Annotated in this window: 39 protein-coding genes and 2 pseudogenes (1 of these 41 cut by a window edge); 26 read left to right on the top strand and 15 right to left on the bottom strand. The window is 44.8% G+C overall.

All coding sequences use genetic code 11. The features are described 5' to 3' along the window. Positions 1-228 precede the first annotated feature (228 nt). Positions 229-501 (top strand): Tn3 family transposase, encoded by a 273-nt coding sequence (locus D3222_RS07060; RefSeq protein WP_118985527.1) that lies wholly within the window; start codon positions 229-231, stop codon positions 499-501. Between the two features lie 61 nt (positions 502-562). Here the strand turns inward: D3222_RS07060 and D3222_RS07055 are convergent, their stop codons facing one another. Further along, positions 563-1,687 carry an ISAs1 family transposase gene (locus D3222_RS07055; RefSeq protein ID WP_118985526.1) on the bottom strand — a complete coding sequence of 375 codons (1,125 nt, stop codon included), beginning with the start codon at positions 1,685-1,687 and terminating at the stop codon, positions 563-565. 420 nt (positions 1,688-2,107) lie between these two features. On the opposite strand from D3222_RS07055, the gene D3222_RS25880 reads away from it, so the two are divergent. Together D3222_RS25880 and D3222_RS25875 are read left to right on the top strand one after the other, a co-directional pair. After that, positions 2,108-2,518: a thiamine pyrophosphate-binding protein gene (locus D3222_RS25880; protein WP_339367485.1), complete on the top strand. Its 411-nt coding sequence runs from the start codon at positions 2,108-2,110 to the stop codon at positions 2,516-2,518. Positions 2,519-2,521: 3 nt separating this feature from the next. Next, a pseudogene (locus tag D3222_RS25875) lies at positions 2,522-2,824 on the top strand (thiamine pyrophosphate-binding protein); the annotation flags it as partial. Positions 2,825-3,249: 425 nt separating this feature from the next. On the opposite strand, the gene D3222_RS07045 reads toward D3222_RS25875, so the two are convergent. Together D3222_RS07045 and D3222_RS07040 are read right to left on the bottom strand one after the other, a co-directional pair. Next, positions 3,250-7,716, bottom strand: coding sequence for a SpvB/TcaC N-terminal domain-containing protein (locus D3222_RS07045; protein WP_118985525.1), 4,467 nt, complete (start codon positions 7,714-7,716; stop codon positions 3,250-3,252). Between the two features lie 56 nt (positions 7,717-7,772). Continuing rightward, the gene (locus D3222_RS07040; RefSeq protein ID WP_118985524.1) at positions 7,773-15,332 is read right to left on the bottom strand and encodes a neuraminidase-like domain-containing protein; all 7,560 of its coding nucleotides are present in this window, start codon (positions 15,330-15,332) and stop codon (positions 7,773-7,775) included. A 694-nt stretch (positions 15,333-16,026) separates the two neighbouring features. Between D3222_RS07040 and D3222_RS07035 the strand changes: the two genes are divergently transcribed. Then, a complete protein-coding gene (locus D3222_RS07035) occupies positions 16,027-16,941 on the top strand; it encodes a LysR family transcriptional regulator (protein WP_118985523.1) in 915 nt (304 codons plus the stop codon). 166 nt (positions 16,942-17,107) lie between these two features. Here the strand turns inward: D3222_RS07035 and D3222_RS07030 are convergent, their stop codons facing one another. Further along, positions 17,108-19,924, bottom strand: a complete 2,817-nt coding sequence (locus tag D3222_RS07030) for an RHS repeat protein (protein ID WP_118985531.1) — start codon at positions 19,922-19,924, stop codon at positions 17,108-17,110. 153 nt (positions 19,925-20,077) lie between these two features. Further along, positions 20,078-27,247, bottom strand: a complete 7,170-nt coding sequence (locus D3222_RS07025) for a neuraminidase-like domain-containing protein (RefSeq protein WP_118985522.1) — start codon at positions 27,245-27,247, stop codon at positions 20,078-20,080. Positions 27,248-27,841: 594 nt separating this feature from the next. Here D3222_RS07025 and D3222_RS07020 point away from each other — a divergent pair. Next, entirely contained in the window at positions 27,842-28,753 is a 912-nt protein-coding gene (locus tag D3222_RS07020) for a helix-turn-helix domain-containing protein (protein ID WP_118985521.1), read from the top strand. 392 nt (positions 28,754-29,145) lie between these two features. Here the strand turns inward: D3222_RS07020 and D3222_RS07010 are convergent, their stop codons facing one another. From D3222_RS07010 to hpaB, 9 genes are all read right to left on the bottom strand, one after another. Beyond that, positions 29,146-32,046 (bottom strand): RHS repeat domain-containing protein, encoded by a 2,901-nt coding sequence (locus D3222_RS07010; RefSeq protein WP_118985519.1) that lies wholly within the window; start codon positions 32,044-32,046, stop codon positions 29,146-29,148. A 161-nt stretch (positions 32,047-32,207) separates the two neighbouring features. Continuing rightward, on the bottom strand, positions 32,208-32,528 hold the full coding sequence (locus D3222_RS07005; RefSeq protein ID WP_118985518.1) for a phage holin family protein: 321 nt from the start codon (positions 32,526-32,528) through the stop codon (positions 32,208-32,210). A 52-nt stretch (positions 32,529-32,580) separates the two neighbouring features. Further along, complete coding sequence (locus tag D3222_RS07000) at positions 32,581-36,999, bottom strand: SpvB/TcaC N-terminal domain-containing protein (RefSeq protein WP_118985517.1); 4,419 nt, start codon at positions 36,997-36,999, stop codon at positions 32,581-32,583. Positions 37,000-37,055: 56 nt separating this feature from the next. Further along, on the bottom strand, positions 37,056-43,808 hold the full coding sequence (locus D3222_RS06995; RefSeq protein WP_118985516.1) for a neuraminidase-like domain-containing protein: 6,753 nt from the start codon (positions 43,806-43,808) through the stop codon (positions 37,056-37,058). A 481-nt stretch (positions 43,809-44,289) separates the two neighbouring features. Further along, complete coding sequence (locus D3222_RS06990) at positions 44,290-50,913, bottom strand: neuraminidase-like domain-containing protein (RefSeq protein ID WP_118985515.1); 6,624 nt, start codon at positions 50,911-50,913, stop codon at positions 44,290-44,292. A gap of 418 nt (positions 50,914-51,331) precedes the next feature. Next, positions 51,332-58,855, bottom strand: a complete 7,524-nt coding sequence (locus D3222_RS06985; RefSeq protein WP_118985514.1) for a neuraminidase-like domain-containing protein — start codon at positions 58,853-58,855, stop codon at positions 51,332-51,334. 436 nt (positions 58,856-59,291) lie between these two features. Next, positions 59,292-60,761, bottom strand: coding sequence for a dipeptide/tripeptide permease DtpB (dtpB, locus tag D3222_RS06980; protein WP_118985513.1), 1,470 nt, complete (start codon positions 60,759-60,761; stop codon positions 59,292-59,294). 325 nt (positions 60,762-61,086) lie between these two features. Beyond that, complete coding sequence (gene hpaC, locus D3222_RS06975) at positions 61,087-61,605, bottom strand: 4-hydroxyphenylacetate 3-monooxygenase, reductase component (protein ID WP_118985512.1); 519 nt, start codon at positions 61,603-61,605, stop codon at positions 61,087-61,089. Between the two features lie 19 nt (positions 61,606-61,624). Then, entirely contained in the window at positions 61,625-63,187 is a 1,563-nt protein-coding gene (gene hpaB / locus D3222_RS06970) for a 4-hydroxyphenylacetate 3-monooxygenase, oxygenase component (protein WP_118985511.1), read from the bottom strand. A 262-nt stretch (positions 63,188-63,449) separates the two neighbouring features. On the opposite strand from hpaB, the gene D3222_RS24980 reads away from it, so the two are divergent. From D3222_RS24980 to D3222_RS06865, 21 genes and pseudogenes are all read left to right on the top strand, one after another. Continuing rightward, on the top strand, positions 63,450-63,683 hold the full coding sequence (locus D3222_RS24980; protein ID WP_157975300.1) for a hypothetical protein: 234 nt from the start codon (positions 63,450-63,452) through the stop codon (positions 63,681-63,683). 599 nt (positions 63,684-64,282) lie between these two features. Beyond that, positions 64,283-64,486: pseudogene (locus D3222_RS25430) on the top strand (DUF6347 domain-containing protein); the annotation flags it as partial. A 166-nt stretch (positions 64,487-64,652) separates the two neighbouring features. Continuing rightward, positions 64,653-71,297: a type I polyketide synthase gene (locus D3222_RS06960; protein WP_118985509.1), complete on the top strand. Its 6,645-nt coding sequence runs from the start codon at positions 64,653-64,655 to the stop codon at positions 71,295-71,297. A gap of 92 nt (positions 71,298-71,389) precedes the next feature. Next, positions 71,390-75,643, top strand: a complete 4,254-nt coding sequence (locus tag D3222_RS06955; protein WP_118985508.1) for a hotdog fold thioesterase — start codon at positions 71,390-71,392, stop codon at positions 75,641-75,643. 2 nt (positions 75,644-75,645) lie between these two features. Then, positions 75,646-78,648, top strand: a complete 3,003-nt coding sequence (locus D3222_RS06950) for a PfaD family polyunsaturated fatty acid/polyketide biosynthesis protein (protein ID WP_118985507.1) — start codon at positions 75,646-75,648, stop codon at positions 78,646-78,648. Positions 78,649-79,867: 1,219 nt separating this feature from the next. Beyond that, positions 79,868-81,133, top strand: a complete 1,266-nt coding sequence (locus tag D3222_RS06940; protein WP_198672763.1) for a DegT/DnrJ/EryC1/StrS aminotransferase family protein — start codon at positions 79,868-79,870, stop codon at positions 81,131-81,133. A gap of 23 nt (positions 81,134-81,156) precedes the next feature. Beyond that, a complete protein-coding gene (locus tag D3222_RS06935; RefSeq protein WP_157975298.1) occupies positions 81,157-81,810 on the top strand; it encodes a histidine phosphatase family protein in 654 nt (217 codons plus the stop codon). Positions 81,811-81,829: 19 nt separating this feature from the next. After that, positions 81,830-85,510: a hypothetical protein gene (locus D3222_RS06930; protein WP_118985505.1), complete on the top strand. Its 3,681-nt coding sequence runs from the start codon at positions 81,830-81,832 to the stop codon at positions 85,508-85,510. Between the two features lie 7 nt (positions 85,511-85,517). Continuing rightward, positions 85,518-87,431 (top strand): hypothetical protein, encoded by a 1,914-nt coding sequence (locus tag D3222_RS06925; RefSeq protein ID WP_118985504.1) that lies wholly within the window; start codon positions 85,518-85,520, stop codon positions 87,429-87,431. After that, on the top strand, positions 87,424-88,674 hold the full coding sequence (locus tag D3222_RS06920; protein WP_118985503.1) for an aminotransferase class III-fold pyridoxal phosphate-dependent enzyme: 1,251 nt from the start codon (positions 87,424-87,426) through the stop codon (positions 88,672-88,674). The genes D3222_RS06925 and D3222_RS06920 overlap by 8 nt, the downstream gene beginning before the upstream one ends. Next, positions 88,671-89,444 carry a PIG-L deacetylase family protein gene (locus D3222_RS06915; protein ID WP_118985502.1) on the top strand — a complete coding sequence of 258 codons (774 nt, stop codon included), beginning with the start codon at positions 88,671-88,673 and terminating at the stop codon, positions 89,442-89,444. Before D3222_RS06920 ends, D3222_RS06915 begins: the two co-directional genes overlap by 4 nt. Continuing rightward, a complete protein-coding gene (locus D3222_RS06910) occupies positions 89,429-89,704 on the top strand; it encodes a DUF6137 domain-containing protein (protein ID WP_118985501.1) in 276 nt (91 codons plus the stop codon). Before D3222_RS06915 ends, D3222_RS06910 begins: the two co-directional genes overlap by 16 nt. A 14-nt stretch (positions 89,705-89,718) precedes the next feature. Continuing rightward, positions 89,719-90,951, top strand: coding sequence for a 2-deoxy-scyllo-inosose synthase (locus D3222_RS06905; RefSeq protein ID WP_118985500.1), 1,233 nt, complete (start codon positions 89,719-89,721; stop codon positions 90,949-90,951). 158 nt (positions 90,952-91,109) lie between these two features. Next, positions 91,110-92,021 carry a radical SAM protein gene (locus D3222_RS06900; protein WP_118985499.1) on the top strand — a complete coding sequence of 304 codons (912 nt, stop codon included), beginning with the start codon at positions 91,110-91,112 and terminating at the stop codon, positions 92,019-92,021. A 16-nt stretch (positions 92,022-92,037) separates the two neighbouring features. Continuing rightward, positions 92,038-93,267, top strand: a complete 1,230-nt coding sequence (locus tag D3222_RS06895; protein WP_118985498.1) for a glycosyltransferase — start codon at positions 92,038-92,040, stop codon at positions 93,265-93,267. Between the two features lie 37 nt (positions 93,268-93,304). Next, positions 93,305-94,012 carry a radical SAM/SPASM domain-containing protein gene (locus D3222_RS06890; RefSeq protein WP_118985497.1) on the top strand — a complete coding sequence of 236 codons (708 nt, stop codon included), beginning with the start codon at positions 93,305-93,307 and terminating at the stop codon, positions 94,010-94,012. Then, positions 94,002-95,024 (top strand): glycosyltransferase, encoded by a 1,023-nt coding sequence (locus tag D3222_RS06885; protein WP_118985496.1) that lies wholly within the window; start codon positions 94,002-94,004, stop codon positions 95,022-95,024. The genes D3222_RS06890 and D3222_RS06885 overlap by 11 nt, the downstream gene beginning before the upstream one ends. A 70-nt stretch (positions 95,025-95,094) precedes the next feature. Continuing rightward, positions 95,095-96,642: a GMC oxidoreductase gene (locus tag D3222_RS06880; protein WP_198672762.1), complete on the top strand. Its 1,548-nt coding sequence runs from the start codon at positions 95,095-95,097 to the stop codon at positions 96,640-96,642. A 2-nt stretch (positions 96,643-96,644) separates the two neighbouring features. Further along, positions 96,645-97,649, top strand: a complete 1,005-nt coding sequence (locus D3222_RS06875) for an ABC transporter ATP-binding protein (RefSeq protein WP_118985494.1) — start codon at positions 96,645-96,647, stop codon at positions 97,647-97,649. Positions 97,650-97,661: 12 nt separating this feature from the next. Continuing rightward, positions 97,662-98,435: an ABC transporter permease gene (locus tag D3222_RS06870; protein WP_118985493.1), complete on the top strand. Its 774-nt coding sequence runs from the start codon at positions 97,662-97,664 to the stop codon at positions 98,433-98,435. Next, positions 98,435-99,223, top strand: a complete 789-nt coding sequence (locus D3222_RS06865) for an ABC transporter permease (RefSeq protein WP_157975297.1) — start codon at positions 98,435-98,437, stop codon at positions 99,221-99,223. The genes D3222_RS06870 and D3222_RS06865 overlap by 1 nt, the downstream gene beginning before the upstream one ends. Positions 99,224-99,292: 69 nt before the next feature. Here the strand turns inward: D3222_RS06865 and phoA are convergent, their stop codons facing one another. Then, positions 99,293-99,891 carry the 3' end of an alkaline phosphatase gene (gene phoA / locus D3222_RS06860; RefSeq protein WP_118985491.1) on the bottom strand. 838 nt of this gene lie beyond the right edge of the window, so the window shows 599 of its 1,437 coding nt (coding positions 839-1,437); its start codon lies beyond the right edge, outside the window; its stop codon occupies positions 99,293-99,295.

The following is a 99,891-nucleotide window of genomic DNA, read 5'->3' as shown; positions in this document are numbered from 1 at the left end:
ACACAGCAGAAAAAGCTAAAAAAATCACATCCATTAATTCATGTTTTTTATTGATGTCAGAACGTGGGTCATCTATCTTGCTGATAAAGTTGAAAATACTCATTATTAAGATCACGCTTTTATAGAATAGAGAGATCTTAACGTTTTAATGAGAGAAGTGGCTATAAAAAGTTATATTTTGGTCTTTATTTAACCCAAATAACCTTGTTAAAATTGTGAGATCTTGCCCTGGACGTTGAAACAGCTTCCATTTCCGGTGATATGCACAGCATTAATCGGGTGAACTTTGCATTACTCCATTTATTTGGATACCGTTTTATGCCGAGATTTAAACAGCTAAACAATAAAACTAATAATAACTTAGTGGGATTTCAGGAGTCCAAAAAATACGCTAAATATGTGATAAAACCGAGTGATAAAGCAGATATTGGGTTGATTATTAATGAATGGGATAATGTTTTAAGGATCTTAGCCTCCTTAGCATTAAAACAAACAACATAAAGCCAAATTGTTCGTAAATTATCGGTTTATAAAAAGAACAGGGCTAACGCATCAAAGCTCATTATATAAACAAACTCAAGGATTCGAATAAATAATCATCATTTAAACAACAGAGCCTGCGCTTATTTTCCATGCTTAAATTACGGGATTTATTCTGTTTCAGCATGTTCAAAATCCATTTTCGTAGTACAGCTAAATTTTCACCGGCAAATCCCATCCGGGCCTGGAGTTTATCTTCTCGAAACGCAACATCAAGTGACCCGTGTAAATGATTCTCCACCGACCAGTGAGAGCGTATCGCTTGCAAGGCTTTCTCCGCATTCATTGGCTGGCTACTGATATAAAATCGCACAAAATCATGCCCACGTCCTTTTTCTGTCCGTTCAGATTGGACTGCTATTATCGTCTTTGCTTTCCATTTCTGACAAATGGGCATCTGCTCACCCACAGGGAATTGCCAGCATCGGCGATGTTCCCGGCGACCATGCTGATCATCAAATTGTTCGCAGAAAGAGGGACCGGCAATATCTTTTGGCGTATTCGCCCAAAAAGCGTGAAATTGCGCGCTGACTTCAGCAGCCAGTGTCGGCTGATTATCTTTGACTGCCAGCAAATAATCCGCGGATTTTTCCAGAATAATCTCGGCGATTTTTGTTTGCGTTCCCGCCGCATCAATGCTCACAAGACATCCTTCCAGCGCCAATAATTGGAGAAGTTCAGGAATGGCTTTTATTTCATTGGATTTTTTCTCCACTTTTTGTTGCCCAAGGCAGAGGCCCAGTTCAGTTGACCAGACATTGACGGTATGGATACGATTAGCTCCCCGACCTTTTGCTGTTGCCCTTAACGCCTTACCGTCAACCGCCAGTTGCCCTGAAAGACCTTCTTTTTTCAAAATATGACTCACCCATTCCTGAAACAATGATTGCAGGGTACTGGCTGGCATAATGGCAAAAATCCGGTTAAAGGTGTCATGTGAGGGAACCCCATTTGCCAGGGTTAACCAACGCTTAAACCATTTTTCGCGTTCCTGAGCAAAGAGCGCAATTTCGGACCCGGTATCAAAACCACACATCATGGCACAGAGTGTCATAAAAATGACCTCAGATAGCACATGAGAACATTTTGCTTGTTGACGTGGGTCAGGTAAGGCTTCAAGGTAGTCAAACAGGGCTTTCTGAGTCATCAATAAGGCCATTAATTACGGGAAGTTGTGGATAAATAACGGCAAATAGATAAGATTGCAACAAGAATAAAGCGTGGCTTATTTTGTACGGTTAATTCGTCATCTTATGGATAAAAAATGATCATGCGTTAGCCCTGGTACACTCTGATAGCCAATTATGTTGTCGTGAATGCGAAAAATATCGGGCTGAATGAGTATGAAGGCCACTCTCTCTATGACATGGTTTACAGCAATAAAAGTGCTGGAAGAGCATGTGAAACAATATTTTTGGAACGATGAATAGTCCTGACTTGTGATTTTCGAGGACTTTTACATTGGATACAAAGATAGTATTTAATCGTGATAATAAAAATATATTTATATTACTCTCGTTCTGAACGGTTTATATGAATATAAATTTAATTAAAATTATATCCATATATATGTCTGGTCATTGGTGGCCCAGGTGTTACGAATACTCTGACAGGTATAGCTTCTGCCTATACAGATAATTTCCCTGTTTTACTTTTAGCTGGGCAAATTTCATCAACAATGGAAATGCACAATGTTTTACAGGACAGTACCCAATCTGGGATTAATCAACAAGTGATTTTTTCTCCGGTAACTCGCGCAACATTTGAAGCTAAAGCTGGTCAATCAATCAGTCGGTTTCTGAGAGAATCACTCAGGGCAATGAAAGGAATTGAAAGAGGTCCAGTGTATCTGGGAGTAAGTAAGGAAATTTTAAATGAATATGATGGAAATCGCCTTGATATTAGTTCAACTGTTTCTGATTCCTGGAAAAATCGCCCAGTAGATATTAATAAAATATGTTCACCTGAACTTGAATAATTCATAAGTAAAAATCATAATTGTATTATTCTCGCGGGGTTACGCAGTAAAACATCTGAAACTGCTGATATGTTGTTAGCATTTGCAGAAAAGTATCATTTTCCAGTAGCAACAACACTTAGTGGTAAAGGGATATTTCCAGAGGATCATCCTCTGTCGCTCGGTATTTATGGTTATTCAGGTAGCCCCAGAGCTATTAAAGTATTTAAAGATCCGGGATTGGAGGGCATTATTTTATTGGGGGTAGATACAACCCAATGGAGCACAATGCTCTGGTCTCCAGAATTGCAACTTTCTGGTAGAACTATTCAGGTTGAATATCCTGACGGGAAGAAACAGTTGATTACGGTGGAAGGTGTAGTGCCGAAATACACAAAACCGTATGTATCTGCGGAGTATATCTCAAAAGATTGTTTCAGATATTGTCTGGATTCCAATATGTCGTCTTTTAAGGTACCAACTTATAATGGCTTACTTGAAGGAACTTAATCCGGTTTGAGTGATCGGGCAATCGTCAAAAAGAAAACGTCAACCCAACCGGACTGGGTTATGTCAATCATGGCACCTATACCCTATGGATTTCAAGACGTATCGTGACGGCAAGGGAGCGAATCCCCGGGAGCATAGCGAACTATGTGACCGGGGTGAGTGAGTGCAGCCAACAAAGAGGTAACTTGAAAGATAACGGGTATATCCGCTCGTTAACATTAAACGAGCGAATATTGATTCAATTATACGATTGCGTCAGCGGCCAAATCATTCTCATCCTCACTCACGGTAAACCACGGGAAATATTGGCTCTGTCGCAGCCAGCCTTTTGCGGTAATAACCCGGATTTCCCGCCCAATCGGATCATAGATATGTGTATCGGCATAGGCTTCTTTTCTGGCACTGTCATCACTCACATACCGCCAGTCGTTGAGGAAATAGGGCTGATAAGTTCGTATCGTCTGCCCCTTATTGTCATATTCAGTACGTCCCGTGACCGCCCAACGCGTCTTGGTATCCTCCATTTTTGTCACTAGAGCACCGTCTTGGTTGCGTTGCCAGGCTTCGCCTGCCTCATGCCGTACAGACGCTTGCAACAGGCGGCCAAAACCATCACTGAATGCGACTTGTTGGCGAATTTGCTGTCCAGAATCGCGGTCATAACGGTCCGTGGTCAGCGTAAGGTTATGGGGAGGTAAACCGATGCTGTTGGTTAACAGTTTAACCAGTGGTGTGCTGGCCTGTTGACTTTGCACCCAACGGCGCCGAGCCAGTGCGCAAATACGCCAATCTTCCGTGATAATCCGTAAATCACGCAGCGTCTTCTGCTCTTCTGGCGTTGATGTGTTGAAGGTTTCCTGACTGAACAGTGGCATCCAACTGTCTGGTGCATAAATCAGACACTGAGCTACAGGGAGTGGTCCGGTCAAATCAATAGCTGTACTGACATCGGTTGGCGGAGTGAACGGTTTTTCTTCTGGCGAAGAATAACCTGTTGCTACACCATTTTCGATTCCCCAGAAACGTTGCGTGACAGGACGTCCTAGTGCATCCAAAATTATGAGATGCACATTATCATTGATATCAGTCAGTTGCACCGGTGTGAGAAAACGCCAGTCATAATTGGCTGAGACAGTCAGACCAGCAGCATCTTGGGTTTGGGTGATGGCACAGTAGTGGGTATCCCATTTCAGTGTCGTTTTCCCGGTTAACTGAGTGTTACGTTGTGCGACAGGACGCCAAAATTGTGCCTCAGTCCCGTAATCGGTATAGCCTTTACGTGCTACCCAGATTTTGTCTTCGCCGGTGCGTGGGAATAGATAAGGTTCTTGTTGATATCCGGCCTGTATCAGAAGGCCGGGTAATTCGTCTGGTGTGATACCGCCCTCAAATGCGGATAACAGGGATTCCGTTAATACCGCCGTTTCGGTAAAGGCGATTAAAGCTTGTCGTGTCGGTGTTTTCAGTAGTGCTTGGTTTTTTCCATCGGTTTTCCCATCGGTATAGAACGTTCGTTGCTGGTTGAGGTATTCGCGTGGTTTATCATCGGCAATCAGGCTATTTTCAGCATATAGGGCTTCCAGATTTAAACCGTCAACAGGCACGTGTTTGGCATCGTAAGTAAAGGTATCACTGCGTGTACCATCCGGTAATCCCAACACTCTGAGTTCATTACCGGTTAGGTGATGCCAACTGGATTGTTGGCAGGTTAACCGCAATCGCTGTTGTTGGTCATCATAACTGCTGGCAAACAGGGTATCCGGTAGTGTGTCAGGATATGGATTGGTTGTCGGTTGACTGCGGCGGGGATATTGCACCGAAACTTGTTTCAGTGGTTGCCCGAACAGGTCACTGGACAGAGTGATGTCCTGATTGCACTGGGGGTCACTGATAATACGTTCATAGTGATAACTACGGATTTCCACGACTGAGGCCCAGAGTACCGGGGAAACGGTAGTGCTATCTTGTAATCGACGCACTTGTGGGCGGGATTCCGTCACTGTATAGGGGATCTTTTGCTGTTCGCTGCCGTCTAGCCCGTAGAGTTCACTACGCAGTGGCTGACCTTTTAGTGCCCGGTTTAACCAATACAGATTAGGGTCATCTTCCGGTGTCAACGGAACATCTTTGCCCTCTTTCCAGAGAGTAAAGCGTGGCGTAAAACCGGTGAAAGCTTGCTTATCACCGCGCCAATACCCGGAGGATAGCGTGTTATCTACCGCAGGGACCCCAGTGGCATACCAGTTTTTGGTGAGTGACGGTGGTGTACGTTCCGGCGCATTGCCTTGAGCCAGTTGATGGCTGTCCGTCTGTTCAACATAACCAAAGCCACGAAATTCCCGCTCACGTCCATCCCAGGCACCGTGGGCGTAACGTAAAGTGGTTACTAACTTATTGCCACTGATTTCATCCTCTGTCTCTGTTTGCCAAAGGGTATGGACTGGGAAAGGCAGATAACAGACCGGTATTTGTCCGGTAGCTAATGCCGCGGCTTTTTCATCCAGCCAGAATTGGACAGAGCTACGGTAATGCAGGGTGTGATGAGCACCCATGTTGTTGTTCATTTCACTGAGCAACCACGGTTTCGCGTTGGTCAGATCGCAGCGCCAATGATGTGGTGCCATATGTGGTACGCTCAGGATCAGGCTGACAGCCCCTAACCCTTGTACATCGGCCACCTGTAACTGGCAAGTATCATCAAAACGCAGGCCGTCAGGAAAATGGAGTGTGAATGGTTTTGTAAAACCGTTACCACTTTCATTCCTGAAAATATCCAGATGGTCAGCGTGAACATAAATCAAATCGGCAGGACCACTGCCATCCAGATCGGCCAGATGAACCCGGTTAGGATTAAAATTGGCGGCGGATTGGCTGAATCCCGGCAATGTGATGGGCTGACCAAAACGGCCATGTCCCAGATTTGGCCAACAGGTGACTTTAGTTGCACTAACTTCAACCAGATGTGCTTGGCCCGAACCGAGTAAGTCACTAAATGCCACTAACTTACGGGCATCGGCACCCGGTAACGGCAGGGTGATATCACCGGATTGCACCACATCCCGCCCTTCGGTAAAACCATCACGGTTATTAGCATACAAGCGCACACTTTTGGGACCAATCAGCACTAAATCGGACAGTCCGGCTCCCATTAAATCGGCAAGTTGGGCACGGGGATGAGAATATTCTATCGGCAAGGCATGTAATGGTGTAAAACGTGTCCAGCTACCATCCGGGTGTTGGCTGTGATAGCCCCTTAGCCCCGGCCCGGTGATAACCCAGTCCAGTTGCCCGTCACCGTTAATATCCATCAGTGAGGCGTTATCCTGCAAAGCGGGTATGGTGGGAAGGAGTTGCATTTTCCCCCAAGTGACCGCATTCATCTCTTCCCCTGTTTGACGTTGGGCAGATCGATACCACCAGCCATTTCTATCTTGATACAGAATACCGGGCATGCCTTCTCCTTTCAGGTCAAGCAGTTGCCAGCGCTGAATGGTGTTGAAATTTGCCAGTACATCCATTGGTTGCCAGAGTGCTTTTTGTTCTGGCTCAAAAGATTGATAAGCCAGTTCCAATGGTGGCAGGGTGACCGCCGTTGTGCCATCTTGCTGATGTCCCACTCGGCGGACAGAAACGAGCGTACTGACCACCGTGTTTTCGTCATAATCCAGTATCAGACGTGAAACCAACGCGGGTCCATCGTCCCCTTTGGCCTGATCAGACAGGGTTTGTAGACGGTGAAACATCAATATCTGGTGGCATAAGCGCCGGGTGCGCAATTCAAAACCGTATTCATAACGGGAAAAACGGTCCTGGCGGCAAAGCCAATGGTTTGTGGCTTTAAATGGCGGCATTTCAGATAAGCTGTTTTTACGCTCACCGTAATCAAATACTAAACAGAACAACCAGCCAGATTTGAGTGGGTCATCTCCGTTTAGTGTGGGAAAAACTTCGCTGGCGGTTAGGTTACCGTAATGTACTGCTTGCAGGTAGCGCTGAACGGTTGCGTTCGGGTGGGCTGTGAGCTCGTTAGTTGCACAACCTGTTTCATCCTCGGCCTGATACTGATAATAAATCTGCTCACCGTGGGATGATATAGAGGCTTCCAATAGCCATTGTGCTGTTTGGTTAACATATTGTGCTGTTTGGGCAACGTTTAGTGGATTGCTGATACGTGCCTGAGGGTTTTTGCCCAGTAAATGGACCTGCCCGTCGGGGCTGTATATCAGCCAGAAATCGGTTGTGCCTGTTGTTTTGGGTTGCCAGTATTCCAACCGGCTAAAGTGGCTTTCCAGACGGGAGCGATAACCGGTAACGGTGAAGGTCGTCCCCAAATTGATGCCCTGTAATGAGGATTCACCGCGGATATCAGCTTGACCTTCCTCATTTAATGCTACGACCAACACTTCACCTTCCGGACCCAGAAAAGTATCGGTTTCATCGTAATTCGGCACGCCGGTACTGGTGCGACGACGAATTGTCATGACGTTGCAGTCCCAACCGAGACCAAATGGGCTGTTACCGGTTCCACTGTTGTAATTCAGAGTGAGTGAAGGGGCATAACCACGCCCGGCGGAAATGGGTAATGGCAGGGATAAGGCAGCCATACCATCCGGCCCGGTTGGCGTTAATGCTTCACCCATACCGGTAATGGCGCCGCCGCCCTTGGGTAATGATAGCTCGGTCACACTGAATGTCTGTGAATTCTGCATGGAAACTCCTTACCAGGCCCCGGTTCGGGGCCTGTCTTAGTTCTGTGTTGGGACGGTTATTTAATGGTGTAGCGAATATGCAAAATGATATCGCTCAGGGTTTTTAGCATAGTGGCTTGTTTACCTTTGTCCGGTGTTGATGCATTTGGGAAACTCAGTGTCAGTGTACCCTGATCAATGACGATACCTTCGAATGGCAGGAATTTGCCATCGTTGAAATCGAGCTGGAATTGGCCGCTGTCATTCATACCGTGGGAAACTGCTAGCGCTTCGCAGCCGTTCGCTAATCCGGCTTTATCGCCGTAAGACAATATTGCCTGCACATCCTGATAAGGTCCCAGTAGCGCGGGCAAGGTGACGCTAATCTGTTTGATGCGTCGGATTTTGCCAAGAGATGCCGGGTAATCCTCACGAATTTTCAAATCAGCTAATGAAATGGATGCCTGCAAAGAGGTTTTAGTGTCCGTGCCGGTGCCAAACGCCAAATTATTATTACCACTGCCGGCACTGCCTGAGCCTGCATTCACTAGCTTCTCAATTTCTTGAGCCAGGGAGAATGGGCCTTTATCTTTTGGTAATCCAGCATAAATTTCGGCCAGCGACACCGTGCGTTCAACCTCTAGTGCACGTTTATCGCGTTTCAGATGGGCATCTTCCATTTGTGCCAGACTCAGCATCAAGGTTTCACCCGCAAGCAGACCGGCATAAGTGCCTTGCCAAGCGCCCGGTTTGACAAAGCGTTCAGAGTTATCATTGAGTTCCCACCGGTAAGCCTGTTCTGCCATGAGACAACGCGCCACGGCCAAATCGTAGAACTGGAAGTAAATCGCCGCCAATCGGCCACGTAGCCAGTTGTACAATGCCTGATTGCTGAACTTACGTTGCAGGAAGGCCAATTGGGATTGAGTCTGTTCTTGTTGGGTTTTCAGACTGGTTTTCTGCAATACGGCGGCTTCACGGCGTACCGCCAGCGATTTAAACTGAGCGTCGATTTGCTTCAATTCCGCTTCGGCATTATTACGCTGGATCTCCCACTCCTGACGGCGACGACGGTAGGTTTCAGATTGGCTAATTTTATCCGCTTCGGTATTCATAACATTAGCGGAGAATTCCATTACATAGCCGGTCGCCTCAGCGATAGCTCCCCAACGGCTACCTCCACCGGCGAAGCCGAAGATATTAGGCACCAGATCAGCCGCTGCGCCAGCCAAACGGGATGCTTGAACTGCCGTGGTCAGCCCGGCTGCGGACGCTCGTAGCGTCATAGCTTGGTTTTCACCGGCATTGATGTTTTCATCATACAGTTTGCTATAACTATCAAAGCGCGATTGGGCTCCCGCTTTGGATTTTTCCAGCGCGGCTTTCTCGGTATCCAATTCTTCAATGGTTTTGTCTTGAATGCTCAGGTTAGTCAATATCAGTTCTGCGGCCTGATTTTGTAATAACGCATTAAGCGCCTCTGCATCCTGACGTTCGATAATATTTTGTAACGTAGAGCCGAACTGGATGAGCTGGCTAACCATGCCGCGAGCATTTTCCAGCATGTGCGGGAAACGCCAAAGTGACATAAATGACTCTGGTAGCTTGCCTCCACCTTGAGAAGTGGCAACAGCGGCACTGAGTAACGCTTTTGGGTCCGCCGGTGTGGCATAGATTGGCAGATATAGCGGTTGACCGTCGATAGAGAGGTTATGACGCAGGTTGTACAATCTCTGGGCCAATGTCTGCCAGTAATTCATCATCACTTCATTGATTTGTGGCAGGAAGAGATCAGTCAGGGTATTGGCACTGCGTAATGATAAAAGTGCCGGTGTGCTCTGTCGCAGGGCGACTATTGAGCTTGAGTAAGCATTTTGGGTAGTAATATCTGCGGCTCTGTCTAACCGTGGATCACTCCATGTCGTACTCAGTGGCAGATAAGGTTTATCGCCTAACAGATGCTGCGCTTGCATATACCACATCTTCGCTTCGTTAAGTGTATCTCGCTCCAGTTGGCGGTAAGCATGGTCGCCGCGCGCGATCAACAGATCAAGGGTGCGCATAAAGCTTGAGACTTTGTAATGCATTGGATCGTGTTGTGCCACCGCGTCAGGATCGACGGAATCCAAAGGATCACTGTTCCAACCGGTATCTTCCAGTAACGGGCGGACGTTCCATTGATAGTTCTGAATTTGACCGTGAACAATATAACCGGATGGGCTCCAGACATATTTCAGCCAGCGGTTCGCTTCGTCAAAGTTTTGTTCATGTAGTAAACGTTGGGCAACCAGCATCGGGGTATAGTAGAACAGTTCCCAGAAATAGAGGCTGTTGGCGCCGCTGAAATCCATTGGTTCTGTGAAAGTGGGCACGACTCTGGCTGATGCAAGCCCTGGGAAAGTCCCATTTTTATAGGTAGTGTCGAATATTGCGAGTTCATCATTGTTATCCTTTTTAACAAAGCGGATAGCATTTGTTTCCTGCTTTTGATAAACCGCATAGACATAGAGATTATCTTTATTTCCATGAGCATCATCAAAACGGGATAAGAATAATTGTACTTTTGTTGGCGCGATATCGCTTAATGTCCCTTGATAAATAGGGAACTTATCTCCTGATTTAAAAATATCATAATACATAATCGTAAAGGATTTATTAGTGCCGTGGATTTCTGGATTATATTTATCCATAACTAATTCCACGTAGGCACCAATTCCCATCATGGATTCTTGGATATTCTGGGTTTCCATGCTGAGAATTGTATCGATTCCGGTGGTAGCGCGTGCAACCAATTGGCGAGCGAATAGAGTATTCAGGCGAGTACGATAGGCTTTCCATTGCATATATTGCGCACCATTTTCATTATGGTGAAGGGTCAGAGCATTATCGGTATTCACCTTGCGGGTAACAGGAATACTGAAACTTTCATAACCCAGTTTGCGTCCATCCTCCGCAAACGCAGTAAAGGTGACATCAATACTGGCTGAATTATTATTAAAATTCAGACCAGAGCCATCTATTTCGAGAGCATTAAATTGATAATTCATTTCATCAAAGCTAGGTGATGGCTGAATGGAGACATCTTTATCCGCAGTAAAAGTTTGCTCTTTGCTACCTGCTTTTACTGTTACCTGAACTTTTGCCGCAGGAATTGCAGTTTTGATCTCTTTTGCATCATTGACATCAGTAGCAATAATACGGAATCCATTATTTGTGTCCTCCATATAGAGATATTGTTTAAACAAAGGTTCTTGGTTAGAAGTATCTATAATATAGCCGTTATTACTATTGGTAGTTTCTGAATATAGGCTTTGCCCCCAATTAGGAAGAAAGAAACTTACTTTACCAATTTGGTTATCCCGATAAAACAGTAATCTACTTTCTCTATTATTAGTCGCATTTCCACTATATTGATAAACCGGGTATATTAACTTTTTATTTGATGTCCATTGTGTATTGACACTCAGATTGGTATAGATAATGAATTTATCACCCAGTTTGCCATATTTTTTTATCAGGCTGCACTGATTACGTGTTCTTTCATCGGCACCTTCATGGGTAATTCTTAACTTAGGTGAGATATGGATTTTTAAATCACTTGATGAGGCTTGATAACGGATAATAGGAATATCTCCGCCATGTACCATACTGAGATTATATTCCCCTCGGCCATAACCTTTATTGCTGTTTACCGATGAAGGAATCTCATAATTTTCCGCATAGCGGTTATTCACTCTTCTGACGTTGTTGGTATCAAATTGTTGATAGCTGTTATCCCGATAAGCTTGGCATTGTTCATCGGTCATATCTTTGGATGCCATATCGGCAAAGATATATAGCCCTTGCATTGAAGCGGTTTTATAACTATCAAGCGTGTCTTGTTGGTTATAAAACATAACCAGCAACGTATCTTCACCTTGATAACCAGCACAATAGAGCCCTGGCGCTTTATTCTTTTCCAATTCCAGGATAATCATTTTTTCATTGACATCAAAGGTGATTGGCGTATTCCAGGTGCCGTCGTAACGGATATGTGCCAATTTTAGTTCATAACGATAATCTGTTTCGGTTTGATAACCATCTTTACTATTTCCTGTCTGTTTGGTGATCTCCTTTTGTTCCAACCAGAGCAGATAGAGTCGGGATTTATACATCACTGGGCGGATAGTGCTTCGGTAAGGATTAATTGGACAATCAATTTTGTGCCACTCGCTCCAGGCATTGGCGGCAAATTTACCCTCACTGGATTTACTATGATCGACACTGCGCCAATAATATTCACCAGTATCAGTTTCACTGAGGCCGATAAAATAGGTCATCCCTTGATCGTTGTTAATATTATCGTGATATGCGCTGATAACTTTAAGATTAGCCACCTGTTCAAACGATGTCAGGTAAGACATAAAGGCGTCTTCGACGGTATCGGCGTTTAATTGGCTTTGGCTGACGGATTGCAGTAATGCGTCCATCATTTTGGTTTGTCCGATGCGCATGGTCGGATCAATATAGTTTTCTGGGTAGTAAACTAATTGAGAAACACCCGCCCAAGTGCTGTAGCGTTTGTTATATTTGTCCCAGTCAATAAAGAACTGGCGACTGATAACCCCTGAATTAGCATTTTCTTCCACATTTTCCAGCGTTCGGTTGACGTACAGTTGAATACTGGCAATAGCTTCGGCGATCCGGGTCGTTTTTATTGCAGCGGAAACTTGATTATCAATCAGTAAATACTGATACAGGTCATCACGGCTTTTAATGGCCGCCGCTGCTTTGGCGACTTGACGGATATAGTAGGTGCTTAATGCGGCACTGCGAGATTCATCCAGAAAAGCGTGTAATGTATCGGCCTGTTGTGCATTCAATCCGGCGGTTAATACTCCCGCCGCGTTTTCCCACTGGGCATAGGTCGGTATTTTTTGATTTAATTGAATATAATCCAGCCCGACCAAAGCGGAAACGCCCTGCGGGGCGACATTCAATTGTTGTGCAACATTAATCCATTGCAGGATAGTGTTGATGGATGTCCAACAAGAGAAAGCATTTTCTTGCGTCACTGGAGGAAGATGTGGATGGTTTTGTGCTTGAGTACTGGCTTGCAATAGCAAATTGGCATCAAGATTCATGGCATCAGCCAATTGTTCCGCCGTTAAACTGTTAGCTTCAAACGCCGCTAATACGGAAGAGGCTTTTTCACCTAACGCGTTAACCCAATCAGCAAAACGCGTCAGCATGATCAATGAGAGCGCATCATGCGCAGGTACTGCCTCAGTTGACGAGCCAAACATCTCTGGTTTTGTCACAAACAGACGGAAGGCGTTTTCGTTGATGCCGGTGGAATGGTAAACCATTTCCAATTGTGCTAACGCCTGACAATATTGAACAATATGTTCCTGTGTTTCTAATACTTCCGATGAATCTGGCGTATATTGAGTATTCAACCAGTCCCAGAATTTTTCTGCTGTCATTGCGCCGTCGCCGGGCTGTAACTTATCTGCCCAAAGCAGTATGGAATGAGCGACATTTTCCGATGATAATTGCAAAGTAGCCGCAATATAGGGTGCCATCATAGGTAGTAAATCTGCCTTGTCTTTATCAAAGCCTTGTAAACCGTGGTAGACGGTATCTAGCAGATTCTTAATTTCAGGCGTCAGCGTTTTATTATAGCTGGTGGCGGTCATGACAAATAATTGGAATACACTCCACTTCTGTGTCTGTAGCCAGCCGGTAATGGTATTGAGTTTTCTGATCAGTGTCGCCAGTTGTTTATCACTGATAGCGGATAAATTAGTTTTTCCTTCACCCACGGCAACCAGTAATAAATCCAACTCATCAATGGTTAATTGATGAATTTCTGCCAGTAATTTCCCGATATATAAGTTGGAGAGATTCTCTAAGTTATTTTTAATCTTTCCATCTTGATTATTATGGTTGGTAATTTTAAGCAGACGGTAGAGCGAGACATCATCGATATTAAAGGCACGTTTAAGTACCGCTTTGCGCCAATCGCCAGTGCTACCTGGATTTAAATCAATCTCTTCATCTCCGGTAGAAAAATATTGGCCGTTCAGTAATGGCGTATTAAACAGGCGATCAAATTGGCTAGATTGATTATCATATGAACGTTGTGAAATAAGTGCATTGGATAATATCAGGGCAGTTTCAGCATTAATAGTATAACGCTGCATATAGTATTTAGTCAGAAAAACTTTGCCTAATACTTCTATGTTGATATCCAGTTGTTGATTAACACTACGCACAATGCTTTCCAGAATGGTGGGTGATAATTCTGTTGCACGAGATAGGCGAATCGCTTTATTGAGTTTTAGTAGGAAAGAGTATTGGTTATACTCTTCAACGGTAAATTTTGCGGCCGCATATGCCCAAGAACTGGAGGGAAGTACTCTTGTTAGGCCAATTTCAAAAGGTTGGCTAATATCAGTTGTACTTAATGTGATATGTTCTGAGTATTCTATGTTAACCTGAGGTGCTCCTTCAGTTCGAATAAGTTCTCTTTTATCATTTAACTTGATGGATAAATAAGAGGCATTCCAAAAATCTTTGAATTTATAATTTAACTGATAATTCTCACCACCGTAGGGAAAGAGCTCTACGTCTACTTGATTGGCATTTGTTGTATATTCGCGGGTAATCCGATATACCTTGACTGTGCCATCACTGCTGTTGACTACTGGAGTAATGAGCTGGTTATTACTGTATTCCTGTTGACCAAAATTGCTGGCTTTACCAATAAACTGGCTAAGTTCTTCATCACTTAAATTATAATAACGTTTAAGGTATTCCGGCATTGCCAGTGAAGCCGGTTCGATATGACCAAAATTTTTCTTATAAAGTTCCTCGGCATTACCTTCGGTAATCTCTTCCGTCAGAATATTAAACAGCTCAGGTGAGATTGAAGCATTAATACCCAATAGGGAGGCTTGATGCATCAGCCCGGCAATGGCTGGTGAAGCATTTAATTGCTCAAGCCCAGGATCTTGTAGCTGGATAACTTTACGCACATTTTCGTAAGCATCGTGATAAGGCGTCGCGCCGGAAGGACGGAAAATGGAGAGCATTTCCATCACTTTAGTGTAATTGTCCAGCTTAGACTCAGTTTTAATGCTTTCTAATAACAGCTCATTGGATAAAGAAAGAGTGGAAAGTTCCGTATCCATATTTTGCTGGCTGAGCGCCATTGATTTGAGATCTGGGCGGCGGGTATCCAGATGGTAAACGGAATCGTCCGCATGCAAATTGCGTGCTTCACGATAAAGTTCAGTCAAATAAGCGGCGGGTGAAAACATAGAGGAAACGGTACCCGGTGCGACATATTGACTGGCTCTACCACTAAATTGATTGTTATAGCCTATCAGTTCCGTATTAGACGCTACGATGGCAAGATGTACAGCATTTTGTAATTGAGGATTCGCGCGTTTAAGAATATGCGCTTCATACAGCCGGTTATCCTTTTGGGCCTGTTGTGCATCATGATATAAGTCGTGTGCTTCGGACCAAGAGAGATGTTCGGATACTTGCTGGTGAAATTCGTTAAAAGAGCTGTGGCTAATATCCGTCAGGCAATTAAAACCACACTGGCTTTTTAATACATCAGGTATCTCTTTTACAGGATAATTCATATTTATTCCTTTTAAATCATAAAGTAAATGAAACATCCGTGTTGTCTTTACATCATGGATCAATCAGAGAATGATTCCGTTCCATCGGAAGAAGAGATAATCAAATATAGATTTTGAGAAATAGCTGAGATAGGCATGGCAATAACTTGCGAGTGAAAAACAGACATACCTTTATCTCTCAGAAAATCACTATCTCACTGTTTTCTTTAAATAGCTGTTGCAAAAAAGGCAGATGCAAAATTTGCAACTGATTTTCTAGTCAGGGTTGGCTGGAAATAGTGCTCTGTTGTTTACCTGATGAACGGTACGAGGAAAGCGAAGTTTAGTGATAACGAATATAAATTGTGCAATTTATCTAACATTAAAATTGCACTCATTACATATTGAGCATGATAGTGTTTTGTCAACCAATTGAAATGTTTAATTAAATGGTCAATCGTGCCTATTTTTACTTAATGACAATATGTCAAATTTCTTTATGATCATTATTGTAACATAAAGAGGGGGTATATTTATTTTGCAATAATAATGAAAATTGTTTGATAAGCGCTAAGAATAAAGATGATAAAACTCAAGCTCAGTTAATGCATACCTCAATGTTAAATAATGCAAGACAGAAAAGTTGTTGTCATGTTTTGTTGTTAACATTCCATTCTATTGCGGATGGAACGATGAATTAAAATAAGAAGGATATATGATGCTATTTTGTTCAAAGCACTTGAAGTATTTTATGGAATCAGCGAAAAAAGAGTCATTCACTTTAGCCGCGGATACGCTTTGTATTACTCCCTCTCCTTTAAGTAGGATCATATACCAATTGGAACAACGTGTGGGTTGTCAATTATTTGAAAGATTACCGGGCAGGACCAAACTCACTGAGGAGGGGAGGGCATTATATCAGGAGTTATTGCCGTATTATGAGAGAATTCAGCGAGTTGAGGATAATTGGCATTATCGTGGAAGTAGGAAATTAACAAACGCGGGCAAACTGGTTATCGGGACAAGTGGAGAATATATTAATAATATCCCGGCAGTGATAAAAAGAGCCGTTCAACGTTATCATTATCGTGATATTTACATAAGAAATAATTTTCTTATTGATGATTCGGCAAGAAAAGAGGCAATATTTTCTTCTTTAATGAAAGGAGAGATAACGGTCCATGTGACGACTGAACATTATCCTGACAACGATAATATTATAAGAATAGATGGAACTTATCAGGTGCTGCGTCTTGCTATCGCTAATGATATTTTAGGATCGGAAAGTCATGCTGATGATATTATATCCACACTGCCTTTGGCTCAACATAATAGCGCTTTCTTGAAACAGTGTGACGGTTTTATTCCACTGAATTGTCTGCCCGAATATCACAATTTAACTTTGCTAACTGTTCCTGATTTTACTAATCGGTTGGACTTAGTGAGATCAGGTGTCGCGATAAGTTTAATGACACCGAATGAAGTGCTCTGTTCTGCTGACCTTCATAAAGGAATCACCTTTTTGAATTTTAAATCGTATCCAACACCATCAGTGAAATATTGTGCTTATACTCTTAGAAGTAAGTATAACGAGCCGTTGAATTTATTAATTTCCGATTTAATTCTTTAGGGTTGTTTATCATTGAATTAATTAAACCACGGGTCTGGATTAATGCAATATTATCGTGATTGAATGAAACTTTCTTGAGCTTTTAATGATGGTTGGTTGTTAAATCCCCTGAATCAAAGTTCAGGGGATCTTTTATGGCTAAATGAAAGAAGCTATTCCGCGCAACTTAATTGGTTCTGGATGAGGTGAAGTTGCCTGTATAAGTATTACGTACATTCCTATGAGTGGCCGCGGAGGGGTTAATATCTTGTAATAATACATACGTATCTCTACCTTGATGGCTCATTGAAACAACCTCGAATGGTGTTTCTCTGGGGAGTAGTATTTCCGCTTGTCCAGCTTGTGGCCCACTGACTCTTAGTTTCAATTTTTCAGTAAGGCTTTTTCTCGAATCGTTTAAATCCATCTTAAATACTTGCTCCTCGCCAGCGTTATTATATATAGATGCTGCTGCGACATTGGTGCCGGCATTTGTTAAAAATGCCATTTTGACATATCGTGTTTCACTGGTTTCCTTTTTGTGAGTAAAATTCAGAAAACCACGATGGGCCGATGTTGATAAATAAGCATTATCTGAAACGATATCACCAACGTTAATGCTATTTCCTTTCTGTGGAGAATGCCAGGGTGAGGGGGTGGAATTATCGATATAGGTCATCACCCGATAAGTTACCCGCATTTGTTTCTCTTGCAGGGCAGATAATGTGGAGTCTAAATTTTGCACTGCCGGCGTAATACGGTTTTCCCTTATCGCGGCATTAATTTGTGAGCTATCTGTGGTGTAGTTTTTAATTGGGCTAATATCTACACCGGGGTTGTTGGTCAATAATTCATGGGATTCTTGCTCTGTTTGTGTTGCGATAGCCCTTTGTCGTTTGAAAGTTTGAGATTTTGCCATTTTTTTATAAACGGCTTCTTCCATTCCGGTAAAGGAACCCTGTTTTATTATCGCTTCTTCTGTTCTGTTGGCCGGTGATAATCCCTGAACATCAAACTGTGTCACCGGATTATTTCTCACCATGCGATATAAATTTAGACCATCAATTGTTCCTGCCGGGTCGGCACTTAACCATCTGCCGGCCCACGGTTGGTAATAGCGGTAGCCGTAATAATACAACCCGGTAGCATCCCGTTCTTTACCTGAATAGCGAATGGTTTTATAGCTGGCTTCGGTTTGATTTCTTGCTGCCCACAGCGCTGTCCCGCCAAATGGATAATACTCTTCTTCACTGATAATTTGTCCTTCGCTATCTAATTCAAGTTGGCTGGAACCGATAAGATTATCGTAGCTGTAACGAAGCTGATTATTGTTGATATCTTCTGGCTTACCGTTCTCCCAATGTAACACTCGGACTTGCGCACGACCGGCTTTACCTAGCGTAATAACTTGCAAATATTCCGTAGTGGTGGTGTCACGTTGTGTTGTGCGTAATTCCAGCCCCGGCAGATAAATTACTCTTTGTTGCGGCTCGATATTCTGAGTTTGTTGTTCATTCACTTTTAGCTGTCGTATGCCGTTGCTATCGTAGCGGTACCATTCATTTCCTGCGGCACTGTTGACTTGTTTCAATTCACCTCGCGGGGTCCATATTAGGGCTTGACCGGATAACAAACTGGTTTGATGGCCTCCCGCATCAAATAAGGCATCGACTTGGGTTGGATCTTCGCTCAGTGTGCTTAGCACCGCGCGGTTGCTGCGATTTGAAACCGTTATCTCCGTTGTGTGGTTATTTTGTGTGGCCGGTGAGCTGTGCTGAATTTTCATCAGATTGCCGCCACGGTCATAACTGTAGCTACGGGTATAGTTAGTGTAGGTGTTGTTATCAGTAGATAGAGCCGGGGAAGGAAATGATTGGCTTTGCTGACCTATATTCGCCATCTCGCGCCCGGTGGCACTGATAAGCTGATACAGGGAATCGTAGGTATAAGTGTTTTCCGGCACTATTTTCTGATTGCGCCAAAAGCGGGTGGCTTCCGCATCGTTATGGATACTGATGACATTGCCTACCGGGTCATATTGATAGCGTAAATCTTGCAACACTTTGGCGTCTGATGGACGGCGGGTAGTGATACCAATAAGCCGCTGGGTTTCCGGTTCATAATTGTATTCGGTGATAACCCCGTTGCCATGTTCTTCGCGTAATTTTTGCCCGGCGGCGGAGTAGGTCAGCGATTTGATAATCACTTGTTCGGCCTGACCCTTGAGTGTTAACCAACAGCCTTTTAGCTGCCCAGCCACATCATAGGCCAGCCGCTGGATGTTGCCTTTGGCATCGGTCTGGATAAGTAAAGCCCCGGTGGCATCGGTTTTATTTTGGGTAGTATAGACATCACTGCTCAGTTTTTGCTGCCAGAGGCTCTGATCATCGCCTGACCAATCCGCATTCTGATCATCGACAAGTAATTGTTTCGATTGTGATAGCACAGCGCCGGTTAGAGAAAGGCTGTTGAGTTGGGTGAGCCCTGCGGTATCGTAATGGCGGACACACTGACCGGCAAGATTGTGGTCTTTTTCTTGCGGTGTGTTGCCAGCCCAGATAAGACGCTCGATGGTTTTCTCTTCGGCCTGTACTTGTTCAGTGATAGCGAGCAGCCGACCGGGTAGGGTGTTATCTTCATAACGATGATTTTGGCGGACACCAGTTGCATTGACGATCAATATTGGGCGACCTTCAATATCGTTGAGGGTAATTGTTCGGCCAGCGTCGATGCTCTCTGTTCGCAAGATATCGCTGGTCAAATTATGCTGCCAGATAAAATTCGGCTGTACTGTGTTATTAGTCTGCCTGATGTCATACAAGCGAGGATCAATGCTTTGGTTCAAATATCCACCGGCATTATATTGATGGCGGGTAATACGGGTATCGATATTTGCGTCTGCGGTAGCACGGTGAAAACTAATATTACGGATAGCTAATCCTCGGTTATCGTGAACACTGACGGTAGGCGTATGGTGATAAAGTTTTGGGTCAATATTTTTCATCATGTGACTTCCTTTGTTATGTTGATTGAATTCAGTCCTTTTACATAATAGGGATAATTTTTCTATTCAGATACTTGAAATAACAGTGGCCTGTAAGATGATTTCTAATGACAGGCCCTGATTAGGGCCTGTTGCAGGTGATATTGGGGCTGGTTATTCGAGAATAGTGTAACGAATATGCAGAATAATATCGGTCAACATCTGTAATATGGTTTTTTGTTGACTGGTAGCATTGGGAAAACTTAGCGTTAATGTACCCTTATCATTAATATCGATCCCTTCAAATGGCAGGAATTTGCCATCGTTGAAATCGAGTTGGAACTGACCGTTGTCATTCAGGCCGTGAGAGACGGCTAAGGCTTTGCAGCCCTTAGCTAATCCGGTGGCCTCGCCACCATAAGACAGGACAGCCTGAACATCTTGATATGGCCCTAACAGTGCCGGTAAGGAGACACTGATTTGTTTAATGCGCCGTGTTTTGCCTAATTGCATGTGATCCGGGTAATCATCTTTGATTTTCAGGTCGTTCAGGGTTAGCGTCGCGGACAGCGTATTGTTAGTGGTTAATTTCAATTGATTGCCGTCGTTACCGGCGGAAGTGCCTTCACTTCCTTGTAGCAACGTTTCGATCTTATCTTTCAATGCAAAGCTTTTCTCCCCTAAGGATTGGTACACCCGCGCCAGAGAAACTGTCCGTTCCACTTCCAGCGCACGCTGCTCTTGTTTCAGGTGGGCATCTTCCATTTGTGCCAGATTCAACATTAGGGTTTCTCCGGCGAGCAGGCCAGCGTAGGTTCCTTGCCAGGCTCCCGGTTTAATAAAGCGTGCAGAAGTATCATTGGTTTCCCAACGGTAAGCTTGTTCTGCCATCAGACAACGGGCGACGACTAAATCGTAGAATTGGAAATAAATGGCGGCTAACCGACCACGTAACCAGTTGTACAGCGCTTGATTGCTGAATTTTCGTTGCAGGAAAGCCAATTGCGCTTGGGTTTGTTCCTGCTGAGTTTTTAGGCTGGTTTTTTGTAATACCGCCGCTTCACGGCGTACCGATAATGATTTGAGTTGAGCATCGATTTGCTTTATCTCTGCTTCGGCATTATTACGCTGTATTTCCCACTCTTGGCGACGACGGCGCCATATTTCAGATTGCGATACTTTCTCCGCTTCAATTAATAGGCCGTCCGCGGCGATACCACCTCCAATGGCAATGGCATTGGCAATCGCCCCATAGCGCGTACCCCCGACCGCAAAGCCGTAGATATTGGGCACCATCTCCAGTGCTGCGGCAGCCATATGCAAGCCTTTCAATCCGGCGGTAATACTTTGGGAAGCGATTCGCATATCCAGCGCTTGGCGTTCACCGGCGTTAACATCTTCATCGTATAACTTGTTGTAGTTGTTAAAGCGCGATTGTGCTCCGGCTTTGGATTTTTCCAGCACGGTTTTTTCAGTATCTATTTCTTCGATGGTTTTGTCCTGAATGCTTAGCGTCGTTAATATCAGCTCCTTGGCTTGATTTTGCAACAGAGCGTTTAGGGCCTCGGCATCTTGTCGTTCAATAATATTTTGCAACGTGGAACCGAACTGCGTGAGTTGAGTGACCATGCTACGGGCATTTTCCAGCATATGCGGGAAGTGCCACAGTGACATAAATGACTCTGGTAGTTTGCCTCCACCTTGAGAAGTGGCAACGGCGGCGCTGAGTAATGCTTTCGGATCGGCCGGTGTGGCATACATCGGCAGATAGAGCGGTTGACCATCAATAGAGAGATTATGACGCAAGTTATACAGGCGCAGTTCCAGTTTGTTCCAGTAGCTCAACATGACGTCGTTGATTTGTGGCAGGAAAAGATCAGTCAGGGTATTCGCGGAGCGCAATGATAATGATGGTGTTTGTGTACCTTGTCGTAGGGTGGTTATTGCGTAGGAATAGGCTTTTTGTGTGGTTGTGTCCGCAGCATTGTCCAGACGTGGATCATTCCATGCGGAACTGAGCGGCAGATAGGGTTTATCGCCCAACAGGTGTAGTGCCTGCATATACCACATTTTGGCCTCGTTCAGCGTATCCCGCTCTAGCTGGCGATAGGCGTGATCGCCACGTGCCATCAGCAGATCGAGAGTACGCATAAAGGTGGCTACTTTGTAGTGCATTGGATCGTGCTGCGCCACTGCGTCAGGATCAACGGAATCCAGGGGATCACTGTTCCAACTGGTGTTTTCCAGTAACGGGCGGACATTCCAGCGATAGTTCTTAATTTGACCACGAATAATATAGCCAGATGGGCTCCAGACATATTTCAGCCAACGGTTGGCTTCATCGAAGTTTTGTTCATGTAGCAAACGTTGAGCAACCAGCATCGGGGTATAGTAGAACAGTTCCCAGAAATAGAGACTGTTAGCGCCGCTGAAATCCATCGGTTCTGTGAAAGTTGGTATTACTCTGGCTGATGCAAGCCCTGGGAAAGTACCTTTGTTATGAGTTGTATCGAATATAGCAGGTTCATTATTATCCTTTTTAACAAAGCGGATAGAATTTGTTTCTTCTTTTTGATAAATCGCATAGACATAAAGATTATCTTTGTTTCCAAAAGCATCATCAAGTCGAGGTAAAAATAATCTTATTGTCGTTTGTTTAATACCGCTTAATGTTCCTTGATAAATTGGAAAATGATCGTTTGATTCAAAAACATGAGAAAACATAATGGTAAAGGATTTATTAGTACCGTGGATATCAGGATTATATTTATCCATAACGAGTTCTACATAAGCCCCTATTCCCATCATCGGTTCCTGAATATTCTGGGTTTCCATACTTAGAATCGTATCAATACCCGTAGTGGCGCGTTCAACTAATTGGCGGGCAAATAGGGTATTAAGACGAATGCGATAGGCTCCAGATTGCATATATTGAGCGCCATTTTCGTTATGAAAAAGAGTTAGAGCTTTATCGGTTTTGACCTTTTTGGTAACAGGGATATTGAAACTTTCATAACCCAGTTTGCGCTCATCATCTGCCAATGCGGTAAAGGTGATATCAATACTGGTTGAATTGTTAGTAAAATTCAGACTAGAGCCATCTATTTCGAGAGTATTAAATTGGTAACACATTTCTTCAAAGCTAGGTGATGGTTGAGCGGAGACATCTTTATTTGCCGTAAGAGAGTATTTTTCTTTGCCAGCTTTGATTGTGACTTTAACCTTTTCAGAAGAGATTGCTGTGTTGATATCTACTGGCCCTGAAACGTCAGTAGCAGTCCCTTTATGATCGGTCATAAAGATGTATTTCTTAAGATCATCCGGTTTGTTCAGAGAGTCTTCAGCACAATCATCACCAATGGCAGCATTCTCCTTGGTTAGAGAACGATGTGCTCCAGGAATCCAAGCTTCTACTTTAGATGGATAAATAGTGTCACGGTGGAATAGTAATCTCCCTTGATCGAGGCCACTGGCATTTCCTTTATATTGATAGACGGGGTAAAACATCAGTTTATTTGACGAGTTATTTGGATTGACTCCCAAGCTAGTATAAACAATAAATTTATCACCTAGTTTGCCATATTTATTGATTAAATTGCATTGATTGCGTCTCTGTCCTTCATATCCATTATGAGTAATTCTTAATTTTGGTGAGATATAGATTTTTAAATCGCTTGATGCAACTTCGTAATTGATAACTATATTTCCGCCATATACTTGGCTGAGATTATATTCTCCCCAATCATGGCTGTTGCTATGATTCATCAATGAAGGAATTTCATAATCCTCTGCATATCGGTTATTTATTCTTATAATATTATTAGTATCGAAATGTGTATAACTGTTATCTCGATAAGAGTTGCGTTGTTCATTGGTCATATCTTTGGAGAACATATCGGAGAAAATATATAATCCTTGCATTGGCGTGGTTTTATAATCATCCAATTTATCTTTTTTTCTATAAAGCATTACCAGTAGTGTATCTTCCCCTTGATAACCTGCGCAATAGAGTCCGGGAGCTTGAGATTTTGTCAGTTCTAAAGCTAATATTTTTTCATTTACATCAAAGGTGATTGGCACATTCCAGGTGCCATCATAACGAATATGCGCCAGTTTTAATTCATAGCAATAGCCAGTAATGACTTTATTATCCTTATCTTGTTTAGCTATTTCCTTTTGTTCCAGCCAAATCAGATATAAGCGGGATTTATAGATAACTGGGCGGATGGTGCTTTGGTAGGGATTAATTGCACAGTCAATTTTATTCCATTCACTCCAGGCGTTAGCAGAAAATTTACCATCGTTGAATTTACTGTGATCGACGCTACGCCAGTAATATTGGTTAGCTTCTGTTTTACTGTGTCCGATAAAATAGGTCAGCCCTTGGTCATTATTAATATTGTCATGATAAGCACTAATAACTTCCAAATTAGCGACTTGTTCAAACGAGGTCAGGTAAGATTTAAAGGCATCTTCTACCGTATCGACATTTAATTGGCTCTGGCTGACGGATTGCAATAGCGTATCCATCATTTTCGTTTGTCCGATACGCATTGTCGGATCGATGTAATTTTCGGGATAGTAAGCTAATTGTGAAACACCAGCCCAGGTGCTGTAACGCTTATTATATTTATCCCAATCGATAAAAAATTGACGGGTAATAACATTAGAAGCAGCATGGTTTTCTATATTTTCCAGCGCCCGGTTGACATACAATTGAATACTGGCAATGGCTTCGGCAATGCGTGTGGTTTTTATTGCAGCGGAAACTTGGTTATCAATCAGTAAATGTTGGTACAAATCGTCACGGCTTTTAATTGCTGCTGCCCGGTTAGCAATCTTACCAATATAATAGTTGCTTAATGCAGTACTGCGAGATTCGTCCAGGAATGCGTGTAGAGTATTAGTTTGTTTGGTGTCTAACCCGGCAGTTAATACCATAGCTGCGTTTTCCCATTGGGAATAGGTCGGAGTTTTTTGAGCGAGTTGTATATAATCCAATGCTATCAGGGATGAAATACCTTGTGGGGAGATATTTAAATGACTTGCTACATTGGCCCATTGCAGAATAATATCGATGGATTGCCAATTGGAAAATGTATTTTCTTTAGTAACCTGTTTATAATTTTGTGCCTGAATACTGGCTTGCTCCAGTAAATTAGCATCAAGGTTCATGGCGTTAGCGAGTTGTTCCGCGGTTAAAGTTTTATTTTCAAAAGCCGTTAGAATAGGGGAGGCTTTTTCACCCAGTGTGTTAACCCAATTGGCGAAGCGGGTTAGGATGATTAATGTTGGTGCATTATGGGCTGGTGTGACTTTATTCGGTTTATCAGGATTAGGTTCATTAGGGATGCCAAAAATGGTTGGCTTTTCGATAAACAGGCGGAAAGCGTTTTCATTAATGCCGGAAGAACGGTAAATCATTGTTAATTGTGCCAGACAGTGGCAGTACTGAATAATTTGTTCCTGCATTTCTGGCGGTTTCGATAATTCTGAAGTGCCTTTATTTTGTAACCAGGCCCAGAATTTTTCTGCCGTTATTTCATTTTCGCTTGGTTTTATCTTATCAGCCCAGAGCAGAATAGAATGTGCGACATTTTCAGACGGTAATTGTAGCGTTGCGGCAATATAAGGCGCTATGGCAGCCAGAAGTTTGGTTTTATTTTTATCGAAGTTCTGCAAACCATTGTAGACCGTATCTAGTAAGTTTTGAATTTCAGGCGTTAGCGTTTTGTCATAGTTGGTGGTGGTCATCAAAAATAACTGATAGACACTCCACTTTTGTGTATGCAGCCAATTGCTTAGGGTATCGAGTTTGTTTATGAGTTTCTCCAGCGCTTTATCATCAATGGCATATAAATTTATCTTATCTTCACCGATAGTAATCAGTAGTAAATACAGTTCATCAATCGTTAATTGATGAATATCTGCCAATAGTTTAGTCATATAAAGGTTGGAAAGATTTTTTATATTATTAGCAATTTTTCCATCCGTATTATTATGGTTAGCAATATGGAGCAAACGATAAAGAGAAATATCATCGACATTAAATGCACGTTTAAGTACTGTTTTGTGCCAGTTATCGGTACTGTTTAGACTTAAGTCAATATTGGTGTTTTCGGTAGTAAAATATTGTCCGTTGAGTGGCGGGGTATTAAATAGGCGATCAAATTGGCTGGGCTGATTACTATAGCAATATTGTGAAATGGAATTATTACATAGTATTAAGGCCGTCTCAGTATCAATGTTGTATTTCTGCATATAGTATTTAACTAAAAATATTTTGCTTAATATTGTTGGGTTAATATTCTGTTCTGGAATAATCTCATCTAGTTTTAAAAATGGCAGGTTTACGGCTCGTGATAATAAAATAACTTTATTGATTTTTAGTAAATGTATTTTCTGAGTATTTTTTTCATTATCTGGATATTTACGAATAAATTGGCTGAGCTCTTCATCACTAAAATGATAATAACTTTTTAGATATTCTGGTCTTGCCAGCCAAGTAGGGTCGATATCGCCAAAATTCTTTTTATAAATGTCTTTTGCATTAGCCTCGGTAATCTCTTCCGTCAGGATATTAAACAACTCAGGCGAGATAGAGTTGTCAATTCCTAACAGTGAAGCTTGATGCATTAATCCAGCAATAGAAGGTGCTTTCTGAAATTGCTCAAATTTAGGATCTTGTAATTGGATAGCTTTACGCACATTTTCATAAGCATCGTGATAAGGTATTGTGCCGGAAGGACGGAAAGTGGATAACATTTCCATTACCTTAGTATCGTTGTCCAGATTAGACTTATTAGCTTTAATTGCTTTCAACAAGATTTCATTGGACAGAGAAAGAGTGGAAAGTTCGGTATCCATATTTTGCTGATTAAGATCCATTGATTTAAGATCTGGGCGGCGATTATCCAGATGATAAACGGAGTCGCTGGCGTGTAAATTACGTGCTTCACGATAGAGTTCAGTCAAATAAGCCGCAGGGGAGAACATAGAGGAAACCGAACCCGGCGTCACATATTGGCTGGCTCGGCCACTGAATTCATTATTATAGCCTCGTAATTCAGCATGAGGGAGGGTAATACCGAGGTGCACTGCATTTTGTAACTGCGGATTAGCACGTTTAAGAATACGCGCTTCATATAATTGATTCTCTTTTTGTTCCTGCTGTGCATCATGATATAAGCGGTTAGCCTCTGACCAAGAAAGGTTATCACCGATTTCCTGGCGGAATTCATTAAAAGAATAGTGGCAAATATCGGTTAGACAATGAATACCACATTGGCTTTGTAATACATCAGACATTTCTTTCACGTATGAGCCTTTCACGTATGAGTTCATGTTTATTCCTTTTAAATCATAAGGTAAATGAAACATCCGTGTGATCTCTGTACAATATAGAGAATGATTCCGTTCTATAGAAAGATGAGGATAATCACTATCTCACTGTTTTGTTTAAATAGCTGTTGCAAAAAAAGCAGCCGCAAAATTTGCAATTGTTTTTTGATCAAAGCTGGAGGGAATAAGCTGTTATTGTTGACATTATGATTGATGAGCAATGAAAGAATAGTGAAATTCAGTTGTGGTTAGTGTTAATTATGTAGTTTATTTAATGTTATACTGAGATTCATTTAATGTAAATATTATCGGGATCTTTGTAACTAATTGAAGTGTAAAATATGAATGATAATGAGATATATTTATGTTCAATAAGGTAATGTTATTTTTCATTAAAATAATTACCACTAATGTAGTGGTAAATGATATTTATTTTATAATACTTATATAAGTATTAAATAAATATTAAGCATGGAAGTGGTGAAATTCAATGTCCATTAACGCATGTCCTAATGTAAAAGAATGCAAAGTAGAAACATCGTTGTCATGTTCTATGGTTAATATTCTATTTCTGGAATGAAAACAAGAGGGTATGTGATGATATTTTGTTCAAAGCAACTAAAGTATTTTATGGAGTCAGCTAAGAAAGAGTCATTCACGTTAGCCGCGGATACGCTTTGTATTACCCCCTCTCCACTTAGCAGGCTCGTATATCAACTGGAACAGCGTGTGGGGTACCAATTATTTGAGCGACTACCGGGAAAAACCAAGCTCACGGAGGAGGGCAAGGCACTATATCAAGAGTTGCTGCCGTGTTATGAAAGGATCCAGAAAGTTGAGGATAATTGGAATTGTCGTAGAAATTATAAATTATCAAACAGAGATAAATTGGTTATTGGCACAAGTGGAGAATATGTTAATAAGATATCTACGGTCGTAAAAAGAGCGGTGCAACGTTATCATTACCGCGATATTTGTATAATCAGTAATTTTCTAATTGATGATTTGATAAGACAAGATGCGGTATTTTCTTCCTTAATGAAAGGCGATATAACAGTTTATGTGACGACTGAATGTTATCCAGATAATGATGATATCATCAGGATAGATGGTGCTTATCAAATTCTGTCTCTTGCCGTATCCAATGATATTTTAGAACCGGAAAGTCATGCTGATGAAATAATATCTAGTTTTCCTTTGGTTCAGCATAATAGTGCCTTTTTAAAACAATGCGATAATTTTATGCTATTGAATTATCTGCCTGAATACCAGAATTTAGCGTTATTGTCGGTCCCTGATTTTACTAATAGGTTAGAATTGGTAAAAGCGGGTGTGGCGATAAGTTTAATGACACCCAATGAAATGCGCTATTCTGCCCATATTGATAAAGGTATAGCATTTCTGAATTTTGAATCACGTCCAGCACTATCGGTAAGGTATTGTGCTTATGCTCTCAGAAATAAATATAAAGAACCATTAAATTCATTAATTTCTGATTTGATATTTTAGAGTTGGATGTAAATGAGTGATTTATACCTAATAGATTTCGAGTTGCAGCGCGGCGGCAAGTGAACGAATCCCCAGGAGCATAGATAACTATGTGACTGGGGTGAGTGAAAGTAGCCAACAAAGCAGCAGCTTGAAAGATGAAGGGTATATATCCCATATGAATTGATGATGTTTAATTATTTGATATTTATAGTAAAATAATAATATTGTTAATTCAATGTTAAAAAAACAGCCATGAGATAAATATCTTCTCATGGCTTATTCTTGACGATGAGCCTTTAACAATACAATCATTAGATATTCTTGGTAGATGACAGTGATCTGTTTTATTATTAAATTTAGTGGCCGCATAGACGGCCACTTTTTAATATCAATAGGAAAGAATATACAATTTAAATTTTTGGAGGTCTTCCATTCTTAGAATAATTTTTCCATGTATCTAGCGCTTTATCTTTAAGTTTATTCAATGGCATTTTTCCACCAAAATAACCTTGCTTAATGCTATCTAATGTAGTGTGTTCAGATTGCGTCATAAATTCTACAAGATTGCCCCCCCAGACTTTAAAGCGCCCTCCAACATCTGTTGTGAAATATCCTGTTTTATAGGGCCTATTGGGATACATTTTTTTATAAACTTGAGCAGCAAAGTAGTCGGTGACATATTCGTCATAATTTGTATTTTGAACGCTGGTGTCTGTCTCTGCTTGAAAACCTACGTGTTTATGTGATGAAAAATGTAAGCTCTCATGGATAATCGTTGATCTGATTTTATCAATATCCAATTCTCCATTCTGAGAGTAATCGGGTGAATCTGTCGCCATGTATATTATTCCTTCCGGGGATGTCCATGCAGCAGGATTTGCTGTTAATATTTCACTGTTAAAAGGGATTCCCGTCTTATTACTGACCTCTTCCAGAGTGCTGTCAACTAAATTAATCGGCCTTTCTTTTTCTCCAGATATTTCACTAATCGTACTAGCAAGTTGATTTAAATCGACATGTTCAGCAGATTTCCAGCGCTTAGTCCGCATTTCACTTGGAATATACTCTGGTACCGGTAGAACTATCGGAGAAAACGTTTTGCTGACTGTCAGGGAACTTAAATTTGGCATCCCTCCTATTGCCCCAACGCTTGGTGGTGGGGGAGCTATACCTGGTAAAGGCGGTGGAGGAGCTACACCCGGTGGGGGTGGTGGGGGTAGCGGTAATGCGTTACTGGTTCCTGGAGGCGGTGGGGGCGGTAAATTATCCCTTGGTATTCTTCCATCAGTATCTTTCCATCTGACTGGATTATTCCTCACCATCCGATATAAATTCAGCCCATCGATTGTTCCCGCCGGATCAGCACTTAACCACCGTCCTACCCACGGTTGGTAATACCGATAGCCGTAGTAATATAGCCCGGTGGCATCCCGTTCTTTGCCTGAATAACGGAGGGTTTTATAGCTGGCTTCTGTCTGATTCCTTGCTGCCCATAATGCGGTTCCGCCATAAGGATAGTACTCTTCCTCACTGATAATCTCTCCTTTGCTGTCTAATTCGAGTTGACTGGAACCGATAAGATTATCGTAGCTGTAACGTAGCTGATTATTGCTGATATCCGCTGGCTTGCCATTCTCCCAATGTAATACTCGTACCTGTGCCCGGCCCGCTTCTCCTACGGTGATAACTTGCAAATCTTCGGTTGTGGTCGTGCTGTTTTGTGTTAGACGGAGTTCTAAGCTCGGCAAATAAGTTATGCGCAGTATTTGAGTGTTGTTGCTGGCCCGTTGTTCATTGACTTTTAATATCCTTCTCCCGTCACCACTATAACGATACCATTCCCGATCATCATTGGCGCCCTTGTCCCGTTTCACCAGTGTTACGTGTTGCAGCTCACCGCGAGTATTCCAGTTCAGGTTTTGGCCTGGCATCAAGGTGTTCTGATGTCCTCCTGCATCAAACGAAGCATCTACTTGCGCCGGATCTTCGGTCAGTGTGCTGAGTACTGCGCGATTGCTCCGGTTAGAAACCGTGATATCCGTGGTGTAGTTGTTTTGCGTAGCCGGTGAACTGTGCTGGATTTTAGTCAGGTTACCGCCACGGTCATAAGTATAAGTGCGGGTATAGTTGGTGTAGGTGTTGTTATCGGAAGGTAGAGCCGGGGAGGGAAAGTGGTTACTTTGTTGACCGATATTCGCCATTTCCCGCCCGGTGGCACTGATAAGCTGATACAGGGAGTCGTAGGTATAAGTGTTTTCCGGCACCACTTTCTGATTGTGCCAAAAGCGGGTGGCTTCTGCATCGTTACGGATACTGATGACATTGCCTACCGGGTCATACTCATAGCGTAGGTCTTGCAACACTTTGGCATCTGACGGACGGCGGGTTTTGATACCGATAAGCCGTTGGGTTTCCGGTTCATAACTGTATTCGGTGATAACACCATTGCCGTGTTCCTCGCGTAATTTTTGTCCGGCGGCGGAATAGGTCAGGGATTTGATAATCACTTGTTCCGTCTGGCCTTTTAAGGTTAACCAGCTCCCGCTTAGCTGCCCGGCCACATCATAGGCTAGCCTCTGAATGTTCCCTTTCGCGTCGGTCTGAGTGAGTAAAGCGCCGGTGGCATCAAAGGTGCTCAGGGTTGTGTAGATGTCACCAGCCAGCCTGTTTTGCCAGACGGTTTCGTTATCACCTGTCCAGTTTGCCTTTTGAGTGTCGATCAATAGTTGGCTGGATTGAGATAAAACAGTACCGGTCAGTGACAAACTTTCTAACCGGGTAACTCCCGCCGTGTCATAGTGGCGTACGCACTGGCCGGCAAGGTTATGGTCTTTTTCTGCTTCGGTATTGCCAGCCCAAATCAGGCGTTCGGTGATACGGGATGTTTTTTCCTCCGGTGCTTGTTCGGTAACAGATAACAGACGCCCGGGCAGGGAAGAAATTTCATATTGTCGGGTTTGTATGACGCCGGTTGCAGTTACCGTCAGTAACGGACGGTCTTCAATATCATTCAGGGTGACAGTGCGGCCTGCATCAATGCTTTCTGTACGTAGGGTATTACCGGTCAAATCATACTGCCAAAGAAAATTGGGTTTGATCGCACGGTTGGTTTTCTTGGCCTCATATAGGCGCGGATCGATGCTTTGATTTAGGTGTCCGTGAGCATTGTATTGATGGCGGGTAATACGTATATCGGTATCACCGTTTGCGGTGGTACGGTGAAAATCGATGTTACGGATCGTCAGGCCACGGTTATCGTGGACGTTGACAACCGGGGTTTTTTGATAAAGTTTGAGATCAATGTTTTTCATGAGTTACCTCGTTGTTGTGGGGTTGTGTGTCATCTTTTCTGCAATTGCAGTTTTTGTCTGTATGTTAGTTTTTCTACATATCAGTTTTCCTACGATAGTGTAGTAGATAATTTTCCCGGTTTAACTGGAGACAAATGGTTTGTTGTGGCAGCAGGAATGCTTTATTGCTTTCCGCCATGATCATGATGATGCATAACGAGGCGGCGCCAGAGCCAGTTCAATCCGGTACTTCCTGTTGTGCCGAATAAACCTGCAATCGCAAAAGTCATATAGATGCTGCCGCCACTTTCAAAACTCAGCAGTCCTCCCAGTACACCGGTAAAACAGGAGATGATGAGTTGACAGAATACGTTGATCCAACTCCATTTATATTGTTTGTTTTGCATATCAATGAGGTACCTTACTAATCCGCCCCAGGCCGCAATAAAACCAATGATCAACCAGATAATAAGTTGAGTATCTGACGGTATTATGAGCAACACCTTTCACCTCTATCTATGTTTCCCGCCTGTTAACCAGGCGGGATTGATCAAGTTACATCTTCACCTCGGCGGCTGTGTCATTTTCATCTTCATTGACAGTAAACCAGGGAGTAAACAAGGTGCGACGGAACCAACCTTTTGCGGTGATAACCTTGATTTCTCGGCCAATGGGATCATAGACATGGGTATCTGCATAAGCTCCTTTTTCCCGCCGGGCACTGTCATTGCTGACGTATCGCCAGTCATTGAGGAAATAGGGCTGATAGGTGCGTATCGGTTGTCCCTTATTGTCATATTCCGTCAGTCCAGTCACTGCCCAACGAGTCTCTGTATGTTTAGCATTTATAATCAGAGAGCCGTCTTCGTTACGTTGCCAGGCCATGCCTGCCTCATGTCGGGCGGCCGCTTGCAACAAGCGGCCAAAGCCATCACTGAATACTACCTGTTGGCGTATCTGTTGCTCAGGATCATGGTCATAACGATCCGTAGTCAATGTGAGGCTGTGAGGAGGTAAACGGGGACCGTTGTTTAACAGGCCAATGAGTTGAGGGTCTGCCTTTTGACTTGGTGCCCAGTGGCGATAAGCCAGTGTGCAGAGACGTCCGTCTTCGGTGATGATTCGGGCGTTATATAACTTTTTCCGGTCTTGCTCCGTCAGTTTATTGAGGGTTTTCTGACCTAATGCTGGCATCCAGCTTTCGGGGGAGTAGATTTGACACTGTGCTACAGGGAGCGGTTTTTTTAACTCAATGGCGGCGTCCACATCGGATGGTGGAGAAAACGATGTTTTTTCCGGTGAAGAGTAACCGGTCATCCTGCCGTTTTCAGTTCCCCAAAAGCGCAGTGTGATTGGCCGGCCCAGTGCGTCCAGCGTGATAAGGTGTTGATTGTCATTGATATCCGTGAGTTGTACCGGGGTCAGAAAACGCCAGTCATATCTGGCTGAGGTTGTCAGTCCAGCCGCATCCTGGGTTTGTGTTACAACGCAATAGTTCGCATCCCAGGTTAGTGTGATTTTGCCCGTGAGTTGGGTGTTGCTCTGTTTTTGCGGGCGCCAGAACTGTGCGGCTGTACCGTAATCGGTATAGCCATGACGGGCTACCCAGACTTTATCTTCTCCAGTGCGAGGGAATAGATAATTTGTTTGTTGGTATCCGGCTTGCTCCAGCGTCGTTGACAATTGAGCCGATGGGATACTCCCATCAAACGCTGATAGTGTGGATTGACTAAATACCGTTGTCTCGATAAAGGCAACCAGCGCTTGTCGTGTTGGCGTTTGCAATGGCGTTGCATTTTGCCCATTGGTATAAACGGTTTTTTTCTGGCCGAGGTATTCACGTGGTTTATTATTCGCAATCAGACCATTTTCACCACTCAGGATTTTCAGATCTAAACCTTTGGTAGGTACATCTTGAGTACTGTAAGTGAAGATATCACTGCGAGTACTATCTGGTAATCCCAACACCCGAACGGTATTGTCGGTCAGATGATGCCAGCTGAACTGTTGATAGGTGAGTCGTAATTGTCGTTGCTGGTCATCATAGCTGTTGGCTAACAAAGTATCAGGCAACGTGTCAGGATACGGACTGATTGCCGGTTGCTGGCGGCGTGGATACTGTACCGAAACCTGTTTTAGCGGTTGACCAAATAGATCACTGGATAGCGTAATCTCTTGGCTGCATTGCGGGTCGCTGGCGATACGTTCGTAGTGATAGTTGCGGCTTTCAACTACAGATGACCAAAGTACAGGGTATTGGCTATCTGCCTGCTGTAACTGACGTACTTGTGGACGAAATTCAGTAACCGTGTAGGGAATTTCTTCCTGTGCGCTGTCATCCTTCCCGTACAGTTCACTACGTAGCAGTTGACCTTTCAGTGCCCGGTTTAGCCAGTACTGACTGTTATCATCTTCCGGTGTTAGCAGAACATCGTGGTCATCTTTCCAAGTCGTAAAGCGTGATGAAAAACCGGCAAAAGCCTGATCATCGCCACGCCAATACTCTGTCGATAATGTGTTATCTATTACAGTCAATCCGGTGGCATACCAGTTTTTGGTCAGCGCGGGTGGGGTGCGTTCTGGCGCGTTGCCTTGGGCCAGTTGATGACTGTCTGTCTGCTCAACATAACCAAATCCGCGAAATTCCCGCTCACGTCCATCCCAGGCGCCACGAGCATAACGCAGTGTCGTGACTAATTTGTTGCCGCTAATTTCATCCGCTGTTTCCGTTTGCCGTAGGGTGTGTACCGGGAAGGGTAGATAACAAACCGGTGTTTGTCCGGCAGACTGTGCCGAGGCTTTTTCATCCAACCAGAACTGGGCGGAACTACGGTAACGCAAGGTATGATGAGCCCCCATGTTGTTGTTCATTTCGCTGAGTAGCCACGGTTTTTCGTTGGTCAGATCACAACGCCAGTGATGGGGAGCCATATGTGGCACGCTCAGTATCAGGCTGGCTACGCCTAACCCTTGTACGTCGGCCACTTGTAACTGACAGGTATGATCAAAACGCAGACCTTCCGGGAAGGGCAGTGTCACTGGTTTGGCAAAACCGTTGCCGCTTTTATTCAGGAAGATATCCAAACGGTTTGTGTGAACATAAATCAGGTCAGTTGGGCCGCTGCCATCTAGGTCGGCTAGATAAACCTGAGCAGGATTAAACGTCACTTCTGGTTGGCTGAATCCCGGAAGGGTAATAGGTTGACCAAAACGTCCGTGTCCCAGATTAGGCCAGCAGGTGATTTGAGTCGCGCTCACTTCAACCAGATGTGCCTGACCGGAACCCAGTACATCACTAAACGCCACTAACTTACGCGAATCGGCGCCCGGTACTGGCAGTGTGACATCACCGGATTGCACCACATCTTTTCCTTTGGCAAAGCCGTCGCGAGTATTGGCATATAAACGCACACTCTTAGGGCCGATCAGCACTAAATCAGAAAGCCCGGCTCCCATTAAATCCGCCAGTTGCGCACGTGGATGAGTATATTCCACTGGCAGAGCGTTGAGTGGAGTAAAACGTGTCCAACTGCCATCTGGGCGTTGACTATGATATCCCCGTAATCCCGGTCCGGTGATAACCCAGTCAAGTTGGCTGTCTCCGTTGATATCGACCAGGGAGGCGTTACTTTGTAAGGAAGGGATAACCGACAAAGGTTGCATTTTTTCCCAAGTGACGGCATCTGAGTCAATTTCACCCAGGCGCTGCGCGGAACGGTACCACCAGGCACCTTTATCTTGATATAACAGGCCGGGTAATCCTTCGCCTTTCAGATCAACTAGCTGCCAGCGCTGAATGGTATTGAAGTTTGCCAGTACATCCATCGGCTGCCAGCGAGCGTTATGTTGCGGTGAAAAATCCTGATATGCCAATTCTAATGGTGGCAAGGTAACGGCAGTACCGTCTTGCTCGTGTCCTACTCGACGAACGAATACCAGCGTACTGGCGATCGCGCTTTCGTCATAATTGAGTATCAGGCGTGAAACCAATGCTGGCTCATTGTGATCTTTTATCTGGTTAGTCAGTGCTTGCAGGCGATGGTACATCAATACCTGACGGCATAAGCGGCGGGTACGAATCTCAAAGCCATATTCATAACGGGAAAAACGATCCTGACGACAAAGCCAGCTACCTGTAGTCGAAAATGCGGGTGGCGTTTTCAGGTTGTTAATGCGTTCACCGTAATCAAATACCAGATAGAATAACCAGTCTGCTTGTGATGGGGCGCTGCCATCCAGACCGGGTAACGTTTCGCTGGCTGTCCGATTGCCGTAATACACGATGTGTAGGTAACGTTGCGCTGTGGCCTGTGGATGGAGCGTAATTTCATCAGCTTCGCAACCGGTGTCATCCTCGGCACGATATTGATAATAAATTTGTTCACCATGTGGTGATACAGAGGCTTCCAGCAGCCATTGTGCTGTTTGTGTCGTTTTGGACGGATTACTGATCCGCGCTTGAGGTGATTTACCCAGTAAATGTACCTGTCCATCTGGGCTATATATCAGCCAAAAATCTGTTTTGCCTGTTGTCTTGGGCTGCCAATATTCTAATCGGCTGAAATGACTTTCCAGACGGGAACGGTATCCGGTAACGGTAAAGGTGGCGCCCAGATTAATACCTTGTAATGTCGATTCGTCGCGGGATTGATCCGCTACCACCAATACCTCGCCTTCTGGCCCCAGAAAGGTATCGGTTTCATCATAATGGGGAACGCCAAAGTGGGTGCGGCGGCGGATGGTCATAACGTTGCAATCCCAACCCAAACCAAATGGACTGTTACCAGCGCCGCTGTTGTAGTTCAGGGCGAGTGACGGAGCATAACCACGCCCGGCAGAGATAGGTAACGGTAGAGACAGCGCGGCCATGCCATCCGGTCCGGTGGGGGTTAATGCTTCCCCCATTCCCGTGATAGCGCCTCCCCCTTTGGGCAATGATAGTTCTGTAATACTGAAATCTTGTGAATTTTGCATGTAAGACTCCTTGCAGGCCCCGCTTAGGGGCCTGTTTTAGCACTTAATTAAAATCGTTATTGGCGAATGGTGTAGCGAATATGCAGAATGATGTCGTTCAGACTCTCCAGCATGGCTTGTTGTTTGCCCGGTTTCTTGGGTTCATTGGGTTTGTGAGTCGCATTAGGGAAGCTCAGCGTCAATGTCCCCTTATTCACGTCAATCCCTTCGAACGGCAGGAACTTGCCATCGTTGAAATCCAGTTGGAATTGACCGCTGTCATTCATACCGTGGGAAACAGCCAATGTTTCACAGCCTTTGGCTAATCCTGTTTTATCGTCGTAAGACAATATCGCTTGCACATCCTGATAGGGTCCTAGTAGAGCGGGCAGGGTAACGCTGATCTGTTTAATACGACGGGTTTTACCAATAGAATCCGGATAATCGCTGCTAATGTTCAAGGCAGATAACGAAATGGACGCTTCTAGGGAGGTATTGGTATCGGTACTAAACGCCAGCTTATTACTATCCTTGCCGACACTGCCTGAGCCTTTACTCACCAACTTCTCTATTTCTTGAGTCAGGATAAATTTATCTTGCGGTAATTTAGCATAGACTTCTGCCAGCGAAACGGTGCGTTCTACCTCCAGTACGCGCTGCTCCTGTTTCAGGTGGGCATCTTCCATTTGTGCCAGATTCAGCATTAAGGTTTCACCCGCAAGCAAACCCGCATGGGTTCCCTGCCAAGCGCCGGGCTTGATAAAGCGTGCATCGGCATCTTTAGCTTCCCAACGATAGGCCATTTCGGCCATCAAACAACGGGCTACCGCTAAATCATAGAACTGGAAGTAAATGGCGGACAGTCGACCACGTAGCCAGTTGTACAGCGCTTGATTGCTGAATTTATGTTGCAGGAAGGTCAGTTGTGCATGAGTCTGCTCTTGTTGGGTTTTCAGGCTGGTTTTCTGCAATACTGCGGCTTCACGGCGTACTGCCAGTGATTGAAACTGAGCATTGATTTGTTTCAGCTCTGACTCGGCGTTATTACGTTGAATTTCCCATTCCTGACGACGCCGACGGTAGGCTTCAGACTGGCTGATTTTATCCGCTTCGGTGTTCATGACACTGGCGGAGAATTCCATGACATTACCTGTGGCTTGGGCAATTGCTCCCCAATGGCTACCACCATCAGCGAAGCCGAAGATGTTGGGGGCCAGATCAAGTGCCGCGCCCGCCAGATGTGATGCTTGAAGGGCAGTAGAGATGCCAGCGACGGAAGCACGCAACACCATTGCCTGTTTCTCGCCCGCGTTGATATCTTCATCGTAGAATTTGCTGTAGCTATCAAAACGCGACTGGGCGCCGGCGCGGGTTTTTTCCAGTACCGTTTTTTCAGCATCCAGCTCTTCAATGGTCTTGTCCTGTATGCTGAGATTGGTCAATATCAGTTCTGCCGCCTGATTCTGCAACAGCGTGTTTAATGCCTCGGCATCCTGACGTTCGATAATATTTTGTAACGTGGAGCCGAATTGGGTTAGCTGACTGACCATACTGCGGGCATTTTCCAGCATATGTGGGAAACGCCACACTGATATAAATTCTGACGGAAGATTGCTTCCTCCTTGTGAACTGGCGACAGCGGCGCTGAGCAACGCTTTTGGATCTGCCGGGGTTGCGAAAATAGGCAGATGTAAAGGTTGACCATCAATCGAGAGGTTATGGCGCAGGTTATACAACCGTTGTTCTAGTTTCTGCCAGTAGCTCAGCATCACTTCGTTGACTTGTGGCAGGAAAAGATCTGTGTTGCTTCCACTTGTAGGCTGGCCTTGTCGTAAATCTGCTATTGCTTTGGCATGCGCCTGTTGTTTTTCAAGATCTGCGGCCTTTTCTAGCGTTGGATCACTCCATGTTGAACTGAGGGGTAGATGAGGTTTATCACCCAATAGATGTAGCGCCTGCATATACCACATTTTGGCTTCGGCGAGTGTGTCCCGCTCCAATTGGCGATAGGCGTAATCTCCCTGTTCGATCAACAGATCAAGGGTGCGCATAAAGGTGGCGACTTTGTAGTGCATTGGGTCATGTTGCGCTACAGCATCAGGATCGACCGAATCCAGTGGATCATCGTTCCAACTGGTGTCTTCTTGTAATGGGTGGACATTCCAACGGTAATGCTGCATTTGACCATTGACAATATAGCCAGCCGGATTCCAGACATATTTCAGCCAACGATTAGCTTCATCGAAGTTTTGTTCGTGTAGCAAACGCTGAGCAATCAACATCGGGGTATAGTAGAACAGTTCCCAGAAATAGAGGCTGTTGGCGCCGTTGAAGTCCATTGGTTCCGTAGCATTAGGTGAATTTTCCCCTAATTTAGGTTCCTGAATATTTTGAGTTTCCATGCTCAAAATAGTGTCAATGCCAGCGTTGGCGCGGCTAATTAATTTACGGGCAAATAGCGTATTAAGGCGAATATGAGAGTCTCCCCGCTGCATATATTGCGCCCCGCTAGGATCGCTGTGAAGGGATAGGACATCATCCGTATTGACTTTCTTAGTAATAGGAATACTGAAATGTTCCTCTCCCAGCTTACGATCATTATTATCACCGTCAAATTTCTCAGCAAATGCGGTAAAGGTGATATCAACACTCGCTGAATTATTAATAAAATTCAGATTCGAAACGTCTATTTCGAGAGGACGGAACTGATAAATCATCTCTTCGAAGCTGGGTAATGGTGTATTAGAACCGTGTGTTTTAGCTGTAAAAGTGTTCTGCTGATTACTCTGACTGCCAGAATTCACTTTTACCTGAACTTTTTCCGGGAGAATGGTTGTATTGATGTTTATTGGTCCAGAAACATCGGTATCAATACCGCCGTGGTCATCCATATAGAAATATTTTGTGAATAATCCTTCGTCTGTAAGCGAATGGGTGATATAGCCATCATTACCACTGATATTATCTGTGGATATTTCTTGTGCTTGTTGTGATCCAGGAATAGGGAACCAGGCTCTTACAAAGTTAGTGGTACTATCCCGATAAAATAGTAGCTTCCCTTTTTTGGTAGTGTCCCCATATTGATAAACAGGATAGATGAATTTTTTATTTGATAAGTTATTTGGATTAATACCTAGCGTAGTATAAATAATAAATTTATCACCAAGCTTACCGTATTTCTTCATCAGGTTGCATTGATTGCGTTGCTGACCCTCATATCCATTATGAATAATTCTTAACTTTGGTGAAATTCGGATTTTTAAGTTATTTGATGTAGATTCTAGGCTGATGGCTGAAATATTTCCGCCATACACCATACTGAGGTAGTGCTCTTCCCAATCATAACCATTATTATTTATTGACGAGGGGATCTCGTATTTTTCTGCATAACGATTATTTACTCTTCTGATATTGTTTGTATCGAAGTGTTTGTAGCTGTTATTCCGATAACTATTACTCTGTTCAGAGGACATATCTTTGGAAGACATATTGGAGAAGATATATAATCCTTGCATTGAAACAGCAGTATAATCATCCAATTTATCTTTTTTGCTATAAAACATGATTAGCAAAGTGTCTTCACCCTGATAACCTGCACAATAAAATCCGGGGGCTTCATTACCCAATTTTAAAGTAGATATTTTATTATTCACATCAAAAGTGACCGGTGTATTCCAGGTACCGTCATAACGAATATGTGCTAGTTTCAATTCATAATAATAACCAGAGGTGGTTTTGTCACCTTCCTGTTTAGCCGTCTTTTTCTGTTCCAGCCAGGTAATATACAGGCGGGATTGGTAGACTACCGGGCGGATAGTATCTTTGTAGGGGTTAATTGGGCAGTCAATTTTGTGCCACTCACTCCAGGCATTAGCGGGGAATTTACCTTCGCTGAATTTATTGTGATCCACATTGCGCCAATAATATTGATTGACTTCTGTTTTACTGCGTCCGATAAAATAGGTCAATCCTTGGTCATTATTAATGTTGTCATGATAGGCGCTGAGGATTTCCAGATTAGCCACCTGTTCGAATGATGTCAGGTAAGATTTAAAGGCATCTTCTACGGTATCGGTATTTAATTGGCTTTGGCTGATGGATTGCAGTAGTGCATCCATCATTTTTGTCTGACCAATACGTAGCGTCGGATCGATGTAATTTTCTGGGTAGTAAAGGAGTTTAGCGATACCGGCCCAGGTGTTGTAGCGTTTGTTATATTTATCCCAGTTGGTGAAGAATGAGCGGCTGGTAACACTTGTGACAGTATCTCCCTCCATATTTTTCAACGCGCGGTTAATATACAGTTGGATACTGGCGATAGCTTCCGCAATCTCCGTGGTTTTGATGGAAGAGGAAACTTGGTTATCGATCAGTAAGTATTGATATAGGTCATCCCGGTTTTTAATTACCGTATGTTTTCTTTCTTCTCGATCTTTTTGGTTATGAAAATAAATAGAGTACGCGCTTAACGCGGTACTGCGAGACTCATCCAGAAACGCATGTAGAGTATTGGCTTTTTGGGTGTCCAGCCCGGCGGTTAATATCGCAGCGACGTTTTCCCATTGAGTGTAGTCATTGGAGGGCGATTCTGTGACCAGCATTTTAGCCAGCTCAGAAACGTCTTGTGGAGAGATGTTCAATTGATGCGAGATGCTAATACATTGTCGGATGATATCAATGGATGGCCAGTTGGAGAAATTAGTTAGTGCCTGAGTTTTGGCTTGCGACAGCAGATTTTCATCAAGATTCATGGCTTTAGCCAATAGTTCTGCTGTTAATGTTCCTTTTTCAAATTCGGTCAGTACAGAAGAGGCATTTTCACCTAATGAGTTAATCCAGTCAGCAAAACGCATTAGTGTCATTAGTGTTGATACATCATGTGCTGGTATTGTTCCAGTTGTCTCAGTTGCTTTGGCTTTGATAACAAAGAGTCGCGGCTTTGTCACAAACAGACGTAAGGTACTTTCGTTAAGGCCGATAGAACGGTAAATCAGTGCCAGTTGTGCTAGACACTGGCAATACTGGACCACGGGTTCAGCTTGTTTTTGGAATTCAGGTTGAGCTGTAACGGGATTTTTCCGCAACCAGTTCCATAATTTTTCCGCTGTCATTTTTCCTGTGCCGGGTTCCAGCTTATCTGCCCAGGTGAGTATGGAATATGCCGCATGTTCAGATGGTAATTGCAAAGCGGGGGCGATATAAGGAGATATGGCTTTTAACAGCTCTTCTTTGGTTTTTACCTTTTTCTTGTCAAAATCTTGCAGACCGTTATATGCAGTATCGAGTAAGTTGTGTATTTCCGGGACTAGAGTTTTGTTATAGTCAGTGGTGGTCATCGCAAATAACTGATATACGCTCCACTTCCGTGTACATAGCCAATGGGTAACGGCATAGAGTTTATCAATTAGCGTGATTAGATCAGTCTCATTGATCTTGGGTAAATCGGTTATTCTTTCTTTGCCTATGGCAACCAGCAGTAAATCTAGCTCATTAATAGTTAATTGATGGATATCTGCTAGTAATTTGGCTAGATCTGGGGGAGAAGGATGGGTAGTATTATCATCTTCTAAAGTTGATATTTTGCACAATCTCAACGTAGTCTTGGCATCAACACCGTAACGTTGCATATAGTATTTAACACGAAACGCTTTCTTTAATACCTTTGTATTAATATCTGGCTTGTCACGAAATTCATTGTATTGTGGGGGGGCAGGAGCTTCTATGATGTCATATGTTTCATCATCTTTATATTTTTCAGGTGGAGATTCATCGGTACTACTAAGAATAATGCTTTGAATAATGGTTAGGGGGAGTTTTGTTATCCTTGAAAGACTAATAAATTTATTGAGTCTCAGCAAATAGTATTTAGCTGGTTTTTCACAATCTTCACTCTCTTCATTCTCTATCAGTTCATGTACTCGTGTAATCTCTTCCTTCTTAATAAATTGGTCGGCTTCTTGATCTGTCAGATGATAATAATTTTTCAACTGTTCTGGTCTGATCATTAGAGAAGGTTTAATATCACCAAAGCTCAGCAGATAAAGGTCTTGAACGTTGTCTTCTGTAGCCATGCTTGTCAAAATATTAAATAAATCAGGGGAGACAGAAGCATTAATCTCCAACAGAGAAGCTTGATACTTTAATTCATCAATAGTCGTTTCTGGTGATGTACTAACGTGTTCAAAGATAGGTGTCTGTAATTGAATAACCTTACGCACGCTTTCATAAGCATCGTGATATGGCAGAGAGCTAGAAGTGCGGAAAGTAGATAATTTTTCCATCACCTTAGCGTGGCTGCCCAAATCAGGCTGAGTTTTAATACCCTCTAGCAACATGTTATTAGACAGAGAAAGCGTGGAAATCTCCGTATCCATATTTTTCTGGCTGAGCACTAATGATTGTAGATCCGGACGCCGTGTATCCAAATGATAAATAGAATTTTCGTCATGTAAATTCCGTGCTTGACGATAAAGTTCAGCCAAATAAGCCGCGGGAGAAAACATGGAAGAAATGGCGCCAGGGGCTGCATATTGACTAGTGCGGTTGCCAAATCGGCTATTATAACCTTGCTGGTCGGCATGAGGTGTTGTCAGGGCAAGATGGACCGCACTTTGTAAATGAGGATTGGCACGTTTCAGAATGCGGGCTTCATGCAGGCGATTATCCTTTTGTACTTGTTGTGCTTCGAAATATAAGCTCTGGGTCTGTGACCATGAGAGTTTGTCCTTCACTTTTTTGCGAAGCTCTTCAAAAGAGAGATGGCAAATATCGGTTAGATTATTAAAATCTGCACCCAATGCGCGTTGATATTCTGGCTTGAGTATGTTCATGTTTATTCCTTTTAAATGTTAGGTCAATAAAACATTTATGCTGGCTTGAGTATCATGGATATAAATAAGGTCATTGATATCCATCGAAATAAAGGCAACATAGGTAACTTCTGATAGCGGTCTGAAATTAGGTTGAAAATAACGGTCAGGTAAAAAACACCATTTAACCATCAACTATTTCGTTACGTTATTATTTATTTAAATGGTCATTGTTATGCAATAACAAAATTTATAATTGCATTGTAAGTAATGTGGTTTATTAACAATAACGAATTGAAATAGTTGCATTTGTTACATATGTATACTATGAAAAAGAAGAGGGTTGATATTTTATAGTGGGCAATCGGACTCACTAGAAAAGAAAGTATCTCTGTTATAACGAGCGTTGGGCAGGTAAGAAAGTGGACTTTGAGTGTGGTGTATATGCGTGCAAAGTTCAGGCCCCGTTTAGGAGCCTGTTTTTAGTATTTAATTGAGGTGGTTATTGGCGGATGGTGTAGCGAATATGCAGAATGATATCACTCAGTGTCTGCAACATGTTTTTTTGTTTGTCAGTCGCATTCGGAAAACTGAGTGTTAATATGCCGGTATCGTTAATCGCTATCCCTTCAAACGGCAGGAACTTGCCATTGTTAAAATCCAACTGGAATTGACCACTGTCATTTATCCCATGAGAGATCGCCAGTGATTTACAGCTTTCAGCTAACCCGGTTTCACTTCCTCCGTAGGACAGAATGGCTTGTACATCCTGATATGGTCCTAATAGGGCTGGTAAGGTGACACTGATCTGCTTGATGCGTCGGGTTTCGTTAGCAGATGCCGGGTAGTCTTCATGAATTTTCAGACTGGCAAGATTGACTGTGGCTATCAATTTATTGTCATGGAGACGGATGCCATTATTGTCATTGCCAAAGTTACCTTTACTTTTTTCGAGTAAGTCAGTGATTTTGGCTGTCAAATCAATTCTATCGTTATTAGGCTCAGTATAAACGTCTACTAATGAAACAGTACGTTCCACTTCCAGAGCGCGTTGATCCCACCTCAAATGGGCATCTTCCATTTGTGCCAAATTCAGCATCAAGGTTTCACCAGCCAGTAAACCAGCATGGGTTCCCTGCCAGGCGCCGGGTTTGATAAAGCTTGCCGCAGCATCATTAGTCTCCCAACGATAAGCCATTTCAGCCATCAGACAACGCGCTACGGCCAAATCGTAAAATTGGAAATAAATAGTAGCTAGCCGACCACGTAGCCAGTAGTACAACGCTTGATTACTGAATTTACGTTGTAGGAAGACCAATTGTGCGTGGGTTTGTTCCTGTTGGGTTTTCAGGCTGGTTTTCTGCAACACCGCAGCTTCATGGCGTATTGCCAGTGATTGAAGTTGAGCATCGATCTGTTTTATCTCTGTTTCGGCATGATTGCGCTGGATTTCCCACTCTTGACGACGACGGCGATAGGCTTCGGACTGGCTGATTTTGTCTGCTTCGGTGTTCATCACACTGGCGGAGAATTCCATGACATTACCTGTTGCTTCGGCAATCGCTCCCCAACGGCTACCGCCATCAGCGAGACCGAAAATGTTGGGTGCCAGATCCAGTGCGGCACCTGCCAGACGTGATGCTTGCAGGGCGGTGCCGAGGCCGGCAACGGAGGCATGCAATGTCATAGCCCGGTTTTCACCCGCATTGATATTTTCGTCGTATAACTTTTTGTAGCTGTCAAAGCGTGATTGTGCCCCGGCTTTGGATTTTTCTAGTACGGTTTTTTCCGCATCCAGCTCTGCGATGGTTTTGTCCTGTATGCTGAGATTAGTCAATATCAGTTCGGCTGCTTGATTCTGCAAGAGCGTGTTTAAAGCTTCCGCATCCTGACGTTCGATAATATTTTGTAGCGTAGAGCCGAATTGAGTGAGCTGGCTTACCATACTACGCGCGTTTTCCAGCATGTGTGGGAAACGCCACAGTGACATAAATGGCTGAGATAGAGCCGCTCCACCCTGGGAGCTAGCGACAGCGGCGCTAAGTAATGCTTTTGGATCCGTTGGTGTAGCGTAAATAGGCAGATGTAGCGGTTGGCCGTCGATAGAGAGGTTATGGCGTAGGTTGTACAGCCGTTGTTCCAGTTTCTGCCAGTAGTTTTGCATCACTTCATTGACCTGTGGCAAGAAAAGATCTGTCGGATTGTTGTGCCGACTAACATCACCTTGTCGCAGGGCGGACATTGCTTGGGCGTGTTGCTCTTGTTTTTCCGTTTTGGCCGCATCACCTAAACTCAGCTTACCCCACTCTGAACTGAACGATAAATCAGGTTTATCGCCTAACAGATGCAGTGCCTGCATATACCACATCTTAGCTTCGTTAAGCGTGTCTCGTTCTAACTGACGATAGGCGTAATCGCCACGGTCCAGCAACAGATCAAGAGTACGCATAAAGGTAGCGACTTTGTAATGCATTGGATCATATTGTGCTACAGCATCAGGATCGACTGAATTTAGTGGATCATCGTTCCAACGGGTATCTTCCAATAATGGGCGAACATTCCAGTGGTAGTGCTGAATCTGACCATGTTTAATATAACCGGATGGGTTCCATACATATTTCAGCCAACGGTTAGCTTCATCGAAGTTTTGTTCATGTAGCAAACGTTGAGTAATCAACATTGGGACATAGTAGAACAGTTCCCAGAAATAGAGACTGTTGGCACCGCTGAAATCCATGGGTTCGGTTCCCAATTTATTTTCTGTAAAAATAGGATCAATATTTTCCCTATAGCCTTTTGGATAATAACCTTGAAAATTAGTTTTATTAATAAACCAAAACTCTCCAATGTATCTTGGTTCTTCAGAGTATTTTACAAATAAATAAATCCAACAGTCGCCACTCTCCTGCTCATTTCCTGGCTTAGTACTATTACTACCATTTATGACGGATATATAAGTTTTGGAAAGATCAATTAATTGAATTTCATCCTTTAATTCACCCTGATAAATGATATTTTCTTCGTCAGGTTTTTCTATATCATTGCCTAACATTATTGTGATATTTTTGCTATTACCGTGAAAACTTGGGCTATATATTGGTAATGTTGCAATAAAATTATCATTCCATAAAATAGGCTCCTGAATATTCTGGGTCTCTATATTCAGAATAGTATCAATTCCAGTGGTGGCGCGACTGACTAATTGACGGGCGAACAGCGTATTAAGGCGGATACGATAACCTCCCCACTGCATATATTGCGCCCCGTTTATATCATTGTGAACAGTCAGGATATTATCGTTATCCGTTTCTGCTAATGAAGAGATTTCATACCGGTTATTAACCTTTATGATGCAATTGGCCTCAGTATTGGTATCAAATTGTTTACGAATGTGAGTTATATAATCTCCAAGATTTGTATCTTCAGATAGCATATTTGAAGAGATATGTAGCCCTTTTATTGGTGCTTCTGTTGTGTATTTATTCCAAACATCCTGTTTTTGATAAAACATTACCAGCAATTTATTGTCTTGATGATTTGCACAATAGAATCCTAGTTGTTGTTCCAGAAAATTTTGTTGCTTCTGTATCTCCTGTTGATTCAGTTCTTTCAGGTGATTATATATATCTATCTGAGTTGGCGGTTGTTCCAGTTTCTGCTCCCATCGTTCCAGTTTCTGCTGCCATTGTATTTGTAATTCCCTCAAGTCCGATTTTTTTAGTGGTTCCTGTGGCTCCGGTGGAATCAGTAGTGGTTTCAGTGGCATTATCCCCTGTGATCTCAGCCATTCCTGATTTTTCTGCTCTTTTTCCAGTTTTTCTTCTAATTGTTCTTGGTATTTTTTCAATTGTTCTAATAGCTTCGATATCTCTAATAACTTCGACTTAGACATTTTCAAAACATCGGGGATTCTGTCATTCATATCAAAGCTGATTGGTGTGCTCCAGGTACCGTCATAACGGATATGTGCTAGTTTTAGTTCATAATAATAATCTTCGACGGTTTGATTATTATCTGCCTGTTTAGTAATTTTCTTCTGTTCCAGCCAGATCAGATACAGGCGGGATTGGAAAATTACCGGACGGATAGTGCTCTTATAGGGATTTATTGGACAATCAATTTTGTTCCACTCACTCCAGGCGTTAGCAGGGAACTTACCGTCGCTGAATTTATTGTGATCCACGCTACGCCAATAATATTGATTCACTTCCGTTTTACTGTGCCCGATAAAATAGGTTAATCCTTGATCACTGTTGGCGTTGTTATGATAGGCGCTGACGATTTCCAGATTAGCCACCTGTTCGAACGACGTCAGATAAGACATAAAGGCGTCTTCTACCGTGTCGGTATTTAATTGACTCTGGCTGATGGATTGCAGCAACGTATCCATCATTTTTGTTCGCCCAATTCGTATCGTCGGATCGATGTAATTTTCAGGGTAGTAGACAAGCTTAGCAATGCCGGCCCAGGTGCTGTAGCGTTTGTTGTATTGATCCCAATCAGTAAAAAATGGCCGGGTGACAACCTGCGAAACCGCGTTTCCCTCCATGTTTTTCAATGCCCGGTTAATATATAACTGGATACTGGAGATTGCCTCAGCAATCTGAGTCGTTTTTATCGCGGTGGAAACCTGATTATCAATCAATAAATACTGGTACAGATCATCACGGTTTTTAATTTTTACATCTGTGTTAGCAACCTTATGAATATAGTAATTGCTTAATGCAGTACTGCGAGACTCATCCAGAAAGGTGTGCAGAGCATTGGCCTTTTGGGTGTCCAACCCGGTGGTTAATATCGCAGCGACGTTTTCCCACTTGTTATAGGCCAGGGGGAGGGTTGAGGTTAATAATTCCACCAGATCTGAAACGCTCTGCGGAGACATGTTCAATTGACGCGCGATATTAACCCATTGCCGGATAGTATCGATAGATGACCAGTTGGAGAAATTAACTTTGGCTTGAGTCTTGGCTTGCTCCAGTAGATTTTTATCAAGATTCATGGCATCAGCCAACTGTTTTACCTCTAATGTTCCCTTTTCAAATTCGGTCAATACAGAAGAGGCGTTTTCACCCAGAGAGTTAACCCAGTCAGTAAACCGGGTTAGCATGATCAGTGATAATGCATTGTGTGTTGACGCTGTTCCTGCGGTAAGACCAAAAAGTTGCGGTTGTGTGACAAACAGACGTAAAGTGTTTTCGCTAAGGCCGATGGAACGATAAATCAGCGCTAGTTGTGCCAGACATTGGCAATATTGGGCTGCTTGTTCTGGTGTGACAGCAGTTGATTGTTTTGGATTGTGTTGAGCTTGTAACCATTCCCAGAATTTTGTTGCTGTCATTGCACCAGCGCCCGGTTTTAGTTGATCTGCCCAAATGAGTACATAGTGAGCGGCATTTTCAGATGGCAATTGTAGAACGGCGGCGATATAAGGAGAGATCTTCAACAGGAGATTTGCCTCGTTCTCACTGTTAAAGCCTTGCAAACCATTGTAGACAGTATCTAGCAGATTCTGGATTTCTGGCGTCAGGTTTTTGTTATAGTTGGAGGTGGTCATCATAAACAACAGGTACGTATTCCATTTCTGTGTACGCGCCCACTGGGTAATGCTATAAAGTTTGTCGATCAGAACAGCCAGATTGTCATCATTGATCCCAGATAAACTGGTTGATCCTTCACCTATGGCAACTAGCAGTAAATTCAGCTCATTAACAGTTAACTGATGGACATCTGCTAGTAATTTGGTCAAATAGAGATAAGAAATATTAGTTAAGTTATTGGTTATTTTTCCATTGTCATTGTCACGATGAGTCATCTTTAATAATTGATAAAGCGGGATATCATCGACATTAAATGCCCGTTTAAGCACTTCTTTTTGTTGGTTATCAGTATTGTTTTGGCTTAAATCAATCTCTTCATCCCAAACGTGAAAATCCTGACCATTCAATGGTGGGGTATTAAATAAACGACTAAATTGATCGGGGCTACGGCTATAGTAATTTTGTGAAATTGGTGTATTGCACAGAATCAATGCAGTCTCAGCATCAATACCGTAACGTTGCATATAGTATTTAACGCGAAAGATTTTCTTTAATATCTCTATATTGATGTCTGGTATATCGTTCAGGTCATCGTATATAGTAGGGCTATATTCCAGGGTGATTTCTATAGGTTGGGATATTTCCTGATAAGTTCTACTAAAGGCAATGTTTTTAAGGAGTTCCGGTGCCATTTCTGTGGCTCGTGACAGAAGAATAATCTTATTAAGCCTGAGTAGATAATATTGAGCCGGTTGTTGGCTACCATATTCGGAATTCATTTCCTCATGTATTAGCCTAATATTTCGTTGATCAATAAACTGGTTAACTTCTTCATCAGTCAAATTATAATAGATTTTTAGGTATTCTAGCGTTGCCATTAAAGAGGGCTGAATATCGTCAAAGTTTTTTTTATAGAACTTTTTAATCTCTTCTTCGTCATCTGTAATCTGCTCTGTTAGGATATTAAATAGTTCTGGAGAGATGGAGATATTAATCCCCAACAGGGAAGTTTGATATTTCAGTTTAGCGATATCTGTTTCTGGGGATGGGCTAAACTGGTCGAATACTGGATTTTGTAACTGAATAACTTTGCATATATTTTCATAAGCATCGTGATATGGCATCGAACCAGCAGGGCGAAAGGTTGATAGCGCTTTCATCACATCAGTATGGTTTTTTTGTCCGGTCAGCGTCTTAATCCCTTCCAGCAGCACTTTATTGGACAGAGAGAGTGTAGAAACTTCATCATCCATATTTTGCTGACTGAGTGGCAGTAATTTTAGATCCGGGCGGCGTTTATCCAGATGATAAAGGGAACTTTCTGCATGTAAATCCCGCGCCTGGCGATAAAGTTCGGTCAGATAAGCGGCGGGAGAGAACATGGAAGCAACTGCGCCGGGGGGGACATACTGGCTGGCGCGGCCACCAAATTTACTGTTATAACCTTGCTGATCAGCATGAGGCTCTGTAATAGCAAGATGTATCGCATTTTGTAATTGGGGATTAGCACGTTTGAGGATACTTGCCTCATGCAGTCGGTTAGCTTTTTGTGCCTGTTGTGTTAGTTCGGGAGTGATTGTGCTCATGTTTATTCCTTTTAAATATTAAATAAATAAAATACTTATGCTGCCCTGAGTCCCATGAATACAGTAAATTCATTAAAATAGGGCAGCAAATATGACGATTGATAACAAAATGAAATAGGTTGAAAGTGACTGGAAAATAAAAAGATATTATTCAATAATTAACTATTTCATAACGTTATTATCTATAATTTCTTTAAATAGCCGTTGTGATGCAATAACAAAAAATATAATTGCGTACATGATAGTTGAAATTATATATAGTAAATAATTGTAATAATTACATTTATTATAAATGGTATTTTATGAAAAATAAGGTGTTTAATATTTTGTGATGAGGGAAGGAAACTTTTGGAAAATGCATTATTTTGGCTGTTTACAGGCCCCGTTTTGGGGCCTGTTTTGGTGTTATGTTGAATGATTATTCAATAATCGTGTAACGAATATGCAGAATGATATCGTTTAACGTTTGCAACATAGCTTTCTGCTTGCTGGTGGCATTTGGGAAGCTCAACGCTAGTGTACCCTTATCATCAACGGCAATTCCTTCAAACGGCAAGAATTTGCCGTCATTGAAATCGAGCTGGAATTGACCGCTGTCATTCATCCCGTGAGAAACTGCCAGTGCCTTACAGCCTTTAGCTAACCCGGTGGCATCTCCACCGTAAGACAGAATTGCCTGTACATCCTGATATGGTCCTAATAGTGCTGGCAAGGAGACACTGATCTGTTTGATACGACGGATCTTACCAATGGATACCGGGTAATCGCTGCGAATGTTCAGATCTAATAATGAAATTGACGCTTGTAGTGAGGTTTTGGTATCGGTACCGGTACCAAACGCCAGCTTATTACCGCCGTTGCCAGTACTGCCTGAACCTTTAGTCACTAATTCTGCGATTTTCTCCGCAAGATTGAATTTATCGTTGGATAGTCCAGCATAAACTTCGGCCAGTGAAATAGTTCGCTCCACTTCAAGCGCCCGTTGATCGCGCTTCAGATGAGCATCTTCCATTTGCGCCAGACTCAGCATCAAGGTTTCACCAGCGAGCAGACCGGCATAGGTTCCTTGCCAGGCTCCGGGCTTAATGAAGCGAGCAGCGGTATCATTAGTTTCCCAACGATAAGCCAATTCAGCCATTAAACAGCGGGCTACCGCCAGATCGTAGAACTGGAAGTAAATAGCCGCCAGTCGACCGCGCAGCCAGTTATACAGCGCCTGATTGCTAAATTTGCGTTGTAGGAAGGCCAGTTGAGCTTGAGTCTGTTCTTGTTGGGTTTTCAGACTGGTTTTCTGCAATACTGCGGCTTCACGGCGCACTGTCAATGAGTTAAGTTGAGCGTCAATTTGTTTCAATTCCGTTTCGGCATTATTACGCTGGATTTCCCACTCCTGACGACGACGGCGATAAGTTTCAGACTGACTAATCTTATCTGCTTCGGTGTTCATGACATTAGCGGAGAATTCCATCACATAGCCTGTTGCTTCGGCAATGGCGCCCCAACGGCTGCCGCCGCCAGCGAGGCCGAAAATGTTAGGTATCAGATCAGCCGCCGCACCTGCCAGACGTGATGCTTGAACCGCTGTGGTGAGACTGGCGGCGTTGGCACGTAGCGATATCGCGCGATCTTCACCCGCATTGATATTTTCATCGTACAACTTACTGTAGCTGTCAAAACGCGATTGTGCTCCGGCGCGGGTTTTCTCCAGCACAACTTTTTCGGCATCCAATTCTTCAATGGTTTTGTCCTGAATGCTGAGGTTGGTCAATATCAATTCTGCCGCCTGATTTTGCAGTAAGGCATTTAGCGCTTCTGCGTCTTGGCGTTCGATAATATTTTGTAATATGGAGCCAAACTGAGTGAGCTGACTGACCATATTGCGTGCGTTTTCCAACATGTGAGGGAAACGCCATAGCGATATGGATACTTGCGGAAGAGGGTTTCCACCTTGAGAAGTCGCAACGGCTGCACTGAGCAATGCTTTAGGATCTGCCGGTGTGGCATACATTGGCAGATACAGCGGTTGACCGTCGATAGCGAGATTATGACGCAGGTTATACAGCCGTTGCTCCAACGTCTGCCAGTAGCTCATCATCACTTCATTGATTTGTGGCAGGAAAAGATCGGTCAGGCTGTTTGCGGTGCGTAATAATGATGGTGTTGGTGCACCTTGTCGCAGGGCAACCATTGAGCGGGAGTAGGCTTTTTGCGTGGTAGCGTCAGCCGCCTTATCCAGACGTGGATCGTCCCAGGTTGGACTGAGTGGCAGATAGGGTTTATCACCTAGCAGGTTCAGCGCCTGCATATACCACATTTTGGCCTCGTTGAGCGTATCCCGTTCCAGTTGACGATAGGCGTAATCCCCACGAGCCATTAGCAGATCAAGAGTGCGCATAAAGGTCGAAACTTTGTAGTGCATGGGATCATGCTGTGCTACTGCGTCAGGATCGACGGAATCCAGGGGATCACTGTTCCAGCTAGTATTTTCTAACAGTGGACGCACATTCCACCGATAGTTCTGAATTTGACCATGCACAATATAACCTGATGGACTCCAGACATATTTCAGCCAGCGGTTAGCTTCATCGAAGTTTTGTTCATGTAGTAAACGCTGAGCAACCAGCATCGGGGTGTAGTAGAACAGCTCCCAGAAGTAGAGGCTGTTAGCACCGCTGAAATTCATCGGTTCTGTGAAAGAAGGTACGACGGTGGCTGATGCGAGCCCTGGGAAAGTGCCTTTGTTATGAGTTGTATCGAGTATAGCGGGTTCATTATTATCCTTTTTAACAAAGCGGATATCATTTGTTTTTCCCTTTTGATAAACCGCATAGACATAGAGGTTGTCTTTATTTCCAAAAGCATCATCAAGACGAGGTAAGAATAACCTTACTGTTGTTTGTGTTATATCACTTAATGTTCCCTGATAAATGGGAAAATAATCACCTGATTTAAAAATACCAGAATACATAATCGTAAAGGACTTATTAGTACCGTGGATATCAGGGTTATATTTATCCATAAACAATTCTATATAAGCGCCTATTCCCATCATCGGTTCCTGAATATTCTGAGTTTCCATACTCAGAATCGTATCAATTCCGGTAGTAGCACGTTCAACTAATTGGCGGGCAAATAGAGTATTAAGGCGAATGCGATAAGCTCCCCATTGCATATATTGCGCACCATTTTCATTATGGTGGAGGGTCATAGCATTAGCGGTATCAACCTTACGAGTGACAGGTATACTGAAAATTTCCGAACCTAGCTTACGACCATCCTCGGCAAATGCCGTGAAGGTGACATCAATACTGGCTGAATTATTAACAAAATTTAGACCTGAGCCATCTATTTCGAGAGTATTGAACTGATAATACATTTCTTCCAGGCTAGGTGATGGTTGAGTGGAAACGTGTTTATCTGCTGTAAAAGGTTGCTCATTACTGCCCGCTTTTACTGTTACCTGAACTTTTGCCGGGGAAATTTCAGTATTGATATCTATTGGTCCCCGGACATTAGTGATTATTTCTTGCCAGTCATACATTATAAAATTTTTTTTAAAATCAGGTGATTCGTTTGGTATGTATTTAATATAATCATAACTGTTTTTACTTTCTTTATATGAGAGGTGATTTTCAGTTTCATCCGCTAAAATTACAACTCCGGAATTGCTATTCCGATAGAACAACAGTTGCCCTTCATTTAGATTATTGGTGTTTCCACTATATTGATAAACAGGATAAAAAATCTGTTTACTTGACGCCTCTGGATGGATACCCAAATTTGTATAGATAATAAACTTATCACCGAGCTTACCGTATTTTTTCATCAGGTTACACTGATAATGTTGTTGCTCTTCACGGCCATTATGAATTATTTTTAATCTTGGTGAGATATTGATTTTTAAATCACCTGATGTGGCTTGATAGCTGATAACTGGGATATTTCCGCCATATACTTGGCTAATGTAGTAATCTCCCCAACTATAATCTTTGCGGTTATTTACTGATGAAGGGACTTCATAATTTTCTGTATATCTATTATTTACCCTTCTAATGTTATTGGTATCAAACTGTTTATAGACATTACTTAGGTAAATTTTGCTTTGTTGACTGGACTTATCCAGGTCTTTTGACACCATATCAGAGAAAATATGCATTCCCTCTACCAAGGCAGTTTTGTAATCATCTAGTTTTTGTTTCTTGCAATAAAATAATACCAGCAAAGTATCTTCTTTTTGGCTACTGGCACAATAGAGACCGAGTGCTTTATTTTCTATTTCTAAAGCAGATATCTTGCTATTGACATCAAAAGTGATTGGCGTGTTCCAAGTGCCATCATAACGGATATGTGCCAGTTTCAGTTCATAACGGTAATCTGTCTCAGTTTGATTACTATTTTCCTTTTGTTTAACAATCTCTTTTCGTTCCAGCCAGATCAGGTACAGACGGGATTTATAAATAACCGGGCGAATAATGCTCTGATAGGGATTAATCGGGCAATCAATTTTACTCCATTCACTCCAGGCATTAGCAGCAAACTTGCCGCCACTGTATTTACTGTGATCAACACTACGCCAATAATATTCACCAGCGTCAGTTTCACTGCGCCCGATAAAATAGGTCAGCCCTTGGTCATTATTGATATTATCGTGATAAGCGCTAATCACTTGCAAATTGGCTATCTGTTCAAATGATGTCAGATAGGACATAAAGGCGTCTTCGACGGTATCGGCATTCAATTGGCTCTGGCTGACGGATTGCAACAGCGTATCCATCATCTTCGTTTGCCCGATGCGCATCGTTGGGTCAATGTAATTTTCCGGGTAGTAAGCTAATTGGGATACGCCGGACCAAGTGCTATAACGCTTATTATATTTATCCCAATCGATAAAGAATTGGCGACTGATAACGCCTGAATTAGCATTTTTTTCTACATTTTCCAGTACTCGGTTGACATACAGTTGAATGCTGGCAATGGCTTCGGCGATCCGAGTGGTTTTAATGGCGGCGGAAACCTGATTATCAATCAGCAAATATTGGTATAGGTCATCGCGACTTTTAATCGCAGCCGCTGCCTTGGCGACTTGACGAATATAATAGGTGCTTAATGCAGCGCTGCGGGATTCATCCAGAAAAGCGTGCAAAGTATCGGCCTGTTGTGAGTTCAATCCGGCGGTTAATACCCCTGCTGCGTTTTCCCACTGGGCATAGGTCGGAGTTTTCTGTACTGGTCGAATATAATCTAGCGCAACCAACGCCGAAACGCCTTGTGGGGAGGTATTTAATTGACCTGCGACATTAACCCATTGCAGGATGATGTCGATAGATTTCCAGTTGGAGAAAGCATTTTCTTTAGTAATCTGTTTATGATCTTGTGCCTGAATAGAGGCTTGCGACACTAAATTAGCATCAAGATTCATGGCATTAGCTAGTTGCTCTGCCGTCAATGTCTTATTTTCAAAAGCAGTCAGCACAGTGGAGGCTTTTGTACTCAGCGTATTAACCCAGTCAGCAAAACGTGTCAACATTACCAACGATAGTGCATCGTGATTAGGTGCGGTTCCGGTCGGAAAACCAAATATCTCTGGTTTTGTTACAAATAAGCGAAAAGCGTTTTCGCTGAGGCTGGAAGAATGGTAAATCATGCCCAATTGTGCTAATGCCTGACAATATTGAACAATATGTTCCTGCATTTCTAATGTTTTTGATGAACCCGGAATGTATTTATCCCGTAACCAGAGCCAGAATTTTTCTGCTGTTATTGAACCATTGCCAGGTTTTAGTTTATCTGCCCAAATGAGCATGGAATGGGCGACATGCTCGGAGGGTAATTGCAGAGTAGCGGCGATATAAGGAGACATGGCATCCAGCAGATTTGCCTGTTGCTTATCAAATTTTTGCAAACCATGATAAACGGTATCTAGCAGGTTTTGGATTTCTGGTGTAAGTGTGGTGTCATAGCTGGTGGTAGCCATAACAAACAGTTGATACACATTCCATTTTTGTGCGCGTAGCCGGTTGGTAATAGCGTAGAGTTTGTTAAGCAGGGCGGCCAGTTCATTATCTTTGATTTCGGATAAATTATTTTTCTCTTCACCTGTGGCAACCAGTAATAAATCTAGCTCATCAATGGTTAATTGGTGAATTTCAGCCAGTAGTTGGATTCGATAGAGAGCAGAAAGATTTTTTGTGTTATTAGCAATTTTTCCACTGGAATTGCCATGATTAGCTATTTTTAACAAGCGATAGAGTGAGATATCGTCAACATTAAACGCACGTTTAAGTACCGTTTTGCGCCAATCATCAGCGCTACCTGGATTTAAATCAAGTTCTTCATTCTCAGCGGAAAAATATTGTCCATTCAGTGGTGGGGTATTAAATAGACGATCAAACTGACTAGGCTGATTATCATAGGCACGTTGTGAAATGGCGGCATTGCATAATATCAAAGCAGTTTCTGCGTTAATACCGTAACGCTGCATATAGTGTTTAACCAGAAAGACTTTTCCTAATGCTTCCGCGTTAATATCCAGTTCTTGATTGACACTAAGGATAATTCTCTCTAGTACCATTGGTGATAATTCTGTTGCGCGGGACAGACGAATAGCTTTATTCAGTTTTAGTAGGAAAGAGTATTGGTTATACCTTTCAACGGTAAATTTCGCGGTAGCATAATAATACCCTCCTCCCTTAACTACTCGTTGTAGACCGATTGCAAATGGCTGGCTAATATCAGTTGTAGTTAATGTAATACCAACTGTGTATTTGGTATTTATCTGAGGAGTTATATTTATTCGTGCAAGTTCTTTACCACCGTTTAATTCAATTTTCAGGTAAACGGTGTCATTTTTTGGCATTTTAAAATTATAGTTTAATTGATAACTCTCACCTCCAAGAGGAAATAGACTAACTTCATTTATTTGATTAGCATTTCCGGTATATTCCCGGGTAATTCGATAAATATAGACTGAACCATCTTTGTTGATTATCTTTGTGATTAGCTGATTGTCACTATATTCCTGTTTATTGGCATCGAAATAGTATTTTTTGCCAATAAACTGACTAAGTTCTTCATCGCTTAAATTATAATAACTTTTAAGATATACGGGTATTGCCAGTGAAGCGGGTTCGATATTGCCAAAATTTTTCTTATAGAGATCCTTGGCATTTTTTTCGGTAATTTCTTCCGTCAGAATATTAAACAATTCTGGAGAAATAGAGGCATTAATTCCCAGCAGAGAAGCTTGATTCATCAGCCCGGCAACGGCTGGTGATGCATTGAGTTGTTCAAGACCGGGATCTTGTAATTGAATAACCTTACGCACGTTTTCGTAAGCATCGTGATAGGGCGTCGCACCAGAAGGGCGGAAAGTGGACAGCATTTCCATCACCTTCGCATGACTGTCTAATTTAGACTGATTTTTAATCCCTTCCAGCAACAGCTCATTAGACAGAGAAAGTGTAGAAAGTTCTGTCTCCATATTTTGCTGGCTAAGGGCGAGAGATTTCAGATCTGGGCGACGATTATCCAGATGATAAACGGAGTCGATGGCGTGTAAATTACGTGCTTCACGATAGAGTTCAGTCAGATAGGCGGCAGGAGAAAACATAGAAGAGGCTGCACCCGGAGTGGCGTACTGATTGGCACGGCCACCAAATTCATTATTGTAACTTTGCAGTTCAGCATGAGGGAGAGTAATGCCAAGGTGCACTGCATTTTGTAACTGAGGATTAGCACGTTTGAGAATGCGTGCTTCATGCAGTCGATTATCCTTTTGTGCCTGTTGTGCATCACGATATAGGTTGTGAGTCTCTGACCAAGAGAGATGATCACAGACTTCCTGACGGAATTCGTTAAAAGAGTAGTGGCAAATATCTGTCAGGCAGTTAAAACCACACTGGCTTCTCAACACTTCAGGGAGTTCGGATATTGGTGAGTTCATGCGGGTTCCTTTTATAAGCATATGAAGTAAATAAAACATCTGTGTTGCCAGGCATCGTGGGTATCATAAAACCCATTAAAAAAAGGCAACAAATGTAATTTCTGATAATTGGATGGAATTTGATCGCAAATGGCTGAAAAATAGCAGGATCTCACTCAATTCTTTCAGAAAGTCACAGTGCTATTATTTTTTTTAAATAGCATGTAAACGCAATAATAAAATTTATAACTGTGCTTCTAATAATAAAAATTGTAATAATAATTAAATAAAATAGTGAGCATCCGTGTTTAATCGGAGGTTCTTAGCAAAAATCACAATATTGGAAGTTATGTCGTAAGTAGCGGGAAAATTTGAAAAAGGTACTACCCGCTCGAATAAAAATGCTTAAACGAGCGGTATTTCCTCCTTTGGCGAGGTTTTTTTATTTTAGATCAAATCATATTTTTTGTTTTTCACTCATCATACGGTTCAGCCACGGCACGGTGACCGCCATGATGATAGCGACGATAAAAGTAGCAATACCAATTTTGCCGAATACGCTGGTATAGATTGGTAATGTTTGCAATGGGTCCGTAATACCTTTCGGTGCGGCCGTAAGGGCTGCGACATAGCCGCCGAGTAAAGAGGAAGTTGCTTGCGTTAAATACCACATACCGAGAATAAAACCCATCAGGTACTGAGGAACGAAAGCCGCAATCATTGCCAGGCCCAACGCACTGATCATCAATTCACCGACGCCTTGGAAGAGATAAACCAGAACGATAAACCAAGGGGAGGTCAAACCTTGTTCATCTGCAAACCACAAACCGGCAGCGGCGGCGGTCAGGAAACCTAAAGAGCACAAGAACATACCCACCGTAAACTTAGCTGGCATTGTGAGGTCTTTACCTTTAGCACCCAAGTGAGTGTATAAGGCGGCGAGTATCGGGCTGGCAACAACGATCCAGAACGGGTTAAGCGCCTGGAAACTGACCGGGTTAATGTCAAAACCAAGCAACTGATGGTGAACGTTATGGATGGCGAAGAAGTTTAGAGAAGTTGGCATCTGAGCATACAGGATGAAGAATACAATCGCTTGCAGCATCAAAATGAAAGCAACAAACATTTTGTTGCGGCCAGCTTTATCCTGTTTTAATGCTTCACGGAAGAAGATAAACACCACGATAACAGATAGGGTAATCAGCACAATATTCGCTATTTTCACGTTGTGCATCAGCCATGCACAGACGTAAACCATCGCAACACTGCCTGCTAATACCAAGAATAGGTTTTTATAGTTGATTCGTTGATGGTCGGGTTCAGAACCAATATTACGTACCGTATTGCGACAGAAAATATAGACCAGCAGGGCAATAATCATGCCAATACCACAAATATTGTAGGTAACGGCATAACTAAATTTTTCCGCAACAACGGGAGCGAGAGCGAGTGAGAACAGCGAGCCGAGGTTGATTGACATATAAAATAGGGTAAAAGCACCGTCCAGACGAGGATCTTTGGGTGGATAGCATTTAGACAGCAGGCTGGCCGGGTTGGCTTTGAACAGGCCGTTACCAACGGCGATGGTTCCCAAGGCGTAGAAAATTAAATCAGGGTGTAGGATGGAAAGGCCAGTCATAAAATAGCCGATTGCCAGGACAATGGCACCCAACACAATGGTTCGTTTAGTTCCCAGTAAGTGGTCACCTACATAACCGCCAATCGAGATCAAACCATAAACCAACGCGGCGAATGCACCGAAGGTAATAAACGCTTGTTCCTGGGAAAATCCCAATTTTTGTACAAAATAGACAGCAAGAACGCCTTGTACGCCGTAGTAGCCGAATCGTTCCCAAAGCTCGACGAAGAAAATCATAAAGAACGGCTTGGGTTGTTGTAATAAACCGATGGATGCGGGTTTATTCATAGTTGATTGCCTCTGATTAGCATTATTGGTTGAAATACACTCGGAAATGTACAGTGACGTTCAGTGACATGATCTGTCGCTAAAGTGGTTTTTTTATGTACTTTATCCAAGTGATCGGAGGACGGTAGATTATTATATGGTTAAAATATGTTCCTGGTTGGCGATCACACTAATATAAAGATATTAATATTGAATTTAATAGTATATTCATCAGGTGAATATCAAAAATAATCAGAAGTTTAATGGAAGTGTTGATAAAAAACGCTATTCAGGCCGTTTAAGGCCTGAATAGTGGAAGAACAATCACTGCTCGATGGAGAAGCAGTTAAACTGTGGCGGCTTCAATTTCCAACATAACTGGACGGAAATTACGCTTGAAATAGATGAGACCGTGGCCTTGTTCACTTACCGTGATATGTTTAATGTGAACCAGATACACGTTATGTGTTCCCACTTCTTGAACCTGCTCAATTTCACCTTCAAGGCTGGCGAGGGTGCCGGTTAACACCGGTTGACCTAATATTCCTTTCTGCCAGATATTCCAGCGAAAGCGCTCTTCCATGCTGACTCCAGTCATACCGGCAAAGTGGCGTGCCATCAATTCTTGTTCGTGGTTTAAAATATTTACACACAGGCGGCCATTTTCCTGAAAAACGGTATTCATAGCACTGCTGCGGTTAATGCATACCATCAGCGTGGGTGGCGTATCGGTGATTGAGCATACCGCTGTGGCAGTGATGCCACAGCATCCGGCATGGCCATCGGTGGTGACGATATTCACCGCTGCTGACAGACTCGCCATCGCATCTCTGAAACGCAGGCGATGTTCATTTTCTAAGGACATGTTGGCCTCCTGCTACCGATTATTTCAGCAGCTTATCTAACTGGTTAATATCGCTATTATTGTATAAATGTGGCCTACGCCAGCCATGCTGATCATAATCAGCAAGGCAGCGATCAACCATATCCATCATTTTTTTCATATTGCCAGAGCCATGAGCATGGCGCAGACATTGCATACGAATTTCATCCTGACTTCCGGCATAGTTGATTTCGTACAACTCATGACGGCCACCAAATTCACTACCAATGGCATCCCACATCAGTTTTAAAATCTTAATGCGCTCAACGTGATCGATACCATTGGAACCCCGAACATACCGAGCCAGATATTTATCAATTTCTGGGTTATTCATATCACGGACACTGGATGGTAGATAAATTAGGCCGCTGGTGACGTTACTTTCAATAATATTCTTAATTTTCGTGTAGGCCGTTGGTGCCATAACGCGATAAGTTTGTATTGCCTGAGTATCTGGCAGATAAGCGCCACCTTTCCACGGTTTGGCTTCCGCCCACATTGCATCACTCAGTGACCAAAACAGGTTACGCCAGGCAACCACTTCACCCAAGTTAGCCTGGACACCACGGAATTCTATCACGCCGGTACATTCCAAACTCCTTTGTAGCAGGGCAGTGATGAAATCCAGCTTCACCGCTAGCCGTACACAAGCCTGTAATGGGAACAGACTGGTGAAACCCGCTTGAATTGCCCAGTTACGTGCACGGTCAAAATCACGGTAAATCAGGACATTTTCCCAAGGGATAAGTACCTTATCCATCACCAGAATCGCGTCGTTTTCATCGAAACGGCTGGATAAGGGATAATCGAATGGGGAACCTGTTGCGCCTGCCACCAATTCATAGGAGCCGCGGGAGATCAGTTTCACGCCTTCCGCATCCATTGGCGCGACAAACATCAGGGCGAAATCAGGGTTATCCCCCATTACTTGTGCGGAGCCAAAACCGATAAAGTTATAGTGAGTCAGGGCTGAGTTAGTTGCTACCACTTTTGCGCCGCTGACGATGATACCGGCATCAGTTTCTTTTTCTAGCTGAATATAGACATCACGCGTTTGATCGGCGGGTTTATGGCGATCGATGGGTGGATTGACAATGGCGTGGTTAAAGTAAACACCTGTTTCCTGAATACGTTTGTACCAGGTACGGGCGTTATCAGCGAACTGACCATAATATTCAGGAAATGCGCCAAGTACATTGCCGAAGGCCGCTTTATAGTCAGGTGAACGGCCCATCCAGCCATAAGTTTGACGTGACCATTCAGCGATAGCATCACGTTGTTGGCGTAGATCATCCACACTGGTAGCAAAGCGGAAGAATTTGTGAGTGTACCCGCCATTGCCGGTATCGGTATTCCAGCACAGGGTATCATGGGTTTCCGGGGCATGCAGGGCATCGTACAACTGACCGATTGAAGCAGCAGAATTGCGGAATGCGGGATGTGTAGTGACATCTTTTACGCGTTCGCCATAAATGTAAATTTCGCGGCCATCCTGAAGGCTTTTCAGGTACTCTTCACCGGTGAAAGGACGTTTTTTGTCGGCGCGAAAATCTTCTGGTTTCATGTCTACCTCACAGTCGTCATAAAAAGCGCCTGTCTTGATATAATATAATCAATATTGGCACGTAAATGTTAATTTAATGTTTGTTTTGTGTTTCTTAATTGAAGCTTTAGAACGGCTTTTCTTGAAGAGATTTTCGGAAGGTTAGCGGGTACTTTTCGTTGGGAAGGATGCTTTGTTATTTAAAGTGTGATCCAGGCGATATTTTTGTAGCGATTATTTAATCTGTTTTTCGCTGGTTGAGTAGATAAGATTTCTTACGAGATTGACTACTGCACGATGGACAGCGAATTCGGGATTACCACCGAATACGTATGGCGCTCCAGGCAATATTTGTGATACTCAATTTTGTATTGAACGACTTGGTCGCCAGATGGTTTGCTTCACGTTTTCAATGGTCACGGTAGGTCTGGATGCCAGCTATTTTACGGTTACTTCCTGTCATCTCGTTGAAACTCGCCATATCATATCGGTTCTGAGGGGAGCGCCGCCCAAATAAAAGGAATAGGATTAACTAAACAACCTCAATACCGCATTATATATTTCCAACTATCGCACCTCGTATCATTTTATGTAAAGATTTTTTGATAAATTTTTTATTAAAATCCAATCTACCTCACGTAATTGTTGCGGCTTTATTATCTATTTTGTTGTATTTTTTAAATTTTAATTTAATTTGATATAAAATTTTATTTTTTGTTTTTTTTATGGTTTTTATGGTCTTATCTTCCATTTTTTTACCATTGTTAATACATATAATGATTTGTTAATGTTTTATTTTTTTGTATTTGATTGATTTAAAAGGACTATGTTGTCTTTTTCTTTTAATATAAGCCAATTTTTACTGAGGTTTGAAAGTTAAGCTAAACCGATGTATACCAGTTATCTATAAAAATTAAAATCAGTTTTATTGCCTTGAAAAATACGAAATAAACCAATATAACTTACACACGCTATTACGAATGGTGGGGTATATCTATTAGTAAGTTAAGAGAATGTCATGACCGTAATTTTTAGGGGATCTGGATTGGTTTTCTTTAATATTGTGATTCGTAGCGTTATTGACACTGTACCTATTGGTGGTGTTTTTTTTCTCAGCACATGGCAGGAGGACCACTTTCCATTGGCATTTTTCTGGCATTCTATTTACTGGTGGTGATTGTTTCTGTTTCAGCAGAAGTTATTTTTGACGGTGTGTTGCAGACTGTCAGAAAATATGAACGCGAGGATAAGAATAATCTTGGTAATAATATCCGTATAAAAAAATCAAGGTTATCAGGCATAGGGAAAATTCAACTGTGATTGCAGAAAATATAACAATATTGCAGTAAATAATTTTTGATGAGTCATTAAACGATCATGGAAAGATCATTTTGGTGTAAACAACAGCGGTGAATTCACTATGCATAGCACAATTTATTGGTGTGTGTTGCGTATGGGATTATTTCACCTAAAGCGTGAGGAGTATATGTCTGAGACATATTTAGTGCACGATAAAAAAGGCCAGGGCGATATTGCTATTATCGGCATGGCCAGCCATTTCCCTGATGCCTCAAATCTGCATGAGTTCTGGGAAAACATAATGGCTAAAAGAGATTCTTTGACTGATATTACCACTGTGTCAGAGATAGAATATTGGAGCAAAGAGGATTTTTATGATCCAGATGCGTCGGCTGCGGATAAAACGTATGGTCATAAAGCCGGTTTTGTTCCTGCTATTGATTTTGATCCGGTGGAATTTAAAATTCCACCGGCCATTGTTGATTCAATTAGTACCGTACAATTATTTTCATTGTATGTGGCTAAACAGGCAATGCAGGATGCGGGATTAATTGGTCAAGAAAACAAGCGAGTGAACCGCGATCGCATCGGCGTTATTTTGGGCGGCGGCGGTAACGGCAATACCTTATTCTCGTTGGCGGGCCGTCAGCAAACCCCGTACCTGCGTAAAATCATGATCAAGTCCGGTTTGCCGGAGGCGGTTGTGGACGAAGTGATCGACCGGGTGCATGATTCATGCCTTGAATGGAATGAGGACTGTTTACCCGGTTTCCTCGGTAATGTGGCTTGTGGTCGCATCGCCAGCTATTTTGACCTTGGTGGGACGTCCTACATGGTGGATGCCGCCTGTGCGAGCAGCCTGGCGGCGATCAAAGCTGCTATCGGTGAACTCAATTCAGGCAGCTGTGATGCTGTGCTGACGGGAGGCGTTAACCTGGAGAATTCAGCGTTCTCTTTCGTATGTTTCAGCAAAACCCCGGCACTGTCGAAAAGCAACTTGTCGCGCCCTTTCGATCGTGACTCCGATGGCATCATGCTCGGTGATGGTGTTGGCATGCTGGTGCTGAAACGTCTGGAAGACGCCGAGTTGGATGGTGATAATATCTATGCGGTGATCAAATCGCTCGAGGCATCCAGTGATGGTAAAGCGAAAAGCATTTTTGCCCCCCGTTATGAAGGCCAGGTAAAAGCACTCAAGCGTGCTTATGCCCGTGCCGGCCTCACTCCAGCGGACATTCAACTGGTCGAGGCGCATGGCACCGGGACGGCCACCGGTGACAATACAGAGCTGAAAAGTCTGCGTATGGTTTTCGATGAGCACAAGGTGGCGGCGAAATCGGTGGCCATAGGCAGTATTAAGTCACAGATTGGTCATACCCGCAGTGCGGCGGGGGCAGCATCAATGATCAAAGCGACGCTTGCCCTGCATCACAAAGTGTTACCTCCCACGATCAATGTCACTCAGCCTGACGAAATGCTGTCCGGGGATAACGGGCCATTCTATGTCAATAATGAGCCTCGTCCCTGGTTACGATCTCTTAACGGCGCGCCACGCCGCGCTGCCCTCAGTGCTTTTGGTTTTGGGGGAACAAATTTCCATGCGATCTTGGAAGAGTATGAGCGAGAGCCGCGTGGCGCCTATCGTTTGAATGGACAGGTAGTCACGTTGCTGTTCAGCGGCGAGAACCCTGAACAACTGCTAACTAAGTGTGAGGGGGCGCTGGCGCGTTTTGGCCGCGCGTCGTCTGCCGGGCAGGCGTTACGTGAGCATCTTGCACATCAGGATCTTAACGGGTTGCAACCTCATCAAGCACGTCTGTTGTTTGTTGCCACATCTGGCACACAGGCGGCGGAGATAATGGTGGAGGCAGTAAAACAGTTGAAGCAAAGGCGTGAAAGTGGCTGGGAACACCCTCTGGGAATTTACTACCAGCCCTCGGCCAAAGACTTGGATGGAAAAGTGGTGGCGCTGTTTCCTGGACAGGGATCGCAGTATGTCAATATGGGCCGTGACATTGCCAATGACTACCCTGAAATGCGCCAGGCGCTGGAGGCTTTGGATGTGCTGGCGGCCAACGAGCGTGGTCAGGGGCTGTCGCACGTGATTTATCCCACTCCGGTATTTTCCGATGCTGAACGGCAACAACAAAACGAGCTCCTGACTGATACGGCCAATGCCCAACCGGCATTGGGGGCTATCAGCGCCGGCTATTTTACGATTTTGAAAGAGAATGGTTTTAACCCAGATTTTGTTGCTGGTCACAGCTATGGTGAAGTTACCGCTTTATGGGCGGCTGGCGTGCTGTCTGATGCTGATTTTTACCGTGTGTCACTGGCGCGGGGAACGGCTGCGGCGTTTGCCGCCGCTGACCAGGGAGCAGACTCAGATGCAGGGGCAATGCTGGCGGTGTCTCTAACATCAGAGCAACGTGAAGATGTGCTCAAACTCTATCCGGGGATTACCGTCGCCAACGATAACTCTGCTTCGCAGGTGGTGCTGGCCGGAGCCACAAGATTGATCCATCAGCTGCATGATGAACTGAAGGCCAGCCAGATTCACTGCCGCATTTTACCCGTGTCGGCCGCGTTCCATACCGAATTTATCCAGTCAGCTTATGCGCCATTTCGCGAACATTTGGCACAAATCAACTTCCAGCCACCTCAGTGCTCACTGTTCTCAAGCGCGACGGCGGCACCTTACGGCAAGTCGCCTGCGGACATTGCCAACCTGCTGGCGGAACAGTTGGTCATGCCAGTGCGTTTCCGTGAAACGATCGAAACCATCTATCAGCATGGTGGCCGCCTGTTTGTCGAGATTGGGCCAAAAGGGGTGTTGAGTAAGCTGGTTGCGGACATCCTCAATGGCAGAGAGCACAGCATCATCTCGGTCAGTACCAGTCATAAAGGCGAGGAGAGATTACAACTGGCGCGAGCCCAGGCCAGGTTACTGGCAGAGGGAGTCAGGTTAAATGCCCTGGACCGGCATGCCCGTGTACAACCGCCATCGGAGGAAAAAAACAATCGTCTGACTTTCAAGCTCAGTGGCGGTTTTTTCATGTCAGATAAGAATCAGGAACGGCGTGAACGTGCGATGCGTGACGGCGACACCGCTGTGGTGGAACGGTTCATCACCAACCGTGCACCTGAGGCAGCATCAGTGATCTCCAGGCCAGCTCCGGCGTCGGTGGTAAAGACGGGATCGCTAAAGGGTCCTGCTCCATTTATTCAACAAAGCACGCCGGTTGCAATTCAGAAGCGAGGCAACACTATGGGACAGAATAATCAATTGAATGAGAACGTGGGTAAGAGCAATTTGGATGAGCTGCTGCATGCGCAACGGGTCATGAGCCAGCTGCATGAACAGTTCCAAACCAATCAGAAAGAGTATATCCAACTGCTGGGGCTGTTGTTGAACAAGCAATACACCCTGTTGGAGAAGTTCCAGGATCACCAGAACCTGCCGGCCATGTTGTCTAGCCTGGGACAAAGTGTGCAGTTGTTGGATAAAAACCTGGAGCTGTATCACGCCAACCATGAGCAATATTTTGCCACCCAGCAGAGCTTATTCCAGTCGGGGCAGGCTATGCAGCCGGCAGTTGCCGTCGTAGCGCCTAAGGCTGCTCCTGTCACCGCGCAGGTCCCAACTATGGGAGAAATTGCCGCGCCGCGCCTGACCATGCCAGCCACCACTTCTGAGCCGATAGTGAGTCAGCCGGTTGCGCCGACTAAATCCAGCGTGAGCGACCCGGAACTGGAAAAACAAATCAAACATTTTGAGCAAATTACCGAGGCGAAAATCATTGGCAAATTGGTTGCCATCGTCAGCGACAGAACCGGTTACCCGCAGGATATGATTGATGAGGAAATGGATCTTGAGGCCGATCTCGGCATTGATTCTATCAAACGTCTGGAAATTTTCGGCGTGATGTTTGATGCCTTTTCCGCAGACACCGGCATTTATCACGATGCGTTGAAGAACAAGTATCTGGAAACTTTCGATATCGAAGTACTGAGCAATATCAGTAAGATCTCCGTGTTTTTTAAACAAATGAACGATGAGATTATCGCCGATATCCGTCGTAAAAATTCGGGCTATGCGCCAAAGGATTCCTTTATTGAAGACAATCCCAGTGAACAGGATAGAGGCCAAGTTCTGCACAACCTAAGAGAGTCAGAAGATGTGAGGGCAGAAACACCGCTGCGCACGCTGGGCTTTGTTACCTCAACCGCCTCTGTGTCAAAGGCCGCCAGCGCAAAAAAGTCTTTGGCTGAACCGCAACTGAATGTTACACCTGCGGTTCAGCCTATTCCTGCCGAAGAGGTTGCGCCAGTTGAACCTCGGGTTGCTCGTTATACGGTAATGTTACGATCGTTACCAGCTCCAGACTGTTACCCGCTGACGTTTGCGTTGTCGCGCCTCTGGCTGGTGGTGGACGAGGGTAAAACAGTTGTCGATGAAGTGGTTAAGCAGCTGAAACAGCGGGGCCAGCGGGTGGCGGTACTGGCTCTGAATGCGGGAATGGCAAAAAATGAAAAGTATGTCAAAACCGCCGGTCACTACGTACTGAACTGCGCTGATGAAGCCACATTGGATGCGGCAATCAGTGAAATTGAACAGGAGCAGGGGCCGATTGATGGCGTGATCTACCTTCAGACGCCACGGCAGAGTGTGAAAACGCTGGCTAAGGTGTTCAGTGCACAGGGTTATCTCTCGATTGAAACCACGTTCCTGCTGGCCAAGCGTTTACAGGGCAGTCTGAACCGAGATGAAAACCATGCGGGCTACTTCTTTATCGTAGGTCGTGGGGACGGCGCGCTGTCCACATTGAACGACAACGGGCTGGCAGAAGTGGTCGCAAGTGGGGTCAGCGGGTTGACCAAATCATTGAATATTGAGTGGAAAAACGTATTCTGCCGTACTCTCGACATCGACGCCCAAGTGAAACCGCGTGATGTTGCCCTGATCCTGATCGAAGAGTTGCAGGATAGCTGTACCGATCTGACCGAAGTTGGCCGTGGTGTGAATGGTGAGCGCATGACACTGGTGCTTGCAGCGAAGGAACCTGTTGATACACCGCTCCAGGTCAGCCGTGAGGACGTTTTTGTGGTGACCGGCGGGGGACGTGGCATCACGGCCCAATGTATCATCGAGATGGCGAAACTCAGCCAGGCACGCTTTGTCCTGTTGGGAAGAACCGATTTGGACGCGCCTTTGCCGACATGGGCACAGGGTACCACCACGCTCAATGAGCGCCAGGCTGCGGCGATCGCCTATCTGCAATCCCAACAGGTTCAGCCAACGCCGGTGAAAATTGATGCCATGTTGAGCGGGATGCTATATGCCGATGAGATTAACCAAACCTTGCAAGAGCTCAGGCAGGCTGGGGGAGATGCTTGTTACCTGAACTGTGATATTACCGATGTACAGCAGGTTGCGGCGGCGGTTGCCGCAGCACAGCAGGCATTTGGACCAGTGACGGGTATCATTCACGGTGCCGGCAACCTGGCGGACAAGCGTATTGAGAAGAAAATGCTGGATGATTTACGCTCGGTGTTTGACGTTAAGGTCAAAGGGTTGGAAAACCTGTGCCAGGTCGTGGATATTGCTAGTTTGCGCCATGTAATGCTGTTCTCATCCGTTGTCGGTTATTTCGGCAATGCCGGGCAAGCCGATTATGCGATGGCCAATGAAACCCTGAGTAAATTTGCTTACCTACCACTGAAAGGTGACAGTCGTCTGGTCGTCCGTGCCATCAACTGGGGGCCGTGGGACGGAGGCATGGTCAACGACACATTAAAACGTACCTATAGTGCCCGCAACATGGTGATCATTCCTGGCAATGTGGGAACACGCTATTTCGTACAGGAATTTACTGATACTGAATCTAAGCAGGTAATTGTTGGTGGTGAAAACTACAAGGCCACGCGTCAGGTGAAATCGCTGCCGGATGAGGAGCAAGTTAAGCGTTTGTTGACGCTGGAAGCCAATCCGTTCCTGCGCCACTATGTCATCTGCGACAACCCGGTATTGCCGGCCACTGCCGCTATTGGCTGGATGACGCGCATTTGTGAAGAGCGTTTTCCGGGCTACCAGCTTCAGGACGTGGTGGATTTCAGCGTATTGCAGGGGATTGTGTTTGATGGTACCCAGCCTAGCGACTACACTGCGGTGTTGACGCCCAACTGCGGCTATGTGCGAGGGGATGAGCGGCTGGCGGTAGATATTTCTATCACCAGTCAGCAGGGAAAAAGCACGGTTGAACACTATCAGTCCACGCTATTCCTCACCACTCAACGCCGGGCAGCGGCCTGCGAAGAACTGCATACCGATTTGCACACTCAGATTGCTCTGGCTCATCCTTTGTATGGCGATATGCGTCAAGGCAGAATGTTGTTCCACGGCAACCTATTTCAGGGAATACGCAAGGTTATCCATATTGATGATCAATACCTGATATTGAAATGCCGACTGGATGACGTAGCGCCTGAATTACAGGGACAGTTCCCGGTCAATTCTTTCAACCTGTTTATCTATGATGTCGCTTTGCAACTGCCCTTATTCTGGCTGATGCAGCGCTTGGATAAAGCAGGCCTGCCATGCGCAATTGGGAAAATTGAACAATATGCTACCTTGGCATTTGGTGAAGAATTCTATGCTGCTATGCGAATTAATACCAAAACCGCCTTGGCGCTGGTTGTTGATATTACCTTGCATGACTTAATGGGGAATATTTACGGTCGTTTGCATAATGTCAAATTTACCGTCTCGGCTGCGTTGAGGGAATTATTCACCCAAGCCGACTCGAAACAGGTGGAAAAAAACACAAGGTAATCTTTCCGGATAAAACAAAATCAGTTTGATATGTACCTGGGGGCAGTCGTAGCGCTCAGGAGAATCTTGTCATGCTTAGGAGTTACTCTGTCATGGAAAATATTGCGATTGTGGGGCTGGGCTGTCTGTTTCCTGAGGCAGATACCATTGAAAAGTACTGGGCAAACCTTTGCCTGAAAAATGATAGTACAACCCCGTTATCTGCTAAGGAAGTCGGTGTTGATCCTGCATTTTATTATCATCCGGTTTCAGGCACCGTTGATAAAATAAGCTATAACCGAAATGGACACGTTCGCGATTTTCACTTTGACGCGAAAGGTTATGCACTGCCTGAGAATGAAATACTGACTTTGGATAATTTGTTTAAATGGACGATTTATACGGCGGCAGAGGCGCTGAATGATAGTGGATACCGTGATAAACAGGCCGTGTTAAAAAAGACGGGGTTGTTAATTGGTAATATAGGTATGCCGACGCATAGTGGCAAGCGTTTGATGAGCCCGTTTTACCATCGTTTATTAACGCCATATATCCAGCAATTAATTGGACGACCAGATTTCAGCTTCGATCAATTCTGGCCGGAAGAGGTGCATTCAGATCTTAACCTGATAACGGGTGGGCATAATGCCACCATCGCCGCCCAGGCATTGGGCTTGCAGGGGCCGAGTTATGCCCTGGATGCCGCTTGTTCATCGGCACTTTACGCAATAAAAATGGCCGCAGATTACCTTGCTTGCGGCAAGGCAGAGATGATGCTGGTCGGCGCTGTTTGCCATGCCGATCATATCTACGTTAACCAAGGGTTTAATATCCTGCGGGCCTTCCCGGATGGTGGTGCCTCGGTGCCCTTTGAACGCACCTCCGAAGGGTTGAAAGCGGGTGAGGGAGTTGGCATTGTGGCGATCAAACGTTATGCCGATGCCATTCGTGATAATGACAAAATTTATGGCGTAATTGAATCGATCGGTTTATCCAACGACGCTGGGGTTAAGCACATTCTGGTGCCAGACGTCAACGGACAGCGCTTGGCGCTGGAGCGCGCCTACCGCAACAGCAGCCCCGATATAGACTATCTCGAATGCCATGCCACCGGTACCCCGGTGGGTGATCAAATCGAATTGGCGACGGTTGAAGCTTTCTTTGATTGTGCGAAAAAGAGGCCACTACTGGGAGCTAACAAGGCCAACAATGGTCACATGCTGACGGCGTCTGGTATGGGCAGCTTGTTGAAGGTGATCCTGTCCATGCAGCACGATCTGATTCCTGCGACCCTTGGTGTGCAGCAACTGGTGACCACGCCGGCTGGTCAGCTTGGTCTGGAACACGTGGTTCGTAGTACCCAGCCGTGGCCGGCCAATGGCCGGCCAAAGCGTGCCGGAATTAATGCGTTCGGTTTCGGCGGTGTCAATGCCCATATGGTCATCAGTGAGGATCATCCACGGTTGCGTGCCACGCAAAGCGAATCCTGGAGCCCGCTGGTGATCGCGCCTCTGGCGCTGGTGGGTATTGGCGTACACTTGGCGCAGACGGAGGATACCGATACCCTGGACCAGGTGGTGCAACAAGGGATACAGCATTTATATACGCTGCCGCCAACGCGCTGGATGGGCATTGAACAACGTGCTGATGTGTTGGCGATGCGAGGGGTAGAGCAACCGCCGCTAGGTTCCTACATTGAGAAATTTGAGTTCGACTGCAAACGCTTCAAACTGCCACCGAACGTAGTCGGCCCGTATCTGCTTTCCCATCTATTTTTATTGCCGGTGGCCGAGCGTGCCTTCATCGACGCGGGTTATGCGTTGGACGGCAGTAAACGCAACATTGCCGTGATTGTAGCCGGAGGGGTGGACTATGGCTGTTTACGTAACCAGGCACGCAATGAAATCAGCTGGCAATTGGCGCAGAGTCTGTGCAGTCACGGCATCGAACTGCCTGACACCGATGTGCAGGCGTTACAAACCATCCTGAAGGATAGCTTGTGCCCAACCCCGTACCCGGAGGGCATTACCGGTGGGATTGGTAACGTGGTGGCGAGTCGGCTTGCCGCTCACTTGCACCTGAATGGCCCGGTATTCTCGTTGTACAGTGAAGAGAGTGCACCGTTCAAAGCCTTTGAACTGGCACAGTTCATGCTCGCCCGCCAACAGGTTGATGCCGTGATTGTTGCCAGTTGTAGTTTTGCCGGCGGGGTAGAAAACGTCTTGTGGGACCATCAGTCGTGTCAGGCGAATCAGGCGGTGGGTGATGGTGGTGGTGTCGTGGTGCTGCGGCGCGAACAGGATGCTCTGCGCGAGACCATTCCCATTTATGCGGTGGTTGAAGGCTTGGCGATCGGCCATGCGGCGGATCGCCAACTGGCGTTCAGCGCCGATGAAGAGGAGATGGTTACGGCGATGACGCAGGGGCTGGCGGCAGCGGGTTGCACCGAGGGACAGATAGACTACCTTGAAATTTACGCTGGTGGGCGGCCTGATGAGATTGCCACCGAGCTGGCCGCATTGGGCCGGGTGTATGCTTCGCCACAGCGCCAGGCGCCGCTGACCCTCGGTACACTGAAGGCGCACTATGGTCATCTGTCGGCAGCCAATGGCTTGCTGGGAATTATCAAAGCGGCGTTGCAACTTACCCAGCGCTATCTGCCGGCGTTGCCCGATTATGCACAATCCACTCAGTTGACCTACAGCGCCGGAGATCATTTTTCCCTGCCGAGACAAACGCAGTTCTGGCCGCAACCGGCACAGGGGCTGCGGCGTGCGGCAATCAACCATATCGGTATCGACCGCGCCTACAGTCATATGATCCTGCGCGAATCGCAGGATGGGCCGCGTGCCCGGCCTGCAAAAGCCACGGTACCGGCTGCGGGGGAGTTTAAGGTCACGGTCTATACCGCTAGGGAGAAAATGCTGGCCGATTTCATCATCAACGAGGCCAATCTGGCATATTTCTCGGGGGCGGTGAACATCGCGACGAACCCTGATACCCAGGTGACTCCTGCGGCTACCGCGCTCAAGTACTTGGTGCGCAATGCACAAACCCAACTACAGTATCTGCGCCTTGAGCAGTCCTATTATCAGTTGCTCAATCACATCCTCAGTGAGCATTCCTCAGCAGCTGCGAGTGCGCCGCTGTTCGATGAGAGCCAGATTATTGAGCTGACTGACGGTTTGGTTGCGAATGTGCTGGGGGCAGAGTATGCCAAGGTGGACTGTTATCCGGTACGCACTCGTATGCCGTCCCCGCCGTACCTGTTTGTCTCGCGTATTACCGCGCTGTCAGCGGTTAAGGATCGGCTTGAGCCTTGCTACATTGAGTGGGAGTACGACATTCCTGTTGATGCCTGGTATGTGGTGGATGGCAAGGCTCCGATTTTTATCGTCCTGGAATCCTCCCATGCGCTGATAGTGGCCTTCACTGTCATCGGCTGCGACCACCTGTTCAAAGGGCTATTGGGCTACCGCGCGGTAGACAGTCAGACCACGGTGTACAGCGAGATGCCAAAGGCGGGTGAGGTGCTGCGTGGCCGGGTCGATATCAACTCCTGCGTGCGCGCTGGAGGGATGGTCTTGATTGCCTATGAATATTACTGCTACGTCGGTGAGCGACTGGTGTTAAAACAGACAGGTAATTCCGGCTTCTTCACCATGCGCGAGATCGCCAAAGTCAGGCAGATAGATACCGCGCCGTATTTTGCCGCCGCAAAACTGGCCCAACCCTTCACTCCGCCACTGCGTTGCTTGCGTCAACGCTTTGACGAACAGCATATCAGTGCCCTGATGCAAGGGGACATCGCCGCCTGTTTTGGTCCGCAGTATGCCCATGAAGGTGCCGTCAAATTTTCTGCTCCACATTCACGCATGCTTAGTCGGGTGCTGAATGTTGATTTGTCCGGCGGTGCTTTTGGCTTGGGGGAGGTGATCGGTGAGGTGGATATTGATCCCGAACACTGGGTATTCAAAGTGCATTTCAAAAACGATCCGGTCATGCCGGGAACGTTATTGGTTGAAGGCTGCGAACAGTTGGTAAAGTTCTACCTGTATTATCTTGGGCTGAACTCGCAGAGCGATTTGGTCTCCCACACGCTGTACAACCTTCAGTGCAGCGCCAAATTCCGCAGTGAAGTGAAGTGCGAACGTGACGTGTTGCGTTATCGCCTGACCTGTAAATCGATCGATGCTCAGTACCAGGATGATAGCACTACTTTGACGGCTATCTCGCTGATCTTCATTGCTGAAATCATCTATCGCGGCAACGTCATTGGTCTGTGTGATAACCTGGGTACAGGCTTTACCCGGCGCCTGCCTCTACCTTCCACTGCCTCTGCGGCGCTGTTGACACAGGGAGCATGAAAATGAGTCATCGTTTATCTGTTAACCAACACCCAGCATCTGCGCTGCCGCTGACGGCGGGTTCTGCTAGTTTGTATGATCTTGATCACGCTCTGCAAGTGGTGCAATTGGGTGACAGGGTGGCGCTGTTACCGGCCAATGAACCACTTCCTTCCGGGCAGGCGGTCGTGCTCGGCATGTTACCGGCGGTGACGGCAGCCGATCTGGGGGATAATAGTTTCCGCCGGGATTATGGTGTACGTCTGGCCTATTACGCTGGGGCAATGGCAAATGGTATTCATTCAGAAGAGATGGTGATCGCCCTGGGTCAGCACGGTATCCTCGGTATTTTAGGTGCTGGCGGGTTGAGCATTCCGCGTATTGCCAAGGCGATTACCACGCTGCGTCAGCACCTGCCCAACGGGCCATTTGGTGTCAACCTACTGCACAACCCCGGCAACCCGGAGTGGGAAATGGCCTGTGTACGGTTGTGCATGGAGCACCAAGTCAGGGTGGTTGAGGCTTCGGCCTACATCAAACTGAGCATGGCATTAGTGTACTACCGCACTTGTGGGCTGAAGCAGCAACAAGATGGCGGCATTCTGCGCCAAAACCGCATTATTGCTAAGGTATCACGCCGTGAGGTTGCTGAGTGTTTTTTGCGTCCGGCACCGGAAAATATCCTGGAAAAATTGCTGACTGAGGGGATGATTACCACAGAACAGGCAGCGTTGGCGCGTCAGGTGCCGATGGCGGATGACATTACCGTGGAAGGAGACTCAGGCGGCCATACTGATCAAGGGGTGCTATCCTGCATCTTCCGTTCCGTAGTGCAGCTACGCGACGACATTGAGCACGAGTCCGGCCACCGTTTCCGGGTGCGGATTGGCGCAGCAGGCGGCTTGGGAACCCCTCACGCCATTCTGTCTGCCTTTGCCCTCGGCGCGGCGTATGTGGTGACTGGCTCAATAAACCAGGCTTGCGTGGAGGCCGACACTTCTAAGGCGGTAAAACAGATGTTGGGCAAGGCGCAGATAGGTGACGTGGCGATGGCCCCATCGGCAGATATGTTTGAGTTGGGCGCTAAAGTACAGGTGCTGAAACTGGGCAGTATGTATGCGGTACGCGCCCAGAAACTCTATGCGCTGTATAAGCAGTACGACAGCCTGGACGTGCTCCCCGCTCAGGACGTGTCCCAGTTGGAAAAGCAGATCTTCCATAAGCCGCTGGCTGAAATCTGGCAGGAGACGGTGGCTTATTTCCAGCGTTGCAACCTGTCTGCGGTGATTGAAAAGGCGGAGCAGCAGCCAAAGAAAAAAATGGCGCTGCTGTTTCAGTGGTATCTCGGCCAGTCATCTCGTTGGGCGATAAGCGGTGAAGCGACGCGCCATATGGATTATCAAATCTGGTGCGGTTCGGCGATGGGGGCGATGAACGAGTGGCTACAGGGTACGCCACTGGAGGATGTGGCGCAGCGCAAGGTGGCGGAACTTGCCCACCTGCTGATGAGTGGCGCCGCCTACCTGACTCGCATTGCACTGCTTGAGCTTATGCATGTCACGCTTCCGGAACCGGTTAAGCGGTATGCGCCGTTTAACTTATCCAAAGGTGTGGATTATGCTAATGGCAATTCGACACCACAAACACAGGCGGAAAGTAAGCAATCTATAGACGCAGTAACAAAACTGTCATTGAAAAGTTCAACGGAGTTTTATAAAAAGTGCTGGGATCTGCTGCCTGGTGGCACTCATTACAACTTCGGCGATCCTGAACGGTCACTGGTGATCCCGTTCAACCGTGGGCGCAACTCGCGCGTTTGGGACCTGGATGGTAATGAACACCTCGATCTATTCTGTAAGTTCGGCGCTCTGTTTGTTGGTCATCACAATGAAGCCTACAACGAGTCGTTAATTCAGTACATGGGCAAGGTCACGTCGGTGGATACCTGCGATCTGGAAGTGGAAGTGTGTGAAACCATGGTGAAGTACATCCCCTGTGCCGAGATGGTCCGATTCTGCCTGAGTGGTACCGAGGCAGTACAGAATGCGTTACGTTTGGCACGCGGCTTTACCGGCAAAAATTGCTTTATCCGTTTCCACGGCCATTACCATGGCAATGCCGATAACATGATGGGATGGTGTAATAAGCAGGATCTTCGCTATCCGGCACCGGAGCAGTTCCAGGGCGATTTGCCCGATACCTGGGGGCAAGAGAGCGGTTCGAGTACTGGTCAGTCTTTTATGCTGCCGTGGAATGACATTGACGTGCTCGCGACGACTATTGAGCGCTATCACGACGAAATCGCTGCTGTGCTGATGGAGCCTATCTGTATCAACGGTGGCGGCATTTTCCCGCGTGAAGGCTATCTGGAGAAGGCCAAGGCGCTGTGTGAAAAATACAATATTGTGCTGATTTTCGATGAAGTTATCACTGGTGTGCGCCTGGGCCTCGGCGGTGCGCAGCAACTGCTGGGTGTCACCCCGCATTTGGCGACCTTCGGCAAGGCGTTGGGCGGTGGTGCAATGCCGATTTCCGCCATTGCTGGCCGCCGCGACATTATGAACCTGTATACCCGTGGCAAAGTAATTCATACCGGTACTTTCAACGGTTATCCGCTGGGGCTGGCGGCTATCAAGGCAACCTTTTCACTGATTGAGCGTGATCTGGGCTGCTACGACCGCATGGCCGGCATTACTCGTCAACTCGCTAATGTCTTCGTCAAGGCGGCTGAAGCGGTTGATCTACCTCTGGTGATTCAGGGCATGCCAACCGCGCTGGTGTACCACTCCCAGCAGGAGCCGGTAGAGCAATCCCTGGGTTACAGAGAGAAAGTAAAGTTCTGCGGCGGCATTATCCGCGAGACGGCTAAACACTACGGCATCCAGTTCTCACCGTTGTCGCGTATCTATTCCAACTTGCTGATGTCACAGGATGATGTGCGCTTCTTCGAAGAACGTATCTTCGATGCCATGGCTAACGCCCGCAAGATTATCGACACTACTTTCAAAGAAGGGATTGATACATGAGTCGGCAAATTGCCGTCATCACTGGTGAGGCAGGCGGTTTTGGTTCGGCAGTTGTCGAGGTGCTGCTGGATATCGGCTATCTGGTGACCGCGAAGGATATGCACTAAGCTGGATGAGCGTTCTGGCATATTATTTATCCAGGCAGCAGCAATTTGCCTTGCTATACCCGTTATCTTTCAAGTTGCCTCTTTGTTGGCTGCACTTGTTCACCCCGGTCACATAGTTAGCTATGCTCCCGGGGATTCGCTCCCTTGCCGTCGCGATGCATCTTGAAATCCATAGGGTATATATTTAACCTGTTTTTTTATTGCTACATTAAAAATCACTAAGGGGAGTCATCTTTATCCAAATATTCTTGTGCTAATTTTGATACATGATTTAGAAAATCTAACGCAGTGGTGTTCCATAATTCAGAAACAAATTCATCGTCATTCTAATTATAAAAATCTTTTTCTATATTACGCTGCTCAGGAATCAATCAAATTGACTACTGTATCGGTATTACGAAATGCTATTTAGTTGGAAAACAGTTTACTCAGTGTATAGAGTTAGCTAACTTTAATTCCAGAACTTGAAGCAAGCGATTGAATTGAAAAACCATTCTTTTAAATAAGAAGAAATGCACGATAAAGTCATAGGGACTTTCATCGAGCGTGAAAACTACATTTGACATATGCATCTAATTTTTTAATGTATAAGATTGATTATTAAGGTTAAATATATTGTCTGGTGTGTAACTCTAATTGGTAATATTATATTTTAATTTATGGTGTTTACGTGTGATGAATTAATTATGATGTGAATCACGATATTGAAAATTAGATTGTTAATTTATTGATTTTTTTTATGTGGTTTGTATTTTTATACAGAGTTTAAAATAAATCACGGATTGAGAAATTAAAAAATCTAACCAGGTAATACATCTTCTAGTAAGAAACAGGATGCCCAATGTTAATGTTTTTCAAATCTTGTAATTTTATTTAAATTAAACTTAAAAATAGTGTAACACCTTGCATTAAAGTGAAAGCCTATAGCTATAACTGAGTTTAAGGACTGAGTGTAGCGGTGCTATTGGTTATTTAACTTAGTAAACCGGTGGTAATTTACATAGGATATTCTATGTAAATGAAAGGGAGACATATCCCCTATAACTTAACGATACCTATGGATTTTTCGCTGGATTAATATCACTTCTTATTTGAAAAGGAGATTACTCATCGTGTCTAAACTGGCAATACATGGTGGCCCTTCCATTCGAACAATGTCTTGGCCTGGGTGGCCTACAAGTTCTTCCGAAACTGTAGATAATCTACTTTCTGTTTTAAATAGTCAGCGTTGGTCAATAAGTGGACCATACCGAGGGGTACCTTCTTTTGAACAGCGTTTTGCCGAAGCTTATGCACGTTACACGAATGCTAATTATTGTGTTCCTGCCTCCAGCGGTACTGCCAGCTTGACTATGGCTTTAGAGGCAGTAGGGGTCGGAGCTGGTGATGAAGTCATTGTACCTGGTTTATCTTGGGTCGCTTCAGCATCAGCTGTTCTTAATATTAATGCTATTCCAATGCTAACCGACGTGAATCCTCAGACAGGATGCTTAGATCCAAATGCGGTTGAAAAAGCAATGACTTCTCGCTGTCGTGCGATTACAGTTGTACACCTCGGTTCTGCGGTTGCAGATCTGAATGCCTTAATGCATATCGCAGAAAAAAATAATCTGCCACTCATTGAAGATTGCTCCCAAGCTCACGGTGCTCGTTTTGCCGGTCAACATGTGGGGACATTTGGTATTGCTGGAACGTTCAGCATGCAACACAGTAAGCTGTTGACCAGTGGAGAAGGTGGAGCGGTACTCACTCAAGATGAGCAAATTGCCAGACGATTAGCCCATCTACGCGCCGATGGACGCACATTAAGCAGTGTACCACCACCGTTGGATCATATGGAGTTATTAGAAACCGCTGAGCTAATGGGCTCGAACTATTGCTTGTCTGAATTTCATGCCGCAATTTTGTTAGCTCAATTAGAAAAACTTGATACCGAGAATGCTATCCGGCGCTGTAATGCTGAATATTTGGATGAACTGATGCTGCAAATTGACTGTTTTCCTCAGCAAACCACTCTAGGTACTACTGAGCGAGTCTATTATAGCTATGTCATTGGATTACCTGAATCTGTCTTAGAGAAGGCTTCAGTGGAAAAACTGGCGGAAGCCCTGTCAGCAGAGTTGAATTTACCTTGTAAGCCTATGTATGCCGCATTAAATCAATGTACGTTATACCAACCCGCGAGTCGGCGGCGTTTTGCATTAAGCAAAGACTTTCAGTCATCCGTTCAGCCGCAGCGTTTTAGTCTGCCAATAGCGGAGGCATTCTCCCATAGCCACATTGCCTTGCCGCATCATTTTTTACTTGCAGAAGAAATAGACATGCTTGATGTCCAGCGTGCTCTGGAGAAAGTAATGAGCCATGCCGAGCATCTGTGAATCACCAAAAGGCCAAAACTATTATGACGTCAACACATTGCCATCGTTTTGTGTTCATCCGACATGCAGAAGCAACATGCAATCTACAGGATGACCATGTGTTAATCAGTTCAGTTTTGCCTGATTCGCCACTGACGGAAATGGGCCAGCAACAAGCACAATTATTGGCGGATAATTTTCCCAAGGAGTTAATCGGAGACAAGATATTTAGCAGCCCAATGGTTCGGACAATGCAAACGGCCAAATTTCTCACTGCACGGTACAATTTACCGTTGATACCTGATGAGCGTTTGGAAGAAGTGCGTATAGCGCCTTCATTGATACCGCCATTGAGTTTGTCGGAATGGGATGCAATGTTGGAAGAACGTTTGAATAGTCCCACAATTAAAGTAAGACCTGAAGTAGAAACTGTTATTGAACAACGCGCACGAGTGACCGATTTTTTGCGTCAACGACACCAACAGCGTGGCCGGGAAAAGGTCACGGTGATCGTTTCCCATGCATTCACTATAGAGCTAGCAATGTTTGTGTTGTTAGGGCTGGAAATCTCCCTATTACAACGCTGGCATATGCGTATCAGTAATACGGCATTGCACGTTATAGAGAATGAAGAGATAGGTGGAAAATCGAGGCTTGTCCTTGTTAACGCGAAAAATCATTTGAGATTATGGCTTTAAAGGTAAGAAGATAAAACGTATGGCTGCAAAATTTGAACGATTACAACAACTTTCCCGGCACACTGATTTTTCAGCATTGGTTCCACCTTTAGTGGGATTTGCGGCTGATAAAGCGCTTGCCATTGTAAAGTATTATCCGCAAGCAGATACCGCGCTGCTACGCACCCTCTACAGTCAGTACATTACTGAGCACCCCGACTGGATAAAACAGGTTGAGAAAGTTTGTGGCCCAGCCCCCTGGATTATTCGCAGTGCGGGCTTAGAGGATGGTGATACTTTCGTGAATGCTGGAGGCTATGCCAGTATCATCTGTCATTGTCCGGCAGATTTTAGTGATACGCTTTCCATGGTGGCTTTCAGCGGATTTGAACCTCAATCCATTGAACAGCAACGGTTAAGTGATCCGGGTTATCAACCGAGGCCAATCACTTGTTTTGTTCAAAAATTGATTGAGGGTACGCCATCTACAGTGGACGCCTTACAGGCTCCGTATCTGACAGCCGATGCATGCCATGATTTAAATAAAATCATCAATCAATTACATCAATATCTCTCTGAAATTGCATTAGACACTGAGTGGGTTTTGGAAACGGATCATGGCCTGGTTTCCGTGACCGGATTGACTTTACATGCCTCTGAAGGTATTCGGGGAGAACTGGCGTTCGGTTTTGGTTTTGCGTCTGCACAATCTCCCGGCTCAAGGGCGAACTCTGTGGCCTATCATTGGCCAACGTTAGCTGCACCTTTGTGGTATGGCGCTCAATTATGTCAGGTTCGCGTGGATAAGATTTGGTTAGTACAGGCACGCCCCGCTCCGGGTTATGTACTTGAACGTCAGGTTGAACAGTTAACCGCTGAAGTGAAAGAAGAGCTGACACGCAGTATGCGGGCGGTTCCCGTAACAACATTGCTGCATCCGGCAAAGCCCAATTTAGGCGTTTTCCTCTCGGCATCCACATTAGACGATGCTTGGTCTCGTTACCTGCGTCTTCCTTTGCCAGTGCGATCCACTCTTGTGGCTGTCTTCGTTGAATCAGGAGTTGCCAGTGAACATGCTGGCATCATGTTCCGTCAACAAAAATTGCCCGTTTTTCTTACCCAGTTAACTAATATCCCCGCAGTTCCCTTGGTCATTATTAATAGTGTGGGAGAGCAAGTCTACTTTAGTACACAAAAACCACTTATCGAATTGGAAACGGAAACCATTGAATCGGTTAATTTGCCTGCGGCTGTACAGCATATTTTTGACGATGGAGAATCTTTGCCCACTACGGCGCTGTCTTCTCAAGATCTTTCGGATGTTTTGCAACGTGCGCTGGCTGGCTTACCGGTATTAGAGGAAAAAATCGGTGCCTCACTCAGGCAACGTACACTTTTCCCAACGGGCACGTGGTTACAGCATGGTGATATTGTCCGAAGCCCAAGTTTAACAGGTTGGCTCCTTGCACAAGTAGGTGAGAAAGCGATGACACTCTATCCTGCTCATTGGTCGGCAACCGATGCAACAACAGATTATCTCTGTGCTTTCAGAACCAAAACCGATCCGCAATTGACATTACCGCACTTATGTAAGGCCATCCCAACATTGGCAGACAAGGTCAGGCAACTCAATGACCTGCGCCTGCTGATGTTATTTATCAAAGCCGAATCATGGATTGAGAAAATTCCCGCGATACCATTGGCGCAATGGGTTGATGTTGCGATAACGTCCCCAAGTGGAGATGGGCGTCTGCTACTAGAATGTCTACTTCATGTGCTTGCGGATACAGATATTATTCCCATTTATGAAGATGCAGACCGGATCAACATTTTACATGCGTTAACCCAGTCAGCAGGTTCTACACTTTCTGTTCACGAACTGTTTGAAGTTATCCATCATCGCCAATTGTCACCGACTGCACTGGCGAATCTGGTTTGTGCGCCCAAAGCGTTTGCTGACTATGTGGCTTTCCTGTCTCCACTTAAGCGCTTTAAAGCAGCCGCGGCACTGGCAGGAGCGAGTGAAGCCGCTGATTTGCTACAAGCTACGGATAGCCTGATGAAAGAGTTACATCATGCGAAATTACCCACTTTGAGGGCACTTTGTCGCATAGATTTAGTGGATACTTACGATCAGGTACTCAAGGCGGTATTAGCCGATGTTGTTGATAGACATGAGCTGATCACGTATCAAAATTATCTAGATCTGCTCCGCGATTGGATGGAATTTGCTCAGCTATCAACGCTTTCCGCCACAGAAAAATCGGCATTATGCGCTTTCCAGGGATGGGTAGAACATGTTCGTCATAACCCCATGCCGGACACTTTTTTTCTTGAATTAAAAGAAGATGTTGTAGAAATCTTGGGGGATGATTTCTTACGTTGGCAGGCTTTAATGCCTGTCGCCGGTAATATGACACCGGAACAGCTACCGATAGAAAATGCCCACCAGTTACACAATCTATTGCATCAATGGATGCTGGTTCGTTTCCGGGCTGAATCAGGGCCTGATCTGCCCGCGCCTTTACGCAAATTGATCGATATCGCTGATGGTTTTGGTGATGCCCGCTCTTGCCTTTTAAGGTTAACTAATAACCTCTTTGAGATTTCTCTGCCCTTTGTCGTACACAAGGCCAGTTTCCTCTTTAATGAGAAGGAATTGGTTGTTGAATTCTGCGAGCTTCCGAATGCCCCGGAAGAGGAGATTGGTCGCTTATATGTCTTTGATGCATTGGCATCACGTATTTCAGAATGGAAACCACAGTGGCAGATATCATCAAATCGGGTCTGCCAATTAGGCACTTGGACACTTTTCTTACGCTTAAAACGTGCTGATGGCTTACATTGGCAGAGACAGGATCTTGAGCAACTAGTGCTTTGGTTGCGAGTGCTATTCGATACTGCTTACGATTTTTCCTATGTACCTAATGATGAAGTTTCCCATGTATATGACATGCTGGGGCATTCTCCTTGGTGTGAGCTATTCCACGCTTATGTCAATTACCGGGCTGTGATTGATTTTTCTGTTCAGCGTATCACGGTTTATTCGTTGCCCTTTGCCTCAACGCTCGCCGCACTCTGCCTGAATCAATCTATACGTGATGAGGTCACCAGCGCTTGCCTTGCTGGTTTTGACCATGCTTGGGATACTTTTCACCGAATTATTGAGAAGCTGGAAAAAACAGAGGATGACCAAGAACAGTGGGAATGCCTTCACACCACCGCAGGGCAGATGGGATTACTCCTTTCAGCAATATGGCCAGAGCAGACGCTGATGCGGATGGTACAAAAACCCCTCTCCCCGGTTGGGGCCGAACGGATCGCTGTCAGCTTGTTACATCGTCGTGATTTGTCGGCCACATTGCAGCAGTTGGTTACTGCTCCAGAAAATGCCGGATTGCGTCATTTAGTTTTGCACCACGTTCCTGAAATCGCGGTAAATGCAGGTTCTGCTGCCTCAATCGCGGATGAAATCGCGATTTGGCAAAGTCAGTTTAAACGCTGCAAAGAGTACTTGCTTGCCTATCATGCAAATGGACTCTCTGAGGGCCAATGTCAACAATTTGTCAAACAACTTAGTCTTATCCCTTATGGCATCACAGAGGAAATTGAAACGTATATTCAACGTGCTCTGGCCCCTATAGCCACAGAGGAGAAAGGCCGTTTTAAATTGTCTGAAGTTGATCCGATTGCGATTATTAGCACTATGCGGACAAAATGAGGGCAGAATGACCAAATACCGTGGCAAGGTCGCCAGAATGCAGATTACACCCTCAGAGTTGGTGGCGAAGTTATTCGCCACCGAATATGCTCAAAACGGTGATGGTTATGTATCAGCTTGCGCTCTGGGGCAAATATGGAGCGACTTGAGTCTTCTTACTGAAGCCAGCCAGCAGCCGTTATCAGTCCGCCGTCAGGCCAAATGTTCTGCTACACATGCGCAGCAGGTCGCTTTGTCTATCGCTTGTGGCCACAAAATCACGGCTGAAACGGAGTGTTCCCAACAAATATGCCTTGTATTGCAAGGTCAATTTTCTCCCTGGATGGATCTACTGACCCGTATTTTGGCCCTCCCCTTGCCAGAGTGTTATGGCTATGATTTAGGGGATACCGAAGTTTGTGTGGATGATGCAATCCGTTTCGCCAGCCAGTTTGCCTCCGGGCGTTCCATCGTAGTTGTCGGTCTTCGCAGTGGTGGGAGTTTTCTTACTCCACGTTGGGTTGCAGGATTAACTCAGATTAATGGTGTGCCCCCTGCATGGCTAACACTGCGCCCTTTAAGGCATATTAACGCCTATTGTCAGTACCATCCTTCAGAGTTGGATACTCTATTTCGTCTTCTTGACGCACAATCTGAACGTCCAGACGTCGTGATTGTTGATGATCAACCCGATACTGGCAATACCGTTGAAAAACTTGCGGAATGGTTAGCTGTCAAAGCAGAAAACATCTGGTTTGCTAGCATTGGGCATGTGAGAAAAATCACAACATCAGCTTCATGGTCAACCGTATTTGTGCGATCACCACTGATGACACGTGAACGGCGTCCACTCTGGCAACTGTTGTTAAAAAATGATCACCGCCATTTTCTTTCTACATTGACTTCCGCGATATCAGCGTCTGATTTACTAAATTCGACAATAATAAATAACGCTGATACACAGATCTTTATCCATTGCCCAACAATGGAAAAAAGATATGGCTTGGGTGAGGCTTGGTTGCCCTGGAACTCGCCAGCAATGGAAAAATATGCCAGAAGGTTGATTAACCCCAAAAAAACCCCCTTGTTGGTCACGGATAAACATGAAACGCCATTGTTGCACCTGAGATTTATCGGGGAAAGCACCTATGGACTCACGGAATTCAATCGGGTGAAGCAAGCCAATACTGCCCATCCTAAGGCGTGGTTTCTTGATGGTTATCATATTGCTCAACATCTTCCGGGATTGCGGCCATTACGGGATCTTATGGCTGAAACACCTCATGAAAATCATCAGATTTGGCTTACACAGTGCAACGCTATTATTCAGTCTGTCAGCCAATCGCCATTAATAGATATTGCCGGCCAGCTACCTCAGATTCCAATAGGCGCAGCCATTCGTAATGCATGGGAACGCCTGCAACACAAAATGGGTAAAAGTAAATTGAGTGAACACAAATTACCTGACTTACCCATTTGGCTCGATTCGCTCAATATTCCTCCTTTTGCAGGAAGTACCCGACCAATACGCTCTTCCCTTAGCTATGCTTTTGGTGATTGGCACTGGCAAGTTGGCAATGACGGGCATCTCTACCGTTTTCATCAGGAGGCTAACTGGGGAGGGGTAAGTTGGCCAGAATTGGAGATAGCTGTTTTTCTGTTGGTATATCAACTGCCGCCCGCCACATTACAGCTGATGTACAACAGTAACCAGACAGAGAATGATAATTCACCAGTGATATTCACTTCCTTACCTGTTGCGCTGCTTTTACTACTTGACGGTTTCCGCCGGGAAGTACGTCAATTTAGCCCTATAGGTAAGATGCGCGTATGTGAAGATCTCACCTTGTTATTCCAAACTTTTATCCAGTACCACAACTTGATTATTGAAAGCATCGCGAATATGCAACCGACTGAAATATCGAGGAGTGTCTATGAGTAAACCTGAAAAAATCGCCTCTGCTGTCGGCGTACCGGCACCAAACTTACGTGCTCTATCCGCAAGTGGCGCTATCGTCAGACTGAGTGATGGAAAAGACTATATTGACCTGATGAATGGCAAAGGTAGCATCACGTTGGGGCACCATCATCCGGCAGTCACAGAAGCAATAATCGCCAGTTTAAATAATAAACAGGGGTCTTCCACCTGTTGGTCAGAACCTTTTGAGGCTCTTGCAGAAATCATTGTTGCTGATAGTGGTATCCCGAATGGGCAAGTTGCTTTTTTCAGCTCAGGAACGGAAGCCTGCCGTGCTGTTGTCCAGTGTGCCCGGAAGATAACAGGCAAAAAAATCATCGCCAGCGCAGGTTACCACGGCTGGGGGGATTTATGGGCTTCGCCTTCCCATTTTTTGCAGCCAAATGAAAGCGGCATTATCGATTTCTACTTCATCCCTGAATTACTGGCTGATGTGTTAGAAAACTATCATGGCGAAGTCGCAATGGTGATGATTTCTCCCGACTATGTACATCTCAAACCAGAAACATTAAAAAAAATAGCCCATCTTGCCCGTGAATATGGCGTTCTATTTTGCAGTGATGAAGTCAAAAATGGCTATCGTTCAGTGACTGGTTCTGCGTTACCACAGGTTATTGGCGAACAGGCTGATTTTTATACTTTTGCCAAAGGACTATGCAATGGGCAACGCTTATCCTGCCTTGTCGGGCCAACTGAAATGATGCAAAAAACTAAACATATGACCTATACCGCCTACTTTGACACAGTGCCTATTGTTGCTGCTTTAGCCACATTGAAATATATGCATGACGAACAAGGCTACAAACGTCTGGTCACGTGTGGGTCAATGCTGGTAAACACATTACGCACACTGATTGCGCAGGCAGAGTTGCCAATAAAAGTTATGGGAGATGGACCATTACTGCAATTTATCTGTGCAACGCCAGAATTGGATGAGGCTTTCTATACTGCTTGCGGTAAACACGGCCTGTTACTGTATAAGTTTGATAATCAGGCTATCTCGCTGGCAACGGAAGCCGTTTTAACGAAATTAGAGATCCACTTCAAACAGGTATTTTCAGAACTTGCTCTACACTTTTCTACGCAGCACCAAATCCATGTCTCTATCGAGCGACAAATGGAAGCCGCATTCAATATGATCGACGGCGCCAGTGATGTTATGCCTGCTGCCGATGCTATCCATTGGTTACAAAGGTATGCATTATGAGCAGAATAAAAGACTGGTATGGCAAACGTTTGACCTTAATTGCTCCACATCCCGATGATATTGCTTATTCGATAGGTGGTTTCGTCTCACAATTGGCGGCTGTATCTACATTAGAGGTTGTGACCGTATTTACCCAAAGTCGATGGGCGCTCCCTAAATCCCTGCGTGATGTGGGTTCCGCCGTTATCAGTAAAGTACGGGTAAAAGAAGAGCAGACTTTTTGTCAAAATTTTAAGATGAAGTTATACCCTCTTGGGCTCTCAGATTCCAGCCTGTCCGGCTATGACGATGGGAGTGAGCGCCAATTGCAATTTACTCAGGGACAACTTACTAATGACATACGAACTTCAATCGTATTGGAGAAGCTACAGCAGGTCTTGGCAGAGTCCAGCCCTGATGTTGTGATTGCGCCAGCCGCCATTGGTCATCATATCGACCATCAGATTGTCCATCACGCCATTTGTTCACTACATAATCATCAATGGCAACTTGCTTTTTACGAAGACCTGCCCTATGCAGCTGAATTTACACTGGATATTTTAGAAAAACAGTTGACAGAGCGAAAATTCAGCATACTAGAAGCCATCAGTATCGATCAAACATTAGCAGATAAATACGCAGCACTATCTAATTATGCCAGCCAAACCGATCAGGAAACGATTGATGCAATTATTGTCCATGCACAACGTCTGGCACAAACATGTTTCCATACCGGGCAAGCAGTTTACCATGCAGAAAGATTTTGGGAGAAATCATGTCAATATCAGTAAGTTATATTCGTCAATTAATTATCAAAATCGCCTGTGAGACAACGGGAGATGACGCAGAAGAATTAATCAAGCGAGGGCGGTTAGAGATCCCTGCACGGGATGCCATTGAATTTATGGTACGTCTGGAAGCACTCCTTGATTGCACGCTGGGTTGGTCGAAATACGAACATCTATCAATGGAAATTAATAACCTCGCGGAAATAATAAACGAGAAGCTTAATGCACAATCATCTGATGAACCAATGCCATTATCACCTTAATTACAGGTAAAAAAATGATAAATACCGAAAAAAATGGTATTGATATACCTTTTAATAACAATAAGTTACCTGAAAAAAGCAATGTGTCATCCTGTTTACTTCAAGATAATGCGTATTCTATGCATAAAATTGAATTGCGTTTTGAAGATGTTGCTTATCCTTTCTGGATAGGGAGCCACTGCACAGAGGAAATTTCGGCGCATTTAGCTGAGATGTCGGCGTCTTCTCTGCATATCATTACTGACGATACCGTAAACCAGCTTCATGCTGCTCCTTTCGTACAACGGCTAACTCTAAAAACAGAGGTGCCGGTTTGGGTCTGGTCAATTCCGGAAGGAGAAGCTAACAAATCACTCAATACATTGGATTATTTGGCAAATCAATTGCTTAATGCGGATGTTGATCGCAAAAGTGTTATTGTCGCGATGGGAGGGGGGGTTATCGGCAATATAGCAGGGCTACTGGCTGCGCTACTATTTCGTGGTATTCGTTTCGTGCATATCCCCACCAGCCTGATTGCAATGAGCGATTCTGTTATTTCTCTTAAACAAGCGGTGAACATGCCACAAGGCAAAAATCTGATGGGCTGTTTTCATACGCCAGAAGCGGTTTTTGCTGATACTGCTTTCCTGCTGACGTTGCCGCCCCAACACTTGCGATCTGGATTATGCGAAATCATTAAAAATGTGCTGATATTAGAAACCGAAAATATCCCATTTTTAACCAGGACACTGAATGCAGAAGCGCATTACGACGAGCAAACACTTGCATGCATCGTTCAGGCGGGGGCTCTCACCAAACAAAAAGTCATGGTTAACGATAAGCGGGAGAGACATCATGCCCTTGTATTCGAATATGGTCACACTGTAGGGCACGCTATCGAATTAAGCTGTAATGGAAGACTGACTCATGGCGAATCCGTGGCGCTTGGCATGATAGTCGCAGCTGAAGTTTCTCACACCCTTGGTTTATTGACATCACAAGCACGTGATATGCACTACCGCCTGATTCACCTTAACGGCGTCGATATTAAGGCGCCTGTAGGAACAACCCCGGAAGCCATTATGCAGATACTGCAATCTGATAATAAACGCGGTTATCTGCGCGCTAAGCCCAATGAAATTCCGATGATTCTGTTAAATGAATTGGGAGCCCCCCTTTGGAGTGGTGAAAGGCATCCCTTAACGCTTGTGCCTGTTGATTTAGTCGAATCAATGTTGCGCCAGCATATTTTTCAAACAACCTGAAATTTAATTAGAGTCTGATTACAGCCTGTCATGACAATTGTTCAACGGAGCGCAGCAAAGAAACTAAAACCTACTGGTACTAATATGAGAGTTCTCAGTTTCTAGAGGCGCTTATAAATGTCGAACTATACGCAGTAATCAGGTTCTTAGGGGGTATTATGTCAGACTTAATCAATATTATTCATACTATTCAACTACCTTCATCTTGGCCTCCCGTGACTCGCCGGGTGCGTCGTTATCGTAATATCGGGATAAAAACATCCTGTAATCTACGTTGCAGCTATTGTGAGATAAAGCGGGCGAGAGTGAACACTGAAGCTGTTATTAGTTCATTAACACGCATTTTGGAGCGCTTTAATCCGCATGATGTTTTCCTTCGGGTTGAAGCCGATGGGGAAATTACACTTTACCCAAAAATACTCGATTTTTTGGCTGAATGTGTTCAGAAAAAAGATTATTCCATCGAAGTACTCACCAATGGCACACGTCTTCCCGCCTGTCTTCGTCCTGGTTTGCTTTGGGTCATTTCTATTGATGGGCATACTGAGCAAATGAATAAGGCACGGGGTTTAAGACAAAAGCAGATAGATATCATTTTAGACCATGCCGTGAGCCTTTCTGCCGACTTGCAATGTGTCTACCACGGCCAATCCGTCGAAGAAATTAATGATTTTATCGATACCTTGCAGGCTCGTGGTTTCACTGGTCGCCTGCACTTTTTACCCCTGCTAGCAACTAAAGGGCGACCACTGACAGTGCATTTGAATTATGAACAGCTTCATAAAGCCCCTTTTTTGGAATGTAAGGCTTTCTTCGACCGTTGGGATTATATCTACCAACATGGGCGACGCGGTGATTTCGTCTGTGACCAGATTAAGAATGGTTTCAACTATTACATTGATGGCGAAAATATCTCAATGGTGAAGTGTGATTCTTACTCTCCTGTTCCCAAGTATTTGGAAATTGAAGGATTGCAAGAAGAGCAGGAATATGACCACTTTCCTTGTGGTACTTGTCTTTCTAACCAAGAGTTCAACAACCAGCGTGATCGTATGACACTTAATAAATAGGAAAAGAGGACAAGATATGCGTGTATTGCGATTAACGCCTTTTTTTCATCACCCTGATGTAAAGAGTTGGCCTGCTGAATATGACTCTGTCGGTGGAATGCAGATCCAGATTTGGCGGCAGGCTATGTGGCTGGCGGAGCGAGGAGTACAACAGCATGTGATGACTATCGGTTTTCCTGGTCTGCCACACCAACGTAATTTACACACCAATCTCTGTGTAGAAAGAACGTATCTCCAGTTACCTGAATTACGTTCGGAGTTGACTGGATTAAAAGGATTAACCCAATCCTGGGCACTGGCAACGTTGTTAGCTATCCGCCCAAAAATGCGACAGGAACCTTTTGATCTTATTCATCTCCATCTTGATGGGCAAATCCCTGCGCTGTTAGTCGCTTATCTGGTTCCTAAGTTGCTATCTTGTCCATTGATACTCACCATCCACTGTTCACGACTGTCAGTTTATCAGCCGATGTCAATTTGGGATCGTATGACACATAAACTGGCTCGCTATCTGGAACGTAAGGCGATAAACATTGCCGCAACGACCATCGCACTGACTGAACGTACCGCCTCTGTTATTCGTCCATATGCCCGTCGTGTGGAAATCGTTCCTGATGTTGTCGATCCCAAACAATTCCGGCATCCCGATGAATCAGCAATTCAGGCTTTTCGGCAGAAATATGGATTAAAAACAAAAAACATTGGCTTTATTGGGCGTATAGCAAAAGAAAAAGGTTGGACACATTTTGTTGCTGTGGCTGATCGTCTGCGTCATCTTGACCTGCATTTTTTAGTCGTGGGAGATGGCCCGCAACGGCATAGACTCGAAGAGACTATTGCTCAATATCAGTTAGAGTCCCAATTTACTATCACGGGATTTATCCCCAATGATCAGGTGGCAACCGCGATTGCGGCCTGTCATGTCATTGTCATGCCGTCGGAACACGAAGAGTTTGGTGGTGTTTCCATTGAAGCTACTGCGGTAGGAGTGCCGGTGGCTGCCTATGCCGTTGGCGGTATTAACGAAATACTGGGAAAAATTTCGCCTGAGCTGCTCGCTCCCGCTGGAGACATGAACCAATTGGTTAACTGCATTAACCGTGCTCTGGCCCAGCCTCAACAGTCTCCCATCGTAGAAGAGAGTGATAACAACAAAAATCCGATAGAAATCTTTGCACCAGACGTTGTATTGCCTCGATTAAAGAGTATCTATCACGAGCTAGTCGAGCAATCTGTTACCAAATAACAGTATCCAACCAAATAACACTATAAGGATAACGTATATGTTTTCTATGGTAGAGATTGAAATCAATTCACGATGCAATCGACGTTGTGTGTATTGCCCTAATGTAATAGCGCCACGCGATGCCCCTAATAGAATGAAACCTGAGCAATTTGAGCGTATTATCGACAGATTGGAAGAAGCAAATTTTACTGGGAGACTTTCTTATCATTTTTATAATGAACCGCTGCTGCATCCTAAGTTACCGCAATTTGTCGCCCGGATAACTGAACGGCTGCCGGAAGTCAGACAAATACTGTATAGCAATGGCGATTATCTGACGGATGAAAAATATCAACTGTTACATAAAAATGGCATTAAACAGTTTATTATCACTCAGCACGACAGCAAACCTGGAGCGCCCAAACCTGATCTTATCTGGCTTATTCCTGATCAGTTACAGTTGACCAATCGTGCGGGCAATGTGATCGCCGGGCCAGAAATCGTCTCGAATCTTCCCTGTTTTGCGCCATCAGACATGTTGATTATCACGATCACAGGGAATGTAGTGCTTTGCTATGAGGATAACAAAGAGGAAGTGGTTCTCGGCAACGTCTTTGATACCCCTATCATGGGAATCTGGAATTCACCTCAGTTTCGTCGGGCCCGTGAAGCACTCTCATGTGGAAATCGAAATGCAATGGACATTTGCCGTCGTTGCAATAATCGTTCACATCAAAAAAGTGAGGCGTTCGATTATGTCCTTTAAAAAAACGTCACAATATGTGGTATTGATAGAGCGGTATCCAGACAATTTTGATCGTCGGGGGTGGGGGGGAATAGAAACGGCCTATTGGAATCTTGCGCATATTCTGCCCCGCTGCGACGTTGAGGTCATCTGGTATTCTGCGCAAGAATACCCAACCTTTGATAACTTAGCAGAGCGAGTCTCATCCCAAAATATCACGGCTATCATTCCTTTAATGGAAAGCGAGTTATTTCGCGCTGGTCAACAAGCGCCAGAATCGCTGAGACAGCGTACTATCCGGGTCTGGCATGATGTCTCGTTGCTCACCGACTCCCATGCGAATTTGTCTGCCTGCCATGCCCATCAGCCCGGAGCAAATGCCGCTGATTGCGTCGCCATTGCCGCTGCGCCAGACGCCTATGCCGCCGATGTCTTTTTTTATGAGGCGCCATGGACATATTGCTTTCCCAAACGACATTACATTCCTTGGGCGGCGGATCATATCCCCGCCCGTGATTACCATTCTCCCAACGGTCCGGTGGTCTTATTAGCGGGTAAAGTAACGCTTGAGAAGCTTGCTCCGGTTGTCGAGGCTTGTCTGGAAAAGGGATTGCATCTGCATATCCTCTTTAACAACTGGTCGAAACGGGGCAAAGAAGCCAGGCACTATTTTAATGGTTTAAATTTGGGTGAACGACATAAGGTTTTCGATTATTACGATCTGGAACACGATCACGAGCTGATTTTTGGCGGAGCCAGTGCTGCACTAGTATTAAGTGATTATCACGAGACATTTAACTTTCTGTCCGCCGAAGCCGTACAACTGGGTATACCGGTTGTGGCTTATGCCCATTCGGGTGCTACGCGCCGTTTTGCCGCTCATCTTGTTGAAGATAACAACGCCTTACTTGATTGGTTGAAAGAAGAGGGTATTACGGGGCTGACCCCAGTTCCCCGATCTCATTGGTCATGGAATGACGTGGGAGCCGCTTATAGCCAATTGTTACACCACATGGCAGCGCGCCACCGATGAAAACAACCTCCTTAGACCTTTTTAGTGATGAAAAGAAGTGGTGATAATGGACCCTGGAGAAAATCATAAGATGTCAATTCAAGAAAAATTACAGTTAGGTGCACGCCATTTTCATGGATTAAAACAGGCACCTGCTGAGCTAGTTGCCGACGCTTGTGTGATAGGTAGTGGTGCTAGTGGTGCGGTAGTTGCGAATGCACTGCAAGCATGTGGTTGGTCGGTCATTATGGTTGAAGAAGGAAACCTACTTGCGCCTAAAGTAACACAAGAAGAGGTGGATAATTCTTCTCCCATGGCAGAGATTAAAGGGGAAAATGGCTGGGAAGAGCGGGGATGGTCTTGGAGTACGCGAAATGTAGGCGGGGGGACGCTCTTTTATGGCGGTGCATCTTTCCGTTATCAGGATTGTGATTTTGATGCTCGCTCTTGGTTATCAGGTATTGGGCTTGATATTGCCTGGCCAATTCATCTGACTGATTTAGAAAAATACTATGCTATTGTTGAGAAACAATTGCGTGTCAGTGGTGGGCCACACACAGCACTTGCAAAAGAGGGAGGCAATGCCCTCCCAAGGTCACTGCCTGCGGATATCATGTCAGCGGCGGCAAAACAGCTCGGTTATCATCCGTTCACAACGCCGATGGCGATTGATCCTAAACTCTGCACACAGGAAAAACGTTGTATTGATTTCCAATGCCCCAGCGGTGCTAAAAGTGATGTCCTGAATATCTATATCAAGCATTTGGTCAACCACTGCAATTTTACCCTCCTTTCAGGTATCCGGGGCGTGGCGCTGGAACAAGAGCGCTCAGGGCAAATCAGTACGCTGCGCTGTCTGGATCTGGAAGATGGCAGTATTCGTCATGTGAAAGCACGGTATTTCTTCGTTGCCTGTAACGCAATACAGAGTGCGGCACTTTTGTTGCGATCAGTCACCCCTTTTGCGCCCAATGGTATTGGTAATCGGCATGATCTCGTTGGTCGTGGGCTATGTATGAAACTCAGCCAGCGTATACGTGGTGTAGTGCCAGTAACTGATGCCATGCGTAATCATGCTGTTGGGCTTCGTGGCCCTTTCTCTACGTTGGCGATTTTGGACCACTATCTTGATGCTCGTTGCCCTGGAGGAATGGGAGGATTAATTTATGAAGCTCGTACCATCCCTGTCCCCGATGAGTTCCCTGAACGACTACCCTTAGAATTAGAAACCATCATTGCAGATACCCCTGCCTATGAAAACCGGGTGACACTCTCTTCCCGCCGTGATATCTGGGGGATACCTAAAATCATGATCCACTATCAGACAGCCCCCCATGATTTGGCACGCCTGTCCTATATGGCTGAACGCGCTGTCGATATTCTTCACGCCGCAGGTGCCACACAAATTCATTCTAAGCGTACACGTTCTGAAGAAGGGAGTACTCACCTGCATGGCACATGCCGCAGTGGTACAGATCCGGCACGTTCTGTTTTAGATCCTAACTGCCGGGTTCACGAACTCGAAAACCTTTATATTGTAGATGGCAGCTTTATGCCTTTCCCCGGTGGGCTCAATCCCACACTCACCATTCAGGCAAATGCATTACGTGTAGCGCAACATGTTGTTGGAGTTGACTGAGCATGATCCGAGCAGAAGAAGTTTCCAGAATTTATCAGGTACATCAACGTAACGAAAGTTTCCGTTCCGCGTTCAATTCACTCTGGAAAAGGAAATATGAAACCGTCGTTGCACTAAAAAATGTCAGCTTTCAGATAGAAAATGGTGAAAGGGTAGGGATACTCGGCCCCAATGGCGCTGGCAAAACCACATTGGTCAAGTTACTCAGTGGGTTATTACATCCCAGTAGCGGCCGAATCACCGTCGAAGAACATACGCCCTATCTGCGCGAAAAAACTTTTTTACACAGTGTTGGTCTTGTAATGGGTAATAAGGGGCAATTGATCTGGGATTTGCCCCCTATTGATACGTTTGAAATGATCCGGGTCCTGTTTGAGATTCCCTTGGCTGTACATAAACAGATGCTGAAGGAGTTGGGCGACTTACTGCAACTGAACACCATCATGACCAAACCCACCCGCCAGCTCTCATTAGGGGAACGTATGCGGTGTGAAGTGGCTGCCTCGCTGATCCATCAACCCAAGGTTCTCTTTCTTGATGAGCCGACGATTGGGCTTGATGTTGCCATGCAAGCTGCTCTGCGTGATTTTGTTGCTGAATATAATCGCCGCCACAATGCTACTATTCTGCTGACATCGCACTATATGGAAGATGTACGGGTATTGTGTCAACGCATTATCATTGTTGACCGTGGCACGATTTTCTATGACGGCGATCTGCGAACCTTCACGGCGAAACAAAACCCTGAAAAAATCGTCTCGTTCTCGATGAATCGCCAGATCAATATTCCCGATTTTTCACGCTTTGGCACGCTCATTTCACAAACCGAAGAACGTTCCCAAATTCGAGTTCACCGCGATCATGTCCCTAGACTCGTACATTTCCTGGTTGAACAACAATTGGCAGTTGACCTCACCATAGAAGATCTTCCATTGGAGGAAATACTGCGCCAGATTTTTGGTCATCCCAACCAGAATAAAACTGAACAAAAACAAATTTCTGAATAGAGGCGAACCGACATGCTTTTCGCTCTTATAAAAGTCCGATTATTTGAAACATTCTCATTCCGAGCCGAATTTCTGCTCTGGCTCGTTACACTCAGTATGCCATTAATCATGCTGGTTTTTTGGCGTTCGGTAACTCAAGATGGCTCTTTTCAAGGTTATACCGCAGAGGATTTTAATCTTTACTATGTTGCTGTTCTCGTGACCACCATATTAACCAGTTGTAACAACGTCTGGGACATTAACGAAAATATCCGCCTTGGTGAACTTTCTGTTTGGTTGATGCGCCCCATTCATCCTTTTATTAACTATTTGGCAATTACTATTGCCGAACTGGGGTTAAGCCTAATTGTTGCCTTACCTATTTTTATATTGGCACTGATCATGAGCTTACAGAGCCAACCGCTAAATTTACCGCAACTAGGTTTGCTGGCACTGGCGTTATCAGGCGCCTTCCTTATTAATCAAAGCATCCACTTGCTGATCGGGAGTTTGACCTTCTGGATCGAGCGCTCATTAGTTGTACATAAAATATATGTTGCTGCCAGTAGTGTACTATCAGGATATATGTTTCCGTTGGCCTTATTACCTGAATGGGCAGGTCAGATAGCAAATTGGCTGCCATTCCGGTTTGTGATTTCACTGCCAGTAGAAATATTAATCGGGAAACATTCCCTGCTTGTCGCTGCTCAATGGGTAGCCTGTCAATTCGCACTGGTGGCTTTGCTGTTTGCTGCCGCATTTTTTGTCTGGCGGCGAGGTGTCCGCCGTTACTTGGCGTTTGGATAATGATGCACTCTCTTGTAGTCATTCGTATGGCGTTTATCTTGAGTATAAAACGCTCGATACAATACCGTTGGGACTTCATGATAGATGGTTTGCTTTCACTCATCATGGCGATACTACAATTGTTACCGCTTTTCATTTTGTTTAGCGAACGCGGTGCCGTCGCAGGCTGGTCATTCGAGCAAATGCTAGTATTGATGGGCTGGTATATGATGTTATATGCCATTGTTGAAGGTCTGATTGCTCCCAGTCTTGCCGCCGCTGTTTCAGGTATTCGAACAGGTTTATTTGATTATATTTTAATGCGACCCGTCGATTCACTTTTTCTCTGTTCACTCGTCGATATCAGGCTATGGAAAAGTATTGATTTTTTCTTCGGACTTGGCTTGGCTATTTACGCTTTTATACAGCTTGATATTCAACCTTCGTTCATGGATATCATGATGACAGTCATCTTATCGCTTGGTGGGCTTGCCACGGCTTACGCGTTGTTTGTTCTCGCTATTGCGGCCTCGTTTGCATTAGTTAGGGTACAAAATTTGACCAATGTTCTCTCTTCGTTATTGGGTTTTGCTCGCTGGCCTATTCATCTATTTGGTATGCCCTGGCGGTTAATCTTTAGCTTTCTGATCCCCATTGGTGTCATGACCAGTTCCCCGGTTATGGCGTTGTTAGGGATGCTGACCTTGCCTTTGGCAATGGGATCGCTAGGAATAGCCATCTTTTTCTTTATCGTGGCACGATTAGTTTGGAAGCGTGCATTGCGTGGATATCGTTCGGCTTCTAGCTGAATAAATAAGATCACTCGCGCAACATTATGCTGTGCGAGTTTGATCATATAACAGGCTGTTCCATCTATATTATTTCAAACCCATCGCATCCCGTATGGTAAAAAATAGATCCGTCTGGTCGGTTAATCCAACAATATTTGCAGCGTGTGGGCCATAAGCTGCTACACGTAATTGTGTACCAGTATGTTTCTGAGAAGTTGTTTCTGAATTACCATAACTGACTGTGATAACGGCCCCGTCTTTGGTAATCAGTGAGCGGGTTAAACCGGGGGCTTTAACATCAGGTTCAATAATCTGGCTGGAATGTCCATGATCCGCAGTAACAATGACTAGTGTATCCCCATGTTGTTTAGCGAATCTCAAACCGGCTTGTACTGCTTCATCCAGAGCAACCACTTCCCCGATTTGTGCGCAAGGATTGGCGGAGTGTTCATAATCATCAGTCAACGCACTTTCCACTTGCAAGAAGAAGCCATTTTTATTGACTTTCAGTAGATCAATGGCTTTTTCGGTCATCTGTACCAATGTCGGCTGCTGCGAACTCCGTTTGGTGTTCAGATTGCATTTCACCGGGGCTTCGTTAAGATTTCCATGATAAATCGCTTTCGGCCCCTCCCACATTCCGTGTAAAACTTCTTCATTGAATAATCCCAATAGCGGTTTTTTTT

The sequence above is a fragment of the Photorhabdus sp. CRCIA-P01 genome (assembly GCF_003545805.1).
GTDB classification, from domain to species: Bacteria; Pseudomonadota; Gammaproteobacteria; order Enterobacterales; family Enterobacteriaceae; genus Photorhabdus; species Photorhabdus antumapuensis.
The sequence above is the reverse complement of the archived record's forward strand: the minus strand, read 5'-3'. Positions and strand labels throughout refer to the sequence as shown.

Excerpts from the sequence above, each read along its gene's own strand:
- D3222_RS07010 (WP_118985519.1), bottom strand. The coding sequence starts at position 32,046 with ATGAAAAACATTGATCTCAAACTTTATCAAAAAACCCCGGTTGTCAAC.
- D3222_RS06910 (WP_118985501.1), top strand. The coding sequence starts at position 89,429 with ATGTCAATATCAGTAAGTTATATTCGTCAATTAATTATCAAAATCGCC.
- D3222_RS06935 (WP_157975298.1), top strand. The coding sequence starts at position 81,157 with ATGACGTCAACACATTGCCATCGTTTTGTGTTCATCCGACATGCAGAA.
- D3222_RS06880 (WP_198672762.1), top strand. The coding sequence starts at position 95,095 with ATGTCAATTCAAGAAAAATTACAGTTAGGTGCACGCCATTTTCATGGA.
- hpaC (WP_118985512.1), bottom strand. The coding sequence starts at position 61,605 with ATGTCCTTAGAAAATGAACATCGCCTGCGTTTCAGAGATGCGATGGCG.
- D3222_RS06895 (WP_118985498.1), top strand. The coding sequence starts at position 92,038 with ATGCGTGTATTGCGATTAACGCCTTTTTTTCATCACCCTGATGTAAAG.
- D3222_RS06995 (WP_118985516.1), bottom strand. The coding sequence starts at position 43,808 with ATGAACATACTCAAGCCAGAATATCAACGCGCATTGGGTGCAGATTTT.
- D3222_RS06985 (WP_118985514.1), bottom strand. The coding sequence starts at position 58,855 with ATGAACTCACCAATATCCGAACTCCCTGAAGTGTTGAGAAGCCAGTGT.
- D3222_RS06960 (WP_118985509.1), top strand. The coding sequence starts at position 64,653 with ATGTCTGAGACATATTTAGTGCACGATAAAAAAGGCCAGGGCGATATT.
- D3222_RS06955 (WP_118985508.1), top strand. The coding sequence starts at position 71,390 with ATGGAAAATATTGCGATTGTGGGGCTGGGCTGTCTGTTTCCTGAGGCA.
- D3222_RS06920 (WP_118985503.1), top strand. The coding sequence starts at position 87,424 with ATGAGTAAACCTGAAAAAATCGCCTCTGCTGTCGGCGTACCGGCACCA.
- D3222_RS07025 (WP_118985522.1), bottom strand. The coding sequence starts at position 27,247 with ATGAACTCATACGTGAAAGGCTCATACGTGAAAGAAATGTCTGATGTA.
- D3222_RS06875 (WP_118985494.1), top strand. The coding sequence starts at position 96,645 with ATGATCCGAGCAGAAGAAGTTTCCAGAATTTATCAGGTACATCAACGT.
- D3222_RS07030 (WP_118985531.1), bottom strand. The coding sequence starts at position 19,924 with ATGAAAAATATTGACCCAAAACTTTATCACCATACGCCTACCGTCAGT.
- D3222_RS06950 (WP_118985507.1), top strand. The coding sequence starts at position 75,646 with ATGAGTCATCGTTTATCTGTTAACCAACACCCAGCATCTGCGCTGCCG.
- dtpB (WP_118985513.1), bottom strand. The coding sequence starts at position 60,761 with ATGAATAAACCCGCATCCATCGGTTTATTACAACAACCCAAGCCGTTC.
- hpaB (WP_118985511.1), bottom strand. The coding sequence starts at position 63,187 with ATGAAACCAGAAGATTTTCGCGCCGACAAAAAACGTCCTTTCACCGGT.
- D3222_RS07040 (WP_118985524.1), bottom strand. The coding sequence starts at position 15,332 with ATGAATTATCCTGTAAAAGAGATACCTGATGTATTAAAAAGCCAGTGT.
- D3222_RS06870 (WP_118985493.1), top strand. The coding sequence starts at position 97,662 with ATGCTTTTCGCTCTTATAAAAGTCCGATTATTTGAAACATTCTCATTC.
- D3222_RS06865 (WP_157975297.1), top strand. The coding sequence starts at position 98,435 with ATGATGCACTCTCTTGTAGTCATTCGTATGGCGTTTATCTTGAGTATA.
- D3222_RS06900 (WP_118985499.1), top strand. The coding sequence starts at position 91,110 with ATGTCAGACTTAATCAATATTATTCATACTATTCAACTACCTTCATCT.
- D3222_RS07035 (WP_118985523.1), top strand. The coding sequence starts at position 16,027 with ATGATGCTATTTTGTTCAAAGCACTTGAAGTATTTTATGGAATCAGCG.
- D3222_RS06930 (WP_118985505.1), top strand. The coding sequence starts at position 81,830 with ATGGCTGCAAAATTTGAACGATTACAACAACTTTCCCGGCACACTGAT.
- D3222_RS06905 (WP_118985500.1), top strand. The coding sequence starts at position 89,719 with ATGATAAATACCGAAAAAAATGGTATTGATATACCTTTTAATAACAAT.
- D3222_RS06915 (WP_118985502.1), top strand. The coding sequence starts at position 88,671 with ATGAGCAGAATAAAAGACTGGTATGGCAAACGTTTGACCTTAATTGCT.
- D3222_RS07045 (WP_118985525.1), bottom strand. The coding sequence starts at position 7,716 with ATGCAGAATTCACAGACATTCAGTGTGACCGAGCTATCATTACCCAAG.
- D3222_RS07055 (WP_118985526.1), bottom strand. The coding sequence starts at position 1,687 with ATGACTCAGAAAGCCCTGTTTGACTACCTTGAAGCCTTACCTGACCCA.
- D3222_RS06990 (WP_118985515.1), bottom strand. The coding sequence starts at position 50,913 with ATGAGCACAATCACTCCCGAACTAACACAACAGGCACAAAAAGCTAAC.
- D3222_RS06890 (WP_118985497.1), top strand. The coding sequence starts at position 93,305 with ATGTTTTCTATGGTAGAGATTGAAATCAATTCACGATGCAATCGACGT.
- D3222_RS06925 (WP_118985504.1), top strand. The coding sequence starts at position 85,518 with ATGACCAAATACCGTGGCAAGGTCGCCAGAATGCAGATTACACCCTCA.
- D3222_RS07000 (WP_118985517.1), bottom strand. The coding sequence starts at position 36,999 with ATGCAAAATTCACAAGATTTCAGTATTACAGAACTATCATTGCCCAAA.
- D3222_RS07020 (WP_118985521.1), top strand. The coding sequence starts at position 27,842 with ATGATATTTTGTTCAAAGCAACTAAAGTATTTTATGGAGTCAGCTAAG.
- D3222_RS06885 (WP_118985496.1), top strand. The coding sequence starts at position 94,002 with ATGTCCTTTAAAAAAACGTCACAATATGTGGTATTGATAGAGCGGTAT.